The organism is Exiguobacterium sp. s166, from assembly GCF_018618855.1.
Taxonomy (GTDB): Bacteria; Bacillota; Bacilli; order Exiguobacteriales; family Exiguobacteriaceae; genus Exiguobacterium_A.
In genome coordinates, this window is the sequence record NZ_JACSMU010000002.1 from 114,851 (window position 1) to 228,458 (window position 113,608).

Sequence of the window (113,608 nt, forward strand, 5' to 3'; positions counted from 1 at the left end):
GTATATGTCATCATCATCGACTCGTTTGAGTCAAGCCGACTGGCTGTTAATCGCGACGTTATCCATGTTGACGTTTGTCCTTGGAACAAGCGAATTCGTCATCGTCGGTATTTTATCTGAAATTGCGGACGGTCTGAACATCACAATTGCGAAAGCCGGGACACTCGTCTCCGCCTTTGCGATCGCCTTCGCCATCGGAACACCGATTACGATGTCCTTGACCGGACACCTCGAACGGCGGAAGTTAATGCTCAGTCTGATTTTCGTCTGGATCATTTTAAATATCTGCAGCGGGATTGCACCGAATTATGAACTGTTGCTGTTGTCACGAATCGTGACGGCTGTGCTGACGGGTGTCCTGATTTCACTGGCAATGGTCGTCGCAAGCGACAGTGTGCCGATCGCGAAACGCGGCGTCGCTGTCTCCTTCATCTTTGGTGGATTCACGATGGCAAACGTCCTCGGTGTGCCGATCGGTACATTCATCGGACAACATGCCGGTTACGCCGCCACGTTTTGGCTGACGAGCAGTCTTGGTGTCGTCGCTCTGCTTGCTGTCTTGAAAGTCGTTCCGGTCCAGCAATCGGAATCGTCCGGCTCGATCCGCGAGCAGCTCAGTTTACTCGCCAATCCACGGATCATGATCGCCTTTTTCATTCCGTCGTTCGGATTCGGTGCGACATACGTCGTCTATACGTATCTCGTGCCCGTGCTTGAGTTGGAACTGAATTTGCCGTCGGCCTGGATCAGTCCGATTTTACTCGCTTACGGTGTCGTCTCGATCTTCAGTAACATCTTGGCCGGTAAAATCGCCAGTCGGAATCCGATTGGCCGTCTCCGGTTCGTCTTCATCGTTCAGGCAATCGTCCTCGCTGCTCTATACGTGACGACAGCGTCGGTATCGCTTGGCCTGATCAACATTGCCTTGATGTCCTTGATGTCGATTTTATTGACGACGTCGACGCAAATTTATCTGATCGACCTGGCAGAAAAGTTTAATCCGGAAGCGAAAGGGCTTGCTGCTTCGCTGATGCCGGTCGCAAGTAACGTCGGGATTGCCTTCGGTTCCGCACTCGGCGGTCTCGTCTATGCGAATGGTCCGATGATGAACATCGCCCTTGTCGGCGGTGTCGTCGCCTTACTCGCCGCCGCGTTGACAGCCGTCAGTCACCGGCTCGATCAACGTTCTTAAAAAACGCCTGTTTCCAGAGTGTCCTCTCGTGAGGAGCTTGGAACAGGCGTCTTTTTGTACCGGAGACTCAGACCGAACCTTACAAGACTGTTAGGTGAACGTACCTGATTTGTTGCTTTATTTTCCATTCGGCATGATACGGTAAAGATAGTTTTTCATCCCATTTACGTAAAAGGAGATTTTATTATGAAATCGTATTATGCCCTTCCATTAACAGCTCTCTTATTGACAGCGACGGTCAGTCCGATCGCGACATTTGCTGCAACACCGACTAAAGCCGAGACACCAAAACCATTATCGGAAAAAGCACTCGCTAAAAAGAAAGCCGCGATTGCGAAACTTGCTACATCACTGATTGGGACTCCGTATAAAGAAGGTGGCACAACAACAAAAGGATTTGACGCGTCCGGCTTCACGCAATATGTGTATCAAAAAAGTGATCTGAAACTCGAACGGACGATTGCGAAACAAGCCGCAATGCCACTCAAAACCGTCACACTCAAAAAAGCCGTCCCGGGTGACCTATTGTTCGTCCAGGCGAAAAAGGCGAAAGCACCGAACTTCGTCGGAATCTATACCGGTAAAAATAAATTCGTTGCCGTGACAACGAAAAAGGTCGAATCTCAGGACCTGACGTGGAGTTACTACGCGAAACAGGACATCATCATCAAATCGTATCAGTAAGATTAAAAAACGCAATCCGGAACTCCTTGAGAGTTTCAGATTGCGTTTTTTTGGAGTTATTAAAGTTGTTCGTTAGTTCAAGACAAGTTCATTGAGCGTAGTTTCTGCTCGTTTTAGTTTGTCCTTAATATTACCTTCATACAAGGTACGGTCTAATACGGGATCGATGAGACGAACGTTGTATATCCCATCATCCAATCGGTTCGCCGTATAAATCAAACCATCCTTAAGCGTAGTATACTCACCCAATCCAAACTCATCCGTCACTAACGGGATATTCATTGAATGTTTTTCTACTTGCTTTGTTTTTATGTCATACACAGTCCAGTTGAAATCACCCATTTCACGCTCAAATGCAATCAATTTAGATCCGTCTGCACTGAGTTCCGTTTCCCCATTGCTAAATGATTTTAAGCCTTTTATACGTTGTGTTGTCTTTCCGTTGCTTACATATAGCTTATCTTCTGTCATATCGGTTCCATCTATACTTTCCGTTGTAGAATAGACAATTGTTTCGTTGTGAATCCCTATTAGTGAAACATCACCTTTAGGAGTAACAGGTAAATTGATTTTTTGAATGGTATCGTCTTTTAAATCGATTTTGTACAACTGCGTGTCGACTCCGGTTTGCGGATCGTAGACGATGACATATAATAAACTGTCCCCAATTTTTTTATACGGACTGATTTGGGCTTCGTTTAACTTCCGAGCTTCAACAGGTGCCGGAAAAATTTTTTTGACAATACGTTGTTTACCGTCTTCCCAATACTGCAATTCCCATTTGTTATTGTCCGACGTACCGATTGCATATGTTATATCTTCCTGTTCAAATGTATTCACTTGATCAGAATGCATGAAGCGCCGGAAGTTATCCGGTGCATTTTTTTCATCAAATGGACTTTCAAACAATCCTTTAATCAAACTATCCGTTGTTTTTTGAACACGACCGTCTAATCCGACGGTGTAATCAATTTTTCTTAATCCTTGATCAATTAATTCTGCTTGAATAGACCTGACAGCCGGTTGTTTGGGATCGCCTTTGACCGTCTCCACAATAAAGTCAGATTCATCAATCGAACGAATAAACAGAGTATAGATTCCAAGCGTCAGGAAGCTGACGACTGCCAATATAAGTACAAATTTAAATTTTCGCATGACGTCCTCCTCAGACCGAAATTTTCCATTTTAACAAGCGCAGGCTTTTCCAAATCGTATAAATAAAGTAGAAAACAAAAAGCGCTATCATGATTGCAGATATTTCCTGTGACAAAAAGATATCGAGCGTTTCAATGACGTACATACCGCCCATCATGATCACGACAAGCGCAATGACTTCAAGCACGATGAACAACAATCCTTTTACTTTGCGATACGACCGTTCCAACAGCACGAGCATAAACAAAAAGCTGATGATAAACAGGGCAAGCGTTACAATGACGAGTACGTCTGACAGATTCATCGTATATAACTGTTTTAAAGTCCGAGACAACCCAAGAGTAGAAGTTGCACGGTAGTCATCCTTAATCATCCAGTTGAATATGACAAAACTGAGCTGAATGACTACCCACTGCAAACCAATGAAACTAATGATGACAAGAGCCAGCGAGGTAAATTTAGCAAAAAAGATTTTTGCCCGGTTGCCCGGTAACAACAGTAAACGGTATATGTACTTGGACTCTCCAAGCCAGTCCCGGTACCAAATCTGGACGGCATACAGCAACACAAGAGCTACTCCGATCAAGATAATATAGCTGAAATACGAGCTAGCTTGTTCAAACGATAACTTTTCAATCGTGCGGATAGCATCGGATTCGCTTACTTTGGCGTAACTCATATACTCCTGCACCTGACGTTCATGATAGATGACCCGTCCGACGACGGTCAGGATTTCAATACCCGCCATCGCGAGGATGATAGATATAATCATTTTCCAGCTTCGTTTTAACTCTTCGTTCGTTAACATCAGGTACTGTTTCATCGCTGATAAACCTCCCGCATCCGGTCCTGGACCGATTTTCCGTATACTTCACGCATCTCTTCTGTATCGTGTTCATCGATGATCCGACCGTCCTGCAAAAAGACAACCCGGTCAATCAAGTGTTCGATTTCGATGATTTCATGTGTCGTCATCAGGATGCCGCGTCCTTCCATGTAATGACTCGAAAAGATCCAGGCAATCTGTTCCTTCGTAAATAAATCGATTCCGGCAAACGGTTCGTCGAGTAACAAATACGGACGGTCGAGTGCAAAACCAAGCACGAGACTGAACTTCGCCTGATTTCCTTTTGACAATTCCAAAATTTTGTCGGTCGTCAGTAACTTGAACAACCCCATCAGCTCTTCGGCGACCTTTGGATTCCAGTCCGGATAATAGTCGCCCATGTAAAGAAGAGCATCCCCGATCGTCATATAGCCGGGCATCGTCTGCAGGTCTGGAACGAAGGCAATTTTGTCACGTGAGACTTCGCCATCGACGAGGACGGTTCCGGCATCAACCGGGACAAGTCCCATGATCGCTTTTAAGATCGTTGATTTCCCTTCCCCGTTTAAGCCGATCAGACAGGTGATGCTGTCCGGACGCACCGAAAAGGAGACACCTTCAAGAATCGGTTTTTTCCGACCGTATCGTTTTTTTAAGCCATGGACTTCAAGCATCGACCTTCCTCCGTTCCGTTGATTGATAGACGGTTTCGACTTTCGTGACGACTTCACCAAGCGGAATCTGAATCGCTTGGACGGCCTCGATGAACTGGGCGACGGCTTCATCGAGCATCTCCGTCCGGACTTTTTTGACGATTTCCTGATCCATCGTGATTTTACTCGGGACGTTTCGTTCTGTCGTGATCAAATTTTGTTCCTCCATCTCTTTATAGGCTTTCTGCGCTGTATTTGGATTGATTCCCAGCTGCGCGGCGATTTCCCGGCGCGATGGGATTTCCTGTCCGCACTTCAGTTCTTCCGTTGCGATTTGTTCCTTGAACCAACGGACGACTTGAAGATACACCGGGCTTCTTTGGTCAAATTGCATCAGGTCCTTGACCTCCTTCTTCCGTTCATTGTATTAAAACAGTAATACACTTTCTTTCTGTATCATACGGGTAATACAGTTGGCTGTCAATTACTTTCCAAAAAAAAGATGCTGTCTCTAAAATAGAGACAACATCTTGAGTTCCATTACTTTTGATATTCCAAAATCGTCTGTTGAACCGGAATCCCCGACATCGGTACTGTACGTTCGACAAACAGGTACCGTTTTCCGTTGACCAAAAAGCGACGGTTCCCTAGGTACTCCACAAGTTTCCCGTCCTGCTTCAACTTTTCTTCGATTGCTTTGACGTGATCCTCGAGTGCATAAAATCGGTCGTCAAAAGTCATCGTGATGTTTTTATTTCGGAATCCGAGTAAGTAACTGAAGAAAAACCAAAACGCTGCCCCTACTGCTACCAGTGCTAACAGAAATTGCATATGTGACTCCCCCTTTTTGTATACTTTTTTATACGTATCATTTTATGTAAAGGTTCCCATTAAAATGCATATTTTTACTTTTCCGACAAAAAAACTGATTCCGGACTATTTCCGAAATCAGTTGCATCGGTTTAGTAAGGATTCGGATCTTCTTGCGGTGTATCCGGAATTTCCGTTGGTTCCGGAAACGTGTCTGGCTCCGGTTGACGGATTGGATCTTCCTGCGGTGTCTCCGGAATTTCTGACGGAGGTGTCGTCGGAATCTCGTCCGGTTGTTGATTCGGTTCGTGTTCCGGCACTTCATTCGGATTTTTCTTCATGATGAGTTCCTCCTTATGATGTAATGTAATCGCCGCCGTTGATATGAATCGTTTGACCGGTGACGTAACTGGAGTCGCGTGACGCCAGGTAGACATACGCCGGTGCGTTTTCCGACGGTTGGCCGCGTCGTTTCATCGGTGTGTCTTCCCCGTGTGCTTCCACCTTTTCTTTTGTGAACGTTGCCGGGATGAGCGGCGTCCAAATCGGACCGGGTGCAACGGCATTGACGCGAATCCCTTTTTCAATCAAGTTTGACGCCAGCGAACGCGTCAACGTCGTGATTGCCCCTTTGGTTGCCGAGTAATCGATCAGTGATGGTGCCCCGCGATACGCCGTGACGGACGATGTATTGATGATCGAATCTTCCTTGTTCAAATGCGGTAACGCAGCCTGCGTCAGATAAAACATTGAAAAGAGATTCGTTTCGAACGTCTCTTTTAACTGATCCGGTGTGATTGCCAAGAAATCGTCTTGCGGGAACTGTTTTCCGGCATTGTTGACCAGGATATTCAATTGACCAAACTCTTGAATGACCTGATCAATGATCGGTTGGGCGTTCTCCGGTTGACTGACATCTTTCGCAAGCGCCAGTGCCTTGACACCATACCCTTCAATCAATTGTTTCGTTTTTTCTGCATCCCGTCCCTCATTTAAGTACACGATGGCGACGTTTGCGCCCTCTTTGGCATAGGCAATCGCGACGGCACGCCCAATACCGCTGTCTCCGCCTGTCACCAACGCCACTTTGCCTTTTAACTTACCTGATCCGACGTATTCCGGGTCGTCGTACACCGGTTCAGGATGCATTTCCGCTTCGATTCCCGGTTGCTGATCCTGTGTTTGTCCCCGTGCTTGTTGATGCATCTGCTCCAATTCTTCTTCGCGCATATGACCCAACCCCTTTTCACTATTTAATGACTACCTTCATTAACATTCCCTTGCCATATATCAATAAACGTCTAACTAAAAAAAAACGATAAAAATTATCGTTTTTTTTTAGTTCGTTTCTTCTATATGAGGAGAAGAAACGTAACACAGTCATTCTTCATTTGAAAATAATGGCGACCATTCACCAGACTGAATCATTTTCATCAATTTTTCAGGATACAGCTTCACTGTCTCTAATTGTTCGATTGGAACATATCGATAAATCAATTCTTCGCCTTCCACTCCGAAAAATTCTTCGGTCGTGACCGCCATATCACCCAAAATAGTTACTTCATAATAAAAGCCGACTTCATGAAAAGACACGTCTTCATATGTAAAAAAGTTTTCATGAACGGATAAAAAGCGTGTGACCTCGGCCTTTAATCCGAGTTCTTCTTTGATTTCCCGGACGATTGCCGCCTCCCCGTTCTCCATCAATTGAATCCTTCCGCCCGGCAATGCCCAAAACTCATCCCGGACATTCCGGTGAATCAACAGATGTCCGTCTTTAATAATGACTCCCGCTGCCCGGTGGTTAAAGCGTTGTTGCCCTACTGTAAACTTGATATCCATCTTCATCTTCTCCTCCAATTCGCTATCGACCCATACTTTATCACATTTTCACATATTCCGGATTATGTCATAAAACTCATACCCTGTAATAAAATTTTCCCTGGTATGACGGTATTTCAGAATCATTCCTATCGATATATTACAATACATATTAATTACCTATATTTAAGCAATCAAACTGAAATATTATTTTCAAAACACTCGATGCTATACTCGGTTTATCAAATTCACTACTTCGACGCAGTATTCATATACAGCCTACAACTTATAGACAGATGCGATCTGTCACAACTCATCGACCGTCAATTGTTTTCACATCAGGAGGAACTACTACATGAAACGTATTTTAACAACCGTCACGATGAGCGCACTCGTCGTTTCAGGATTTGCTAGCACGGGTACAGGTAAGGTCGAGGCTGCAAGCTCTTCTTCTTACAAAGTCAAAGTCATGGCCGATGGATTACGTGTCCGGACCGGTCCTTCCACAAAATATAAAATCGTCGGCGGTGTCAATGCCGGAAAAACTTTTAAATACTATGGTAAAAAAGGCAAGTGGACAAAAATTTCGTACGGCGGTAAAAAACGGTACGTCTATTCCAGTTATGTAAAACGATATAGCATCGGGAAAAAGGCAACAGCCAAAAAAGCTTCCCACTCGACAGGTTTCCTCCGTCCGACAAGCGGACGCATTTCTCAAGGATACGGAAAAGCGAGCGGCCGCTACGGATATACGTTCCATAACGGCATCGACATCGCAGCAGCCACAGGGAAAACGGTCCGTGCGACTGCTTCCGGCAGAGTCATTAAATCAGGTTATCAAGGCGCCTACGGCAACTATGTCATGATGAAACATAAAGTGAACGGTTCAACCTACACAAGTGTTTATGCTCATCTCAGCAAACGTTCCGTCTACACCGGCCAATCAGTCGCAAAAGGCTCAAAAATCGGAAATGTCGGCAGCACCGGAAACTCAACCGGTTCACACCTTCACTTCGAACTGCACCGCGGCGGTTACATCTACAGCGGAACTTCAGCAGTCAACACGATCAATCCGCTCAGCGTTTTATGATTACTTCGGACACTCTTTTACGAGTGTCCATTTTTTTAAACCTTTTTGAAAATAAGTCCTTTGAAATAAATTCATTCTAATTATTGGAAAATTCATCATAACATACTGATTGTTCTGATTTCCTGACACCTTTTAAAAATCGTTGTCTAATCAATAAAAATCTGACTTTTACAGAAAAATCAATAAGAATTAAAATTCCTAAATTAAGGTAAAATAGATTTTCTGTCCTCTATAATATAAAATATCGAAACATTATAGAAATAATATTGTAATATTTAAACATTTTTACTAATGGTACACTCATCTGAGAAATTCATAAAATAAACTTACATATTGCTTCACCCACATACGGATTCAGTCCGACAGATTTAAAGGAGGATTTACTGATTTGAAAAAATTACTTACTACGCTGACGGTATCTGCTATCGCCATCGCTGGTTTCTCGACATATGCCGTTCCAAAAGCTGATGCGGCAACGTTTTATAAGGTTAAAGTCATGAACGACGGATTGCGTGCCCGCACCGGTCCCGCGACGACATACGGCATCATCACAGGTCTTGATAAAGGCGATACATACAAATACTTGGGCCGGACCGGAAATTGGACAAAAATTCTGTACGGATCACGTAAAGTCTACGTCTCTTCTACATATGTCAAAAAATATTCTGTCACGACATCATATAAAATCAAAATCATGGTCGATAATCTCCGCGTTAGAAGCAGTTCGTCCACAAGCAGTTCCCAGGTCGGGACCGTCAACAGCGGACAAACCTTCCGTTACCTCGGTCGGACGGGAGACTGGATTAAATTCTTATATAACGGTAACAAACGATTTGTCCATGCCGATTACGTCAAAAAATATACGGTCACGAGCTTAACCAATTCGGGTGGGGCAACAAAAGCCTCAAACGATTTCATCACGCCGACCAGTGGACCGATCACGCAAGGATATGGTCAAGCAAGCGGTGTCTACGGCTATACGTTCCATAACGGAATCGATTACGGTGCCCCGAAAGGCACACCGGTTTATGCGACGGCAGCCGGGAAAGTCATCACTTCTCAATTAAAAGGTGCGTACGGCAATTATGTCATGGTCAAGCATTCGATCGACGGCGCTTCCTTCACGAGTCTCTATGCCCACATGAACAGCCGATCGGTCTCAGTCGGACAATCGGTCTCAAAAGGACAGCTTCTCGGTACGGTCGGTCAAACAGGAAATGCGTTCGGAACGCATCTTCATTTTGAACTGCATCGCGGAACATACGTCTACAGTGCGACATCGGCGGCAAGCAGCGTCAATCCGTTGAACTACCTGTAACAACTCGAACATCCCCTTATTTCTCATGAAGTAAGGGGATGTTTTGTTTTTTCAGATGTCTCATACAACCGTATAACGTCCAATGATCGCGTTTCATTCTCTTCTATCAGTGGGAAATGAAACATACGTCGATTGACCACAGACGTTTCGCATTCTATAATTCAAATAGACATTTGAATGTATCAGGAGGTATTATTATGCCGCATAATCATGATCATCACACCGACAATAAAAAAGTATTGCTTCTGTCCTTCATGATCATCACGCTGTTTATGATTGTCGAGGTGATCGGCGGATTTTGGACGAACAGTCTGGCTTTGTTATCGGACGCCGGACATATGCTGAGTGACTCGATTTCGCTTGCGATTGCGCTCGCCGCCTTTCACTTTTCGACCCAGAAACCGGATGCGAATAAGACGTTCGGCTCAAAGCGGTTCGAAATTCTCGCGGCGATTTTCAACGGCGTCGCACTGATCGGTATTTCGCTTTATATTTTTGTCGAAGCCGTACAACGCTTTGTTAATCCACCGGCTGTCGCAACGACCGGGATGTTGATCATCAGTATACTCGGACTTCTTGTGAATCTGCTTGTAGCTTGGATCATGACGCGCGGCGGTGGACATGAAGACAATCTGAACATGCGTGGTGCCTACTTGCATGTCTTAAGTGACATGCTCGGCTCGATCGGTGCCATCGTTGCCGCCCTGTTGATCATGTTCTTCGGCTGGGGCTGGGCAGATCCGCTCGCAAGTATCATCGTCGCCATCCTCGTTTTGCGCAGCGGCTATTACGTAACGAAAGCCGCCGTCCACGTCCTGATGGAAGGAACACCGAGCGATGTCAACATCGATCAAGTAGTTTCGACGATTCAGACAAATGAAGCGATCCTCGGTCTGCATGATCTTCATATTTGGTCGATTACGAGCGGTTACAATGCGTTATCCTGCCACGTCGTCGTCAAAGACGATATGACCGTCCGCGAATCGGAGTCAATCCGTGAACAACTCGATCACGACCTAAAACATGCCGGTATCACCCATGCGACGATTCAAGTCGAGACCGCGCAACATGACCATGAAGATCAACTATACTGTCACGGTGAACAAAAGCCGCACGTTCACTAAGGTTGGCTGTTCTTCTAAATTAAAAGAGTAAAAGACGATGCTTCCCTTTAATGGGGCATCGTCTTTTTTACTTACTGTCCATACAACGTATCGTCAGTTCTTTAACTTTGCCTGATACGCTTTCGAATAGCGGTCCGCTGCAATGATTGCATCCGCCACTTCATCGGCCGTGACATCAAAACCGCTGTGAATCGTCTCCCCTTCTGCTGTTGCCGCCTGTCCGACTTTTAATATGTCTTCCCGTGAGGCATCTTTCAGTTTAACGTCTTCCAGTGTGACCGGCAGACCAAGGTCCATATAAAAAGCGATATATCGTTCGATTTCTTCCTGCGGATGTTCTTCCAGCGCCAGTTGCACGAGCGTCCCGAACGCAACTTTCTCTCCATGCGTCAAATGGTGAATGTCCCCATTGAGTGCCGTGAAACCGTTATGAATGGCGTGTGCTGCCGCAAGACCACCGCTCTCAAAACCAAGACCACTGAGCAAGGTGTTCGCTTCGACGACGGCTTCGAGGGCCGGCGTAACGACCTTTGCCTGGACCGACTCATAGGCGAGGCGTCCGTGCTCAAACAGGACTTCCTCGCAGCGTTTCGCGATCGCTTCCGCCGCAATCGTCGGCCGTCCGCCGGCCATCGTCGATCCGCCGAAGGCAATGACACTCCGTACTTCGACCCAAGTTGCCAGTGCGTCGGCGATACCTGAGGCAAAGAAGCGGGCCGGTGCTTCCGAGATCAACTTCGTGTCGACCAGGACGAGATCCGGATTTTTGTTGTAAAAACGGTAACTCTCAAAAATCCCGTCTTCAGAATAGATGACCGACAGCGCGCTCGTCGGTGCGTCGGTCGAAGCGATGGTCGGCACGATGACAACCGGCAGATGCAGTTCGTCGGAGACGGCTTTGGCTGTATCCAGCGTTTTCCCGCCGCCTACACCCATGACGAACTTGACACCGGCGTCTTTCGCTTGCGTCGCAATCCGTTCGACCTCATGTTTTGAGGCTTCTCCGCTGAAATCCGCTTTTTCGATTTTGATTCCTTCAGTTGAAAATGAAGCTTGGACACGTTCCTCGACAATCCCCCAAACGACATCATCCGCGATGACGAGGGCCACATCACCAATCGGGCTCACGTATGTACCAAGCCGATCAATGACATTTTTTCCTTGGACGTACTTTGCCGGACTAATGAAAACACGTTCTGACATGTTCAACATCCTTTCTTTTTCAATGAGACCATCAACAATGACTTACATTATATTGCTTTCCTTTTCGCCCCGTGCTCTAAACACATCGAGCCGTGAACATTAGGTGAATTGCAGAACCTGTCGTGCCAAACTCTGACGTACCAATCGTCCGTCTGTCACCAAGCGGTCATCCGGGTTCTCCCCGAACCATTCGAGACTCGCTGTTTTTGTAGTTAACGCCAGCCTGAGTTCTTCAAAGAACCTGTCGTAGTCGACGATTCCATCAAACAACGGCACCATACCGTCCCGTGAGCCGCTTGCTGCATACACATTCGCCGGTTCAAAAACGCTAAATTGATCCGCTCGCGCCACCGTTTTTAGATGAAGATGTTCAACGACGGGCTCAATCCGGCGATAGGCTGCGACCGGATCGGCACCGGATTCAGCGACATGGAGAACATCGAAATTCACACGGCAGGCCGGATGGTTGACCTCGTGCAATAACCGCTCCGTCGATTCGATTGTATCCGCCGCCGTATTCGGATGAATTTCAAGCAACACCAACTGTTTTGCCTGATCCAAGACTTTACAGACGCCGCTCAATTGATAGACAAGTCGCGCCCGTTCCGCCTCCGTTAGTTGATGACTCGCCTTGTGGCCGGCAAAAATCCGGATCCGCCGGGTTCCGAGCCGCTGGGCGAGACGAGACAAGGCTTTCGTTTGTTCAAGCAAGACCGACAGCGGAGCGTCAAACGACAGGTAATGGCTGAGCATACTGACATGAACTCCGCTGTTTTGTAACAAGGCAAGGTCTGCTTCCTCCAGATGCTTCGCATGAACACCCCAGACATCTATCGCCTCAAACTCGTTTGCTGCGGCAAACCTCACCAATTCATCGAATGACCGTAGATGATGCCGGTAGCTGATCGTACAAAGTGCGAGTTGCATCCGTTTCCCCTTCTTTCTGTTGAAATCGGCTGAACAAATCAACAAGCTGCCGTTTGATGTCATCTTCCAGCGTCGTTTGTGCGACGAGCCATTGTTGGATATCCAGTAAATCTGTCCGGTCGCGGGTCATGCTGTATTTAATCGCCCGGTGTTGAATGATGGTATATTGATTGACCAATCGCTCGATTTTGTCACACCAGTCGTCAAAATCGGACGCCACTAAATCAATTCCCAAGCGTTCATAAAAATAGGCAAAGGCGTGCTCATAGGCGTATTTGCGGATGGCGATGACAGGCAGTTGCTTTAACGCATCCGGCAACCTTTCCGGGCTTGACGCATGGTGTAAGATGACCTGTTCGACCGCTTCCGTCAACGGATGGTGCCGCTTGAGACCACTCATGAAATAAGCGGAGACGGTTTCCGTGTCCGGCAGTTTGACCTGACTCCCGTCAAACCAAAACCCACCGGCGACGGTCGGCTGATCGACGGCCTGGAGAATCCGTGTCCGATCAAATTCGCCTTCATACCGGAAGTCCGGATCGAGCATCCGCCATCTGTCTTCATCATCCGTTGGTTCGAGCATCACGTAATGCGGAAAGACCTCGTGATGAAACTTGTTTTCCCGCTCCGGTAACCGGGCGAGGTCGAGCATGACGATGACAGACTGTTCCGGCCGTTTTATTTTCATGAACTGTTCCAGATTCACAAGGTTCGCCGCTTTAGTGCGGGACGGATCATACCAGGACTGAACGGTGATTCCATACAGCAAGCGGTACCAATCGAGCATTGCTTCATGACTGATATGCGCCGCATGGTGGGACAGGACAAACTCAGACGTCAACGCAAAGTCAGCGTCCCAGATACCAAAGTAGTACGGACGATGGTCGGCGTCCGATCGTTTGATTACTTCACACACACAACTGACGAGACAGTGAACTTTAATCATCAGACGACCTCCTTTCGTGCCAACGATTGCAGCAACTGATCGACCGTCATCTGCGGCAGTTGAGCAAGCTGCTCATCAGCGAGGACATACCCGTGTTCGAGTTCCAGATGAACGAGCAATTGCAACAGCCGCATCGAATCCAGCTGCAAGTCGTCCCGAAGCCGTTCGCCTCCCATCACTGCTTGTCGCAAGGTGACCTCCAGCTGTTCCTCGACAATCTGACGAAATGACGTGTAATCAAGGAGCAGATTCATGACGTCACCCCCAGACGTACGCGACTGACTTTCCCGTTCGGCAGCTTTTCAATGGCCGGTACAAACGTCCAATCCGACGGACATTGATGGGGCGCAAGCTGTTCCCGACAATAGGTCCGCAATGCGGCTTCCTTCGCCGAGCTGACGACTTGGACACAGACGCGTTCACCCTGCAGACGGTCCGTCCGTTTGAAGACGACGGCCTCTTCGACATCATCGTGACGGAGCAACACATCCTCGACATCCGCCGGATAAACCGACAGTCCGGACACATTGATCATTTCGTCGAGACGGCTGAAGAACAGCAATTCGCCGGTACTCGTCTGCCCCATTAAATCTTTGATTCCGATCCACTGGTCTCCTGCCTTCACTTTCAACTCAGCCGGCTCGTCGATGGTACCGGTCTGGATTGTCAGATGTGGCAACGGATAGCCGATCGCTTGAGCTGATTTCGGAGCAGGATGTAAGGCGATGCAGCCGATTTCCGAACAGCCGTACTGTTGCAAAAGATGATCCGTTACGTCCCGAATCGCTTCAAACCAGACGGTCGGCACGGTCATCCCGGAAATCATCACCGCAAACAGCCGTTGCTTAAATTGGCTGAGTAAATAGACGAGTCCCGGTCCGGCATACAAAATGGCAGTCGGACGTGCCTGACAGACGTGTAAAATATGCTTCGGTGACAGGTTTTCCAAGATAATCGGTGTCGCTCCGCGCTCAAGTGTCGCCAAGACCCCGCAAATCAATCCGAATGAATGCGACGTCGGGCAGGCAACGATGGTGCCGGTCGTCACTGTTAACGGAAAACGTTGACCATAGGCTGCCAGTTCCTCGTCAATCGAGGCCCACGTCCGATGAATGACTTTCGCGTCGCCGGTCGTGCCGGAGCTGAACTGAATCAATCCTCCCGGTCGAACCGTTGACGCTGCCAAACGGATCGGCTGTTGAAAATCGGCATACACCAAATAATCACATCCCGCTTGTTCCGCCAGACGTCTTGCCCCGGCTTCCGGCAAATCCGGATGGAGCGGTACGACCGTCCCGTGCATCTGTTTCATATAGAGACAAAACGCGATCCATGCCGCTGTGTCCTTGACGCAGACGGCAACGACGGTCTGTGCGGGATCCGTGAGCCAATTGAGTCGACAGACCGGATGATCGGTCAGCATCTGTTTCGTATAAAACGTGTCTTCAATGTATAACATGCATTTCGCTTCCTTTCGGTGTTTGGGATTGCAGAGGATTACGGACCAGATGCCGGCACTGCGTCGTGTTGAATTTCCGTGCAACGAGCGACTCCGTATAGATCGTCGGCGTATCGAGTTGTAATGTTTCCAGACGAGCCGGTGGCAAATTCAGTCCAGCGAGTATGTCGGCGGTCCAGTTAAAAAAGGTCGTCTCGTCGAGCTGATGTGTTTCTTTCAGCTGATGCGACAACTCCGTCAGATGAAAGACAAACACCGTATCGACGACCAGCTCGCGCAACGCTTCGACCTGGTCCATCTCATAGTACAGATTAATCGTTGAGCGAAAAGCCGGATGCAGCGTGTCAAACATCGGAATCTTTTCCGGACGTTCGACAAACGAGCGGACAAATTCAACGCTGTCATGAAAATCCCGTAACATCAGCCGCGTCGGCCAACCGTTCTTCAAGACCAACAAAGCATTTTGGGCATGCGCCTCCACTGCGATTCCTTCTTCAACAAGCAGCCGGAAAACCGGTTCCAGATAGACGGTCAGAAACTGTTTGAGCCAGCGCTCGCGTCCGTAGGTCTTGAACCACGGTTCCAGAAACAGAGTCTCGTTCCCTTCACGGAGAGCGAGTGCCGTCAACGGGATGACCGTTTCGTCCGGTGACACGGCCGCCAAGACATTGTCCCGGTACAAACAGCCGATTCGTCCCGACAGGTCTCCGTCTGTCGTCTCGACGACTTGACTGGCGAATTCCCGGAGTATAGTCACCGGCAGTTCTTGCGTCCGGTCGATCAACCAGTCGGACAAAACAGGTGCTGCGACAATGTTCGGAACGGTGAACGTCCGTCGCGAGGAAGTCTGCATCAAATCGAGCGGGAGCTTGATGTGCGGAACCGTCGGCGCATCCGGTTGAAAAATGGTCCGGATCGATTGGGTCGCTTGAAACAGAGGTCCGGCTTCCCCCAGATCAATGCCGCCGGACGCGCGGACATCCGCTTCGACGTGTTGCCATTGCCACGGGTGGACCGGCAGAACGTGATAACCGGTCGGATTGTCGACCGCAGAGGCCAGCTTTTCCTGCAACCGGAGATACGTCTTGCGACCAAACGTCTGCTCCATCACACCTTCCATGCGTTGTTGATGAACGATCGACACCGGGAGGGCAACAAAGTGTAACCGGAAACGTTGCCCTGCTTCCGGTCCATAGCGCGAGTGGTCGTCACGCGAAAAGCCAATCCGGGACTTAAAACACGGATGATACGGGTGCCCTTCGACCAATGCTTGTTCCAGTTGTTCGTAGGACAGATGCGTCCGCAGCTCGGGATATGTCGGACACACGTCGGCAAACTGAACCGTCTGCCTCAGTTCCAACCGCAGCGGCTCCGCGAGTTGAAAACAGTCCATGATGTGCTCAAGCGTCGGCGATTGCTCGTGATTTCTCCGCGTCAAGACGACCGTCTCGATGTCGAGCCAAACGCGGTCAAACGCTCCCCGTCTGCCGTCGACTGTCAGTTCATACGGCGGACGGACAAAACGAAACGTTGTCTGTCCCTGTCGCCGGTGTTCGATGAACGGTTCGATCCGTTCAAACAGGATGGCTTCAAGAAGTTGTTTGCAGACACGTCGTTCGTTCGTCGTTCGCATGGCGGACCTCCCGGTGTAATGGATTGTCGATTTCGATGAAGATCACCCGCTCGCCGCTGACTTCGAGTTCGTCGAGCGCATGGAGCCGTGTCAACAAGTTCGCTTTATACGGTAACGTCGGCCGTGAACGGACATATTCGAGCCAATCCTTGCCACGTCCCGATAAGATCTGAATTTTTTGATCGCACCACGTTCCGACCCACTCGAGCATCGTTGATTCCGCAAGCAAGCCGTCGCGGTCAAACCGATGGATCAGACCGGCCAAGTGATTCCAGATCATGTAATACGTCAACCGCTCCTTGATCGTCGTTTCGTCGTAGAACAATTCCGGTGCGTCTGCCAGTGAGGCTTCGAGGTGGATTAGCTGGTTTTTGTTCGAACGGGCGAGATAATACCCCTGATTATCGCGAAACTGGTAGCTGACAGGACGTCCGTGTTCAAACCGGATCAGACTGTTTTGCTGGTGCGCTTCGAGCGCAATCCCGTAGTGTTCATACAACTCGACCAAGGTCCCGAGTGTCAGTTCGATATACGTCTCGAACCAGTCCCGGGCCGCTTGAGGCAGCGATTGATCCGCTCGCTTTGACTTCAAGACGAGCGATGCCAGGACGGACTGTTCTTGATCGAGCGGTTCCTGAACGAGTGCCGCGACGTTGATTGCATCTCCTTGGGCTTCGCGGTAGATGACTTCAAAACCGGACTCGTCTGCACCGGTCTGAACCGTTGCGTATGCCGGATCATGGGTAATCGAAAAGCCGTCCGGAAACGAAATTTGTTCGGCGAGACGCCGCATGACGAGTCCCGCAGTCAGTTCATGCCGTTTATTGACGCGACGCGAATTGGTGACCTGGACCGGAATCGAAAACTTCAGCATATGCGACCGATCCGCTTGCAGGACCGTCCGGATTGAAGATGTCGCGAAGTACATCGGACCCAGTCGGCCGAGATGGCGGAGTTGGTTCGTCGCGATCAACTGTTGCACAGTCGGTTGCAACAAAAGATGTTGCGCCTGCAAAGGATGCGCGGGTAACAGGCGTTCTGACGCTGACAGTGCTACTGCTGATCCGAGTTGCTTCCGCATCTGTTCGCTGATCCGTTGATTCGTCGCACTGGCTTCCGTCAGCAGGGATTCATCAATCGCAAAATAATCGAGTTGGAACCCGTTCCTGAATTCCGGTGCATACGCGACTTGCTCCCAGTCATGCATTCCGACCCGGCTTTTCGGTGTCGGGTGGAACCAATGTCCGAACCGGACCGTCTGCTCGTGTTCAAGAAACGTCTCAGGGCAAATCGGCTCATTCAGCTCATGCGCGATGACGTGACACATACACCGGTGACTGTCGAGGACCCGGTACAATAAATCTGTTACGCCGGGAGCATGCCGTTGCAGATGTTGGCAACAGGCAATGATGAACGTCAATGGTGCTTCCTCCGTCCATCCGCAGCTCGTTTGCCGGTAAATCCGTCCGATTTCGTGACGCCCGATCCTTGAACGGCGTCGGATTTCTAGGACATAGATGACCCCGACGTCGATCCGGCAGGCCGTCTCACCGAACCAGATGTTCTCCTCATCTGTTGGAATGAACCACTCGATCATGTCGACTTCACGGAGGTAGCTGTTGCCGAAAGCTTGGAGCGTTGCATGGGTTGCAATCTCTTCGGTTCGTTCTGTACGTGTCGTCATGACTGTCACACTCCTTCTAACAATTGATAATCATTCTCACTGTCAAAAAAGAGAAAAACGGGTTTCCCCGTTCTTTCTCCTGCTCTTCATCTGGTCATTTCAATAAGACGTCTTCAAGTTCTGTTAATCCTTTTTGGCGTTCGATTGGATCCCAGAAGCCCCACGTCGTCGACAATTGGTGGACTTGATTTTTTTTGACTGCTGTCAGCCCTTTCCAGACCTTTCCGTTCGTCACTTCATCGTAGTACGGTCCACTGTTGAAGTACGACAGATCAATGATGTGGTCGGGATTATATTTCGCCAGTCCTTCGATCGAAATGTTTTCCCCGAAGTCTTTTGGGAGACCTTTCGTCGGTGTCAGCCCGATATCATCAAACAACAGCGAGTTCGTCGCGTGGTTCGTCAGACCGTAGACCCGAATATCTTTTTTGTTGACCGAGACCGCCATGAAGGTCTCGTCCTTGACGTTTTCCTTGATCTGTTGACCGATGTCTTTTGCTTCTTTCGCCAAGTCATCGATGACTGCTTGTCCTTCTTCTTTCTTGTTGACCGCTTCCGCGACTTTCAGGTGATCTTCTTTCCAGTCACCACCCACCTCGACGGCGACTGTCGGGATCGTTTTCGCCAGTTTGTCATACAGCGGTTTGTACCGGTCACTGATGATCAACAAGTCCGGATCCAGTTTGACGATTTCTTCCGGATTGATTTCGTCCGCGTACGGCAATGCCTTTGTCCCTTTGAGTTCTTTCGTCAAGTGTGGTGGAAACTCATTATCGTATGCCATCACCGCATACGGTTTGACGCCGACGGAGACGAGCGATCCTTCCCACGAGACGTGCGACAGGACAACCACTTTTTTCGGATCATTCGGAACTTCTGTCTTTCCAAAAATATGTTCAACAGTGTGGACGGCAGCTGCTTTTTTTGTCGGTTGTTCGCTGGCCTCGCCTCCACAGGCGGCTAATACAACACACGTCGCGAGGACGGATGTGACACTGATGATTTTTTTCATGTGGTTCTTTTCCCCTCTCACTCTCGTTCTTCATTAGTAATGATAATCATTATCACTAAAGAGTAACATGGACGAACCAATCAACTTTCATGGACAAATCAAGCGTGGTTCATTTTCAATATAGTCTAACAATTGCTTCAGCATGTGGGTGCGTCCGAGTGGTCCCCAAGGATCCCAATCAACGCTGTCCGGAAAATAGACTTGATGGCGCCTGACCGCCTGCAAGGTCTGCCATGTCGATTCTTGCTGAATCCGCTCGACATCAACCGGTTGACTCCATAAGATCAACAGGTTTTCGGGATCAACTCGTTGTAACGTCTCCAGCGTGACAATCTCATAAATGGCTTCAGGTAATCCCGGTGCCGGTTTCAGACCCAAATCATGAAATAAAAAATCAAGCATCGTATGTTGCTTCATCCCGTATAAACGCACCTCGTCCGGTCGAATCCAGACGACAGCCCATGTTCCGGTCTTGTTCCACGCCAAACGTTCCTTGACCGTTTGTTCGAGCGCTGTAATCTGCGCGACGATCGGCTCGAGCCGGTCTTCCCGATTCGTCGCTACGGCAATCAGTCGGAGATATTCACTCCAGCAGGTTTGATGCGGCAGTTCAAGGACATGGTCAGCCGGCAACCAGCTGATATCCTGTCCCTTCTCTAAACTCGGTGTCTTGATAATCAAATCCAGTGCCGTCGTCTCGAACCATTCCCGCTGAAGCGGTTGATTCGCGTCGTACAACCGGGTTCCGTCCAGTCCGGTCAAAAACACGGGTAATCCGCTTGCTCCGTATTCCGTCGGATAACTCGGTGCCAAAATCGGTTGCAGACCAAGTGCCAACAGATGATCCTGCAACAAGAGGCGGCTGGCAATGCCGATCCGGGGCGTAATCCGTTGTAAAAAATGGGTCGGCGACAGACCGGTCCGTTTTTTGAAGAGGCGGCTGAAGTAAAATTCGTCCTGCAGCCCCACTTTTTGTGCGATTTGCGCCAACGTCATCTCGTGTGAAGCGAGCATCCACTCTTTTGCCGTGCGAATCCGCAGTTGCGTCACATATTCTTTTGGTGTGGCGTGATACCGCTCTTTGAACAGCCGGTTAAATGTCGGTACCGACATTCCGAGATCAAGCGCCAGCTCATGGACGGACCTTTTCATCGACAAGTCCTTCAGCCACGAAGCGACCACTTCCTCAAACACATGATTTTCCTGTTCGCTGTTCAATGTCTCAAGCAGTTGATACAGAATTCGTAGTTGAGTCAACCCTTCCTGTTCCGAAGTCGGGCTGACATGCAGTTGCCGTAACCAGTCATGCAGGATGTCTGCATCTTGCCGATACAGAGCACACCGGTGTCCCGTCAACGTCAGGTGGTAGAACAAACAAGTCTCTTTTGCAGCCGGCAATACTTCGTCGATTTGTTCGATCCAGACGGCATCGCCCGGGTATAACCGGTGCCGGTTGCTGTATAAAAATCCGCTCCCTGCAACAACGATGACCAGTCCCGGCTTGACTGATCGCCTATCGCCTTCAAGCAACCAGTGCTTCTTGATTGGTAACGGTTTAATCTGTAACTCCATCCTGCCCACTCCCTAAAAAAACATTTGACAAAAAATTGGTCTTCGATGTACGTTTAATCGCGTTGATAATGAATCTGATTCTCAATTAAAAAGGAGAGACGTCTATGACTACATCCGTTCGACCACGCTCAATCCTGACGATTGTTGCTCTCACGGTTGGACTGCTCACGCTACTAAGTACACTGTCCTTGTTTTACGGTGCCGTGCCGATTTCCCGGGCGACCGTCCTTGCCTCGTTTCATTCCTTTGACGCCGGTAATCTGCAGCATCAACTCGTTCAAGAAGTCCGGCTTCCGCGTCTGATTTGCGCCGGGCTTGTCGGTATTGCTCTGGCGCTGTCGGGGACGATGATGCAAGGGTTGACCCGGAATGCGCTGGCTGATCCCTCCCTGCTTGGCATCACCCACGGAGCAGGACTTGGAGTCGCCTTGTCGCTGGCCTTTGTCTCGGAGCATTCATTTGTGACTTCGCTTGCCTTTTCGTTTGGCGGCGCCGCACTTGGGACAGCTGTCATTTTGCTGATCACAGTATTTGCCCGCGGACGCTTTTCACCGGTCACGTTGACCGTAGCCGGTGCGGCACTGAGTGCTTTATTCAGCGCTCTGTCGACCGGCATCACCCTGTTTCACCAAGTCGCCCAAGATCTCAGCTTTTGGTATGCCGGCGGGTTATCCGGGGCAAAATGGGCGCACGTGTTGGTCTTGCTTCCGGTCGTCCTGCTTGGACTCCTCATTTCCTTACATATCGCCCGCAGCATGACCGTCCTCTCGCTCGGAGAAGATGTTGCGACCGGGCTGGGGTCCTCGTTGACGAAAGTCCGGCTGCTTGGATTTTGCAGCATCGTCCTGCTTGCCGGTGTTGCCGTGTCGGTCGCCGGTGTCATCGGCTTTGTCGGCTTGATCATTCCCCATATCAGTCGCTTTTTAGTCGGGACGAACTATTACCTGTTGCTGCCGGTCAGCGCCCTGTTCGGCATGACGTTGTTGATTGCTTCCGACCTGCTGGCACGAATGATCAATCCGCCGTTCGAAACTCCGCTTGGAGCTGTCACCGCCCTGGTCGGAGTACCCTACTTCCTTTATCTCGCCCGCCGAAAGGAGTTGTCCGTCTGATGGATGTCTGGCATGCGGTAAAACAGGCGCGATTGACGCTGTTTTGTTTATGTAGTCTGCTCATTTTGACATTTGTGTACAGTCTGTCGACCGGGATTCTTCCCGTTTCGTTTAGCGCGATCGGCCGAACGTTGATCGGACAAGGAACGGAATCTGAACGGCTGATTCTCATCGATCTCCGGTTACCGCGGATGTTACTCGCATTGTTGATCGGTGCCGGACTAGCAGTGTCCGGGACACTACTTCAAGGGATGTCACGCAATGCCCTCGCCGATCCCGGCATTCTCGGAATCAATGCCGGTGCCGGATTGTTCGTTGTCTTGACACTGTTTTTCTTTCGCTCCGCTACACATCAACTTCCGGTTCTGCCGTTCGTCGCTTTTGTCGGTGCGACGCTTGTCGCCTGGACGATTTACCGATTAGCGGGAAAAGCAGTCCAACCGGGACGTCTGTTGTTGGTCGGCGTCGGAATCAACGCCCTGTGCGGCGCCCTCCTGATCATTTTTCAGTTGAAGATGGATCCGCGCGATTTTCAGCAGGCGACGGTCTGGTTGACCGGAAGCATCTGGCAGGCGGATTGGTCATCCGTTTTGACGCTTGCACCCTGGATCGTCTGTTTGGTGCCGCTTGCCTTTTTACACAGCCGACCGTTGAATCTGTTGCAACTGAGCGGCTCGCTCCCGCAAACGTTAGGACTCCGAGTCGAACAGACACGGAAACGGATCTTATTGATCGCTGCCGCACTTGCCGGTTCCTGCGTCGCTGCCGGTGGCGGAATTTCCTTTATCGGTCTGCTCGCCCCGCACATTGCCCGGCGTCTTGTCGGACCGAACCATTACAGTCTGATTCCGGTCGCTGCCCTGCTCGGCAGCCTGCTGGTGTTGCTCGCAGACTTGATCGGGAAAAACCTGCTTGCTCCGGCCGACATTCCGGTCGGGATTGTCATCGCAATCCTTGGCGCACCTTATTTCATCGTGTTATTGTTCCGAAAATAAAGGCAGACCGATTCGCCGCAAGTGGACGGATCGGTCTTTTTCTCAGCGTTTGCCTTTTTGACCCAGAACATCGTAATACTGCTGGTCACTTCCTAAAATGAACGACGGCACCGGTTGACCACGACGTGCACGGTGACCTGCAAGATGGACGTCACTCGTCTCCCACGCTTTCCAGTCCTGTTCCGACTCCCAGCGAATCAGTACGATGACTTCTTCCTCGCCCCGCGTCCGCTTTTTTTGCAGGACACTGAGATCGATGAAGCCGGGTTGTTGTTCGATGATGCCTTCGCCTGCGAATCGTTCAATCATCGACTCCGCATGACCGGTTTCCACCCGGATTGTTTTAAGTTGGATGAACAGAAAAACCACTCCCTTTTAATTGATAATGAATCTCATTTGCAACAATACTATATCATCGTTTCTCCTCCTTTTGTCAATACCATTCCAATTTGTTTCCATCGATGATGATGTGACAGACAGCAAAAAAGCTGCTTCGATTCAAGATCGAAACAGCTTAACATCCATAGGATTAATATCTTTGCTCAAGCAACGCGTGACTGTTCCGGCCGGTAGGCTTTTTTCCGCCCGAATAATCCGCCTAATATGGCTCCGATGATGGCCGGAACGACCCAACCGAGTCCGACGGAGAAGAACGGCAACACGTTTTCAAAAACGCGCAAGACCGGTCCGACCGGTGCTTCTGCCACTTTCAGTCCATCAAACAGACTGACGGCAAACGTCATCCACATCGCTCCCTGGTAGACCGCCGGTTTTCCTTTAAAAACGGAATGCAGGAACGTCAGGAAAATCAGACAGATTGCCAGTGGATAAAGCGTCAGCAGAACCGGTTTTGAAATCGCGATCAACTGGGTCAGACCGATGTTGGCAACGAGCGCGCTGAAGATCGACAGTCCAATCGTCCACTTGACGTACGAAATCTTTGGTAACAATAGCGCGAAGAACGAGGCGCAGGCCGTAATCAGACCGACACTCGTCGTCAGACATGCAACCGTGATCATCAGACCGAGTAAAATCGAGCCGTATGCGCCGAAGTAATAGTCGGACACCGCTGACAGGATTTCCGCTCCGTTCGTCAGCGGACCAATTTTGGAGACACTGGAAGCCCCCATGAAGGCAAGGGCCGAATACGTGATGGCAAGTAAACTCGCCGCAATCAGGGCTGCTTTCGAACAAATAATGAGCAATTGTTTTTTCGACGTGACACCTTTTTCCTTGATTGCCGAGATGATGATAATACCGAAGACAAACGCTCCGAGGGCATCCAGTGTCAAATAGCCTTCCTGGAAACCATTAAAAAAAGCGTTGTGCTGATACGTCGTCAAAGGATTCTGAAAACTTCCGATTGGCTTAATGACGGCAACGAGAATCAACAGCCCGATGAATGTAATCTTGATCGGTGTCAAAATTTTCCCGACGACATCCACGATTTTTGTCGGATTCAGCGACAACAGGCAGGCAAGCGTATAAAACAGAATCGAAAAAATCAGCAACGGTGTCGACGATGCGCCTTCCCCGAAAAATGGTTTGATCCCGATTTCATAGGAAACGGTTCCAGCGCGCGGAATCGCAAAAAATGGACCAATCGCTAAGTACAAGATGATGGCAAAGACAAGACCGAAGACCGGGTGGACCCGCGACGCCATCGCCCGTAAATCCGCTTCTCCGGAATAAGCAAACGCTAAGATCGCAAGCAGCGGTAAGCCGACGCCTGTAACCAGGAACCCGGCATTGGCAATCCAGACATTTTCTCCCGCCATTTGTCCGAGCATCGGTGGAAAAATCAGATTGCCTGCTCCGAAAAACAAGGCAAACAGCATCATACCGATGACGACGATAAAGGATGTTGGAACTGTTTTAGACATAAGAAACCCCCACGATTTAATTACGACCTGATTCATGTTTTATCAACGAATCAGGTACTTCGTTCGAAAGGATAACACAGGTCTGTGACCTCGTGCCAGGAGTTTATCTGGTGAATATTCTGACATTTCTCAAAAAACCTTGCTGTTTCACTCTTTTCTTAAAAAATGACTGCTGATGCGCTTGAACGATGTAATCGGTAACATAAGTTCATCTGACTAAGTTCAGAAAAGAGGAATCTTTTGTCTCCGATTCCTGTATGGATAATTGTGGTATATTTGGTTGATAGGAGGGGTTTTATGAAACGATTGTTGATTGGCATGACGTTAGCAAGTCTGCTCGCCGGCTGTTCCAACACACCGGAAGCCGAAAAAGCAAAACCACCGGGACTGACATTCAAACAGGATGAACAGACGATAAAAATCATTCCGCTTTACGATGCGTATCAATCGTATGTCGATGCAACGCTAAAAGAGCCGACCGAGAACGGTGCCCTGTTTGAAAAACACATTTTAGACGTGAAAGATAAGTGGATTGAGAAGGAAAAACTGACACCTACCTATCAGGACCGGCGTATTTTAGAAATTCCTACCGACAATGCAGAAGAACTGAACAAAACGATTGCCTACTTAAAAAAACACCAGGATTCCATTCATCAACAGATTAAAAAAAGCCTTCAGACCTCAATCAAAGCACTGCCAAGAACAGATAAGCTGACAGTCTTCGTCGCGCCTTATGAGATTCATAATGCGGCTGATATTCAACGTTACGGCGGTGCTTCAGGTTTTGCCTCCGGGACAAACATGTTCACCCTCTACTTAACAAAAGATTTTTCAAGAGATACACTGGCGAATACCATCGCCCACGAATACCACCATACCGTCGCTTTTGAAAGCAACACGCATGACTCGGTGTTCAACGGTATCCTTTTGGAAGGTGAAGCGGACATGTTTGCTGCGCAGGTCTATCCAAAAGGGAAATCGGAAGCGACCGAACCGTTTCTCGATCATACGCTGGAAAATCTGTTGACACAGATCAACAACCATAACGTGGATGCGTACGATTTACGATACGGCAACTATGACAAAGACATTCCGCCGCTTGCTCAATATACGCTCGGCTATATGATCATGACGGACTTCATCCAGAAAAATCCTGATGTTCCCGTTGCCGAGTGGACCCGGATGTCACCGACTGATATTTTAGAGAAAAGTAGCTATGCGAAGAAGTTGACGATCCGTTAGGCAAAATTCCGATAAACTGATGCTAAAAAAACCACGGATCGCGTGTCTTTGAAACAGACATACGAACCGTGGTTTTTGATATTATCATCCGAACACTTATTTAAAGGCAGGAATCGCCGTTTCGTCATAATTGTCCTCGAGGAACTTTTTGACTTTCGGACTTGTCATTGCTTTCGCAAGCTTTTGAATCGCTTCTGAATCCTGATTGTCCTTCCGGGCAACGAGCGTGATCGCAAAGTCATTTTCGACGCCTTCCGTCACAAGGGCATCTTTCTTCGGAGTCAGACCGAGCGGTGAAGCATAGGCCGGCGTCATGATGACCGCATCCGCATCATCATAAAGGCGGGCGAGCATCAGCAAATCCACTTCCTTGAACTTAAAGTTACGTTTGTTTTCCGTGATGTCTTTCATCGTGTAGTACGGACCGGTTTTCTTTTTCAACTTGATCGCATCATGCTGTGCGAGCAGAGCGAGCGACCGGTCGATGTTCGAGACGTCATTTGCGACGGCAATAACAGCGCCTTTCGGCAATTGGTCCATCTTTTTATACTCTTTTGAGTACAAACCGTAGTTCGCAAAGTAAATCGGTTTAATCGGTACGAGATTGGCTTTGTTGTTGCGGTTGAATTCTTCCATGTACGGAACGTGCTGGAAGAAGTTCGCATCGACTTCTTTTGCTGCGAGGGCACTGTTCGGTTGCACGTTGTCACTAAGGACGACGACTTCCAGATTAATGCCTTCTTTTTTGAGTTCCGGTTTGACGAGATCAAGAATTTCCGTCATCGGTTTGATCAGTGACGCGACTTTTAACGTCTCTGTTTTTGACGCCGATTCTTGTTCATCCTTTTTATCGGCGTTGCCGCATCCGGCTAAGGCCAACACAAAAATGCTGAGTAATACCATGATTTTTTTCATTTTGAATTCCTACTTTCGGTTAACGTTTATCGAGCAAGCGTGCTACGGTCGTCCCGGTAAATTGAAGCAATTGCACCAGGATGACCATAATCAAAATCATATAGAGCATCAATTCCGTCTGAAACTGTTGGTAACCGTATCGGACAGCAAAGTCGCCGATTCCCCCGCCTCCGACAACCCCCATGATCGTCGAATACGAAATGAAGCTGACGATCGACGTCGTCAGTCCAAGCACAAGACCGGACCGGGCTTCAACGAATAAAAACTTCAGGACGACTTCACGTGTCGAAGCCCCCATCGAGACGGCGGCCTCGACGACACCTTTCGGCACTTCAAGCAGCGACTGTTCGACGAGCCGCGAATAATGGGCGATCGCAATGACAGCAAGCGGGACGGTCGCTGCTGCCGTTCCGATCGCCGTTCCGATGATGATCCGTGTAAACGGAATCAAAAAGACGACAAGCAGTAAAAACGGAAACGAACGGATCGTGTTGACAAGTAAGTTCAAACTTGAAAAGACGAACCGGTTCGACAGCAACTGCCCTTTACGTGACAGATAGAGCCAGGTTCCGAGCGGTAAACCAACGAGAACTGCCGCGAGAATCGAAATTCCGACCATCACGAACGTTTGTCCGATCGCCAGTCTGATTTCCGCCGCATATTCGAGCACGATATCAGGCATGTGAATCCCTCCGCTCCGTCAATTGGGTCAGGAACCAACCGGCATCACTCGTAATTTCCGTGATTCCCGCCGGTTCGGTCGCGATCGTCGTTTCAATCCGCCCGTCTGCCATGATCGTGACCCGGTTGCAAATGCTTTGAATCACCTGCATCTCATGACTGACAAGTACGATCGTCACCCCGAGTGTCTGATTGATATCCTGCAACACGCGTAAGATTTCCGACGTCGTACTCGGATCGAGCGAAGACGTCGGTTCGTCACACAGCAAAACGCGCGGGCGGTTGGCGAGCGCCCGGGCAATCGCCACACGCTGCTTCTGCCCTCCGCTCAGTTCGGACGGATACTTCCAGGCAAAGGATTCCAGTCCGACAAACCGGAGACACTCCTGAATCCGGTCCGCCCGCTCTCGTTTTTTGACACGGGCGAGTTCAAGTGAAACACCAATGTTTTGTTCGACCGTCTTGTTTCCGATCAGATTAAAGTCTTGAAAAATCATCCCGATATTTTGCCGGGTCTGCCGCAGCTGTCGGTTCGACAGGTTTGTTAAATCCATTCCGTCAAATTCGACCCGCCCGGTATCCGGCCGTTCGAGCAGGTTCATCAGCCGGAGTAACGTCGATTTCCCGGCACCGCTCGCACCGATGATGCCATGCATCTCGCCCTGTTCAATCGAGAGGGCGACGGACTGGATGACCGGTTGTCCGGAAAAACTTTTACTGACATTCTGTAATGAAATCATCTGACACCCTCCCTTGCAACGTGTTTCATTTTACCGTAAGCTATCTGTTTTTGTCATGTCGTGTGCTTTTTTTCTTTCCCGCGTCACTTCTCTAATTAAGTAAATCATTCAGAAAATAAAACAGAAAAACCCTGAACGTAAAGTCCAGGGTCGTATTTCCAGCATTCAATAGCTTTGATTATCCTTCATACTTCTTGACGATCGTCGCAATTCCTTGGCCGCCCCCGATGCAAAGTGTCGCGAGACCATGGCTTTCTCCGGTCCGTAACATCTCGTGGATCAACGTCACCATGATCCGTGTTCCACTGGCGCCGATCGGGTGACCGAGCGCAATCGCCCCGCCGTTTCGGTTCAACTTTGCCGGATCAAACTGGAGTTCTGCGTCAACTGCAAGCGATTGGGCAGCAAACGCTTCGTTCGCCTCGATGACGTCGATGGCATCCAGTTCGAGACCCGCTTTTCGTAACGCCTGTCCGACGGCCTTGACGGGACCGATTCCCATAATGCTCGGGTCAACACCGGACGTACCGTTCGCAACGATTTCGACAAGTGGTGTCAGACCGAGTTCTTTCGCCTTCCGGGCCGACATGACGACGACTGCTGCCGCTCCGTCATTGATACCCGATGCATTGCCGGCTGTCACTGTACCGCCTTTTTTGAAGGCCGGACGCAAGCGGGCAAGTGATTCCGCTGTCGTTCCGGCACGCGGGAACTCGTCTTGTGCAAACATGACCGGTTCGCCTTTGCGCTGCGGAATCTCGACCGGTGTAATTTCCGCTTGGAACCGGTCCGCTTCGATGGCCTGTCCCGCTTTTTGTTGACTTGACGCTGCGAACTGATCCTGTGCTTCACGGGAAATCGTATATTGCTCGGCTAAGTTTTCCGCCGTGATTCCCATATGATAGTCATTGAAGGCACATTCGAGTCCGTCTTTGATGATCGTATCGACAAGCGGCTGGTCTCCCATCCGTAAGCCGGTCCGGGCACCGCTTAACACGTACGGTGCCTGACTCATGTTTTCCATCCCACCGGCGACGATGATGTCGGCCTCGCCGGACTTGATCGCTTGGAACGCGAGGTGAATCGCCTTCAGCCCGGAGCCGCAGACTTTATTGATCGTCATGGCCGGAACCGTTTCCGGAAGACCTGCGAGGAGACTCGCCTGACGGGCCGGATTTTGTCCAAGTCCCGCCTGAAGAACGTTGCCCATGATGACCTCCTCGACGAGGTCCGGTGCGACATTCGCTTGTTCGAGCGCCGCTTGGATGACCGTTGCGCCGAGCTTCGTTGCCGGGACATCCTTTAAACTGCCGTTAAAACTGCCGATTGCCGTTCGTGTCGCGCTGACGATGACAACTTGCTCGCTCATGCTGATTTCCCCCTTATTGAATCGTATAACCGCCGTCTAAGACATTGGCCTGTCCCGTAATCCCTTTTGCTTTGCGGCTTGCGAGGAATAACGCATAATCGGCGATTTCCTCGACGGCAAGCAATCGTTTTTGCGGAACGAGCGGATAGATGACGTCTTCGAGGACTTTTTCCAATTCGACCTGTCGTGTTTTCGCGAGATCCGCCATCTGATTGCGAACGAGCGGTGTATCGACGTACCCCGGGCATAAGGCGTTGACTGTGATGCCATGTTCCGCCCCTTCCAGTGCCGCGACTTTCGTTAGACCGAGCAGACCGTGTTTTGCCGAGTTATAGGCCGCTTTTCCGGCAAAGCCGATCAAGCCGTTGATCGATGCCATGTTGATGATCCGGCCGTATCCTTGCTCCTTCATGAGCGGAAACGCATGTTTAATCGCAATGAACGGAGCCGTCAGCATGATTTTAATCATCAGTTCGAACTTCTCTGTCGGGAAGTCTTCGATTGGTGAGACGTGCTGTAAACCGGCATTATTGATCAGGACATCAAGTCGGCCGTACCGCTTGATTGTCTCGGCAAAAACTGACTGAACTTGCGCTTCATCCGTCACGTTCAACGTCAGTCCGATGACATCATGTCCCGCTCCCTGTAACGACTTCGCTGCTTTTTCAGCTGCTTCTGTATTGACGTCCGTAATGACGACCTTCGCGCCTGCCTCTGCGAAGGCTGTCGAGATTTCAAGCCCGATCCCGCTTCCTGCTCCCGTCACAAGGACGATATCTCCATTGACCATTCGACTCACTCCCCTATGCTGATGCGTTCAAGTTCCGGACTGACAGTGAAGTCCGCTTCCGTCACGTTGCGGATGTCTTCGACTGTGAGTCCGTCCAATGTCTCAATCAAGACCATCCCGGCTTCCGTGAAATCAAAGACCGCTTTATCCGTGATCAACCGGTTGACGACTTGACTGCCGGTCAACGGTAACGTACAACGTGTCTTGACCTTCGACTCGCCGTACTTATTGACGTGTTCCATGATGATGACAACCCGTTTCGCGCCGTTGACGAGATCCATTGCCCCGCCCATTCCCTTGACCATCTTGCCGGGAATCATCCAGTTCGCGAGATCACCGTTTTCGGCGACCTCCATCCCGCCTAGAATCGCAAGATCAATGTGACCACCGCGGATCATCGCAAACGATTCGGCACTGTCGAAATAGGACGCGCCTTTTTGTGCCGTAACCGTCTCTTTGCCGGCATTGATTTCGTCGGCGTCGACTTCATGTTCGAGCGGATACGGTCCGATGCCGAGCAACCCGTTTTCCGATTGCAGCATGACGTGGACATCATCCGGAATCGCATTGGCGATTAGTGTCGGAATCCCGATTCCGAGATTGACGTACATGCCGTCCTCGATTTCCTGCAGCGCGCGGTTGATAATGATTTCTCTTGACGTTGCCATAGTATCTCCCCCTTATGCTTCCCGGACTGTCCGGCGTTCGATGCGTTTTTCGTAGTCCGTCCCGACGATGATCCGCTGGACGTAAACGGCCGGTGTATGGATTTCATTTGGATCGAGTTCACCGATTTCAACCAGTTCTTCGACTTCGACGATCGTCACTTTGCCGGCTGTCGCGACGAGCGGATTGAAGTTCCTCGATGTCTTTCGGAAGACGAGATTACCGAGCTTGTCCGCTTTCCAGGCTTTGACGAGCGCAAAATCGCCGACAATCCCTTCTTCGAGCAGATAAGTTTTCCCGTCGAACTCTTTTTGTTCCTTGCCTTCCGCAATCGGTGTCCCGACGCCAGTTGGTGTATAAAAGCCGGGAATGCCCGCTCCGCCGGCCCGGATCCGTTCTGCCAGTGTCCCCTGCGGCACGAGATCGACCTCAATCTCTCCGCTTAAGTACTGTTGCTCAAACGTCTTGTTTTCCCCGACGTAGGACGAGACCATCTTTTTGATTTGACGTGATTGTAATAAGATGCCGAGTCCGAAGTCATCGATGCCACAGTTGTTGCTGACGACCGTCAAGTCCTTGACCCCTTTTTCCTGCAAGGCAGCAATCGATTTCTCCGGAATCCCGCATAAACCGAATCCCCCGACGACGAGTGTCGCCCCATCAAAGATGTCAGCTGTCGCTTCTGTAAATGAATCGTAGATTTTCCCCTGTTGCATCGTTCATTTCCCCCTTTTTTAAACCCAAATGCTTAATAAAGACCTGTCAGATTGTAAAGTCCGATCATCAGGAAGACCGTCACTGTCTTTAAAATCGTAATCATAAAGATGTCACGGTACGACTGACGGTGCGTCAAGCCGGTGACGGCAAGCAACGTGATGACGGCTCCGTTGTGCGGTAACGTATCCATGCCGCCGGACGCCATCGAGATGACCCGGTGCATGACTTCCGGTGGGACGCCGCCTGACGTGATCGCTTGTGTATATTTATCCGACATCGCACTGAGCGCGATGCCCATTCCGCCGGACGCAGAACCGGTTACCCCGGCAAGTGCCGTCGTCGTGACCGCTCCGTTGACGAGCGGATCGGTGAACGTCGATGAAATCCCGTTCGAGACCGTCTTGAAGCCCGGTAAAGCGGCGATGACACCGCCGAATCCGTACTCGGCTCCGGTATTCATGACAGCAAGTAAGGCACCACCGATACTGAGGTTCAATCCGGCCTGGAAGTTCGTCCGGACTTTTTTGAAGTCATACAGCATCGCGGAGATGATTCCGATGATCAAGGCCATTTGGACGGACCAGATGGCAAGAACGGCCGGTGTCTCGATTTTCCCGAATGCTTCAAGACCGATCGCGGCGAAATCAAAACCTTCCGGATACCATGCCGGAATCGCGAGCGTAAAGTATTTGTTCATGACAGCGACTAAAATCAACGGCACAAATGCCAGGACTTGGCGGTAAACCGGTTGTTGTGCCGTCTCGAGCGTCAGTTCCGGTTCATTTTTCAATTCCATCTGCGGAGCCGTACTGGCTGCCGTCGCTTCAAATCCGGCATACCCTTCCCCAGCTTGATGAGCTTTACGTTTACGGGATTCAAGATAGAACATCCCGACCGTCAGGATGATCAAGCCGCCGATTGATCCCATGATTGGTGCCGCATAGATATCCGTTTTAAAGAACGTCGTCGGAATGACGTTCTGGATTTGCGGTGTCCCCGGCAAGGCATCCATCGTAAACGTAAACGCACCAAGGGCAATCGTTCCCGGAATCAAGCGTTTCGGGATATTCGCTTCGCGGAACAAGTTCGCTGCGAACGGATAGACGGCAAAGACGACGACGAACAGGCTGACACCGCTATACGTCAAAATCGCGCCAAGCAACACGATGGCAAGAATCGCCCGTTTCGCTCCGATCATCCGAATGATCGACTTCGCGATCGATTCAGCGATTCCTGACATTTCGACGACTTTCCCGAAAATCGCTCCGAGCAGGAATACCGGGAAGTAGGCTTTAATGAATCCCACCATTTTTTCCATGAAGATGTTGGAGAAGAACGGCAAGACCCAATCCGGGTTCGTCAGTAAGACAGCGAACAGAGCACAGATCGGAGCAAATAAGATGACTGAAAAGCCACGGTACGCTACGAACATTAATAAAGATAAGGCAAGAAGAATGATAATCAGTTCCATGGTGGATCTCCTTTAAAATTTAGTAAGCGCTTTCAATTGCTTCTTCATCATTTAACAATTGAATCACCGAATGGTCAATCAAAAACCATAAACCTATAAGTACAGCTTATAGGTTCTATAACTTCACATTATAGACACATTTATTTTTTGATGTCTTTTTCGGAAATCTTTTGACCAGATGGAGGACTATTTGACGTCAATAGCGTATTCTAAACGGTAGAACGATTTGTCAAACGAAAGCAAGGTGCCTGAATTTGAAAACCATTTTGTATGATCTTCTCCATAACCTGACCCTATTGATGAGCGGTTTTTACCTGCTCGGAAAGCTGTCACCGCATCCGATTACCGTCGATTCCAAACGCTCAGTCCGCATTTTGTACGGACTCAGCCTGAGTATCTTATCTTGGTTGCTGATGCAACTGACGATTGAGCCCGTTCCCGGTGTTTTAGTCGACTTGCGGCACATTCCTGTCATCGTTGCCGCTTATTTTGCCGGTCCGTTGCCGACGATGATTGTGACAAGTGTCATCATTCTTTACCGGTTCAGCATTAATCTGAACAGCTCAGCGTATGCGGCAGCACTGTTCATCATCCTGATTGCTGTCGGGACGTCGCTTCTCGTCAAGTGGTTGCCGATCTATTCCAAGCGGACCTTTACGATGGTCACTGTCTATGCGACTGTCCTGCATGGAATCGTTTTGATATTTGTCTTAGCTGACACGGGTCTCCTCTTCGATATCCTCAGTGTCGTCCTGCCCGCTTCCTTCATCAGCAGTTGGCTTGCACTCGTCATCATCCGTGACATCCGTTTGACGAAACAGTCGATGCGGACATGGCAACAAACGGCACAACGTGATTTTTTGACCGGCTTACATAATTTCCGTGCGTTTACGGATCATTTTGATGATTTAAAGCAACAAACGATTTTACAGCAACATGAAGTAGCGTTGATTACGATCGATATCGATCATTTCAAACATGTCAATGATACGTTCGGTCACGAAGCCGGTGACGAGGTCCTGCGTCAATTCGCCTCCCGTTTGCGGGACGGTGTGACGGATGCCGGATTCATCTCCCGTAACGGGGGTGAGGAATTTTCCATTCTCGTCGAACAGTTGACGGATGCAAAAGTCCTGGCGTTGGCTGAACAGTTGCGGGAACGGATTGCGACGTCTCCGTTTCAATTGTCGAATGGGACGCAACTGCCGTTGACAGCTTCGTTCGGAGTCGCACTTTTCCCGAAATCAACATCAGAGATTCAGCAACTTGTGACGGATGCGGACGTCGCACTTTATCATTCCAAACAAAACGGACGCAACCGGGTGACACTTTTTACACGCGAACTCGAAGTAGCTGTGACTCATTCTGTCGATTAGGGATGGACGAATCCGGAAAAATCGGCTACGTTTGATGATGAGGAAGGTGATTCATCATGAAATTAACAAAAGGACCTTACATTATCATTGGTCTGCTGCTCGGACTGCTCTTCGGCTTCATCGGGGATAATTTTTACCTGTATGTCTCCGCCGGGATTTTAGTCGGAGCGATGCTCGAAGGGTACGTTGCCTGGCAACAACGAAAAGAACGAAACAAATCCAATCATTCCTAAGGAGGAATTAAGATGGGCTTCAGTGAACTGTTCGTCTCGACACTTGCGTATATCGGAGTGGCTACACTTTTACTTGCTATCGGCGTCGTCCTGTTTGAAGTGACGACCAAATCAAAAGAGATGGAGCTAATCCGTCAAGGAAAAAAAGCGGCCGTTTATGCATTCGGCGGACGAATCCTTGGTCTTGCGATCGTGCTCTACTCCAGTATCACGAACTCGGTCAGCATCCTCGATATGGTCTTATGGGGAGCTTTAGCAATCGTCTTCCAAATCGTCCTGTTCTATTTGGCAGACTTGATCATTCCGCGGATCAGTATGACGAAAGAAATCGATGCCAATAATGAAGCCGTTGGTTTATTATTGCTGTTTCTTTCAATTTCGATTGGTTTGATCATCGCCGGTTCCCTTACATACTAAAAAAAGCGCCAACAATCCGCTCGTGGATTGTCGGCGCTTTTCATTTTTCCAAATCTTCGAGTTCTTTTTGCGAACGGGGATAGCCGTTCGCCTGCCACTCCGCCCGGTAAATCGAATCGAGTTTCGTCAATCCGACTTCATCCGGATCTTTGTCGGCATCTGGACTTGAATCCTGATCGAGATGCGTTAAATACTCTTTTAGCGGATCCGTATTTTTTTGCTCTTTGTTCTTCAATAAAAGAAGACCCGCCCCCGCCAATACACTTGCTCCGAACACATACCGTTTTCGTAACCGCATCGGTTTCCCTTCTTTCTCTCAAAACGCCAGTTAGACAAGTCCACCTCCATCCCGTAAATCAGGATGAGCCAGCTGTCTGACTTGTCCTTGCTCGACCGTCAGGACGTGATCCGGTTGCCGCTCAAAATAGCCGGTTTCGAGCACTCCCGTCAAACTTTTCAGTTCCCGGGCAAAGTGAGGGACATCCTGGACCCGCTTGAGATCGACATCCAAAATCAGATGCCCCCCGTTCGTCACGAATGGTTCTCCATCCTGCTCCCGTAGCGTCACATCGACATGCTTATCCTGCAAAAAACGTTCGACATACGGTCTCGCAAACGCATCGATTTCAACCGGTAACGGACCGCTCAGGTGATGGACGAACTTCGAGGCGTCCGCTAAGTAGAGCACTTCCCGGCTCATCAAAGCAGCGACTTTTTCACGGAACAGCGCTCCACCACCGCCCTTGAGCACCCGGAACTGCGTATCGATCTGATCGATGCCGTCGATGACAAGATCGATATGCGTCGCTTCCTCGAGTGACAGCAACGGAATGTTTAATCGTTTGGCTTGTTCCGCTGTCTCGGCTGATGTCGCCACTCCCTGCACCTGACCGCCTGCTTCGACCCACTTACCAAGGACATCGATGAAACTCCGGGTCGTCGAACCTGTCCCAAGACCAAGAATCATTCCGTTCTTAACATGCTTGATGGCGGCTTCCGCCAACACCCTTTTATCCTGTTCGTACATCCGCACCCCTCCTTCGTTAGTTATCTATTCCCGATTGCTGGCGACTTCAATCGATGAGTCCAGCCGTCTCTTGTAAGTACATTTCAATCGCCGACAGGAGCGGTTCAAGTGCCTGTTGCCAAAAAGTAATTGAGTCCGGTTCGCCGTCTACATACTGCTCAATCAGCTCCTCGATTGTCGCCTGTCCCGATGCGCGTAACAACGGTTCGAATTGTCCGGTGAACGCCTCATTTGATTGCTTGACCTCCGGATATAAGTGATTGCTCAGTAAGTAACCGACCGTGTAAGGAATATTGTAGAACGGCTTTTCTGTATCATAGAAATGACCGACAAAAATCCATTTGTACGAATCCGGTTCCGTCAGTACATCGCCGTAAAAGCGGGCATCTTCCTCCCGCATCAGTTCAGCAATCCGGTCGCTTGAAACCGGCCCCTGCCGTCGCTCCGAATAAAAACGTTGTTCAAACCGGAACATGTTCGGAATGGTTCCGACGTATTTTAAGCCTTCGCTGATTTTGATTTCAAGCATCGCCAGTTTTTCTTCGCTCGCCGATTGCTCGATCACGGCGTCAAGGACCAGGTTTTCCATGAATGTCGAAGCCGTCTCGGCACTGCTCGTCCCTTTAATCTGATCAAGGAACGGCAAATCGTGCAACAGCAAATTATGGTACGCGTGACCCAGTTCATGGGCAAGCGTAACGACATCCGGATACGCTTCACGGTACGTCATGAAGATCCGGCTTTCTTTAGCGACCGGGAACGAGGCACAGAAACCGCCTTCTGCTTTAGACGGCCGGTTTTCCGCATCGATCCAGCCTTTTTCAAACACGGTTTTCGTAAAGTTTGCCAACCGCGGATGGAGCCGGTCAAATTGATGCTGAATGATCGATTGCGCCTCAATATAGGAAACATAACCGCGCGAGGTGAAGGTATTCGCCTCTAAATCATGCCATTCCGGTTCTGTGACATGTGCCAGACGCAATTTTCGTTCGTAATAAGACTGGAACAGCGGACGATTTTGATCAATCGCCGCAAGCATCGCTTTAATTGTCGTCCGTTGCATCCGGTTTTGTTCACACAGTTCCGTTAACGGGTCCTCCCATCCGCGTTTTGAGTAAACTTGCAACCGAAAACCGGCAATCCGGTTCAAAATCATCGCAAAGTCGTCTCGTTCAGCAGCACACGTCTTTGCGAAAGCTGTCGCCGCCGCTTGCCGGTCGTTGCGTGTTGCCCCATGAAAAGCCTGATGCAGGGCGTGTCCGATTGTGACTTCTTCTTCTTCAAGCGGAATCCGTAAACCGGTCAAACGCTGTTCATACAACTGTTCCCATCCGGAAAAACCGTCGATTGCCAGTGCCTGAATCAATTGTTCCTGTTCAGCCGACAGACGCCGTTCCATGATGGCGCGGCGTTCCGTCAGATAATAAGACGGCGTGTCCGATTGCAGCGTTTCCCATTCTGCATCGGACAGTTTCCGCAATCGTTCCTCGAAGACCGTTTCAGTCATCCGGAGACGTGCTTGCAATATCTCGGTCTGCTCAAGCAGCCGGCCCACTTCATGACGTGAAACATCTTCCGCGTACAGACAATACACAAAATCAGCCAGTTCTTCGACGTGGCATTTGATTCGCTCAAGATGCGTCAAATAAGAAGACACCGGAGGTTGGTCGGTTTGAAGCTGATCCAATTCCCGTTGTAACCTGTTAATCGTCTGTCCCACTTTTCCAATCGAATACAGTTTTTCGAGCTGCCAACGGGATGTCGTGATCGCCATCGTTTTTCCCCCTTTAATCCTTTCCTTTTGTTTCCTTCGGCTTCCCTTCCCGCGAGACCTGCCAGTCCACTCCTTTACCGGCAAAAAACATCCTTCCGCGAGCGGAAGGATGTGTGAACCGAAATATTTAGATGACGAAAAAATAGACACAAAGGAAATGCGCTAAGCTGCCGAGCAGGACGAATACATGGAAAATCTCGTGAAAACCGAGATGTTTGAACGAAAGCACACGCGGTTTTAAGCCGTAGATAATGCCACCGATCGTGTAAAAAATCCCGCCGAGGAACAGTAAACCGATTCCGACCGGCGACAGGACTTCTGCGAGCGGTGTGATCGCAAAGACCATGATCCAGCCCATTCCGATGTACAGCGTCGTCGACAACCAGCGCGGACTGTTGAACCAGACGAGTTTAAAGGTGATACCGAAGACCGCAATCAGCATGACGATACTGAACAATACCCAGCCGGTCGGTCCGTTCAGACTGATCAGACAAAACGGGGCATACGAGCCGGCAATCAGCAGATAAATCATCGAATGATCAAGACGTCTCCACGTCGCAATGGCCCGGTCACTCGCAAGTACCATATGATATGTCGCCGAGACTGCGTACAAGGCAATCATACTGACACCAAAGATGATTGCCGCGACAATCGGTAGTCCGGCTCCCCGCTCCAGTGCCGCTTTGATGACCAAGGCGAGCAATCCGATAAAGGCGAAGACGGCTCCGCCAAGGTGGGTCAGACCATTGATCGGTTCTCTCATATACGTTTTCATAATTTCCCTCCATTTTTATGTAGTTTTAAATACTACATGGCGTTATATGAACATTCTATCATACACTAGAGAAATAGGAAGTCATTCCGCATTATTTTTTTGGAGGTATTTTCATGACACAGTCAGATCACCCGAAACCATCACTCGATCGCCAGTTGGAGTTAACGGATATCCCGAACATCGATCTCTACATGGACCAAGTCATTCAATTGTTTGAACGGACGTTTGAAGAGACGACGCGAACCGAAGGCGAAACGATTTTAACGAAGACGATGATTAACAACTACGCCAAGAAAAAATTGTTTTTCCCGGTCACGAATAAAAAATATACGAAAAACCATCTGATCTTAATCAGTTTGATCTACCAGTTGAAAGGAACGTTCTCCATCAATGACATCAAAACGATTTTGACGGACTTGAATACCGGTGTTACGGAACAAACAATTGATTTGGAAGATTTTTATCAAACGTATCTCGATGCGACAGCGGTCAATCAGACCTTGTTCGAGGAGCAGCAGCCTCCGACGGATGACTTGGATCATCTCGAACAGTTGCAACTGATTTTATCGCTCGCCCATATGAGCAACTTGTACCGCCGGGCAGCCGAACGATTGATTGACCGATTAGAAAAGTAACCGTCTTTCTTTTGTGTGTCATGGTAAAATAGGGGAAAAAGGATGAGGTGCAGGAAATGGAACTCGAACAACGTTTTTTACAAGGTTTAGATGAAACAGGACATTATTTCGTCACTTACCAGGATGGTGTTTTAATCGAACTTGCTTTTGATGCTGTCGTCGGCCGACATCCCGCACCTTTTCCGGAGTTGGAGAAGACGGCTCGGTTTTTGGAAGAGCATCTCCGCTCCCACCAGACACAAGCGTTATTGCTTGCTTCAAAAATTCAGGCATACGACATGGAACCGGCTGAACGGATTGCTCCGATGATGTCAATCTATAGTTTTTTTGCAACACATCGGCTCGTCCATCCGCTCAATGCTTATTCCACCGCTTTATTGATCAGCCGCTTACAGCCGACGGATGTCCAACTTGAGCGGACCGTCTCGTTATACCGCCTTTGCAAAACCTCACACCGGTTCATCGTCTCTCCCCTGCTGATCTCGTTTCTGTTTTTAAACAGTCTCCGCCGGGGCGAGTTATCAACAATCCATGATCAGATCGAATCGCTGTATGACATGTTGAAAAAGCGGTTCGGGCGGTCTCAGCAAACGTATGTCACGGCACTCTTATTTGCCTTATTACCGGACGAGGACCATCACCTCTATCTCGATCAGCTCGTCCAGTCCCGGAACGCTTACCGTAAACACGGGATTCCACTGTCGTTTCATGCGTTGCTTGCGCTACTCGGTCAACCGGAAGTACACCGCGCGGCACTTGAACAGATATCAGACCGTTTGCGGCAAAATCCTCACTTTAAATACCGAAAGGATTTAATTTTCCTGACGGCGGTCCGGCTCTATCTTGCGGATCATCCGACGTTGCACCAATTGTTTGCTCCGTACAGCCCGGCTGACTGGACGAATTCGACTGATTTCATTCCCGTTTTCCTGTTCCCGGTCGACTTGACGGATACGTCCCATGCGACAGACGGCGGGATGGCGGACGGTGGATTTGACGGCGGCGATGGCGGTGGGGGTGGCGATTGAACTCGCCCATCCAGTGCCTGTTTCCGTATAAGATTTTCTAAAAAAATAAAACGGGGCTGACTCAAAAAAGAATCACTCGTTCTTTCATGCCCTTTCCTCAAGCGAGACACAAGCCAGTTTTCCTGCCTCATTTAGGCAGGAAATCGGGTCTTGTTTGTCTCTGACAGCGCAAAAATGCGCTTTTTCCTGTAGGAGTTGCGTGAAGCGAGTGATTCTTTTTTTTACGAGATCAGGGTGGCAGATTATCATTCCGCCACCCTGATCTTTGTAGAGAGTGACTTTTGAGTCAGACCCATTGGTATAAAAGCCGGCACAAGTGCCCGATTATTTTTGTTGATCGTCTGCATCAGACGGTGTCACATCGCCGTCTTCATCGGCTTCGTGAGACAAATCAGGTGCTTCGTCAGATGATGGTTCAGAATCCGGTTGATCTGTTGATTCTGAATCCGCTGACTTCTTGTCTTGATTGTCGGACTGCGGCTCTTTTTCGTGGTGCTCGGATTTTGAATCCGACTCGTTTTGTGCTGCTGTACCGGATTGATCACGACCTGCGATATCGTCGTTTGTCATGCGATTTCCCGATGTAATCGGATCCGTTTCTTTTTCGTGTTGCTCTGACATGGTAACATCCCCCTCGAATCATGATGATTAAAGTATTCCCTTACGAGAGACGGTTAAACATCCTGGGTATGCGTGATCTTTGCAAAATCGGCAATCAAGTTCGTGATCGGTTGCGGATGATGCAGATAATGTCCTTGTACATACAGGGGATTTCCCACCGCAACGATATGCTGGAACTGAGCGCTTGTTTCGACTTCCTGAATGACAAGCGAAATTCCAAGTGCCTGTGTCAACGAATAAACAGACTGGACCATCGACTGTTCGAGCTGGTTTTGAACGAGACGCCGTGTAAAGATCGGATCCAACTTAACGGATTGGACCGGTAAACGGAGTAAGGAATTGAGCGAAGCATAATGACTCCCGAAATGGTCGACACTCAGTCGATAACCTGCCCGGCGTAACATTTCCAGACGCTCGATGGCTTTCCGTTTTCCGATTTGTAAGACTTCTTCCCGGATTTCAAGCACAATCCGCTCTTTCTTGAAGGATGCACAGTTTGCGAACTGTAACAGATCGGCAAGCATCGCATCCGATTTGAATTGACTGGCGGAGAGATTAATCGAAATTGTCACGGGACGTCCCAATTCTGTCTCTAACCGGACACTATCCGAAATCGCCTGTGCAATCGTAAAGTGACCGATTTGACTAAACTTCCCTGTCCGTTCCGCAATCGGAATGAAATCGGCTGGACTGACGAATCCTAAGACCGGATGATTCCAGCGGAGTAGTGCTTCGACGGCAACCGTCTGTCCCAGTTTGGCATTTAAAATCCGTTGATAATACAATTCGAACTGACCACGTTCCAATGCTTGCTCCAATTCCTGTTCCAATACACGGTTAAACGGATGTTGTTCGACCTCGCGTTGCTGATCGACAAATGATATACCCGCTTTTCCGTCCAGTTTGACCTGTTGCATCAGGGCTTCTGCTGCATAGACCTGTGTCTGGCGGTTCATGTGATCGCCCGTTAACAGACTGACACCTGACGAAGCCGTCAAACGAATCGGTTCGTCCGCAAGGTTATTGATTGGCTCCTCAATTGTCTGAATGATGGATTCAGCGAATGTCCGGCCTTGATCTGTAAAATCAGCTTGTTCCAGAGGTGCGAGAACAATGAACTCGTTCCCCTCCATCCGTCCGACGACGTGTTCCGGAATCGCGACATACTTTAAGCGTGACGCAATTTCCTGAAGCACCTGATTTCCAATCCGGTATCCGTACTTCGCATTAATCGCATGAAAGTTATCGAGATTGAGGACCATCAAAAAGGTCGGCTGGCTCGAGACACTCGAAATCAATCGGTTCATATATCGTTCGTTATAGACATCTGTCAATGCATCTTTGATGACATAGGTCTCGACGCTGATTGATTTACTGATGATGTTCGCGTAATTTTCAATCATCTCTAATTCGGTTTTACTGAATTCGTACGGTTGATCATCAAAAGCGCATAACGTCCCGATTTTCTCGTTATTGGCATTTTTAATCGCGACGCCAAGAAAACTGCCGTTACCCAGTGTTTGGGTGACCGGATGATGACTTGTCATTGGATTCGTCAATAATTCATTAATTTGAATCTTACCGTCTGTTTCATCGATGACGAGTTTACAGAGGACATGTTGGAAGATGTGTGTCGTTCCCTCTTCAATCAGTTCCTTTCCATGATTGATTGCCTTGACGATAAAGTTACTGTTTGAGTCATTTAATGCGAAAAACAGTGTATTGACTCCGATTTTTTCACTCAATTGATTTAAGATATCTTCGACAAGCGGGTGTAAGGCTTCATATCGCATTTGCGAGTTATCCACGGTCCCGTCCCTCCTTTCTTCGTTAGTCCTCTGTCATTTCAGTCGAAAATTGAAGCGTAAACGTACTGCCTTTTCCTTCTTCTGACTGCACGGCAATCGATCCGCCATGATCCATGACAATCATCCGGCAGATCGCTAAACCAAGACCGGTTCCGCCAATTTTTCGCGTGTCCGAGTTATCAGCCCGGTAAAATTTATCAAATACAAACGGTAGTGCTTTTTCCGGAATTCCGATTCCTTCATCTTCAACCGTCAAGACCATGTGTGATCCCTTCATGTGCCCCCGAACTTGAATCGTTCCTCCGTCCGGTGAATATTTGATGGCATTCATGATCAAGTTCGTGAAGAGCTGTTTCATCTTCTCTTCGCTCGCCGTCATCTGATAATCGCCCGCTTCAAACAGAACCCGAATCCGGTGTTTACTGCTCGCAAGCTCGAACATCGGTCGCATCTCATATACCAATCGTTTAAGGTCCAGCCGTTTTTTGACGGTGCCTTGTGAGACATCCTCACCTTTTTGGATTTCTAAAATATCATCAATCAGCTCTGCCAAACGAACGGTCTCGGAGTGGATCGTCTCGAGGTATTTTTTTTGACGCGGACCATCGAGTGAACGACGCATCAACAGTTCCGTAAAGCCCATAATCGACGAGAGCGGTGTTCTTAATTCATGCGAAACAATCGAGACGAACTCCGACTGTTTCAAATCCAGTTCTTTTTCTTTCGTGACATCCCGCAAGACGAGCATCATTCCCCACTCGACATTGGCGATGGCGATTCGTTCGGCATAGGCATTCAGCAACAGATTCCCGCGAAAAGCCGATAGTTCAATCGTCTCTCCGGGAATCTCCCCGTTCATCAATTGACCGATATAGTCATGCAGCGCATCCGGCTGATCAACGTGTTCGAATAAGGAAGTCGCCCGTTCGTACGCATGGCGGAAGCCTTGAGATTGACTGACGAGCTTTGGCGGGAACATGTTCAACAATGCCTGATTGGCATAAATCTGTTCCCCGCTGCTTTCGATATATAAGACCGCTTCCCGAATCGAATCGAGTAATTGATACGTTTTGATTTTTTCATGCTCCATTTGATGGAACAACAGGTGACGTTCAAGCGTCATCCCGAGTTTACGTGACAAATCCAAAATATCCCCGACCTGTTCCAAGTTGAACTGCTCGAATGGATGTTTGAGATAGATGACACCGACGACACCGCCATTGCTTGGTGACTGGACAGGAATCGCCGATTCATACATGTTTTCTGCTACAGGGAGCTGAACCGATTTTCGCATGACAAAAGCACGGCGTAACACAGAATATTGATCCAAATCTTTTTCGATCAATTCAATGTCTTCCACCCCTTGCGTCACAAGGTGACTCAATTGTTCACGGCGATATAACAGGATGGCCCCCGCCTCAAGATTGATGAGTTTCAGCAACTTAACGAGTAATGTCTCACATGCTGACTCGACGCTTTGGGTTGCCAATGCTTCCATGATTTCGTTGCGGTGTTTCAATTTATGTTCAACTTCCGCCAAATCCTGTGTCAGTTGACCGATCCGTTGACGGTCGGTCGTCTGTAACGTCTTGACTGGAAATGGACTGGTCTTCAGACGATACGGTCTCGTCTTCTTTTCAGGACGATATCGTACGATTTTTTTCAATGGGCTTCCTCCTTCCGATTCATGCATTCATGTTTAAAATTATAACACGAGATTTTAATTTTTCGTCGCTCATTCGACTTAAGAACGTGCTGCCGTTTCTGCCAACAAACGTTTAAATGCCTGTTCGAACGCAACATCTTCCTGACGTGTCCGTTTTTTGGGTCCCTTCGTCCGTCCACCTGCCCGCCGGATTTCTTGACCGACATGTCGTGTATGTAGAAGAAAATCTATGTTTTCGTTTGTAAAAATCCGACCATTCTGATCGATAGCTCGTCCATTGCGTGCGAGGGCGAGGGCAGCCAGACCGTAATCCTGGGTCACAACGATGTCTCCCGGCGCCATCCGGTTGACGATGGCAAAGTCGACGGCGTCCGCTCCTTGACCAATCGTGATCGTCGTCGCCCCTTCCCGATTAAACTGATGTGCTGTATCACAGACTAAAAAAACCTCGTATCCTTTGCTCAATCGAATCGTCAAATCGACGACCGGACAACCGTCTGCATCAATCCATATTTTCATGTCACGTCACTCCTTCCTTTACTTCGCTTTCATTAAGTGTCCGTGACGACCGGAATCACTGTCAAGTCCATCACTCGAAGTTGACCGTAACTGCCGTAGAACCGACAATAGAAAGGAAAGGATGTGCCGAATTGAAACCTGCAACATTTACCTCATTTTTATCCTTACTAAAGAAAAGTGAACCACCGGTCGGACTGCTGTCAGCTGCCGTGACGGTTTCAATCATTCAGGCACTCGCTGCTTTGATGATTCCCTGGTTTTTGAAATCCCTGATCGACAACTTCTCCATCGATCAGGTCACACCGGGCTTGGTCGCCCTCTTCATCACGGTCTTCATCGTCCAGATGATCAGCAATGCTTTTTCCATCTACTGGCTGCAAGTCGCCGGGCAACGGATTGTCGCCAACTTGCGGACGATGTTGTGGAAACACTTGCTAGCTTTACCCATTCCGTTCTATGACGAAACGAAGTCAGGCGAACTCGTCTCACGTCTCAACAACGATGCGACGACCTTACAACAATTATTATCGGAGCAACTCGTTCGTCTGTTGACCTCAATCGTCTCGATTGTCGGTGCGATTACGATTTTATTTTTCCTCGACTGGCAAATGACGCTCGTCATGGTCATCGCCGTCCCGTTGACATTATTGATCATCATTCCGCTCGTTCGGAAACTGCATCAGATTTCACGGGAGACGCAAAAAGAGCTCGCCGGCTTATCGGGATTTTTTGCAGAGATGCTCGGTGAAGTCCGCTTGGTCAAATCACAGGCGACAGAAACCTATGAAATGGAACGCGGAAAAACGCGGATTGAACATCTGTTTGGCTTCGGTGTCAAAGAAGGGAAGATTCAGGCAATCTTACTGCCCGTCTTCAACGTCGCCCTGACCTCGATGTTGATTGTCATCATCAGTTTCGGTGCTTACCGCGTCTCGACGAATCAGATTACAGCGGGCGAACTCGTCGCCTTTTCGTTATATCTGTTTCAAATCATGACGCCGCTCGTGACGATGACCGAGTTTGTCTCGAAATTACAAAAAGCGCGCGGGGCAACGGAACGAATTTCGGAACTGCTCGAAGAACGACCGGAACAGGACGGTACCCGACAGGTTGAGCGTCCGTTCGCAGCCGTTCACTTTAATCATTTGTCGTTCGGCTATGACGACACGACACTGTTGCACGACGTCACCTTCTCCTTGCCGCGTGGTCAAACCACGGCAATCGTCGGTCCGAGCGGCTCCGGTAAATCGACCTTGTTCGCTCTGCTCGAACGCTTTTATCTGCCGACGAACGGTCAAATCGAGCTCGGTCCTCATGCAATTGATCAGTTTGAACTGGCCAGCTGGCGTAATACGATCGGTTATGTCGCCCAGGACTCACCCGTCTTGTCGGGAACAATCCGCGACAATCTGTTATACGGCTTGACGCAAGATGTCACGGAACAACAAATCCGCGACGCTGCCGAGATGGCGAATGCCGATGAATTCATTTCTTCATTTACGCTCGGATATGACACGGAAATCGGCGAACGCGGTGTTAAACTGTCCGGCGGTCAACGGCAACGGATTGCGATTGCACGCGCCCTCCTGCGGGATCCGGAATTGTTATTGCTCGACGAAGCGACTTCGAGTCTTGATTCGGAATCGGAACGGGTTGTCCAGGAAGCGCTCGAACGCCTGATGGAAGGACGGACGACATTCGTCATTGCCCATCGCTTAGCGACGGTCCGTCACGCCGATCAAATCGTCGTCCTCGAACAGGGACGTGTTTCCGGTATCGGGACACATGATACCCTCGTTGAGACAAATGTTTTGTATAATAAACTCGTAACGCAACAATTCATCGGTCACACCGAAACGACCAGGGGGAGTAACACATGACAAAAACAATTGGTTTCATCGGACTCGGCGTCATGGGGCAAGGCATGGTCCGCAACTTGTTAAAAGCCGGTTTTTCCGTCAAAGGTTATAACCGGACGAAAGAAAAAGGCATGCCGCTCGAACAGGACGGCGCAGTGATCGTCGATACGATTCAGGAAGCCGTGACGGATGTCGATGTCGTCATCTCGATTGTCGGCTATCCGCAGGACGTCGAACAGATTTACTTGGCGGACGACGGGATTTTAGCATCCGCTAACCCAGGGACAATCGTCATCGACATGACGACATCGAGTCCTGCGCTCGCCATCCGGATTGCCGAACAGGCTGCTCAAAACGGTCTTTCTGCGCTTGATGCACCGGTCACGGGCGGCGATCTCGGAGCAAAAAACGGGACGCTCGCGATTCTCGCCGGTGGCGACGAAAAAGCATTTAACACGGTTCAACCGTTATTTGAAGCAATTGGAAAATCGATCGCCCGTTTCGGAGGTCCGGGACAAGGACAATCGGCCAAGCTCGCCAATCAGATTGCGATTGCCGGATCGATGATCGGGACAGCCGAGATGTTGCTGTTCGTCACGAAATCGGGAATCGATCCGACACAGTTCGTCGAGACGATCAAAAGCGGCTCCGCCGGCAGCTGGTCACTTGAAAACCTGATTCCGCGTGTCATTGCGGAAAACTATTCGCCGGGCTTCTTCGTCAAACATTTTATCAAAGACATGAATCTGGCACTCGAACGGGCCGAAGAGATGGGGATTGCAACACCCGGACTTGCACTAGTCAAAGATTTATACGACGAGCTGGCAGCATCCGGTCATGCCGAATCTGGGACACAAGCCCTCTACTTGCTGTTAAAAGAGAAAAACACCGTCCCGTTAAAGGATTAAAAACGACAAAAACGAGTCTGACGCTTCCGCACAGGGGGAAGTCAGACTCGTTTTTTTACGCTGAACGCGTTGCTGTCTGTTGCTCTTTTTTTAATTGTTCATAGAAGTGCGCCATCGTCGTATCAAAATACGGCGTCAGCAGAACAACTCCGACGGTACTGAGCAGCGCAAGAATCCCCCAAAGGATGAAACTGAGATAAAGTTTCGCCAGCCGCCATTTATGCCCATGCATCATCCGGCGGCTTTCACCAAGGACCTGGATAAACGACAGATCCGGTCGGTCAACCAATAAAAACGGCACCAATCGGTACATCAGATAAAAGTAGATTGCCGGAAGGATCAAAAAAGAACCAATGTAAACAAGTAACGTTACCAGTGTATAGGCTGCCATCGTCTTCAGATAGAAACGGATCGACGCAAACCCTTCAAATAACGTCCCGATACCGGCTGATTCTCCACGGACGAATCGTAAGTAGGCAATCGTCCGCCCAAGCGTGACGGGTGACAGCACAATCGTCACGACGATATTCAAGGCGACGAACCGTAACATGCTGTCGAGATTATCCTGGTCAAACGACATCCGGCTGGCAGCAAGTGCAAAGATGACGAAGTAGATGATTGAGATGCTGAGCGCTGTCAGCCACTTCCCTTTTAATGTCGCAAGTGCAGCTTGTTTGTACTGTAAATTTGTCATAATGAACTCCTTTATCTTTCAACATTCCTGTTTTAGTGTACCGTAGTCTGCTTTGAAAAAATAGCAATCATCTCCTCACAAGGCTGAAGATGTGACGATTTTTGGACAGCTTTGACGATTGGTTTCCTTTCTCTTCTTAAAAAGAGCGACGCAACCGAAACCACTTTTTCTTCACCCGCTTCCTCAGACGAGACACAAGCCAGTTTCCCTGCCTTTGAAGGCAGGAAAACGGGTCTTGTTTGTCTCTGACAGCGCAAAGAATTGCGCTTTTTCCTGTAGGAGTCTCGTGAATGAAATGGTTTCTCCAAAATAAAAAAAGAGGAACAGATTCAAATCTGCCCTCTTTTCTCATAAGGTTAACTGTTACGCCAACGAATAACTTTGATTAACGTGCCAGCAATTGTTTTAACGCTTTGACCTTCTCCGGATCGACTTGACCGTCGACGAGGACAGCGGATCCGACATGTAACTCGGTTGCGTTCGTTGCATTAAGTAATTCTTCCGCCCGCTCAACTGTGATACCGGAACCCGGCAAGACAATCAGGTCCGGATGCTGTTCGATCAGTTCGGCGATAACAGCCTGACCTTCCAGTGCCGTCGGTTGTGCCCCGGACGTCAAAATCCGGTCGACTTCCGGAAAATCAGCCAGGACTTCCGCCGCTTCCAGGATGTCCCGACTGCTGTCGATGGCCCGGTGGAACGTCAACGACAAGTCGCCTTTATGTTTAATAATCCGTCCGAGGAATCCTTCATCGACACGACCGTCCGGCGTCAAGGATCCGACGACGATGCCCGCTGCTCCGAGTTCCCGGACTAAATCGATATCGGTGATAATCGTTTCCTGATCGGCTTTCGAATAGACAAACGATTTGCTGTGCGGACGCACGAGGACGTGGACCGGAATCTCGACCGACGACAAGACTTGCCGGATCAAGCCGTAACTCGGTGTCAGCCCGCCTTCCGATAAGGCGGATACGAGTTCCAACCGGTCAGCTCCCGCCCGCTCGGCTGCTGTTGCTTCTTCGACTGTTGCTGCAATGATTTCTAACATGATACATCCCTCCCGCCCTAGTGTATCACGAGACGACTGTCCAATTCACCCGTTCGTTGAACAGTTTCATTTCCCATGACGGCGGATAGGTCGAGGGACTGAGGACGATTTTAGCCCGCCGGAATTCGGCGACTTTGTACTTCCGGTTTCCTTCAAACTCGTCACATGCCAAAAAGGCATACACGTCCTTCGTCCGTCCGATGATCGCTTTTTGAATCAGGGACGATTCGATGTCATCGCTGACGAATCCCCGCTCGATTTCGGCGCCGTCAAATGTCAAAAACGATGCATCAAAGGCGTAAGCATCAAGCGCTTGTAACACTTCGACACCGACCGTCTGTCCGAATGAATCGACGGTTCCGCCGAGCAAGCGAATTTCACCATGAAACGGTCCGGTTTCCCGGCATTGTTCCAGATGACTGGCAATCGATAAAGAATTCGTCACGATGGTCGCTCCCCCACTGAGGTACGGCAACAGATGTTCGACCGGTTCCCCTTTTCCTAAAAAGATGCAGGAATAGTCACTGAGCCAACCTTTGGCATACCGGGCCAGGCGCCGTGATAATTGGTCCGTCCGTCGTGAAATCGACGACTCTTGTTTTCCGCCGTGATAGATTGCCCCACCATACACCCGCTTCAGTTGCCGTTCCCGTTCGAGTTCCTCAAGATAGCGCCGGACCGTCTCACCGGAGACGTCTAAACGATCGATCAAATCTTTCGTCATGACTTTCCCTTCTTCTTCGAGCCATTGCATGATTTGTGATTTCCGTTCCTCTCCTAATAACGACACATGACCTTCCCCCTTCACAGACAAGTACTACTTCTAGTGTAGCGAACGTCTGTAAAGGTCTTGTAAATCCGGTGTAAAAAAACGTGTAATTCCTATGAAATGTTGTTGAATTCGTTCATTTTTCAGATTAACAAGATATTCACAAAAAAAACCGGATCCTCCTGTCCTTCTTTTATAGAAGAACAACAGCATCCGGTTGAAATCAGTCGGTGTCTTTTTTATCTTTCACAAACATACCAATCTTTGATTCCGTCCCTTGACGGATCCGGCTGATGTTTTCGCGGTGTTTAAAGATGACGAACAGTGCAAGAATCGTAAAGAACGTCGGGACGATCCAGTCCTGCTCGATGATGCCAATCGTAATCGAAACAACGATGCCGATGCTTGCCGCAACGATTGAGCTGAGTGAAACCATCCGGCTCAGTCGTAATGTCGTTAAAAACGAGACGAGCAAAAAGAGGAACAAAATCGGACTCGTCACGAGCAGCATCCCGCCGGAAGTCGCGACCGCTTTTCCGCCTTTGAACTTGGCAAAGACCGGATAAATATGTCCGATGACGGCCGCTAGACCAGCAAACAGCGGATGCAGTTCGGAAGCGAGCAGGATCGGGACGAGACTGGCGACTGCACCTTTACCGAGATCACCAATCAAGACGATAATCCCTGCCTTTTTTCCTAAAACCCGGAACGTATTCGTCGTCCCGAGATTCCCACTGCCGTGCTGCCGAATATCAATGCCATGTCCCCATTTTCCGACAAGCAGAGCAAACGGAATCGAGCCGAGTAAATAGCCTAAAATTAAAATCCCGATGATTTCAATCATGGTCAACCTCCAACGTATTAGTGACCGACCTTCATATATTCTTCGAGAGTCTGTCCATTATTTTTAATTTGTGTGGCTGGACCGACACCAACATACCGGATGTGCCATGGCTCATACGTGTACCCAGTCCGTGACTGGAACCCACGGTCGTACCGGACGATAAATCCATACTTCGCTGCGTTGTTCGCAATCCATTTTCCTTCTTTTGTATCTCCAAGTTCTGCCGTCAATCCATTCCCGACACTCGGTGCCGAGATATCAAACACAAGTCCGGTCTGGTGCTCACTGTGACCAGGACGGGCAGAATATTGATCGGCTGCCGCTTTTCCGTCACGGGCGACGTAGTTGTTATAAAGGACCGTCTGACGTGAACCAGAACGGAATCCACTGACGGCATTTAGTGTCACGCCGTCGGCTTTCGCATCAGCAAACATTTTTTCCATCTGTTTCGCTGCCGGTGCCCGCATATAACTTTGTTCAAGGACACCTGAATACGAGAAGCTGACGTTTGGTACGACTAAGTCCGACGGTTTGTAATCAATCGGTAAGCTGTATTTTTTATTGACGACGACTAACTCACCCAGTGATAAATCGGCTTTTGTATCCGATTTATCGACGTCCGGTGTTTCGGACTCCGGTTTAGACGGCTTGGCAGGTTCCGGATCCTGAGCGGAATCGGTTTTCGCATCGTCTTTTTTATCGGCCGATTTGTCTTCTGTCGAAGATTCGTCCGATGACTTCTCTTCCGTCGTTTTCTCTTCAGCTGCTTTATCGGCCGCTGTTTTCTCTTCGGCCGCTTTTTCATCGGCTGCTTTTTGATCGGCCGCTGCCTGTTCTTCTGCTTTTTTCTCAGCTTCCGCTTTCGCATCGGCTTCTTTTTTCGCTTCTGCTGTTTCTTTTTCTTTTGCTACTTCGGCATCACTTTTTTCAGAATCTGAAGTGGCCTTTTCGTCTGCGCTTTTATTCGCCTGTTCGGTTTTTGAGTTGTCTTCCGCTTCCTGATCCCCAGGGTTACATCCTGCAAGGAGGAGCGCCAATGTACTGACTGCTACGATTTTTTTCATTTTTAATTCCCCGCTTCCTTGGTGCTATTCTATGTTACCTCTAATCGACTGATTAGAAAAGCCCTCACGCAAGAAATCCTGCTGAGGGCGGAGGCTTAATTTGAGATGAGTGCAGCATCTTCGGTACGCATTTGTTCGTAAATCGCGTGCCAGTTCGGAAAGACTTTTGGTAAACGGATCGGACGGAAGTTCTCTTTTTTGACGACGACATGCGACGTTTTTCCTGCGACCGCCAGTTGACCGTCGGCATTCTTGACTTCATAACCGTAAATCGTCCGCAGACCGTCGTAATGATCAACCCAGACGGAAACCTGTGCCACGTCACCGTATGTTAACGACCGTTTGTAATCGAGATTCACATTCGTGACCGGCGAAACATATCCGGCTTCTTCCATTTCCTTGTAATCAAGTCCAAGTGACTTGATCAGTTCCGTCCGTGCAATCTCAAAATAAACGAGATAATTCGAATGATAAACGATGCCCATCATATCGGTTTCAGCGTAACGGACTGGTATTTCAATCGTGTACATGAAGCTTCCCCCTTAAAAATCCTCTTTTTCAAGATAGGACCATTCTGAACCGCTTAAGCTAAGTTTGTCAATTAATCTGACGGATTGCTTCGCGATTGCCCGTTCGACAATCGTAATCGCGGCACGGGCATTGCCGTTCGGAACCGTCTCAATCATCTGCTCAAGCGTCTGTTTCGCTTCATCCGTCAATTGATACCCGTATTGGGCAGCATAATTGATGATGATTTCAATCAGTTCTTCCTTCACATAGTTCAGGAAATGGAACTCCCGTTTAAAACGTGACTTCAGTCCGGGATTGCTTGCAAGCAAGGCCTGCATCGGCTGTTCGTAACCGGCGAGGACAACGACGAGATTATCGGCATGTTTCGTCATCTCGTCGACCAGCGTATCGATTGCTTCTTTCCCGAAGTCGTTGGCACCCCCGTTCAGCGCATAGGCCTCGTCGATGAACAAGACACCGCCGAGGGCATCCCGGATCACGTCGCGGGTCTGTTGCGCCGTTTGTCCGACGTATCCGGACACGAGATCGGCCCGGCTGACGACTTTTAAGTGCCCCCGCTTCAAGTAACCGCACTGACGGAGGACATCCGCATAGAGAGCTGCGACCGTCGTTTTTCCGGTCCCGCTGTTCCCGCTGAAGACAGCATGCAGTTCAACCGGCAAGACTTTAAAGCCTGCCTCCTGTCGACGCTTCTGCATCGATAATAATGCCTGGATTTGTTTGATTTCCGCTTTCAACGGCTGTAATCCGACAAGCTGTTTGAGTCGTTCTTCGACCGTATTATCGTCTGAAGCGACGAGTTCAAAATCCGTTTGTTCGAGCAACGCAAAATCTTCGTGACTGGCACTTTCCCCGAGACTCGCCCCTTTTTTAAAGATCGCATCGAGAACGATATTGCGGACGGCGCGCCCGTTCCCGAAACTCGCGTCGACCCGTTCCCGTTCGAGCCGGGACAACAACGCCCGCTCTGCCTGCTCCGTCAGGACATAATCGTTGACGGTCGCAATCGAACGGCCGATTTCAAGCAGTTCCGTATCCGTATAGTCCGCAAGCAGGTAATGATTCGATTCCGGGAAACGGCTCCGCAGTCCGGGATTCGCTTTCAGGAAATCACGCATTTCTTCCGGATAACCGGCAAGAACGACGGCAAACCGACCGGCGTATTCTCCGCTCGTCATCGCTGCAACGAGGGTATCAATCGCGGCTTGGCCGTAATCATTGCCGCTTTGACCGGCCCGTTTTAAGGCGTAGGCCTCGTCGATGAACAGGACACCTCCGACCGCTTCGCGGACTTTACTCATGACCTGTTCTTCCGTCTGACCGACAAACGCACCGACGAGCGACGAGCGGTCCGTCTCGACGACTTCCGGCCGTTCCAGCAGACCAAGTTCGTGATAGATTTTCGCCATCAACCGGGCAAGTGTCGTTTTACCGGTCCCGGGATTCCCCATAAAAATCATGTGGAGGGATGGCTGATCACTCGAGCGATAGCCGTCCGACGTCCGTTTTTGCTGATACTTCAAGAACCGGTACATCTGATGGACACGCAACTTAATGTCTTCCAGTCCGATCATCGCATCGAGTTCCTCGAGCGCCGACCGTTCGACCTGTTTGATTTCTGCCGGAAGCAGCGCAACGACCCGGCGTAAATCCTGCAGTGCCGTCGCTTTCAGTTCCGTCATCTCCCGGAACGCGTCACGCGAATAAAATCGTTCCTGCAGACTGTTAAGGAACTCCGTCGCAATCTGCTCAAGCGTCGCACTCGACAACAATAAAGCTTTTCCGGCTTCGAACAATTCCGACCAGCGCGCAGCATCCAGCCGGCGCAACCGTTCCGTCTGTTCGACGACCTGTTCCGTCTCGTGCAGGATTTGACCCGCTTGTTGAATCAGTTCCTTTGTCGCTGACCGTTTGGCATTGGCATTGTCCGTCTCGCGGATCGTCGGAAAAGTGTTAGCGACGAGCAATTGGTAACTGCTCTGGAGCTTCTGTTCGATCAGCAACTGTTCAAGCCGTTCCGGCAGCCGGTCGTGCTGGCGGATTTCCTGCATCCAGCTTTCGGCCAGGGCATCGATCCGTCCCGTCATGATGTAACGGTGTTCGACGAGTAAAGCTAAAATCCGGACTAATGCTTCTGTTTCCTGTAATAGGCGACTGCTTTGGGCATAACGTAAGGCGAGAACTTCTTCGACCTTCGCCCCGTTTTCCCAAGCCGTAATTTGTTTGAACATCTCCTCTTTTGAGAACGTCTCCATGTTATCTTGATTCCTCCCGCTTCTCGAAAAAACCGACTGTGGTCGTCACGGTGTGACGCTCCAGTCGGTCTGTCCTCATTTAGCTTTTAACCAGTTTGGATCGAATGTATCCAGTGTCTCGATTTTTTTCATCTTGACCGAATAAAATAGTTTTCCATTGTTACGTGACTCGGCTCCAAGTACTTTCGACCGGTCGGACGCGACATAGTAGGTCGCTTCTTCCGCATTGTCGTCCTTATCGAAGAACGATGGATACTGTTTAATCCATTCTTTCGGGACTGTGCTTGCCGGCTCTTTTTTGACGTAAACGTCAGCCGCATTTCCGGCGATATCGGCTTCGCCTTCGACTTGACCAAAATCACCATTTTCGATGAACTTGATGATCTGTTCGTTAAAGCCGCGTGACAAGAACGGACGCGGTGCACTGACACTCTTCGACGCTTTCGTCTCATTCAACAATTTTCCGTCGGCAGCGTATTCGCGGAACATCTTCCCGTCCCAAATCGCCATCGTTCCTTTAGATGGTCCGTCGATGACTTCTGTCCGGAAGTGGCCTTTATCATCAAAAACGACTTCATATGTCCGCGTCTCGAGAGCGTCTTCCGTCGTCGACAGTTTCTTTTCGACGTACTGAATCCGCGACATCGTGTAAAACGGTTTGACCGGAGCAGCTTTATCTTCATTAGCGGTCTGTGTCTTATTCAAAAGGTAAAAATTATAGGCAAGGAGTATCGCCATTGCCACGATTGCGACTGCAATCCATGTGCTCGTTCGTTTCGTCATGCCATGTACACCATCCTAAATTTGTCTCGTTTCATGTTAATGGTATCGGTTTTAGGCTTAGAATACAAAGGGTTTGTCCAAGATTCCCGCATTTCTGAAGAAATGCGTCAGACTTTTGAACAATTGATTCTGTTTCGAATCGTTCTGATCCCTTCCTTGACGAAACACAAAAGGTGAACTGCCCGTCGATCCGGCAGCCCACCTTGATTTAATCTGTTTTCGGTTCGAGTGAGACAATCATCGACTCATCGACGAGGTAATACGTTTGATGGGGCAACTCCCGTAAATAGCCTTGCTCAAACAGCTTCGCACAATCGACCTGGAACGTCTTCGAGTACGGTTTGAGGGGTAATTTCCGTTCTTTGTCAAAATACCGGTCGACCGCGACCTGAACATGATCCATTTCATAGACCGTCAAATGATCTTTCGCTTCCATGATCGTAAACGTTTCCCGTGACATATAGAAGACCTGCGTCGAGCGGGCACCGAGATAGGGCGCAAGTTGCGTTAAATCAATCCGTTGTTCTTCATCGAGCAGAATCGTCCGGTTCGTCCCTTTCGGCAACGCCAGTTCAAAATCGTGCGTCGCCCGTTTGACTTCATCGAGCGTGACGTCGCGAACCGGCAGCTCGGGTTCTTCTTTTGCTTGAAACCATTTCTTGAATCGGTTCACGGTCTCGCCCCTTTCTGCATCAAAAAAGGTGGGGTTTACCCCCACCTCAAACGTTAATGTAAACGGTTTAGTTTTGCAAGCGTTCGCGGAGAACCATTGGTAAGATTCCGCCGTGACGGTAGTAATCGATATCGACTTCCGAATCAAAACGAGCGATTGCTTCGAACTTCGTGACTTTTCCGTCTGCAGCTGTCGCTGTAACTTCGACGACGTCACGTGGACGAACCGACTCGTCGATCGCGATACTGATTGATTCCTCACCTGTTAAGCCGAGCGATTCAGCTGATGTGCCGGCTGCGTATTGAAGCGGCAGGACACCCATCATGACGAGGTTCGAACGGTGAATCCGCTCAAAGCTCTCTGCGATGACGGCTTTGACACCAAGAAGGTTTGTCCCTTTCGCTGCCCAGTCACGTGATGAACCCATCCCGTAATCTTTACCGGCGAGGATGACAAGACCTGTACCATCTTCTTTGTACTTCATCGCAGCGTCGTACATCGCCATCGTTTCGCCTGTCGGCCAGTACGTCGTGAAGCCGCCTTCTGTACCCGGAGCGACCTGGTTACGGATCCGGATGTTCGCGAATGTTCCGCGCATCATGATCTCGTGGTTACCACGGCGTGAACCGTATGAGTTGAAGTCTTTTGGTGCGACACCTTTGCTGACAAGGTATTGTCCGGCTGGTGTCGTTTTCGAAAATGAACCGGCTGGTGAGATGTGGTCTGTCGTGACAGAATCCGCAAACTTACCGAAGACACGGAGGTCGTTTAATGCTTCGACATGACCGGCCTCTTTCGCCAAATTCTCGAAGAACGGCGGATTTTGGATGTATGTCGATTCTTCGTCGAAGTCATACTGATCGCCTGTCGGCACGTCAAGGTTGTTCCAACGTTCGTTTCCTGTGAAGACCGAATCGTACTCGGCACGGAAGCTTTCCGGTGTGACGACCGTGTTGATGATCGTTTGGATTTCGTCACGTGACGGCCAGATGTCCGCGAAGAAGACTTCTTGTCCGTCTTTGCCTGTTCCGAGTGACGCGTTCATGATGTCGACGTCGACCGTTCCGGCAATCGCGTACGCGACGACGAGTGGTGGTGATGCCAGGTAGTTGGCTTTGACGAGCGGATGAACCCGTCCTTCGAAGTTACGGTTTCCTGAGAGGACAGACGAGACGAGCAGGTCTGATCCGAGGATTGCGTTTTCAACGGCAAGGTCAAGCGGACCTGAGTTTCCGATACATGTCGTACAACCGTAACCGACTGTGTTGAAGCCGAGTTGATCGAGGTATGGTTGAAGTCCTGATTTCTCAAGATAATCCGTTACGACTTTCGATCCCGGCGCAAGTGATGTCTTGACGTATTTCGGAACCGTCAATCCGAGATTGATTGCTTTTTTCGCAACGAGTCCGGCACCGATCATGACGTACGGGTTTGATGTATTCGTACAGCTCGTGATCGCTGCGATCGCAAGGTCTCCCGTACGCATCTCAACCGCTTCGTCTTCGTATTGTACGACAGCGACTTTGCTAGCTTCTTCTTCAGCAAGACCAAAACCGGCGTTTCCTTGTGGTGCTGTCAACGCTTTTTGGAACGACGTGTGCACGTCCGTCAAATCAATCCGGTCTTGTGGACGTTTCGGTCCGGCAAGTGCAGGAACGATTGTCGACAGATCAAGTTCAACCGTCTTCGTGAACGTAGGATCTTCGTTTTGCGGCGTGTAGAACAAGCCGTTTGCTTTTGAGTAATTTTCGACTTTTTCGATCAATGCTTCGTCGCGGCCTGTCAAACGGAGGTACGTCAACGTTTCCGTATCAACCGGGAAGAATCCGCATGTCGCACCGTATTCAGGCGCCATGTTGGCGATTGTCGCGCGGTCAGACAATGACATCAAGTGAAGTGATGGTCCGAAGAACTCAACGAATTTACCGACAACGTTTTGTTGACGTAACATTTCCGTCACGCGGAGCGCAACGTCCGTTGCTGTTGTTCCAGGGTGCATTTCACCTGTGATGCGGACACCGATAACTTCAGGAACCGGGAAGAATGAAGGTTGTCCGAGCATTCCTGCTTCTGCTTCGATTCCACCGACACCCCAACCAAGGACACCGAGTCCGTTGATCATCGTTGTGTGAGAATCTGTTCCAACGAGTGTATCCGGGTAGACATCAACCGAACCGTCTGCTGTTTCTTTTTCAAGAACGACAGATGCCAAGTACTCGAGGTTTACTTGGTGGACGATTCCTGTTGCAGGCGGGACAGCACGGTAGTTATCGAAAGCGGTTGTTGCCCAGCGCAACAATTTGTAACGCTCTTCGTTCCGTTCGAACTCAAGGTCCATGTTTTCAGCAAGTGCTCCGGCAAATCCGTAAGAATCGACTTGAACCGAGTGGTCGACGACGAGATCAACCGGAACTTCCGGATTGATGACCGACGGATCTCCACCGAGGTCCTGCATCGCTTTACGGAGTGACGCGAGATCGACGACGGTCGGAACACCCGTGAAATCCTGTAAGATGACGCGTGACGGTTTGAACGGCACATCGATATCATTCGATACTTGGGCAGTTCCCCATTTCGCCAAGTTTTCGACATGCTCTTGTGTAATCGAACGACCGTCTTGTTGACGAAGGACGGATTCAAGCAGCACACGGATTGAATACGGAAGGCGTTTGACTTCCGTCAGACCGAGTTCTTCCAATTTTTCAAGGCTGTAATAGTTGTAATTTTTACCGTTAGCTTCAAACGAACGGCGTGCACCAAACACGTCTTGCGTTGGTTGCGTTTGCTTCATGCTGATTCCCCCTTTAAGTGTTGACGACATCAAGCCCCTGATACCGCTTACTTGTACAGCTCTATCATAGTATAATATGAGCCCCGTTACAATTTGAAAGAACAAAAGACCTTCAATAAGTTTTACTTATCACCTAATTGAGAAACTATATCAATCATATGCTTATGATGACACTCGCTTTCTAGTTTTTAATGGTTCTGTTACGGGTACAAGTAAATTGTAGAACGACATCAGAACTTTCTGGAGGCGGAAATTATGGCACAATATAAAAATGATGCAACTCACGTCGTCACGACGATTATTTTCGATGATTTGGAAAAAGCAAAAACCGGTTTTGAAATGATCAAGGACCTCGAAGCGATCAAAGAGATTGAAATGGAACAGATGGTGCTCGCCGAACGCAATGAGACGGACGGCTTCTCCTTCATCGATGCGATTGACTTCACGCAACAGGATCAATCGTTTAAAGGTTCGTTGATCGGGATGGCAGTCGGCGTTGTCGGTGGACCGTTCGGCATGCTCGTCGGCTCCGTCGCCGGATACCTGATTGGGGCAAACCGTGACGAAAAAAACGAACGCGATTCGTTTGATTTGTTTAACCGGACACTCAACCAGATCAATCCCGACCACTACGGCGTCATCATCATCAGCGAAGTCAACGAGGATTCGGAAGCGATCAATGCGATTGCCGCGGAACTCGGAGCGACCGTGCGCCGGACAGGTGAAACGTTTACGGATGAGACGGTGTGAACTAACAATATAAGGTGTACGTTTCGTCCCCGCTTTTTCGGGGACGTTTTTGATTTCAAAGATTTTAATAGATACATATTTTCTACATTCATCGGCAAACATATCGAATGGTGCCACATCCTAAATAGTCCAAATCCATCTCATTTTCATTATTCTGCTCCTGTGTTATAATTTACTTAGCTTGCTAAATAAATAACTCGTAAATACTGATTCTTGGATGATTATTTATTCGATTAGTTTTTTTATTAATTTAAATCATACAAGTTTCTTTATAGGTGGTGAAGAAGGCCATGTAAATGCACTTAGTACAAAAGGACATTTAACGAAAGTTTGTATAGATTGGATTTAATAAAGATTTTATTAACTAAAGAAAAAAATATGTATGCGATTGCCTTAACCCAAAACATTCTATCAGAGCGTTGAAAATATTTTATTCTTTGGTATTTAAAAGATATGAGACGCTGTTTTCCGGATATTAAACATTATCTGGAAGGAATTTCTTAAGGTTCCCTCACTAACCAACTTCGGAAGTCGGAACAAGACGGAGTACTCCATCGGAAAGTATATCCAACCGTTCCACCTAAAGTAGAGTACGGCCTTACTGAAAAAGGTATAAAGTTACTTTCTGTATTAGAAATGATGAAAGCTTTCGGTAAAGAACATATAGAAAAAACGGAAGTGGAGAAATTTCAACTATAGAACGACTACTATATATGAAATCACATTAGGAGGAGAAATTATGAAATTTGGAATTATAGGTGCGGGCCCTATCGGGGCAAGTATTTCTAGAAAGTTAGTTGAACAAGGACACGATGTTAAAATTGCCGATGCTCGAGACATAAAACATTTGGAAGGAAAGGATCTTGCAGGAGTGCCTGTAAATATACAAGAGGTCATCACCAATATTGATGTTCTTTTACTTGCTCTCCCTCTGCATGTTGTTCCAAGCATTCGTTCCATCATCGATCAAGTTAGGGAGGAGGTCATCATAGTAGATACGTCCAATTACTATCCCTTTAGAGATAATGCAATTGGAGAAATTGAGAATGGAATGGTTGAGAGCGTTTGGGTTTCGAAGCAATTAGGAAGACCCATAGTCAAAGCTTTCAGCAATCAGTTAGCATATACTTTAGAAAATAAAGGAACACCTGAAGGAACTAATGGTCGCATTGCTATGGCAATTGCCGGTGATAATCTAGAACAAAAGCAATTGATTTTTGACGTAGTGAATGAACTTGGTTTTGACACAGTCGATGCCGGCTCCTTAAATGAGTCTTGGAGAGAGCAACCGGGAACTCCTGCCTATTGCACCGAATTAACAAAAGAAGAATTAACAGAAGCATTGAAAAAAGCTGATAAAGAACTAGCAGCTATTCAACGAGATAAAGTAATGGAGAAATTCTCAATGGGGATGACACATGAGGACATTGTGAGGATGAATCGCGAAACATATACCCTCTAATTCAAGTACCCTTAATTGTCCTTTCAATTAAATCAAAGTCATCGTGTGCTAACTAATGAATGAATCTAAGGTTTTTTCAACTGACCTTAACACCCTTAGTTGATCACTTTTCATTTATTCCTCAATATGAGTGGAAAATGAAGGTCTGTAGCTTAAACGACAGCTACAGACCTTCATTTTTTGTATTTTCCTTTTTTTAAAGTGAATTTCTCACTAAAAATCAATTACTTAAATGCTTGACTGAATAAAATCAATTTGCTGTAACTTAACACTTTTCTTAAGCACAATTTAATATTCCATATTCCGAGCCCTTACATTCTCCTCTATCAATGTGACGAATTTGTTAATTGACGTCGAATTACGACACGACGGATAAAGAATCCTAAAAGCAGACCCACCAATGCAACTACTGTCGCAAATATAAAGACATTGTGCAATCCTGAAACCATCGCATTGGCGATTTCTACTGGATGAGTTGGTTCTGAAGAACTGTGTAGATAATTATCCATACCACCTGTCAAAATACTAACGGCTACTGCCGTACCTACTGCCCCAATAACTTGTTGGAGCGTATTCATAATTGCTGTACCGTGAGCATATAATTCCGGTGGCAATTGATTTAATCCGTTCGTTTGAGAAGGCATCCAGATCATTGCAATCCCAACCATTAAACCGACATGTAAAGCTACAATAAATATTACGGATGAAGCAATGGTTAACGTAGTAAAAAACCATAACATCGTCGTGACAAGAAGAAGCCCTGGGATGACGAGCCATTTCGGTCCGAATTTATCAAACAACCGACCGATAAATGGGGAAAGTAGCCCGTTTAACGCACTGCCAGGTAGTAGCATAAGCCCCGCAATAAAAACAGAAAGTCCAGCTCCTGTTTGCAGGAACATAGGCAGAATAATCATGCTAGACATAATAATCAACATACTCATCATTACCAGAAGTAGTCCTAACACATACATTGGATACTTGAAAACTTTCAAATTCAGCATCGGTTCTTTCATCGAGTTCTGGCGTAGCACAAAGAAGAATAAGGAAATAAGCCCAATGACGATAGATGTGACAACGATCATACTGCTCCATCCTTCTTCCCCTTCCCCAGCTTTACTGAAACCAAAAACCACTCCTCCAAAACCTACCGTTGATAATAAAACAGATAGCAAATCGATGTGCGGTTTCGTTACTTCAGTCACATTTTCTAAAAACTTAAGGCCGATTAAAAGCCCAACGACTAGGAAGGGAAGGGATATCCAGAAGATGTAATTCCAAGCTAAGTATTCGATTAAAAGTCCACCAATAGTAGGTCCCGTTGCCGGTGCAAACATGATGACTAGTCCGACAAACCCCATAGCCGCTCCCCGTTTTTCAGGTGGATAGATGACCAAAATAGTATTAAACATAAGTGGGAGAAGCATACCCATACCCACAGCCTGTAGGACGCGGGCAATCATAAGCATTTCAAAACTGAAAGCAAGGGCCCCAATCAATGTGCCTGCTATTAAACTGATCAATGAATATACGAATAGTTGTCTTGTCGTAAACATTTGTAATAACAAGCCGCTGATTGGCATCAAAATACCGAGTGTTAGCAAGAATCCAGTCGTAAGCCACTGTGCCGTTGCCGCTGAAATTTGAAAGACGTCCATTAAATTTACCATTGCGATATTTAAGGCGGTTTCACTGAACATACCCACAAAACCGACCATGAGAAGCGATGCCATGATGGCACGCGTATTGTATTGTTTCTTCATTTTTATCTCCTATTAATTTAATATTTTTTACAACTCATTCTTCATTAGAAATAGAAAATCTTAATCAGCTAGTTATTAATTTTCATGTATTTTCAATACCTGAAACAACTATCAAGAAGGATTTCTTAGAACTTTCTTCTTTACTAAATTATTTATTTTCCATACTTCCATACTGATAAGGGACACCCATATTTTCGCGCAATGTATTTCCTTCGTAATCCTTATGGAACAATCCTCGTTCCTGCAAGATTGGTACAACCTGCTCCACGAAATCCGCTACGCCATCGTGAGCGATATCTGGAACAACCGAGAATCCGTCACAAGCACCGGCCAAGAACCATTCTTCTAAGAAATCAGCCACTTGTAACGCTGTACCTGCCACTACCGGATGATAATTGATGACACCATGTGCCAAAACATCTCGAATGGACAATCCTTGTTTCAGCAACTGCACAGCTCTAGGAGATCTTGGATCCTGTGGGTTAGCATAGGCTCGATGCAACAAGTCAATTGGCAAGGGTTGGTCGATATCTATTGTATCTACCGATAGTCGCAACCCCACCATGGAGCCTAGATAGCTCACCCGGCTTGGAATTTCCTCCGGATTAAAACTCATCAATTGTCTTCGGCGTTCTAATCCTTCTTCTTCCGTGGCGCCTAAAGAGAACATAAAACCGGTATACATTTTAACGTCATCCGGGTTTCTACCAAAACGAACCGCACTTTGTCGAAGGGCTTGTCTGTGTTGCCGTGCCGACTCGATATCATAAGGGTTCGCATAGACACCGGATGCATATTTCCCCGCTAACTCCAAGCCTTCAGTTCCACCACCGGCTTGGAAAATCACTGGCTGTCCCTGTTCCGATGGCGGAATGGGTAATGGACCACGAGAGGCATAATACTGACCTTTGAGATTAATTGGCTGAATCTTATCCATGTTAGCAAATTCGCCACCTTTTGGATCCAATGTCCAAGCGTCCGGTTGCCAACTTCCCCAGAGTGCCTGGACAATTTGAATCGATTCATGCGCTTTGTCATATCGTTCTTTTCGATTGGCAACCTGCATACCAAAGTTCGCTGCCGCTGCGGGAGTGGATGATGTCACAGCATTCCAACCTACGCGTCCATGACTAATGACATCCAGTGCCTTGAACTGGCGAGCTATATTATAGGGATAATTGAACGTCGTGGAATAGGTTGCCACAAGTCCGATATGCGTTGTTTCCCTTGCCACAGCCATGAGGGCCAGCATGGGGTCCATCGGGAAACTGGGTGTCTGTGGACCCAAATCAACAGTCAAGGCAGGTGTATCTGCTATGAAAATCATCTGAAATTTTCCTTTTTCAGCTATCTTCGCCCGCTCTACATAATTGTCCAGATTGGTATAGGCTGCCGGATCCGTTCCTGGTGTTCTCCAGGCACTAAATTCAGCCCCATAACCAGAAACCATTTGTAGTGCTAATTGCATTTCTTTATGTTTTGTCATACTGGTATTCTCCTTTGTTTTTTGATTATCTTTAATTATCCTGCACTTAAATCTTACGTTCATTTCTTTCTGTATAAGCTAGTTGAATAAGCTTTATTGGACAAAACATTCCCTTAATTATGTCCTCTGCCATTTCGTTTCGAGGTCTGAAGTTGCTGATAGATACAAACTTCTGAAGTAAGTTCTGCCGCAGGTAATCGGGTACTCTTTTTGAGTGTATATACCTTAAAAAATTTTTCGGACTTACTCTTTAACTACCCCGAATTTATTTAGCCTGCTAAACAAATGTTTTCTAGTCATTCAAAATAATGGTTCTACATGACTAATACTAATTGCTTTTATTTAGCTTGCTAAACAAATAACTAGAGAGAACTTAAAATAAATTTCTCTCCATCCGTTTCATTAAATCTCTTAACATCATCCTTTCTTCCTTGGAAATTCCATTCAGTAATTTTTCTTGTTGTTGCTTCCATTTGAAATCCACCGGTTTTTCTAACTTTTTTCCTTCGTCCGTTAAATAAATCCTCATAACCCTGCCATCTTTTTCATCGCGTTTACGCATTATGAAGCCATTTTGTTCAAGCGATTTAACCATATTGGTGACCGTAGGTGGTTCGCATTTTAAATGATCACACAATTGCATTTGAGTAATTCCATCTCCTGTCCATAAACGGGCGAGCAGGTTATCCTGCCCAACGTAGAGATTAATTTCTCTTAAGCTTTCACTATAATCCCGACGCATCTTGGATGATACTTTATCTAATGACTCACGGATATCACAATCTACGGAGACCTTCATAGATTTCCCCTCCACTAGTGATAATATATTTAGCCTACTAAACATATCATCATGAAAATCTACTGTCAAACAATATTTATCGACCGTTTTATATAAAAAGAATTTACTTTTGAATCAATCAAAAAATAGTATTGTGATTGAAGAGCTAGTCCTTTTAGTTTCAAGTCCTCATTCAAAAGTATGCTAAGCGTGAGCATTTTCAAAAAAGAGCTCTCAGATGTCACAAAGTAGGCTTCTAAATCGTTCTATACATAAATAACGGATTGGAGGCAAAGAATTATGACAGAATTAACTTGTGTCGTTGTTGGCGGAGGATATGCAGGAATTAATGCAGTAAAAGAAATGCTTCACTACTCAAAACAATTGAAAAATAAGAAAAAACTGAAAATCTTTCTACTAGATAAAAATCTTTACCATTTACGAAAAGTTTTGCTTTTTAAGCCAGCAGCCAGTAAAACGGATATTACCATCTCTTTGAGCACTTTGTTTCCTGAGAATGTGGAAATCATCCAGGCCGAGGTAACAAAAGTGGAATCTAAGACAAAAACGCTCTTTTATCAAAAAGTCCAAGGTGACCAGATATCAATGAATTACGATATCCTTGTTGTGGCTATGGGCAGTATTGTACGTCAACCGGATCAATTACAAGGCGGAATCCCTTTGGCTAATTTTGAAGATGCAAATACGATTCGAACATTCTGGCACGAAAATTTACAAAAAGCTAGCCAGGAAAAAGATGAGAAAGAGCGCCAAAGACTTATGACGATTGCTGTTGCAGGAGCAGGAATTAGTGGCATCGAAACGTCGGCTGAACTTGCCTACTGGGTTCAGGAAGATGCAAAGCAAATGGGATTGAATCCAAAATCAGTGAAAATAATTTTGATTAACACTGAAAAAAGACTTTTTTCAATAGGTCCGACCAAAGTGAGCGCTCAGTTGGAGCACGGATTAAGCACTGCTGGCATAACCATTCTCCACGAAAGAAGAGCTGTTCAAGAAAAAGATGGTGTGCTCTTATTAACTAACGGTGAAAACCTGTTGGTAAGTCTGTGTATATGGACACTTGGGCTGTTGCCCAACCCCCAATTGCGCACTGTTGGTTTACCTGTCACCTCTGAAGGCTATCTGATAGTGGATTCAAGTTATCGGGTAAAAGATGCACCTGGTGTTTATAGTATCGGTGATTGCGCCCGAATTATAGATCCGTCCAACGGTCAAGAAGACGGTAAAACTTGCAAGGAAGCAACTGCGCAAGCAACACGATTGATGAAAGTGGTAGTAGCCGATATTCACGGCCAAAAGGCACCTTTGCATAAGGGATTCATGGATTTCTTTTGTTTTAGTTTAGGTCCAGATAAAGGAATGGCATGGATTGGCGTTGGGGGACTCGACATTGTAGTAAAAGGAAAACTAGGTTGGAAGTTAAGAAAATTCACATGGAACTCAGCAAGCTTGATAAAGTAAACTAACAAAAAATTAGAATAAGAAGGAGGAGTTTGAATTTGCAAGAACTATTCGAGCAATACAAAGGGCTTCTATTTACGCTTGCTTACCAAATAACTGGCTCCGTTTCTGATGCTGAAGACGCTGTGCAAGATGTATTCGTAAAACTATATGATGTTAAACCGGAGAAGCTGGCGGAACCCAAAGCTTACTTGTGTAAAATGGTGACAAATAACTGTTTAGATTTTTTGAAATCAGCCCGCAAGCAACGCGAACAATATTTTGGAGAATGGCTTCCGGAACCTGTTATCACTTCAACTGACGAATTGCCTGAGCTGGTCATTCAAGGTGAAATGGTATCATATGCCCTGCTCGTTTTGCTCGAAAAGTTGTCGCCTTCAGAAAGGGCTGTGTTTGTAATGCGTGAAGCATTTGGTTTTGAGTATGAAGAAATTGCCGATATTGTAGGGAAAAGCGAAGTAAATTGCCGCCAAATTTTTAAGCGCGCTAAGGGTAAATTACCGCTTGCCTCACCCAAGTCATACCGCTCCTCAGCAAGCAAAGAGTGGATTTTGGGGTTTATGCAGGCTCTCGAACAGGACGATGTTGACCGGGTAGTCTCGATGCTGTCAGAAGACGTTATACTGGTGTCTGATGGAGGAGGTAAAGCAATTGCTGCTGTCCACCCTATTGAGTCACGCCAGGCAGTTATCCGATTCCTGTTTGGCTTGATCCGTAAGTCTAATCAAGATGGCGAAATCCTCGACATCGAAATTCTCGGGATAAATGGTCAAAACGGAATTGTAATCCGCTCAGCTAAAAGAATCCAAGCTGTAGCATTAGTGCATATCGAACAGGAATTGATAGGCAACATATATATTATTAGAAATCCGGATAAACTTAAATCTCTTTCCAAATAATCATCCGTCTTATTTACAGATAGAAGATAAGTTTTTAAATTTAGACCTATAGTCACACATCTATTAAGGTCAAGATTTACTAAGAAATCCGTCAAAAAATTTGACTAATGAAAAGGAAGTGTATAGCATGAATAATTTTTTCGATGCCTTAGCATATGTACAAAAAACAATGTATACGCCATATAATCTATACCCTCAATCCATACAAGAAGAAGTTCAGAATTCGGATTATGGAGCTGGTTTATTTTATATACACTCAAAGTCCATTCGATTTCGAGTTGCAAAGACTACACCTACAAAACTAGGACAATTTGTGGCATTTTGGGAAAAAGATGATAAGAATAAGAATCAATCCTTTTCAGATAAGACAGCTACTGATTTGTTGGTAGTAAATACCTTTACCAAGGATAATAAATTCGGTCAGTTCATTTTTCCTAAAGAGGTCCTTATTAAGCAGAAAATACTGAGTACGAATACTATAAAAGGGAAAATGGCCATTCGAGTTTATCCGAGTTGGGAGTATCCGACTAGTAAACAAGCGATTGCTACGCAAAAATGGCAAGTGAAGTACTTTGTTGAAATTCAGGAGTCAAAGAGTCTGCCAACGCATGAAATAATGAAGTTATATTTCAACTAACGTGACAACATGATAAAATCAGTTGATTATAGCTATCTCGAGACGTAGGATTTCAATTGGACTTGAATGAATTACAGTCGATTTTTTTTGAAGAGACCATTATCCACATCAGCTAGGTGATTGAACGTAAGACAATATTGATGACTGATAGCGCTCAGATGTGGTGAGTTTCGGTACTTCGCCTCTCTTTGGAAAGCACCGAGCTTTTTTGGTCATTCGTTCTCTGCTGTGAGGTACTTGATTCGTGCTTCAGCTTTCGCAAGGTGTCGTTCGACGGAATCACCTTTTTTCGGTTGACCTTCAAGATTTGATTTTCCACATCTCTCATTTAAGAGTCCTTCTTCTCTATAAATACGATATGTTTTCCGCCGTCGTTTCAACGCTTCGCTCGTTGTTTGCTTATCGATCACGTCCAGGTCAAAGCCACTTTCCTCAAAGATTTGTATCGGTCGCTTACCAGCTAAATTCTCCTTTGTATTGAATCGTACGATCTGATATCGAGGCTACGTGAAGATTCGCTTCAAGTTGTCTGATTTGATTTGGATTGAAGGTGCAGCTGTTCATGAATAGTTCTCCCGTCTAAATTGAAGAGGTACAGTATATCGATATCTTTAAACATAAAAAAACCCGAATGGGGTCTTTTATCAATTGTCCACCATTCAGGGTTCAGTTCACCTTCTAGCTCCTTCATGCTTCAAGAATTTTTTATAAAGACGCTAAAAATTCTTCTTTTGTAAATAAACGCCATCTATTTGCTACAAGTTTTTCTAAATAGCTATCAATACTAATTTCTTCTAGTTCTATTGCAAGTGGTTGGAGAGAGACATTACATTCGTTGAACTCATAATTTAAAGTTACTTTAACCACTTCATATCCATTATGAAATCTTGAATCAAATCCAGGATCATCAATTATGTCTCCAATAGTTGGACGTATACCTGATTCGACTGTTTTCACTACAATTTCAGTACGACTATTTTCTTTTTGTGCTTTTATGGATGTTAGAAAAATGATTAAATTAATTTTCATTACATACACTTCCTTTCAATGTTTATAATTTTTTAGATAATACATAATATTGAATGTATAACCAATTTTATGAAGATGTAAATTATCAGTAAGTCAAATTATTGTTCTCATCTCCCAAAAGTGAAGAACTGATTTTATTACTTTTTTTCTATAATGCTGCTTTTACCGTCTTTCGATAGTAACCGATTGTTAAGAACGCAAAAAATATATAAATGATTGTGTAAACCATCATTGCTATAGAAGCTGCGAAAGCAATGTTTGATTGGAAGAAAGCAGAAAGAACATGGATGGCAAAAATAGCATGTAGCAATCCAATAATAAGTGGAAGACCATAAATAAAAATTTGTTTCCGGATAATTCCACGCATAATTTCATTCACACTAAACCCAAGCTGGCGCAAGGTACCGTAACTTTTCTTTTCCTGTTCAGCTTCTGTCATTTGTTTGAAGTACAAAATGCTACCGGTTGAGATTAAGAAGACAAGACCTAAAAATCCTGATATGAAAATCAATAATCCATTTTTTTGGATAGCTTGTTGGTAGGCTGAATAGTAGTCAATATGTGAATTTTCGCTCGCATAGTGATTGTTATAAATCTCGGATGCTAATTTTAAATCGTTAGAGTCAGTAATTTTGAATCCATCGATTCGCTTGAATTTGGCTGAACTATTCGCTATAAATTGATTTTTAAGGGTTTGAAATTTCTTATCGTTAACTACAATTTGAGAGTAGAGCATCGATCCATTGATACTGTTTCCCTCTCGGTAATCGGTGATTTTAATTTTAGTCTTTGTTTTATCATCTAATTCCAGAGTTACCGGCATTTTCATCGCGTCTCTGAATAAGGAAATGGACGAGGTGCTGTAAAAATATGCTGAGCCGTCAGTAGGAGCTTTTATATCATTTCCTGCTTGCTGCAATTGCTTATCACTTGTAATGGCAATGTATAATTCGTTACTTGGTACAGGCATTGTGCCTTCTTCCAATTGACCCGATAGCACAAGCAAATCAATCCCCCCATGTGAAAAAGATATGCCTTTTTCATTTAACTCGTTGCTCAATTGAGTTGCTACTGATTCATTTTCTTCAAATATGATGTCGAATGGCATTTGCGAACGGGTTTCATGTTCAGTAGCATAATAGAAAGAGTACGCTCCAGAAAGCATCGTCAATGTCATGGCTGAAAGGATAGTGATGAGTGTTAACGAATTAGCGTTCTCTTTTAATCGATGCATTAATGGAGCAATCGACAAACTATTGGATAAACCTAGATGACCTGCTTTTCGATTACGAATTTGATAAAATAACCAACCAATAGTTACCCGGAAAATGAGATACGTTCCTATCCCTATAGAAGCTAACACAGCCAGTATATTGAAAAGAAATAAATCATTTATCATATTATTCGAAATGATATATCCTAAGCAGATCAAGATTACACTAAGAAGGGCCAAAAAGGCTTCAGTTTTTGCTTTTGGTTTTTTAGGCTGTTCTCCAGTTTTTTCTGTATTAAATAAGGACAATAAGGTGTTCCGATACACTGTAGTAATCATTTGGATGGTAGTAAAGATAAGAAGCCCGAAAAACACAAAAATTGTTTGAATGACGGCAACCATTGAAAATGAAATATTGATTATCATTTCGTACCCGATTAATTTCATGAGCAGTAATAAGAAAATACGTGATACTAACATTCCGATAGCAATTCCGACAACAAGTGCTCCGATGCCAAGAAGTAAATTCTCAAAAACTAATAGTCGTGCAATTATACTTTTTTTCAATCCAATTAATTGATAGAGTCCGATTTCTCGGCTCCTTTTTTTTAGAAAAATCGAATTGGCGTAGACTACAAATATGCCAATAATAAAAATTAATAGAATTCCTGCTGCTAGAAACGCTGTACTCATTTGGTCGCTCTGTGTAGAGACGACTGGGTCATGCTGCAAAGTAGCAAAAACGAAGTACAGCACAACACTGAAAATGAGAGCAAAAAAGTATAAGTAATAATGTTTGATGTTTTTGCGCATGCTACGGAAGACGAGATCAAAGAACGTCAACGTTTTCACCTCCAAGCACAGCTTGAATATTTAAAACTTCCTGGAAAAAGGCTTGTCTCGTTTTATCTCCTTTATAGATCTCTGTATAAATTTTACCATCTTTCAGGAAAATAACACGGCTGCAGTAACTTGAGGCGAGTGGATCATGGGTTACCATCATGATTGTTACTTTTCTTTTCTCGTTAATATTTGTTATGGTCCTAAGCAACGAGGAAGCTGATTTGGAATCCAGCGCTCCAGTCGGTTCATCTGCAAAGACCATAGAAGGCTGATTAATCAATGCACGGGCTGCAGAAGTACGTTGCTTTTGTCCTCCTGAAAGTTCATGCGGGTATTTATCAATTAAATCGGAGATCCCTAGGATATCGGCAATGGTACGAAATTCTGTTTCTGCCGACTTTTTGTTTATTTTCCCAAGTGATAATGGTAACAAGATGTTCTCCTTAGCGGTTAATGTATCAAGAAGATTGTAGTCCTGGAAGATAAATCCCAGCTGATTTCTCCGGAAATCGGCCATAGCAGCATCTTTCATCTGAGAGATATCTGATCCACTGATCAGGACTGTTCCTTCCGTAGACCGGTCGATTGTCGCAAGAATATTGAGCAACGTTGTTTTACCAGCACCTGAAGCGCCCATGATTCCAACAAATTCACCTTCTTCTACACGTAAATCAATTCCTTTTAGTACTTGTTGAACATTTCCTTTCGAACCGAACGATTTTCGAATATTTTGGGCATATAATACTGTTTTTTTGGTTGATTCATCAATGATTTTTGAATTCCTTTTTAAAAGTGTCATGTGTTTAAACTCCCTTTCTTCTTATATCTTTAATACTACGGTCTAAAAATTCGACAGTCGTTTGATTTATATGACAAAAAGAGAGTATAAGATGACAATATTGTTATCTACGGATTTGATCAAAATCGTTTTCTAATGAGAAATTCATCTTTAAAATCGTACCATTATCTTTTTTTGAGATCGCTGAAAGCTGAATACCAATTTGATTAGATACTTTTTTTGCTAAATATAGGCCAAGACCAGTTGCACTATTGCTTAATCTTCCCATACCGCCTGTAAAACCTTTATCAAAAATACGGGGCAAATCATGATCTGGAATGCCTGGTCCTTCATCTTCTATAGACAAAATACAATGTCCGGTTGCTTCTGTATGTGCCGTAATATAGATTATTCCATCTCTAGGACTATATTTAATGGCATTCGATAAAATCTGTCGAACAATAAAACGACACCACTTTTTGTCTGTTACTATGACCGTTTCCAATCCTTCCGTTTCTATGGCCAGGTTCTTTTCCCGACACCAAGACATCAGTTCACGTATTTCAACAGATACGATGTCTTGAACCAGCACTTCGTCCAACACATAATCTGATTCTAGTGAAGGCAGTCGTGATATGTATAATTGCTGGTCAATCAATAAAAAGATACGTAACCATTCTGCTTCGATTTTGAATATAGATGGACTAGATTTGTTAGCATCAATCATGAGTTTCATTGCAGTAAGCGGAGCTTTTGCTTCGTGGACCCAGGCAGCAATATAATCATCTTGAATAATCGTGTTTTGTCGATCTTTATTTAATTGATTAGAGAAAGAAATCCCTGCACTTTGCAATACTCTATTTATACGTTCATCACGTTCAAATAATGGTTCTGGTAATGCCTCATGCCAATCGGTTTCTAGTTTTTCTTCTAATATTTCTAACTGACGTATATATGCTGTCTCTCGGTAATACCGCCAACAAATAAATACGGTAAAGAAAGTTAGCAATAATACATTTACGTACATCAGCGAATTAATCTGGACATTAATCCCTCGATCAAGCCATAGAAGTAAGTCTGTTGAAAAAAGGGATAGGAAAAAAAACAAAATCCAACTTTTCACATCTTTTAAATAACTAAGAAACATAAAACCCCTCCCTCATAAAGTAACAGCTACGTAGCCTAAACCTTTTTTGGTAAGGATTGCTTCCTGCAAACCTAAATTTTCTAATTTATGGCGGAGTCGTGTGATATTCACAGTTAATGTATTATCATTTACAAAGCGCTCATCGTCCCATAAACTCCGAATTAATTCATCGCGAGAAACAATCTTATTATTGGCTTTTACCAATACAATCAAAATAAAAAATTCATTTTTTGTCAATTCTGTTTCTATTTCATTCATGCGAATTATTCCCCGCTTTAAATCAATTAATGCTCCGTTCCATTCCATGAAATCAGGAGATTTTTCTCCGTAAGCATACACTCTTCTCAATGTAGCCTGAACTTTTGCAAGCAGGACATCTGAATGAAAAGGTTTTGGTATGTAATCGTCTGCGCCCATATGCATTGCCATGACCATATCCATTGGGTGATCACGTGATGATAGGAAAATGATTGGAACTTTCGAAATCAATCGAATTTCACGACACCAATGAAAACCATCATATATCGGTAATTGTATATCCATAATGATTAAATGTGGCTCGTCGGACTTAAAATGTTCTAAAACGTCTTTGAAATTTAGTGGTCCTGAAACTTGCATCCCCCATTTAGTCAATGTTTCTTTTAATGAATTAAAAATGGCTAAATCGTCCTCTACGATGAAAATTTTCATTTCCATTTTTACGCTTCCTTTCTTTTTTAATTTTTACAAGCTATTTAACATAGCATTTAAAAAATAAAAAGCTACTGAAAATTACAATCGATATATTGAAAATCAAGAAATTTTATTCTTTCTATATATATTTGAAATGTTTGTCTATTTATTTCTAGTATAGATACTCTACCAAGAAAAAATAATTATGTCGTTCGAATTACATTACAAATTGGTTTTCTGAAGTGACATTTTTGTCACTTTGGACAACTAATGTATTTTTATAGTGTGAACGTGTTCGATGCTCTAAGTTAGACTTCCCGTTACTTTTTTTCGTTTAATGAGTCGTTCACCTTTCCCTGTAATCGTGTATTCAATTTCGTTCGAACCAAAATTATAGACTTATTTTTAGTGTAATCCTTTTTTATAAAATATTAAAAAAGAGGGAATTAAGTAATGAAAAACAAATTAGTATAGAGGAAATTGAAAAGCTCAAATTTCACAATCGTACGTTACTGACTCTATTCGGAAATTTAAATCCAGATGCACTCGAAAATACGACGATACACGAAGCGGTCATCCTGTTTGATCTCTCAAAGAATGACTTACGCGAGTTAAAAGACTTGATCATACATTATGATCGAAATCGCTTTGTTTTTGAACAAAAAGCACTGATGATTAATCCCGTTCTCAGCACAGATAACTTGCTTTTTCTAGTAAAATCTTTTGTTAACTCAGAGATGCTTACCACTATCGGTAATACCATCTTAACTGACTATGAAGTGAAGGCGAACTGACGTACATCCATAAAAATGAGAACTACGATGAAATGAGGAATTCCTTTCTATGAAATTTTTACCCCCGAAACCCTTTTATTACGAAGGCGGCGAACGAGCTGTTCTGCTTTTACACTCTTTCACCAGCAATCCGAATGATATGAAAAAGCTTGGCCGCTATTTGCAACAAAATCAGTATTCCTGCTACGCTCCGATACTGAGTGGACACGGTTTATCGGCAGAAGAACTTCTGAACTACGGACCAGCCGACTGGTGGCAAGATGTTCTCGACGGTTATCAGCTGTTGAAAGACAAAGAATTTAAACATATAGCGGTCGTCGGTCTCTCACTGGGTGGTGTTCTTGCTTTAAAAACGGCACAGGAGTTGCAGATAAAAGGTGTTGTCACTCTGTCCGTACCGATGGATAAAGAAGCAGCCGTCCTAAAGAAACGAATCGTTTATTACGCCAAGCGCTATAAACAGATCGAAGGAAAAGAGGACCCACAGATTGCCTCTGAAATGGCTGAACTGGATCTCCTGCCTTTTGAATCGCTGACCGACTTCGAACAACTCATTAACCGGACGCGAGACCATTTAGCCTCCGTAGTATCTCCTGTTTGCGTGATGTACGGGGAAATGGATGATTCCTCATACAAGACGAGTGCCGAAACGATTTTCGAAAGCGTAGCTTCGGATCAAAAGACGATAAAAGGATATGCGAATTCAAAACATTTAATGACGTTAGGAAAAGACATGAACGCAGTCAATCAAGACATTCTTGCGTTTTTAAATAAACTGAACTGGTAAAACGTTTACCCACTCTAAAGGCAGCCCGGACTTTGCGGGTTGCCTCTTTTCATACTGCTGCATTAATCCAATCCATATCAGGCATTAGACAAATGAACTGCCTGCAATCAGAAACCAATCAAAACGATTGACGTACCAAAATTTAGATGATATATTTATCTCGAATTAAAGATATATGAACTGAAGATAAAAAGAGGTGAACGAAATGGAACAGCCGAATCCGAACCTAAAAGCATTGACTGTCATGGTACGTGCAGTCGACGCGCTTCATGAAGTCATTAAACAGGATGTTGCGAAGTCCGGACTAAATCCGACAGATTTTTCCGTACTCGAGTTGCTGTATCACAAAGGAAGGCAGCCAATTCAACTAATCGGGAAAAAAGTATTGATTACGAGCGGCAGCATCACCTATGTCATCGATAAGCTCGAAAAAAAAAATTACGTCGCCCGCAAAGCATGTCCGGAGGATCGGCGTGTGACATTTGCGGAACTCACCACAGAAGGTCAAAGCTTAATGGATACGATTTTTCCGGAACATGAAAAAGCAATTAATCAGGTTTTCCAAGGTATTGATCCATCGGAAATCGAATCGTTTATTAAGACCGCTAAAAAAATAGGCTATCAGGCACAAAACCATTAAAAAATTTTAACGATATATCTCGAATTCGAGATAAAAAAAGACTAAGGGAGAGATTTATATGAACGAATTAAAAGGAATCCACCACGTAACAGCCATCACGAGCAGTGCAGAGAAAAATTATGCATTCTTCACAAACGTATTAGGCATGCGTTTAGTCAAGAAAACAGTTAATCAGGATGACATTCAGACGTACCATTTATTCTTCGCCGACGACAAAGGATCCGCCGGTACCGATATGACATTCTTTGATTTCCCGGGCATCCCGAGAGGAACCCACGGCACAAACGAAATCTACAAAACCGCTTTCCGCGTGCCGACGGACGAAGCACTTGCCTACTGGATCAAACGTTTTGACAAATATGACGTTAAGCATCGCGGCATTAAAGAACAATTCGGTAAAAAGACCCTCTCGTTCGTTGATTTTGATGATCAACAGTACATGCTGATTTCGGATGAACACAACGAAGGCATTGCATCCGGCATTCCGTGGCAAAACGGTCCGGTTCCATTAGAATTTGCGATCACCGGCTTAGGTCCGATTCACATCCGGATTGCCGAATTTGACCGGTTAAAAGAAGTGTTGGAAAAAGCGATGCTGATGCGGGAAATCGATAAAGCCGGATCCCTGCATCTGTTTGAAATGGGCGAAGGCGGAAACGGCGCGCAAGTCATCGTCGAACATAACCTCCTCCTTCCAAGTGGACAGCAAGGATTTGGTACCGTTCACCATGTTGCGTTCCGAGTCGAAGATACAGCTGCTTTAAATGAATGGATCAGCCGCATGCAAAACTTACGATTCAACACATCCGGCTACGTGGACCGCTTCTTCTTCGAGTCGTTGTATGCACGCGTCGCCCAAGGTATTCTGTTCGAATGGGCAACGGATGGTCCCGGCTTCCTGGGCGATGAACCGTATGAAACAGTCGGAGAGAAATTGTCCTTGCCACCGTTCCTCGAGTCGCAACGCCAGCAAATCGAACAAACGGTCCGTCCGATTGATACCGTCCGCAGCACGCGGACCATCGAAAAAGAATACCTATAAAACGGAGGAATTCACTTGAGTCTATTCAGTAAATTATTTGGTTCAAAGGAAACACCACAACAAGAGGAGGAAACGAACATGGCAAAGTTAAACATTGGAATCATTTTGGGATCAACACGTGAAGGCCGCTTAAGCCCACAAGTCGGAAATTGGGTGAAAGAGCTCGCGGACAAACGCGGAGATGCCAACTATACAATCATTGACATCGCCGATTACAAATTACCGTTGCTCGGTGAAAAAGACGGCGATGCATCCGGTGCAGCTGCCTGGTCTGAAGCGATTGCCGCTCAGGATGGATTTGTGTTCATCACACAGGAATACAACCACTCGATTTCCGCGTCCTTAAAAAATGCTCTCGATTACCTTCGTGTTGAGTGGAATAACAAAGCAGCCGGTATCGTCTCGTATGGTTCAGTCGGCGGTGCCCGGGCAGCAGAACATTTACGCGGGATTTTGGGCGAATTGTTGATTGCAGACGTCCGCGTCCACCCTGCCCTCTCGCTGTTCACTGACTTTGAGAATGGAGCTGTATTAAAAGCAGCACCCGTTCAGGCAGATTCCGTCAACCAAATGCTCGACCAGGTCATTCCTTGGGCCGGTGCTTTAAAAACGATCCGCTGATTATTCCATTTCCCTTAAAAAACGTTTGAAATAGAGATTAAAAATGAGAGAACTCCTTCATTGGGGAGTTCTCTCATTGGTTTTATTCGTTATCTTCCGTCCACGTATCAACATACGAAACGACGTACTCTTTTTTCGTTTGACTGTACTTTGTCTCGAAGTAATACAGGACATTCTCTTTCTGATTCAAAATGGAATACGAGTACGTCTTGTACGCCTTTGGAAAAACAGGTTGTTGTTTACCGGATTGCTTCCCGACTTTCGAATAGTCGATATACGAGACTCTTTCATGTTTCCCGATTCCTGTTCCCGTCATCACCGCATCCAACTGTTTTTTCGTCATGCCTTTTTTAATCTTTTGATCGTTATAGACACGTTTGGAATTGACAGCGGATGAGTCAAACCAATGTTTTTCAACGAGCTTTAACTGCTTACTTTGCTCTTTCGACTTAAATACAAGCAACATGCGAACGGTTTGGAACGTCATTTCATCCGGATTGTCCGATTCATTCGGTACCTTTGAATCTGGGTAAAGATAAAATTCATACTTCAAATATTTTAGCTTCCCGCTTTTATCGTATGTATTGGAATCGTTCAATTCACCACTGCATAAAAGATTAACTTTCACCTCATCCTCCGAGCGGTCACACAGATGTTTTTTATAGTTCTTGCCATACATGACTTCCGCAACACTCGTCATCGAGGCATTCAATTTCAGCTTTTTAAAGATATCGTGCTGCGTTTCTTTTTTAGTTTTTGCCGCGACTTCATTTGGTGGATAACTTGTCAATAACAGACATAACGATACAGATAACACAGTCAATACTTTAACTACGTTTCTCATGTTAAAAACCTCCTTTACTTTGCTGTGCACACCTCTAGCTTATTGCTTCACGCTGATAAAAAAGTCCATGAACGTAACGAGTAACCCAACAAACGATACTGTCATTCCAATTTTAATACCCAACACGTCATTTAATCCTATCGAGCTAAAGCCGACCATCAGCGCAATTCCAAACAAAATAATGCTGATTCCCATCAAAATTAATTTCACGTTACTCCATTCCTCTCAAGCTGATTCATGATGCTTTCTGTTCAAAAGTACCAGTCAATTACGAGCTAAGTCATTGAATTGAACAATGTCACTGCCCTTTTTCGCGTAGTATTCAATCATTTCCGGCAGTTTCTTTTTGTCATAACTTGTGATGCCGTCCGTGATCACCGTCACGTCATAATCCAGTTTACGTAAATTAAAGCACGTCGATTTGACGCAAGCCGTCGCATCTCCGCCGGTCAGATAAAAGCCGGTGATGTCATGTTGCGCAATGAATGCTGCGAAATCTTCGCTTGTTAAGGCGTTCCCCTTATATTTTGTAAAAATGTGATCCGACACAATCTTTAAATCAGGTGCCAACTCGGCACCGCGTGTTCCGGTTTTAAACGTTCTGGTTCCAGCCGATAAATTCTCATGCCGGATATAGACCACATGCATGTTTTGTTCGACTGCCCAGTCAATCGACTGATTAATGGTCCCGATGACTTCTTTGTAGTTTTTTGTCATGTCATTTTGAATATCGATGACGACTAAAGCTTTTTTGGACATGTGAGTTCCTCCTGATGAATAAACGGATTTTTCGTTCTGATGAATGTTTCCGGTTCCAATCGAATAACGTACACTTGAGATAAGAAACAAATTAAAGGAGGCATGCCCCGTGAAAGAAAAATACTATTTTGACGTCTTTCCTGAACTGACGAGCGAACGGCTCCTGTTAAGGGAAATCCGGTTAAGCGAAGCAAACCAAATGATTGAGATTACGGCCTATGACGGGCAACAGGCAGAAAATAGTCGCGACGTCGTCCGGATTTTGAGTCAAATTGCTCTTGATTACCTCAACGGGGATGGCATCACGTGGGGACTGTATTTAAAGTCGACCGGCGAATTCATCGGCAATTGTTGTTTTTGCAGAGGCTACCAAAACAACATCGCCGAGATTGGTTATGTACTCAAAGCGGACTTTCGGGGCCACGGCTACATGACGGAAGCCGTCAAAACAGTTACCCGCTTTGGACTGCAGGACATGAAGGTCAGACAGGTCTGTGCCTATACCGCACCTGATAACCGTGCCTCACAGTCCGTTCTCTTAACAGCCGGGTTCACGACAGGGATTTGCGACCAAGACAGTCATCAGTTCATCTGCCAGTAATATTATTCGTACTTCGTCCCATCATTTCGCTTTAAAATTATAAAGCGGCTTGATGACTTTTAATAACTCGACCGTGTCCTCTGTGTTTCGGATGATTTCTTCCATCGGTTTGTAGACAAACGGTGACTCATCGCGCGTCGATTCGACGACCGAACTCGACCAGACCTCCTGCATCGTCTCCTCAAATTCCTTCAAGTCCACTGATTTGAAGGCTTTTGAGCGGGACATGATACGTCCTGCTCCGTGTGGCGCCGAATAGTTCCAGTCCGGATTGCCTTTTCCTTTGACAATCAGTGAACCGTCGCGCATGTTCATCGGAATGATGGCGACTTCACCGGCTTGCGCTGAAATCGCACCTTTCCGGAGAATCATCTGCTCGAGATCGATGTAGTTATGGATCGTATCGAACTGTTCCGTGACCGACCAGCCCATCGCTTCAACAATGACGTCGGTCATCGCTTGACGGTTCAGTGCCGCGTAGCGTTGGGCGATTTTTAAGTCATGCAGGTAGTTGTCCATATCGGAACCGGACACGTACGCCAAATCTTTATTTGTTTCATTGAACTGACTCTTCAACTCGACCAAAGTCGATTGGATGTCTTGTTCACGTCCCTGTTCTTTCAGCGATGCGACGATTGTTTCTGTATCGACAGTGAATTGTGAGCTTTCCGCCAGCTTTTGATAATGCTCGGCAATCGTTTTCCCGAGGTTCCGGCTGCCGGAATGAATGACGAGATACAGATTGTTTTCCTCGTCCGTATTCAGCTCGATAAAGTGATTTCCTCCGCCTAACGTGCCGATCGATAACCGGGCGCGTGTTTCGTTAAACGGTGCCAATACTTGATCAAATGGAATCTGTTCCGACAAGCGGTGCGGCTGATTACGGACCGACATGCCACTCGGCACCAGTTCCTGAATCGTCGCATCCAGTTTGTCATAGTCGATGCCGGCTGTGTCGTTTCGTGTAATCTGTGTACATAACATCCCGCAACCGATATCCACACCGACGAGATTCGGGACAACTTTATCGTGAATCCGCATCGTTGTTCCAATGACCGACCCCTTGCCGGCGTGACAATCGGGCATAATCCGGACATTCCCGTCGACGGCAATATTTTCATTCAGCATGCCTGTCACCTGCTCAATCGTCATGTCATCGACGTTGTGGGTAAAAATCTTCGCTTCACCGTATTTTCCGCGAATCGTCTTCATATCGTCATCCCCCTATGTATTCCTTTTTAATTATCCTACAAAATTCCTTTTTTAACAATTTATTCTCGTTCGTGAACAATCTTCAGGAACTGTTGCATCAGTGCCGACTGACCATCTTCCGTCAACCAGACAATAGCCGTCGTACTCGTCGCGTCCGGTAACCGTTCTTGAACCAGTCCTGTCATATCAAGCTCGCGAAGTGTACTTTCCGGCAACAGCGTCACCGCCTGCCCGCAACGAACAAGTCCAATCAAGGTCAAGACGTCGGAACAGGTTTCCTGCGAGACGACTCCGAACTGCTGGCTGAGCGTCTGAAAGACACCAAGTCCTTCCTGACTCGGAATGATGATGTCGGCGTCCGCAAATTCCGGATGACGAACTTGATAAAACGGTTCTTCCTCCATCCATTCGATCGTGACGCCTTGTGCATCGATCGGCAGTCGGACAAGTGCCACGTCAATCGCATGATCCTTCAGACGGTCAATTAATACACCCGACTCTCCCTGATGAATTTGAAGCGTAATCCGGGGATGCCGTCGTTTCATCTCTTGAACCCAGCCAGTCAGTCGACCGGCAGACAACGTATTGACACCAATCCGTAAAATCCCGGCTCGTCCTTCCTTAATGTCACTGACTTCAATCCGGGTTTCCGCTTCGTAACGCAACAAGGAGACGGCCCGTTCATACAGCCGCTCGCCGCTTGCCGTGATCCGGATGCCGCGCCCTGCCCGTTCGATCAACCGCACCCCAAGCAACTCTTCCATTTTCCGAATCTGTTGCGTCAAAGCGGGTTGGGCCATCCGCAAACGTTCTGCCGCCCGCGTGACCGATTGTTCTTCGACAACTGCACAAAAATACCGATATTGGCGTAAATCCATCTTCATCATCTCTTTCATATGTTTTCAGTCATAAATATGTATGAATCATAACATCAATCATATGATATGATGCTGAAATCAGCGATTTTCAAAGGAGACGATTTTTGTGAAACGTACGACGTCCACGGTCCAGTGGATCATTTTTTTATTAGCCAACACGATTGCCTTGCCAATCGTCGTCGCGAGCCTGTTTGACCTCTCAAGCGTCGAGACGGCCGCACTTGTTCAACGATCCTTCTTTGTTGGAGGAATCGCCTGTTTCCTTCACGGAACGTTTGGTCACCGGTTACCGATCGTATCCGGTCCGGCCGGTTCATGGGTCAGTATCTTTGTTGTCATCGCCGCGTTGCCGGTCGATTCAAAGACCGCCTTCACGATTGCGATGGCCGCGGTCGTCATTGCCGGCGTTGTCTTGATTTTCCTCGGGTTGACGGGATGGACCCGCTTTTTATTACCGGTCTTTACGCCGCTCGTCAGCGGAACGTTTTTGCTTTTATTATGTATTCAACTGACCGGCGTCATGCTCGGTGCCGTTCTCGCCGTTGAAGCAACACGCTTCGCCGGAATGCTGACGTTCCTGCTTGTGCTCGGACTCAGCCAGTTTGGTCCGACACGTCTCCGGCCATTCGCCTTGATGATCGGAATTGTCGTCGGCTGGTTGGTCAGCCGTCCGTCGTTGCCGGCAGCGTCCGGTATCTTCGCCGTTCCGACGGCTTTACCGTTCGGGATGCCGCAATTTGACGGCAGTGCTTTTTTGGTTGCGATTCCATTTGCGATTCTTTTAATCGTCAACCTGATTGCTGCGCTCAGCGCCGTCGAAGCGACGATTCAGAAAAAAGGGGCCTTGAATCAGGGGCTGACGGTGGAAGGGATCATTCACTTGATTGCGGCGACGTTCTCGACGCTCGTCCCGGTTCCATTGCCGATTACGAGTGGTTTCATCGCTCAGACGGGAAGTAAGGAACGCCGACCGTTTTTGATTGCCTCCCTTGTCATTGCCCTGATCGGCTTTTTCCCGAGTATCATCGGGATTATCGCGACGTTGCCGCGCAGTGTGGCCAGCGCCGCTCTGCTTGCGACGTTACCGCACATGTTCCTGATTGCCTGGCAGTCCGCTGAAAGCAGCATGACGACGAGCCGCCGGAAACATGCTTTTGCGATTTGTGCCGTCATCGGAATCAGTATTTTGTTACAATCAACGGTCCTGGCGGAAATCCTGCCGTTGACGTTACGTCCGTTCTTCAGTAACGGCTTATTGATCGGCACGATGCTTGTGCTCGGTTTTGAAGTCATCGAACGTTTCCGTTCACGACGTGATGCTAAATCGGAACGGCTTGCCAGTTGATCTGTATCTCAAAGTAAAATCCCCACTTTCTCGCAAAATGCGACAAAGTGGGGATTTTTTCTTCCTGATCATTTCAGAACACGGTAATTTATTTTTTCAGACACGATCTATCTCTTTTAGCACCGGCTTTTTCACGTGACTCCTACGGGAAAGAGCGCTTGCTTTTTGCGCTGTCAGAGACAAACCAGCCTGAGGAAAGCACGGGAAAATAAGACGAGTTTCACTTAACTTAACTTCACCGTACCTCACGCCACCATCTGCGGGTCTCACTTGCAGCGGTGACACTTTCGCCGATCATCGGTGTTACGACCGGCACGTCGTGTTTTTTCGCTTCCTTCAACACCCGTTCGACCGGTTCGAACCACGGGTGGAACGCCAGCGTAAAGGCCGACCAGTGAACAGGAATCATCACGTCTCCCTTAACGTCGAGATGCGCAGCAAGTGTCTGCTCCGGCAACATATGTGAGTTCGACCAACGGGTATCGTATTGCCCGCATTCCATGATCGTTAAGTCAAACGGACCATATTGTTCTCCGATTGCCTTGAAATGGGGCCCGTAACCGCTGTCTCCGCTGAAAAAGACTTTCTTCGACCCTTCAAGCACCCATGATGCCCAAAGTGTCGAAAATTGATCGAGACCGTTTCGTCCCGAATAGTGCCGGGCCGGTGTTGCCGTTAAGCGAAGACCGTTCATCTCAATGGATTCATGCCAATCGAGTTCGGTAATCCGGTCCGGATCCACACCCCATCCTTTTAAACGGCTTGCGACACCAAGCGGGACGATAAATTGCCCGACCCGGTCTTTTAACGCCAGGACCGAATGATAGTCCAAGTGGTCATAATGGTCATGCGAATAGATGACGAGATCGATCGGCGGTAAGGCATCGAGATCGACCGGAGCCGTCGTCTGGAACCGTCCGCCTCCGAATTTCGGGAACGGTGACGGGGCGCGACCGAGCATCGGATCAAAGAAAATCGTCTGCTGATCGAGCTCCAGTAAAAAGGCCGAGTGACCAAACCACGTCACGCGCGGTTCGGTTCCGTCCGTCCGGCGTTCAAACGGAACGACCGGCAACGGTTTGACCGGTTTTAACAACGGCAATTCCCGTCCGTAATCTTTTAAAATACTTTTCATCGTCTCCCATTCCATTTTTAATTGGAACGGCAGTTCATTTTGAAATTTTCCGTTCGAAAACTGAGTCGAACGGGCATAACGCTGTTGATCTGTTTTCGATGGTCGGCGGCCGAACAACGGATAACGGGTCATGAAGACCGCTCCGAGAACGCCGAGACCGGCTAGTGCTGCTACTGTTTTTTTCATTTTTCTTCACCTCTTTGATACGTTCAGTATAGCACCGGTGATTTTCAAAACGGTAATGAACAAACTTCACTTTCACAAAAAAGGACGCAAAGCTGAAAAACTCAGCTTCACGTCCAGTTCGATTAATCTACATCGTCAGCCTTCCATTTTGAACGGTCACTCTTGTCATGATCATCTGTACGATCTGATTCATAATCATTGATGCCCGGATTTGCGACTTTCCCGCCGTGACGGTCGTTCTCATCGTTAGAATGATCATGTAAATGGTCGTGATCATGGTCGTGATTGTGATCATGTGTATGGTCATGTTCATCGTGCCGGTCTTTTGCGAACAATGCGATTCCTCCCCGCTCGACTTCTTGGTAATGGCGTTCCGCTTCATCATCGGAATGACCGACCCGCTTTAGTGTTTCCCGAAGCGGCGGCTCATGGCTGAACTTCGATTTGACTTGATCGATCCAGGACGCACCAGATGTCTCATCTGTTGCATCGTCCCGTCCCACTACTGAAAAATCAGAATCCTTATGTCCTTGCTGTTTTAGTGCTTGCATTTTTTGATGTAAACTCGATTCATCATGAAAAATACCAACAAATTTTTTCGCCATCGTCAACACCATTCCTCTCACAGAGATATGAATTCACAGACCTCCATTTTTACCCTTCTTTTTGCATCTCCAAACGAAAAAAACGTATCTTCCAGTGAACCGGAAGATACGTTTTAACAGATTAGTCTTTGAGTAATTGTGGTGAGTCGACGAGTGTGATGACACCGTCGTTTTTCTGAACGAATCGTTCGTAGACGAAATCGTTGGCAAACAAGAGAACCGGGTTTTCCCAACGGTCATAGACAAGCACCGTCCGCGAATCCGTCAACTTCTTGACTTCACTGATTTCCGTTACCTTGACCCATTTCGCAACTTGGAAGTTTGCCGCATCTTTTAAGATGTCTACGCCGTATTCCCCTTTGAGACGGTGTTCGAAGACTTCGAATTGAAGTTGTCCGATCGCGCCGAGGATGATTTCGTTGTATTCCGTCTTATAGACTTGAATGGCTCCTTCTTGTGCGAGCTGTTCGACACCTTTTTGGAACTGTTTGGACTTTAGTGCGTTTTTCGTAAAGACTTTCAGGAACAGTTCCGGTGCGAACGTCGGCAAGGCCTCGTACTGCAGGCTCGGATCACCGTTCGTAATCGTATCACCGATTTGATAGTTACCGGAATCGTACAATCCGATGACATCGCCGGCAAACGCTTCGTTGACCGTTTCCCGCTCATCCGCCATAAACTGTGTCGATTGCGACAGCTTCATCTTTTTGCCGGTCCGCGTCAGGACGACTTCCATCCCGCGGTCGAATTTTCCGGTACAAATCCGGACGAAGGCGATCCGGTCACGGTGGTTCGGGTTCATGTTCGCTTGGATCTTGAAGACGAAACCACTGAAGAACTCTTGTGCCGGCTCGATTTGTCCTTTGTTCGACTCACGTGGTGTCGGTGACGGGGACAAGTTGAGGTAATGCTCAAGCAATGGTGTGATTCCGAAGTCGACTAAGGCAGAACCGAAGAATACCGGTGTCAATTCACCTTTTGCAATCAGTTCTTCATTGTACTCATTTCCCGCTCCGTCGAGTAAATCGACTTCATCCACTAACGTATCGTACATTTCATTGTTGATCGTCGATGCCAACTGATCGTTTGCCAGTCCTTCTTCACCGAGATCAATCGTCAGACGGTCGTTCTTGAAGCAGTGGAACTTCTCGTTGACACGGTCATAGACACCCTCGAACTGTTGTCCGGATCCCGCAGGCCATGTGACGGCAACCGATGGAATGCCGAGGACTTCTTCGAGTTCTTCCATTAATTCAAGCGGATCACGTGCTTGACGGTCCATCTTGTTGATAAACGTAAAGATCGGAATTCCGCGCATCCGGCAGACTTGGAACAGTTTTTTCGTTTGAGACTCAATCCCTTTCGCGGCATCGATGACCATGATCGCCGAGTCGACGGCTGTCAGGATCCGGTACGTATCTTCCCCGAAATCGGAGTGACCCGGTGTATCCATGATCGAGACGATTTTTTTATCGTATTCGAACTGCATGACCGAGGACGTAACGGAGATTCCCCGTTGTTTTTCGATCTCCATCCAGTCGGATTTCGCAAATTTCGAGTTTTTCCGTGCCTTGACGGATCCGGCTTCGCGGATGGCTCCACCGTGGAGCAAGAATTTTTCAGTTAATGTCGTTTTCCCGGCATCCGGGTGGGAGATGATGCCGAAGATCCGGCGTTTCTCGACTTCGGTTTGAAGTAGTTTTGTCATGTATATTAATTCCTTTCACCTATATATTCAACCTCGATACAGATACTTTTTCGCAACTAGTCTATCATACCGAATTTTCGCAGTCTCGTCCATTTCACTTTGTTGACTTAATTTTCAGATTTCATATTGACAATCCTGCCTCATGTTCTATACGATGACGAGGAAGTTACTATTACAAAAAGGAGGAGACGTACAATGTCACAATCATTTAATCAGCAACCATCGATTCACGTATTGGCTACAACTGTACGTCACCCAATCGTTTAATTTCTAATTAAGCAGGGTGTACGTATGCGTATACGTACATGCTGCCCTCTTATATCAGGACGGGTATGCCCATATTTGTGCGTATCCGTCTTTTTCATGGTCTAAAAACGGAAATATAAGGGGTTTTGTTTATGTTTACTGCACTAAAACAGCTTGACCGTAACATTTGGATCCGGTTCGTCGGGGAAACGATTACCGGAGTCATGATGTTCATGATTGCACCATTTCTTGTTCTTTATTATTCGGAACAGCTCGATTCGTATTTTTTAGTCGGTCTCATCATGGCGACCGGCCCAATCACGTCCCTGTTCGGTTCGTTCCTTGGCGGCTATCTCGCCGACCTGTACGGACGTAAACCGCTGATGGTCATTTCGATCGTCGGCGATGTCATCGCGTTGATCGGCTTCTCGTTCGCTGATTCATTTTGGCCTTTACTACTGATGAACGCCTTGCTCGGTCTGACGAACTCCTTGTTCCACCCGGCAGCGAGCGCGATGGTCGCCGATGTCACGCCGCCGGAGCGGCTCAACGAATCATTCGGACTACTCCGGATGGGACATAATGTCGGGGCTGCGTTTGGTCCGTTGATCGGAAGTGCTGTTCTGTTCGTCGACCGGTCGCTGATCTTTTATGCCGCTGCCGCCGTCTTTTTCCTGTATGCACTCGTCTTGTTGATCTTCATCCAGGAAACAAAGCCGGATCAGATCGAACACACGCAGGATGAGCCGAAACTCTCAGCCTTCACTGTCCTGCGCAAAGATCATGTTTTCGTGATTTTCATCGCCGCCGGTGTCTTCATCTCGATGGGCTTCGCTCTCGTCGAAAGCATGTTGCCGGTTTTCCTGAAGGAAGCGTTACCGGGACTGCCGAACGATAAAAATCCGTTCCCGTACCTGATGGGACTGAACGGCATCATGGTCGTCCTGTTCCAGTTCCCGGTCGCTGCCCGCCTGTCCGGTAAAGCATTCGGTAAAGTCATGCTACTCGGGGCGAGCATCTTCGGACTCGGGATGATTTTACTCGCGTTCATTCCGTCTTATCTGTTTTCACTCGGAACCGGCTATATCGTGCTCGTCACGATTTTACTGTTCATCTACGCCCTCTATACACTCGGTGAGATGATCATGTCACCGGTCCAGATGACATTCATCGCATTGATTGCACCGGAACATTTGCGCGGAACGTATAACGGTGCCGCCAGTATCCAGTGGCTAATCGGTGGTGTGACGGCGCCGCTCCTCGGATCCCTGTTCCTTGACTCCGGAAACGGACAATATGCACTTGCCGGTGTCGGACTCGCCTGTTGTCTGTCCGGACTTGTTTATCTCGCGCTTGATCGCTCGATCCAACGCGCGAAACGGTTGTCTCAATCCGCATAAATTAAAGTAGATTTTTTTACTCATTTAATATAGAAACCCCAAACCAGACACTCGTCAAAAGTATCCGGTTTGGGGTTTTCGTATGTATATGATTTGATAAGGAATTTCGTCCTATATGATATTCGAGGAGGAGAAAGGGTATTGATGATTAAATAGTAGTATTTATTTTACAAGTTTTCCGTGGAGATATTTACTCTCCACAGCAGGAATTGAACTCCTTTACAGAATTTAAGGCCAGAAAGCCCACTGCTTCCGTGGTGGGAGTGGGAGTGTCAGGATCGGGACATTAACGTAGGAATCGCGATGCTTCAGTTCCGGGTTAAGGGAGAGACGATGCATATGATTCCCCATAAAAGAGCGCTATCCGTTCGCCAGTGCATCTTCGATTACTATCAACGAGTCGGGATTCGCTGTCAGGTTACGATTTTTACGGAGCAGCCGCTCCAGCTGTTATTAGACTTCGATTCCAATCGGGACGAATTGATTACACCACAACGACGAAGCCATTCTTGTCGCCATATCCGGGCTCATCTTGTCTCTGCCTTGATCACGTTTGATGACTCCTATACGCATGTTTATATGACAAAAGCCCCGTTCACTTCCCTGACACGTTATTGCCTCCTGATCGTTTGACAAAATATGTGGTCTGTTCCTATCTGAGAAAAAATTGATTATACATTCAAAGCATTCCGGAACCCGAAACAGCTCATGTAGGAAATGGCTTCTGCTTCGAATGTTCCAAAAGACAGACTTGATTTTCTAACACCATCAAGATGGCAACACACCGTCCGCAACAAATGGACCAAATATAACGGGCAGAGGTTCTAACGTTCGTTGTACTTCGGCAATGAATCGACTCGAGCCGCTCACGAAAACGATTGGATCGTCTATTGAAATGAGTTCCAGGAAACTTTCAATTTCTTCGTCCCATCCCTCATTCTGAATGCTATGAAAAATTAAGCCCTGTTTTGTGAGTGAATTAAGATCTGACAACATCTTCTTTGAAGACGGTTTTGTTGTCCGGACATGTAAAATCGTCGTTGTCCGTCCACTCATCAGCGCATATTGCGCCTCATCGATGATAGCACCCAGATGATGCCCTTCCGCGACGAGCAGGACACTAAGACGAGACCAGTCACCTTGTTGCTTATATTTGCAAAAATGGCGACACGTCTCGACTAATTGATGATGGACAATCCGCCAGGCTTCAAGCACCGGGTCCGTCGATGACAATCCAAGCTCCACTCTGACCGCCTCGACAATCTCGGTACTGACGATATCCGGATAGGTCAGGATAAAAGATTTGGTTTGCCTGATTTCATTTAATAAGACCATTTTAAACAGTTCACTGGATTCATGTTGATGCGTGACATGTTTTAAAAGTTGAGCCAATCGGAGGATCCGGAGCTCAAAACTTTGCGATGGAAGCTCGAGACTTCCTATTTCCTGCAGTTCTGCGCTATACTTATTTTCCAACTGTTTATAAAAACGGCTGGCAATTCGTAAGCCGTTTTGATCCACTTGTGGTCCGATCGATTGTAATAAATGTAATGCCTGATCAAAATGCATGACATGACCTACCTTTCCTCGTATATTATGCCCGACCTTTTCTTTAAATTCAATCTCTAAAATGCATCTTTAGATATGCACATTCAAACTTGTACTTCCTATTAAACTTCTCTAAGATGTGTAGGTAAGTAGGTGAGGAAAATGCGCATGACACGTTATACGGATTATGCAATCAGATCCCTGTTATTTGCCGGGGCAAACTCTGATCGATTGGTCCGAATTCAGGAAGTAGCGGACTGTTACGACATTTCAAAAAATCATCTGATGAAAGTCGTCTATCGGTTAGGACAAAATGGATTGATTCATTCTGTTCGAGGTCGAGGTGGCGGATTCCGTTTGGCAAGCCCGCCGGATGAAATTTATATCGGTGACGTAGTGCAATTGTTTGAACCAACAACTCACTTTTTAGATCCACTCGAGGGGATGTCCGAGCTCCCTTCTTTAGACCCTGCACGCGACGCTTTTGATGACGCGATTGCTGCGTTTCATCAAGTCTTGAACAGTTACACGATAAATGATTTACTTCATCCAACGAGTTCCACACATCGACAAATCCTTGAAATGATTCCGAGCCGCGACTAATCGTGGGCGGAATCATTTTTTTGTCGACAGACATCCGTGACGTCATCTGAATCCGTGCGTGGTATACTCATATAAGAAAGGAGGGGTACAGATGAACCCTCACGAAGAACTCAACACTTTATATCTCCGTTTAAAAGAGGCAGATCCGTCACTCGAACGTGGTGAATCACTTTGGACCATTTTTGAAGACACGACTGATGCGACACTCCGTCCCCTTGCCTTATGGACGTTTTCTCAAAACCAATTCGATTTGGGTCACTTCCGCTCTTTTTTAGTTTCCTTTTCCCTTTTGATGGATTGGGTCCGAAAAGACGAATTGACATTAACCCCTAAACAGGAACTTGACCTGTACTGGAATTATAAATCCTATTTAATTTATGCAGCCGAACAGGAGGATATGCCTGTTGCCTTGTTAGAAGAAGACTTTGACCGGTTCGTTGATTTTTGTGACACTCACGGCTTTGCCCGGACACGGGATTATATCGGCTTTATGATTTACAGCAAACTCGGTGACGAAGAACAGGCGGACCACTATCTTTCCGAATGGATTGACGCTCCGTCCGATGAATTAAGTGACTGCCCGTCTTGCGAAGGTTTCAGCCGGATGACGTATGCGATTGAACGCGGTTACGAAGACCGGGCCTTGTTACTGTATGCCGCAATCCGCCATGAGCGTGGCTGTTCGCGTATGCCCGATCAAGCCCATCCGTTTATCCTTCCGTTATTCATCAGTCGGAAGAAAGACCGGTTTGATTGGACGGAACGATTGATCCAAGAAGTCAAACGGGTTAAACCGCTCTTTACGGGCGGCGATGAACCGTACCACCTCTATGCCGCAATGTATTACGACGACAAGTACGTCTGGTCGATGGAAGAGAAAAAACAGTTGATTCCATTATTGACGGACCGTGGTTACCTGCAATTCCTGCTCGCCCACTATGCAGCGTCCTACCGTGCTGCGCGTCATGCCGAAGTTGCCTATCTCGGAGTACTGCGCTCCAATATTTACGAAGTCGCCCAGGAACTGGATCGACGGATTGACGGACATTTTTATTTGAATTTCGTCGAACGGGAACTCAAACGGGTCACAGAATTCATCGTTTAATTTTCTTGAGAGGACGTGTCAGAATGTTAGATCATGTACAGTTAGCTGCCCCAAGAAACTCGGAAGAACAGGCTCGGGCTTTTTATGCCGGGCTTTTACATATGAAGGAAGTTGACAAACCGTCCGGTGTCAAAGCAAGCGGTGGTGTCTGGTTTGAATCGCACGCTGCCTTGCTTCACCTCGGTATCGAAGAGCCGTTTCATCCTGCTACAAAAGCGCATCCGGGTCTGACCTTTTCGCATCTGGATGACTTGGCAAACCGGTTACAGACTGACGGATACCCTGTTCAGTTTGATGACCGCCTGGCACCACGCCGACGTTTGTTTACAAATGACCCGTTCGGTAACCGGATTGAATGCATTGAACAGCAAATTCCCGTTATCGTCCCGAAACGGCTGACGAACGGTTCCCACGTTCGTTTGCTCGCACCGGCCTCAAGTCTCGCGACAGTCGAGTCAAATATCCTCGATCAGGCAATTACGGTTTTGGAATCGTTTGGCTTACGGGTTTCGATCAGTCAACATGCCCGGGCCTTGAATCCGTTTGGTTCGAGTGATCCTGCATGCCGCCTGGACGATCTCCACACCGCGTTCGCCGATCCATCGATTGATGCGATTTTATGTGTCCGTGGTGGATTTAGTTCCAATGAATTGCTGGACGGGCTGGACTACGATTTAATCCGGAACAATCCGAAGATTCTCTGCGGTTTTTCCGACATTACGGCGCTTAGTCAGGCACTCCTGACGCAAAGCGGACTCGTTACCTATTCCGGACCGATGTTACGCGCACTCGCCTCCCGCGATGCCTATACGTTACAGTCGTTCGTGAAGTTTTTATTCGAAAGCGGAACGACGCTGATTGAGCCGAGTGTCAATTGGCATGATCAGCACGAAGGAAAAAATGTAACGCTTTCGAATCCGGGACCTGTCGTCCTGTCGTCCGGTTCTGCGACAGGACGTCTGCTTGGCGGAAACCTCTGTACGTTAAATCTGTTACAAGGTACATCGTACTTCCCGGACTTACGTGACAGTATCCTGTTCCTTGAAGATGATTACGAAGTCCATCCGGCGACATTTGCCCGTGATTTTACTTCTTTGATGGCACAGCCCGGGGCAGATCAAATTCGAGGAATCGTCTTTGGTCGTTTTCAGCTCGCAACTCAGATGACAGATGAACACCTGCGTTATCTGGTCAGCCTGTACCCTGCTCTCTCATCGATTCCGGTCATCTCCGGAGCAGACTTCGGTCATACGATGCCGCTCTTCACCTTCCCGATCGGCGGGAAGGTCTCGATGGAAGACGACATGATTTCGATTCAACATTAAAAAAGGGAGGAGTCGCGGCGATCCGCGTCTCCTCCTTCTTTAATAGTCGAGCAATCTCGAAGCATCAATTTGACGCTTCGATCCATCGGCAAACATCTCGAGTGTCGCGAGGATTTTATGGTCCGTCAAGTCGTATCGTACCAATGTAAAGTCCTCGAGCGTCGAAATCGTCTTAAACGTTTTTCCGACCGTGAACGCCCGCTTCCGGCTCGTATCCTGAACCGGAATCGTCACGAATACGACCGTGATGTCCGTTCCGTTCGTATCGTAATAAAATTCGACGACACGACCGTCCGCTGTCTCCGGCAACAGACCTTTTTGAGGTCGTCCGGACTCATCCAATTGTACATAAGGTTGTAACATCGTTCCGCCTCACTTTCTCCGTCATTTATCATAGCATGACAAAAAAAATTATGCTAATGTATAAGTGATGTTGAAAGGGGGATGAGTCACGGATGGCATGGTTCATGAATGGAATTTTGCTCTGGGGCTTTATCATGATCACATTGATGGCGATTGGCGGTTTCTTCATGTTTCGGAAGTTCCTAAAGAAACTTCCGAAAGAAGACGGCAAATCGATGATGGACTGGGAAGATGAATACATCGATCAGACCCGCCATTTATGGACGGATGAAACACTTGATTTATTAAATGCACTGGTTATGCCTGTTCCGGCTGCTTTTCGGGATGTGGCACGCCGAAAGATCGCGGGACGGATCGGTCAGTTCGCACTGGAAGAACGCGCATCTGTAATGACGTCCGAACTGGTCGTCAAAGGCTATATTTCTGCGACACCGAAACGGGATCATAAATTCTTGAAAAAAGCCTTACGCGAACACGCCATCGATTGGCGGGATTACGAACTTTATTTCCAAAACTAAAAGGAAGGACTCTCTCGCGAGAATCCTTCCTTTTAGTTTTGCGGTAAATGTTTGACCGGAACGATTCCCGACTTAACCTGCTTATACTTCAGGTACATCGCAATCCGCCAAGGCACAATCATCCCAAAGGCGACGAGATAAAAAATTCCGCCCGTCTCAAAAATATCAATTTGCCCGCCGATGACAAACTTCGCGACGGTCCGGACAATCAGAATCCCGAACAGGACGATGAAAAAGGCTTTCGACCGTTGCAAATAAATTTGTCCTTCGGCTTCGTAAAAATTAGACGTCTTGATCAAAAAAATACTGAAGATCATCCCGATCAATAACGCTTCTGCCACTTCCGTCCAGGTCAGACGTGATGCCGGATATAAAAACTGCAGCATCCCGGTCGACATGGCGAAGGGCGGGATTAAGATTTTTTTAGCGTTCGTCGGTTTAGCCGAAGCTTTGACACGAATGAAGCTGATCAGTAAACCCATGACGAGCGCAACCCCTGTTGATACCCAAATCATCCCATCACTTCCTTGTTAAAATCCAGTGAATCCTACGATATCACTCATCCATGCAGCAAATGCGCTGAGTCCGTCAAAATACAGGACGATTCCGAACAACATCATCAATGCTCCACCGAATTTTGTCATCTTTAAACTGTATTGAACGAATAATCTCGAACGACCGACGAAAAAGGCCATCAATAAAAATGGAATCGAGAATCCGAGCACATAAAACAGCATATACAACATGCCTTGACTCGGGTTCGTCGCTGCCAGTCCGATGACACCTGCCAAAATCGGACCCGTACATGGTGTCCATCCGGCAGCAAAACCGATTCCGACAAGGATCGTACCGATGTACCCGCCCTTTCGTTCACCTAAATTGAGTTTTTTCTCACGCATCAAGAATGTCGGTTGCCACAATCCAAGCAATACCACACCAAATACGAAAATCACGAGCGCGCCGACCATCCGCAATGTGTCACGGTAGGTAATGAAAACATCCGCTAATAAGGAAGTCGATAGGCCAAGAACAGCAAAGACCATTGCAAATCCAACCAAAAACGCTACTGTATGCAACAGTGACCGTTTTTCTCTGACCCCTTTTTCTTTTAAGTCCGTTACAGAAACACCGGTAATGTATGAGAGGAACACCGGATATAACGGAAGCGTACAAGGTGAGACAAATGACAATAACCCTGCACCAAACGCTAACCAAAGCGAGAGCTCCATTTCAGCAGCTCCTTTCTAATTAAGAAGAAGTTCCTTCTCTATTTTGCCAAACTAATCGACATTTAGCACCTATTATCTTCCGAAAGATTAAAAAGATTCATGACAACTGAAATTACAAAAAAATTACATTTCCTCAAAACAGATGAAATGTCGTTGCACTGCCAGAAACCACTTGCTAGAATATGGATATGACATCAATGTAAGGGAGGATCCTATGACAAGCCAACATCTATTGACTTTAGCAATCGAGGCAAAACGAAGTGAACTGTATCATCAAGCGGATCGGTCTAGTTTCACCTCCCCTCATGTGTTGAAACTGAGTCATGAACTGGATTTATTATTACTGGAATACTCCCGTTTCGTTCAGAAGTACACGTATCCTTCCCGTACGAACGAATCTGTTTTAGGATAAAACATTGTTTTGTTGTCGCAACAACACGACAGTCGTCCATATAGCCTGATGTAAAAGCCGTTGACGTATGGTATTCGTCAGCGGCTTTTTCGTGTTTCTTCTATATAATGCGTTTTTTTGTTTTATGTTTTAAAAAATCTTTAATTCTTTCTTTACTTTCTTCATCCGATTCTTTTTTTGAGTCTTTAGTTAGGTGAATAATTAGAATATTTCCTCTTTACCATGCCTAAAGTCCTACTTCCCCTTTAATTTTCCAAGCATTATGACCTAGACGTGACAAAACATGCATTTTTGCAATCTGTTTGTCATACTAGCCCGGTTTGTAACTTGAATGACTCTGACCTGTAAACGCACAACCCTGAATTGCCGTGTAAAGTAGGAACAGTAAACACAGCATATGTCAGGAGGACATCAATAATGAAAAAAGCAGTTTTCGCTGCAGGTCTTGCAGCAACGGCTCTATCAGTAGGATTCGCCCAAGAGACAGAGGCTGCCTCAGAGACGGTAACAGTAAATACAGCGGTATTAAATGTACGGACAGCACCTACTACGGCATCAGCGGATGTAGGTAACGTATATAAAGGTCAAAAATTAAATGTCGAAGGACGTTCTGGTGCATGGATTCAAACAAACATCAATGGCCAAAAACGTTATGTACACGGTGCTTACACTTCAGCCGGTTCTTCATTCGACTTTAAAAAAGCTACAGTCACTACGGCAGTATTAAACGTTCGTACGCAACCTACTACAAACTCTAAAGACGTTGGCAACTTGTATAAAGGCCAGTCCGTTAACGTAGAAAGCAAAGTCGGTGCTTGGATCAAAACAACAATCGACGGAAAAACTCGTTACGTACACAGCGATTATACAACTTTAGCAGGTTCAACAGCAAAAGCTCCAGCTGTTAAAGCTCCAGCAGCACCTGTTGCTAAAGCAGCTCCAAAAGCAGCAGCTCAACCAGCTGTAGCAACAAAACAAACAACAGCAGCAAAATCAGGTACGAAAGTAACAATGAACGTTACAGCGTACACAACTGATCCATCAAATAACGGTAGCCGCCTTTACAACGGTCGCGCATTGACTGCCAGCGGTTATGATGTTACAAACACGATCACGTACAATGGTATGCGTATCGTTGCAGCATCAGCTCAATACCCAATTGGTACACGCATGCACATCTCTGGTATCGGTGAAGCCATCGTACTTGACCGTGGCGGCGCTATCCAAGGTAACAAACTTGACCTTCTCGTTGGTTCACAACAAGAAGCACTCAACTGGGGACGTCAAAACGTCACTGTTACTGTCTACTAATTTTAAACACAAACAACCTGCCGGGCGAGATCGCCTGGCAGGCTTTTTTATGTCTTACGAAACGGATGAAACGTGTCCGGATTGTAATTCATACATTTTTTTATACAATCCGTTCTTTTCAATCAACGTCTGATGATTCCCTTGTTCCACGACTTCCCCTTGGTGCAGGACTAAAATCAAATCCGCATCCTGGATTGTCGACAACCGGTGGGCAATCGCAATCGTCGTTCGCCCTTGTCGCATGCGTTTTAAGGCGACTTGAACTTTTTCTTCCGTTTCCGTATCGATTGAACTTGTCGCTTCGTCGAGAATCAGGACTTTCGGATCCCGCGCCATCGTCCGGGCAAACGAGACCAACTGGCGTTCCCCGGCAGAAAACGTCGCTCCCCGCTCTGCGACCGGACTGTCATATTGCTCGTCCAACTGATTGATGAAGCCATCTGCTTGGACAAAACGGGCTGCTTCCTCGACTTTTTGGAATGGAATCGAGGGATCGAATAACCGGATGTTATCGGCGACACTTCCAGTAAACAGGAATGAATCCTGTAACACCAGTCCGACATGGCGCCGCAGTTCGTCTTCCGGCAATTGTTCGAGCGGTTGCCCGTCAATCAAGATTCGACCCGACTGATAGGAATAAAAACGCATCAGGATATTGATGATCGAACTCTTCCCGCTGCCCGTCTGACCGACCAGGGCAATCGTCTGACCCTTCTTCGCTTCAAACGAAATTCCTTTTAAAACTTCCTTCTCTCCGTCATAACTGAAGCGGACGTTATCAAAGACGATATGTCCTTCTGTAATATCAGCGTCACCCGCAATCGTCTTCGCAGGTTCCGGCTCATCCGTATCGAGTACTTTAAAGACACGGTCCGCCGAGACGACAGCCTGTTGGAATTCAGACAGACGTTGCATGATTTGCTGAACCGGTTGGAAAATCCGCTCCATGTAACTGATAAAGGCATATACGACCCCGACCTGGACCGTTTGTGAAAATGACAGGACACCGAAGTACGTAATCAAGGACGCAATCGTCAGCGCTAACATCAACTCGATGATTGGCCGAAGCAGCCAGCTGTCGAGCTTCAAGTTCTTGTAACGGCCGTTCTGATGGGCGATGTTCGTCTCTTCAAATTCCGCCATCAACCGTTTTTCCTGGCGAAATTGTTGAATGATTGCCATCCCGTTGATCGATTCATTCAGCTGTCCGTTAATCTTCGACAACAAATCCCGGACTTCAGCGTAATATTTCGTTGAATAACGGCGGTAAATCCAGATGATGAAATAAAACAGCGGTAACAGGACTAACGCAATCGTCGCGAGGCGCGGTTCCAGTAAGTAAAGGAACAGATAGGTTCCAATCAGTTGCACCCCGCTTTGAACGAACGTCGACAAGACACCGATATACAGTTCTTTGATGGCTTCCGTATCGTTTGTGATCCGTGAAACAAGTACGCCAGCCGGTGTCCGGTCAAAATAACCGAGCCGTAAGTGCATGACGTGGCGAAACACATCGATCCGAAGCCGTTGAATGACTTTCAAGGCGATTTTTTGGAACTCAAACGCCTGCAGATAATCGACAACGATCCCTGTCGTATGCAACAGTAAGTACACGCCGAACAATAACGCCACTTCCTGCACCGGATAGTTGCCGACCGCGACATAATCATCGATGAAGATTTTAACGAGATAGGGACCTCCGAGCTTTGCTCCGGTCGTCACAAGCAACAGTAAAAAGGCGACTAATACCTGTTTTTTAAACGGTTTGACGAATCCCAGCAATCGTCGCAAGACCGCTTTTTCATTAATATCATGATTCAAGCGTTCCACCTCCCTGTTCGACGAGTGATTCGAGTTGCTGACGGTCGTAGGTTTCTTTATACCAACCGTCACGGGCAAGCAATTCATCGTGTGTTCCCCGTTCAATGATTCGACCCGCATCGAGGACGATGATCTCATCGGTATGCGAAACCGCCGACAGACGGTGGGCGACAATGATTTGTGACTGTTCGTTATCCGCTGTCCGGAAGTGTTCGATGATCGCTTCCTCCGTCTTGGCATCAACCGCCGACAAGGCATCATCCAATACCAGAATCGGACAATCCGCGAGTAACGCCCTGGCAATCGAAATCCGTTGTTTCTGACCGCCGGATAATGTGACACCCCGTTCCCCGACCATCGTCGCATAGCCTTCCGTAAAGCCGAGAATATCCTCGTGAACGGCAGCAATCCGTGCAGCTTCCATGATTTCTTCCATCGATGCATCCGGTTTCGCAAAGGCGATATTATCAGCAATCGAAGCAGAGAACAGGAAATGATCCTGCGGAACGATTGCAACCTGCTTGCGGACCGTTTCCCGCGTCAATTGTTTGACGTCCTGTCCGCCAATCGCAATCGAACCGTATTTGACATCGTATTCGCGTGATAACAGACGAACGAACGTCGATTTTCCGGCACCGGTCCGACCAACGATTCCAAGTGTCCGTCCGGGTGTCAATGTCACGTGAATGTTCTCAAGCACAGGTTGTGTCTCATATACAAACCGATCAATCGCGACTTGTAAATCAGCGGACGAAACCGTCGTCGCCGCTTCTTTCGCATCCTTGATTTCCGGTTCGATTGCAAGCATCCGTTCAATCCGGTCGTACGAAGCCCGTCCCCGTTCGACGATATTAAACAACCAGCCGAACGCAAGCATCGGCCACGTCAGTAATCCCAAATATGTAGTGAAGGACACGATGTCCCCGATCCGAATTTCCCCTTGCTGTAATAAATACGCGCCGTATCCGACCGCAATGATATAAGATAAGCCGACCAAACCGAAAATCGTCGGATCAAATAAGGCATCGATTTTCGCGACCCGACGGTTTTTTTGAACGACATCGTCAGATAACGAAGTAAACGTTCCGACATCCGATTCAACTTCCCCTGTTGCTTTTAAGACGCGGACTCCGCTGACGCTTTCTGCGACCTTGTCATTCAAATCCGAAAAAGCTTCCTGCGCATCGTGGAATCGGGAGTGCAGCATCTTCCCGTACCGTGACGTTAAATAAACCATCAGCGGCATCGGTAACAACGAAACAAGCGTCAGTTTCCAACTGATCGTCGTAATCATCGTGATGATGACGAAACTGCCCATCGTCACGGAATCGACGAGTGTCAAAATACCGGCTCCTGCCGTCATCGAGACGGCTTGTACATCATTCGTCGCATGGGCCATCAAATCCCCGCTGCGGTACTTCTTGTAAAATGATTGATCCAGGTCCGAAAAATGACCATATAGCTGACTTCGCAACAACCGGCCGAGCCGGATCGACGCTCCGAAGATGTAAAACCGCCAAAAATAACGAATCACATAGGTCGATACCCCGATCAACACCAATGTCGCGACCAGTTTCCATAAATCATTTTTCGTCAAACTGCCTTCGCTCAGTCCGTTGACCGTCGAGCCGATCACTTTCGGCGGAATCAGTTCCAGTCCGGCAACAAAAATTAAAGCAATGATGCCTAAACTGTAAGCTTTCCATTCGAGTCGGAAAAACCAACTCAGTTTCCTGAAGACTCCCATACAAGTCCCCCCTTTTTAAATCGATTGAGTATTTCTAATAGTCTCACATTTTAGATTAGCCATCTTCCTAAAAAATAGCAAACAAAAGGAGACCAAATTGGTCTCCTTTTACAAGTCGTTATTTTTTCGGTGATTTCATTGAACCACTCATTGAACGCATCACTTGGTTGACTTTCTTTTGTGATGGCTTTTGACCCATTTGCATCATCAATGTCTTAATCATATCTTCGTTGATTGGTGGGTTTTGCTCCAAATAGTTCATCATGTATCGACGAGCGATATAAAAACCAAGGGCGACACCAGCTACCAAGCAAAGAAGGGCAATTAAAATCCAAATCCATGTAGCCAAGTTGCTTCCTCCTCTAACTTCAAACGTCGCTTTTTACTATACTATAATTTAAAGCCTTTGCATAGATAATGCAAAAAAAAGGTGCGCGCGTTTGCGCACCTTTCTTCATTAACCGAGTTGCTTGACTGTGTTCAAGACATTTTCGACAGACATGCCGTACTCTTTTAACAGAAGATCTCCAGGAGCCGAAGCACCAAAGCGATCGATTCCGATGACTTGTCCTTCTGTTCCTACATATTTATACCAACCGAGTGAAGCACCGGCTTCAATCGCAAGACGCTTCGTGATGCGTTTTGGTAAAACTGATTCTTTGTATTCTGCTGATTGCGCTTCAAACAATTCCCATGATGGAAGTGAAACGACTGCTGCCGTTTCGCCAAGTTCTTTTTGTGCTTCGACTAACAGATGCACTTCAGAACCTGTTCCCATTAAGATTGTATCCGCTTTGTCGATGTCACCCGCAATGACGTATCCGCCTTTTTCAGCGCCTTCAACCGTCGTACCTTCAAGTTCAGGTAATCCTTGACGTGTCATGACGAGAAGTGTCGGTTTGTTTGTTGATTGAACGGCTGTTTTCCATGCGGCAATCGTTTCTTTCCCATCTGCCGGACGGTAAACTGTCAAGTTCGGCATCGCACGGAAACTCATCAAGTGTTCAACCGGCTCGTGTGTTGGACCATCTTCACCAACAGCAATCGAGTCATGTGTCAGGACGAAAATCGACTGGATACCCATCAACGCTGCTAAACGAACTGCAGGACGGAGGTAATCCGAGAATACGAAGAATGTCGCACCGTAAGGAATGACACCACCGTGTAACGCCATACCGTTGACAGCTGCTGCCATCGCAAACTCACGCACACCAAACCAGATGTTACGGCCGCTTGGATCGATGTCGAAGTCAGCTTCGCCTTTGAGCATCGTGTTGTTTGATCCTGCTAAGTCAGCTGAACCACCGAAGATTGACGGGATGTTTTTCGCAAGAGCGTTCAAGACTTCACCACTTGTCTGACGTGTCGCTTTTTTCGATGTCAGATCATATGTTGGCAGGTCTGCTTCCCAGTTGCTTGGCAATTCGTTGTTGATGGCTTGAACAAGTTCAGCATGCAATTCTGGATGCGCCGCTTTGTATTGTTCCATTTTCTCAGTCCATGCTGCTTCTGTATCAGCACCACGTTTGACAATGCGTTCTTCGAACAAGTCTTTGACTTCTTCCGGGACGTAGAATTCTTCGTGATCCCAAACGTAGCTTGCTTTCGTCAACTTGATTTCCGCATCTCCGAGTGGTGCACCGTGTGAAGCCGATTTACCTGATTTGTTTGGTGAACCAAATCCGATGACTGTTTTCACTTCAATCAATGTCGGTTTTGTTGTTTCAGCTTTTGCTGCTTCGATTGCTTTTGAAATCGAATCAAGATCCGTTCCGTCTTCGACACGGATGACTTGCCAGTTGTATGCTTCAAAACGTTGTTGAACGTTTTCTGAGAATGATTTATCGAGATCGCCATCGAGCGAGATATCGTTTGAATCATACAGAACAACCAATTTGCCAAGACCTAAATGTCCTGCAAGTGATGCCGCTTCTGCCGAAACACCTTCCATTAAGTCACCGTCTCCGCAAATCCCGTATGTGAAGTGATCGACGACGTTTAACTCGTCACGGTTGTATTTTGCTTCCAAGTGACGTTCTGCCATCGCCATACCGACAGCCATCGCAATGCCTTGTCCGAGTGGACCAGTCGTCGCATCGACACCTGCTGTGTGACGGTATTCCGGGTGACCCGGTGTTTTTGAGTTCCATTGACGGAATGACTTCAAGTCATCCATCGCGAGATCATAACCTGATAAATGGAGGAGTGAGTAGAGAAGCATTGAACCGTGTCCTGCTGAAAGTACAAAACGGTCACGGTTGAACCATTCTGGATTTTTAGGGTTATGGTTCATATGATCCGCCCATAATGTAAATGCCATCGGTGCTGCACCCATCGGCATTCCCGGGTGACCCGAGTTCGCTTTTTGTACTGCATCAATTGATAAGGTACGAATCGTATTTACTGCTAATAATTCTACTGTTGTCATGTTCGTCAAAACAATCATCCTCTCTCTTTTTCACAAATTCCTCCTCATTTTAGCATACCCACAAATGTGATACAACTTTTCTAAATAGTATGTCACATTGAAATGAATGCGCTCTCTATTGCCGTTTTCTTGGCACTTTCGTGATACATATTACGAACGTTTCACCAAAAAAAGCTACGCCACTCATCCCAATGAGTGACATAGCTTTTGTCATTATTGTTTGTTCCGTTCTTCTTCCTGTGCTTGCTTCAGTTTTTCAGGTGTTACGTCGGTTCCTTCTTCATCGACGATTTTGATGCCCATCATCTGATTTTTGAACGAACCACGGAATGCTTCCAGATAGGCAGTCCGTAATTCTTTTTGTTCCGCTGTTTCTGCATCAGTCAGCGGTTCGACTTTTGATTTATTGGCTAATTCGTTAATCCGGTCCAGTTGTTCTTGTGATAACATGATATCCCTCTTTCTGTTGACTCAAAGTTGAGCTTTCAATAGTAACCTTACTGTAAAAGACACGAAAAAAAAAAGCAAGTTTGATGCGCCGCTGAGGCATCAAACTTACTTCCTTATTCGTACGTACTGACTACTTCTTTATATTCCAGATAACGCCGGTTGACGGTCGCTTTCGAAATGTCGTGTCCCATCCCTCTTAATGTCACCGCGATGTCGGCGAATGTCAGTCCTAACTCACGTAACCGGACGATTTCTTCAATCGGGACTTCCTTTCGGCTCCGACCGGCATTTTCACCTTGACGGTTGAGGTTCTGCTCGGGACGAAATCCATTTTCGACAGCCCGTCGCATCCCGCGGGCAATTTTCGCATTATGCAGTTTCCGTTGATACTCTTCGACGAGCGATACAATTTCAAGAACCATCGCTTCGGCGTCTGCCAGTTTATACTCGCCATCCGATTCCATCGTCATCAGTTGAACCTGATGTTTTTGGAACGTATGTAAAATGGCGATTTTGGCATTTCCGCGTCCGATCCGCGTATCATCCGTCACGAGAACGGCATCCACGGCTTGACGTGTGACGTAATCGAGAACGGATAACATCCCTTCCCGATCAACGTCATAACCACTTTCCTTTTCCGTGATGATCTCCACGACTTCAAATCCTTTTGTTGCAGCGAGTCCCGACAGTTCCGATCTTTGCCGCTCAAGCGAGCTGTCCTGTGCTTCTTTTTCCGTCGAGACGCGACAGTAGATTACTACTTTCACTGTACTTCACACCCCTGTTCGTTCTTTGACAACCTTTACAGTTTGTCATTGTTGCGCGATTGGTACAACGATTTTGTTTTTCGAAATGACATGAGTCGTCTTCAGTTCATTATTCTCGATCAACCACTCGACATATTCCTGATCTGTCATCGATCCGTCATTATAGACTTCGGCGACCTGTTCGACGGTCGCGTTTTGCTCGACTGTGATAGAAGCCGTCAAGAGTTGCTCGACCTTCTCGTCCGGTCGAGGTGTTAAAAGGAAAAGAATGAAAGCCAGGCTGAGCGTATAAAAAACAATGGAAAAGGCATGGGTACGAATCGTATGCATCATGATAAATCCCTCCAGTTAAAAATGTTTTTAGAATAGATGTTCTCGGAACAATTGTTCGCATAACTCATCTTAAACCAAGAACCGGTGTTCGGTCAACACAAAATGTCGAACAATTGTTTGTACGCTCATTTGTTCTATGTTATAGTGATTTTAGAAACATGTATTCCTATAACCTTCAAAAAACCAATCCGGAAAGAGGTGGCAATTCATATGCGGAAAATGTCGAAACGACAACAAGAAATCCTTGACTACATCGTTGCTCAAGTGAAACTGAAAGGGTATCCCCCTTCAGTTCGTGAAATCGGTGAGGCTGTTGGTCTTGCTTCAAGCTCAACGGTACACGGTCATTTGGATCGTCTAGAAAAACGCGGACTGATTCGCCGTGACCCAACTAAGCCACGTGCGATTGAGATATTGCTTGATAAAACTGATGAAGATCACGAAGCCATCGTTCATATTCCCGTCATCGGGAAAGTAACGGCTGGTTTTCCAATCACGGCCATCGAAAACATTGAAGAACATTTCCCGCTTCCTGCCCATTACGTCGGGAACGAAAATGTCTTTATGTTGACGATTGATGGTGAGTCGATGATCAACGCAGGTATTCTAGACGGTGACCGGGTCATCGTTCGTCAGCAAAACACAGCAGAGAATGGTGAAATCGTCGTTGCTATGACCGAAGATAGCGAAGCGACCGTCAAACGGTTCTTCTTAGAAGATCAACAAGTACGTCTCCAACCAGAAAATGATTCGATGGACCCGATGTATTTCGATAACGTCTCGATTCTTGGCAAGGTCATCGGCGTATATCGGACGATCCACTAAGCGAGGGACCAGCACAGCTGGTCTTTTTTTATGCCTTCTGGAAATGTACACGATACAGTCAATACCGTTGCTTTAACCGGCTATGTTGCGTATTCGGTCGCAACCCAGCAGACGGATTGGCTTCCAACCGCTGTCGGCATCGCCGTCGGCACCCTTTGGCTTTCACCAGACCTCGACTTGAAGTCCGAACCTTACTACCGGCACGGTCCTTTACGGGTCCTTTGGATGCCTTATGTCAAAATCATGCCCCACCGCTCCATCTGGTCGCACGGTTTGATCATCGGCGATCTCATTCGCCTGATGTACAGCGCCGCTTTTCTGATTCCGCTTTTATTTTTGGCGCTGTACCTGAAAATCATTGAATCGAGTACGGTCGATTCCTGGTTCGCGTCCATGCCTGCTTTCATCATCGGCGTCATGGTTGCCAGTACGATACATATTGTCCTTGATCACTCCAGCAGCTTCTTTCGAACAAAAAAGAAGCGGAAAAAGCGTCGTTGAAAATCCTTCGTTCATTGTAAAAATGAACGAAGGATTTTTTTAGTATCCATTATTCATTTTTTTAAACATAAATTAAGGAAATTTTAATTCAAAGATTTGAATTAATTGTATTGAAAACGTTCTCAATTAGATGTAGGTTTAAATGGAAAGGCCATTATTTGCTTTAATCCAAAGGGAGGGTTTTTGCATGAGTAACTTTACAAGTGAGCTGATTGGAACAATGATTCTGATTTTGCTCGGCGACGGAGTCGTTGCAGGGGTTGTCTTGAGAAAGACGAAATCTGAGAACGGCGGCTGGATTGTCATTACATTCGCTTGGGGTCTCGCCGTCATGACGGGAGCATACATTGCTGCCTCGAGTGGTGCACATCTCAATCCTGCATTGACATTGGCGCTTGCCATGAATTCCGATTTACCGTGGGCAGACGTACCTGTCTATATCGCCGGTCAATTAATCGGAGCATTCATCGGTGCAGTACTCGTTTGGCTTCATTATATGAAACACTTTGAAGCGACTGATGATCAAGCAGCAAAACTGGGTGTGTTCGCAACAGGTCCGGCGATTCGCCATACACCGTCAAACCTGATTTCAGAAATCATCGGGACGTTTGTCTTGGTATTCGGAATCCTGTCATTTGGTCTGACAACATTTGGTGACGGACTGAAACCATTCATCGTCGGTCTTCTTGTCGTCGTCATCGGTCTCTCGCTCGGTGGTACAACAGGATATGCCATCAACCCGGCCCGTGACCTTGGTCCGCGGATTGCACACGCTATCTTACCGATTAAAGGAAAAGGTTCATCTGACTGGGGTTACTCGTGGATTCCAATCGTTGGTCCGATCATCGGTGGTGGAGTAGCCGTCTTGCTGTATCAACTGCTGCAAAACTGATTTTGTTTGACACCTACATCTCAAGGGGGATTTCAGCATGGAAAACAAGTACATCTTAGCACTCGACCAAGGAACAACAAGCTCACGCGCCATTATTTTTGACCACGATGGTCAAATCGTGAACTCTGCGCAACGTGAATTCAAACAATACTTCCCGCAACCGGGCTGGGTCGAGCATGATGCCAATGAAATTTGGGGATCAATCCTCGCTGTCATGGCGGATGCTCTCGGAACGGCTGATATCAAACCGAGCCAAATCGCAAGTATCGGAATTACGAACCAACGTGAGACGACGGTCGTCTGGAACAAAGAAACAGGTAAACCTGTCTATCACGCGCTTGTTTGGCAATCCCGTCAAACATCCGGTATCTGTGATGAGCTGAATGCACAGGGTCTGAACCAAACATTCCGTGATAAAACAGGTCTTCTGATTGACGCCTACTTCTCAGGGACAAAAGTGAAGTGGATTTTGGATAACGTCGAAGGCGCACGGGAACAGGCAGAAAACGGAGAACTTCTATTCGGAACAATCGACACATGGCTCGTTTGGAAGCTGTCTGGTGGAAAAACGCATATCACAGACTATACAAACGCTTCCCGGACATTGATGTACAACATTTACGAACAAAAATGGGATGATGAGTTGCTTGAAATCCTGACAGTTCCAAAATCAATGTTACCGGAAGTCCGTCAATCAAGTGAAGTGTATGACAATACCGTTCCGTATCACTTCTTCGGCTTCGAAATTCCGATTGCCGGAATTGCCGGTGACCAGCAAGCTGCTCTCTTCGGTCAAACATGTTTCGAACCGGGTGAAGGAAAGAACACGTATGGTACAGGTTGCTTCATGCTCATGAACACTGGTGAAAAAGCCGTTTCGTCTGACCACGGTCTACTGACGACAATCGCCTGGGGTGTCGACGGAAAAGTCGAATATGCACTCGAAGGATCAATCTTCGTTGCCGGATCCGCGATTCAGTGGTTGCGTGACGGCTTACGGATGTTGAAAAACGCGAAGGATTCAGAAGGTTATGCGTTAAAAGTCGATTCGACAGAAGGCGTTTACGTCGTTCCTGCCTTCGTCGGACTCGGTGCCCCGTACTGGGATAGTGACGTTCGTGGCGCGATCTTCGGCTTAACACGCGGAACGGAGAAAGAACATTTCGTCCGCGCGACTCTCGAATCCCTTGCTTATCAGACACGTGATGTCTTGACGGCAATGGAAAAAGATTCAGGCATCGAACTCAAAACGTTGCGTGTTGATGGTGGTGCGGTTTCGAATGACTTCTTGATGCAGTTCCAGTCGGATATCTTAGGTGTACCGGTTGACCGTCCGGAAATCAATGAGACAACAGCTCTCGGTGCTGCATATCTTGCTGGTCTCGCAGTCGGTTACTGGAAAGACAAAGCTGAAATCAAAAAACAATGGAAACTCAACCGTCAGTTCAAACCAGAAATGAAAGAAGACGATCGCGAACAGCGTTATGCCGGATGGCAAAAAGCGGTCGAAGCGACAATGGCGTTTAAACCGAACAAAAAAGAAGTCAACGCCTGATTTCTTTACTGGTATTCCCTCGCGGAATACCAGTTTTTTTGTTTTCCCTAAAAAAAACAGGTTCGCTTCCTCTTCGGAAACGAACCTGTTATTCGGATTACCTGTTTTACGAAAATTCTGCTTTGACGCCTGTTACGATATCATCCAGCGTTTTTGATTGACCACTTAAGACCGCTGCCAAAAAAGCGCCCTCTACCAGCGGTGCTTCGACGAACTGAACGTTCCGGTCCCCACTGTATAATTCTAAGGCCAGTTCCGCGTTCATCGTCGCCGATCCGATGTCGGTCAAAATTAAGCCGTCATCGTTCAACTCATTCATCGTCTCTTCAATTCGGGACGCATCGGTCCCGATACTGCCGTCCGCAAGCCCAGCTGCGAGTAACACGGGTGTATCCGGAGCCATTTCAGCCAATAGTTCCTTTAGTCCGGTCGCAAGCTTTTCACTATGGGAGACTAAAATCAAATTAATCATGACAAGACCTCCACAATCGAACGTAATAACAGCGAACTTGATAACGCACCGGGATCCTGGACACCGACCGTTGCATCCCCAAAATAAGAAGCCCGTCCTTTTGTCGCCACACGCTCTTTTGTATCTGCCAATGCTTGATCGAGTGCTGCGTTCAAATCACTCTCTTGTTCCAGTGCTTCGTAAAACGGTGTCCAAATATCGACCATCGTTTTTTGTCCAAACTCTGATTTCCCGCGCATTTTAATCCCATCCGTCGCTTCTTTAAACGCCGCTGCCAGTTCCGCCCCTTCAACTTCTCTTTTCCCTTTAAACGCTCCGGCAAATTTAACGAATGCCGTACCGTAGAGCGGACCGGATGCACCTCCAACGGTTTTAATCAAGGTCATTCCGACTTGTTTTGATAAGACACCTAGATCTTCATACTCTTCTTGCGCCTCAAGTTCTTTTTGTACAGCCTGGAAACCGCGCGACATATTGATGCCGTGGTCGCCGTCACCGATTTCCCGGTCAAGATCCGTCAATTCATCTTTATGGTGTTCGAGATCGGCAGCCGCTTTAAGCAATGCTTTGCGGAATTCTTCAGTCGATAACTTCATCTATCTCACCCTCTTTTAATTAGAATCCGATTGCGTTCGTTTTTGCATCCAAGTAGCCGACCAGTTCATCGTCAACCGGAAGCAGCGTAATTGAGAAACCGTGCATTTCGAGTGATGTCATATAGTTGCCGACGAACGGACGAACAATCTCGTATCCTTTAGCCTGCAATTGTTCCGCGACATATTTATAGGTGATGTACAATTCCGATTCAGGCGTTCCGCCCATTCCGTTTACCATGACCGCTACTTTTTTATCGGTTACTTCCGCTGTCAATCGATCGAGTAATTCCGTCACGATGGCTTCGACGGAGGCAATCGGTTTCCGCTCCAGACCCTTTTCACCGTGAATCCCAATTCCGATTTCCATTTCATCCTCGTGCAAATCGAAACCGGGTTTACCGCTCTCCGGCATATAACATGGGGACAACGCCATTCCGATTGACCGGACGCCGGCAATGACTTTCTCAGCGACTGCTTTGATTTCAGCAAGTGATTTGCCCTCTGCTGCCGCAGCTCCGGCAATCTTGTGGACAAAAATCGTGCCAGCGACTCCGCGGCGGTCTTCTTCTTTTTTGATGGCGATATCATCCCGGACGATGACCGTCTCGACTTCGATGTCTTCAAGTTCGGCCAATTCTTTCGCCATGTCGAAGTTCATGACATCTCCAGAATAGTTTTTGACGACGAGCAGCACCCCTTTCCCACCGTCTGCCGCCTTGATTCCTTCAAGCACCATGTCAGGTGTCGGAGAAGTAAAGACTTCACCACAGACAGCAGCTGCGAGCATACCGTCCCCGATAAATCCGGCATGCGCCGGCTCATGGCCGCTTCCCCCACCGGATACAAGGGCCACTTTCCCGTTCAACGGTTCTTTTCGTTTAATGACATTGACTCCGTCGACTTTTGCATAAAGATCAGGATGTGCTAAAACGAGACCTTCCACCATATCTGAGACAAACCGGTTCGCATCTTGCATTAATTTATCCATCTTGAACGCTCCTTCGTCTAACGAATTTTGCCGTACCACTTACTCTTTACCACAAATCGAGACGACTTATGTCAAGGAAACATATGAAAATATTGACCAGTTCATTTCCAATCCGTTTTGATGATGCTATGCTGATAACACATCATCGCGAGAGGAGTCACCTTCTATGAACGCTTCGTTTCAAGCAGGTATCAAAGCCTGTCTGCCGACCGTCCTCGGTTATCTCGGCATCGGATTTTCTGCTGGCATCGTCGGACGCGCCGCCGGACTCAGTCCGCTTGAAATCGGATTGATGTCCATCTTGATTTATGCCGGCGCTGCTCAATTCATCATTACGAGTCTACTGTTACTAAACAGTCCGTTTTCTGCCATCATCTTGACGACGTTCATCGTCAATTCCCGGCATCTTCTGATGAGTATGACGCTCGCACCGCGTGTTAAAAGCCGGCATTTCTTCGATCGGTTTGGAATCGGCGCTCTCTTGACAGATGAGTCGTTTGCCGTAGCCATGAATACTTCCTTAAAACGGCCGCTTGATGCACCATTCATGCATGGATTGAACATAACCGCTTATTTGAGCTGGATTGCCTCGACAGTCCTCGGAGCACTCGTCGGCAGTTGGTTCCCGGATCCGGAACGATTCGGACTGGATTTTGCTTTAACCGCGATGTTCATCGGGTTATTGTACCTGCAGTTTGAAAGCGAGCGGTCCCGCATCGCTCTAAATGGTCTGTTGCTCGTCCTTGTTTTCCTGTTGTTGTACATATCAATGCGCTATCTGTCACCGGAACTCGCCGTTTTATTCGCGACGATGATAGCTGCCAGTATAGGAGTTGTAATCTCACGATGGAAATCCGCTTAGAACTATTCGTCCTTTTTGCTGCCTGCGGTCTCGTCACGTTGATTCCGCGGATACTGCCGTTTTTGTTGATGCATGGTCTGACGTTACCCCGTCTGCTGACCGATTGGTTGTCGTTTATCCCGGTTTGTTTGTTAAGTGCTTTATTCTTTCAAAACTTACTAGTGGCACGAAACGGAGACTATCCGACACTCTCCCTTCTCCACCTCGCAGCATCCGTTCCGACCGTCCTCGTCGCCGTCAGCAGCAAAAGCCTTTCCTACACTGTCATCACCGGTGTCCTGTCGATGGCGTTGCTTCGTTTGTTTCTGTAAAACTTGTTCACAATAAATCAAAAAGACGAGGAGAACGGATCCGATGATCCGCTCTCCTCGTCTTTTGATAATTACACGCTTTCGATTAAGCCGATACATCTGCATAGTCCGGCGTCTGCTCGAACTCCCGTTTCGCGAACGGACAGAGCGGCAACAGCTTGACGTTTTCTTCGCGTGCCCACTCGACCATGGCTTTGACCAGTTGTTCGCCGATTTGTTGGTTCCGATGATTCGGGTCGACATACGTATGATCAATGATCCACTTGCCGCCTTTTGTGTCACTGTACGTGATTTCCCCGACAACTTGCCCCTCTTGATAGGCTTCAATCTTTTGATCCGCTCGTTTAAATTCCATCATGCTTCCCTCCGTTCATACGATAAGGCGCCGCTCGGACAGCCATCGATGACCCGCATGACATCTTCGGCCGGGGCCCCGTCCGTTTCAATCCATGGACGCTTTTTAACATCAAAGACGGCCGGTAAACTCTTCACACAATGACCGGAATGGATACAGACTTCGGCATCAAAATAAACGGTGATCCCTTTTCCTTCATACGCCTTTTTCATTTAAAACGCCTCCTTGGTACAGAATTCGCTGTTACTGCTCCGAATTCCTCTACAAAAAAACGCCCGAACCAAGTCCGGACGTTTCAAGAGATTAGAACAAGACCATGTACTGATCGCGTTCCCATTCCGTGACTTGCGTCCGGAACATATCCCATTCGATTTCTTTAAGTTCAACGAAGTGCTCTGCGATGTGCTCGCCAAGTGCGTGCATGACGACGTCATCCGCTTTCAAGACTTCGAGTGCGTGGCTGAGTGTTGACGGAAGATCGTCAATGCCGTTTGCGACACGTTCCGGTTTGTCCATCACGTAGATGTTACGGTCGATTGGAGCCGGTGCTTTCAAGTTGTTTTTGATTCCGTCAAGACCTGAAGCGAGCAAGGTCGCAAGTGCCAAGTACGGGTTTGCTGCCGGGTCGACTGAACGGACTTCGATTCGTGTCGAGAGACCGCGGGCTGCCGGTACACGTACGAGCGGTGAACGGTTACGCGCTGACCATGCGACGTAGCAAGGTGCTTCATAACCAGGCACAAGACGTTTGTACG

118 protein-coding genes and 1 pseudogene (1 of these 119 only partly in view) are annotated in these 113,608 nt (G+C 47.1%); 41 read left to right on the top strand and 78 right to left on the bottom strand.

The window, feature by feature from the left end:
• Positions 1-4 precede the first annotated feature (4 nt).
• Positions 5-1,192 carry an MFS transporter gene (locus KNP93_RS05030; protein ID WP_214853691.1) on the top strand — a complete coding sequence of 396 codons (1,188 nt, stop codon included), beginning with the start codon at positions 5-7 and terminating at the stop codon, positions 1,190-1,192.
• Between the two features lie 186 nt (positions 1,193-1,378).
• The gene (locus KNP93_RS05035; protein ID WP_214853692.1) at positions 1,379-1,876 is read left to right on the top strand and encodes a C40 family peptidase; all 498 of its coding nucleotides are present in this window, start codon (positions 1,379-1,381) and stop codon (positions 1,874-1,876) included.
• A gap of 72 nt (positions 1,877-1,948) precedes the next feature.
• Here KNP93_RS05035 and KNP93_RS05040 read toward each other — a convergent pair whose 3' ends face one another.
• The 8 genes from KNP93_RS05040 to KNP93_RS05075 form a co-directional block, all read right to left on the bottom strand.
• The gene (locus KNP93_RS05040) at positions 1,949-3,031 is read right to left on the bottom strand and encodes a hypothetical protein (RefSeq protein WP_214853694.1); all 1,083 of its coding nucleotides are present in this window, start codon (positions 3,029-3,031) and stop codon (positions 1,949-1,951) included.
• Positions 3,032-3,041: 10 nt separating this feature from the next.
• The gene (locus tag KNP93_RS05045) at positions 3,042-3,854 is read right to left on the bottom strand and encodes a hypothetical protein (protein WP_214853696.1); all 813 of its coding nucleotides are present in this window, start codon (positions 3,852-3,854) and stop codon (positions 3,042-3,044) included.
• Complete coding sequence (locus KNP93_RS05050; protein WP_131502897.1) at positions 3,851-4,531, bottom strand: ATP-binding cassette domain-containing protein; 681 nt, start codon at positions 4,529-4,531, stop codon at positions 3,851-3,853. The genes KNP93_RS05045 and KNP93_RS05050 overlap by 4 nt, the downstream gene beginning before the upstream one ends.
• A complete protein-coding gene (locus tag KNP93_RS05055) occupies positions 4,524-4,904 on the bottom strand; it encodes a GntR family transcriptional regulator (RefSeq protein WP_012370090.1) in 381 nt (126 codons plus the stop codon). Before KNP93_RS05055 ends, KNP93_RS05050 begins: the two co-directional genes overlap by 8 nt.
• A gap of 146 nt (positions 4,905-5,050) precedes the next feature.
• Positions 5,051-5,341, bottom strand: coding sequence for a hypothetical protein (locus KNP93_RS05060; RefSeq protein ID WP_131502898.1), 291 nt, complete (start codon positions 5,339-5,341; stop codon positions 5,051-5,053).
• Between the two features lie 131 nt (positions 5,342-5,472).
• On the bottom strand, positions 5,473-5,661 hold the full coding sequence (locus tag KNP93_RS05065; RefSeq protein WP_131502899.1) for a hypothetical protein: 189 nt from the start codon (positions 5,659-5,661) through the stop codon (positions 5,473-5,475).
• Between the two features lie 13 nt (positions 5,662-5,674).
• Positions 5,675-6,550, bottom strand: a complete 876-nt coding sequence (locus KNP93_RS05070; protein ID WP_012370087.1) for an SDR family oxidoreductase — start codon at positions 6,548-6,550, stop codon at positions 5,675-5,677.
• Between the two features lie 150 nt (positions 6,551-6,700).
• Positions 6,701-7,162, bottom strand: a complete 462-nt coding sequence (locus tag KNP93_RS05075) for an NUDIX hydrolase (RefSeq protein WP_251138672.1) — start codon at positions 7,160-7,162, stop codon at positions 6,701-6,703.
• Between the two features lie 334 nt (positions 7,163-7,496).
• On the opposite strand from KNP93_RS05075, the gene KNP93_RS05080 reads away from it, so the two are divergent.
• The 3 genes from KNP93_RS05080 (at position 7,497) to KNP93_RS05090 (ending at position 10,673) form a co-directional block, all read left to right on the top strand.
• A complete protein-coding gene (locus KNP93_RS05080; RefSeq protein WP_131502901.1) occupies positions 7,497-8,231 on the top strand; it encodes a peptidoglycan DD-metalloendopeptidase family protein in 735 nt (244 codons plus the stop codon).
• A gap of 388 nt (positions 8,232-8,619) precedes the next feature.
• The gene (locus KNP93_RS05085; RefSeq protein ID WP_131502902.1) at positions 8,620-9,549 is read left to right on the top strand and encodes a peptidoglycan DD-metalloendopeptidase family protein; all 930 of its coding nucleotides are present in this window, start codon (positions 8,620-8,622) and stop codon (positions 9,547-9,549) included.
• Positions 9,550-9,746: 197 nt separating this feature from the next.
• Positions 9,747-10,673, top strand: coding sequence for a cation diffusion facilitator family transporter (locus KNP93_RS05090; protein WP_214853708.1), 927 nt, complete (start codon positions 9,747-9,749; stop codon positions 10,671-10,673).
• 93 nt (positions 10,674-10,766) lie between these two features.
• Here the strand turns inward: KNP93_RS05090 and KNP93_RS05095 are convergent, their stop codons facing one another.
• The 9 genes from KNP93_RS05095 to KNP93_RS05135 all read right to left on the bottom strand — a co-directional run bounded on the left by KNP93_RS05095 (position 10,767) and on the right by KNP93_RS05135 (position 21,109).
• Complete coding sequence (locus KNP93_RS05095; RefSeq protein WP_131502904.1) at positions 10,767-11,876, bottom strand: glycerol dehydrogenase; 1,110 nt, start codon at positions 11,874-11,876, stop codon at positions 10,767-10,769.
• A 99-nt stretch (positions 11,877-11,975) separates the two neighbouring features.
• Positions 11,976-12,803 carry a sugar phosphate isomerase/epimerase family protein gene (locus KNP93_RS05100; protein WP_214853712.1) on the bottom strand — a complete coding sequence of 276 codons (828 nt, stop codon included), beginning with the start codon at positions 12,801-12,803 and terminating at the stop codon, positions 11,976-11,978.
• The gene (locus KNP93_RS05105; protein WP_214853723.1) at positions 12,748-13,749 is read right to left on the bottom strand and encodes a DUF6005 family protein; all 1,002 of its coding nucleotides are present in this window, start codon (positions 13,747-13,749) and stop codon (positions 12,748-12,750) included. Before KNP93_RS05105 ends, KNP93_RS05100 begins: the two co-directional genes overlap by 56 nt.
• Positions 13,749-14,003: a phosphopantetheine-binding protein gene (locus KNP93_RS05110; protein WP_131502906.1), complete on the bottom strand. Its 255-nt coding sequence runs from the start codon at positions 14,001-14,003 to the stop codon at positions 13,749-13,751. The genes KNP93_RS05105 and KNP93_RS05110 overlap by 1 nt, the downstream gene beginning before the upstream one ends.
• Positions 14,000-15,208 (bottom strand): AMP-binding protein, encoded by a 1,209-nt coding sequence (locus tag KNP93_RS05115; protein ID WP_214853725.1) that lies wholly within the window; start codon positions 15,206-15,208, stop codon positions 14,000-14,002. The genes KNP93_RS05110 and KNP93_RS05115 overlap by 4 nt, the downstream gene beginning before the upstream one ends.
• Positions 15,195-16,841 (bottom strand): IucA/IucC family protein, encoded by a 1,647-nt coding sequence (locus tag KNP93_RS05120; RefSeq protein ID WP_214853727.1) that lies wholly within the window; start codon positions 16,839-16,841, stop codon positions 15,195-15,197. Before KNP93_RS05120 ends, KNP93_RS05115 begins: the two co-directional genes overlap by 14 nt.
• Positions 16,798-18,525: an IucA/IucC family protein gene (locus KNP93_RS05125; protein ID WP_214853729.1), complete on the bottom strand. Its 1,728-nt coding sequence runs from the start codon at positions 18,523-18,525 to the stop codon at positions 16,798-16,800. Before KNP93_RS05125 ends, KNP93_RS05120 begins: the two co-directional genes overlap by 44 nt.
• A 94-nt stretch (positions 18,526-18,619) precedes the next feature.
• The gene (locus KNP93_RS05130) at positions 18,620-19,537 is read right to left on the bottom strand and encodes an ABC transporter substrate-binding protein (RefSeq protein ID WP_131973051.1); all 918 of its coding nucleotides are present in this window, start codon (positions 19,535-19,537) and stop codon (positions 18,620-18,622) included.
• An 87-nt stretch (positions 19,538-19,624) separates the two neighbouring features.
• The gene (locus KNP93_RS05135; RefSeq protein WP_214853732.1) at positions 19,625-21,109 is read right to left on the bottom strand and encodes a helix-turn-helix domain-containing protein; all 1,485 of its coding nucleotides are present in this window, start codon (positions 21,107-21,109) and stop codon (positions 19,625-19,627) included.
• 104 nt (positions 21,110-21,213) lie between these two features.
• Here KNP93_RS05135 and KNP93_RS05140 point away from each other — a divergent pair, with 104 nt between their 5' ends.
• The gene (locus KNP93_RS05140) at positions 21,214-22,221 is read left to right on the top strand and encodes a FecCD family ABC transporter permease (RefSeq protein ID WP_214853737.1); all 1,008 of its coding nucleotides are present in this window, start codon (positions 21,214-21,216) and stop codon (positions 22,219-22,221) included.
• A complete protein-coding gene (locus tag KNP93_RS05145) occupies positions 22,221-23,216 on the top strand; it encodes a FecCD family ABC transporter permease (RefSeq protein WP_131502913.1) in 996 nt (331 codons plus the stop codon). The genes KNP93_RS05140 and KNP93_RS05145 overlap by 1 nt, the downstream gene beginning before the upstream one ends.
• A 42-nt stretch (positions 23,217-23,258) precedes the next feature.
• Here KNP93_RS05145 and KNP93_RS05150 read toward each other — a convergent pair whose 3' ends face one another.
• A complete protein-coding gene (locus KNP93_RS05150; protein ID WP_131503178.1) occupies positions 23,259-23,576 on the bottom strand; it encodes an antibiotic biosynthesis monooxygenase in 318 nt (105 codons plus the stop codon).
• A gap of 182 nt (positions 23,577-23,758) precedes the next feature.
• Entirely contained in the window at positions 23,759-25,099 is a 1,341-nt protein-coding gene (brnQ, locus tag KNP93_RS05155; RefSeq protein WP_188005353.1) for a branched-chain amino acid transport system II carrier protein, read from the bottom strand.
• 297 nt (positions 25,100-25,396) lie between these two features.
• On the opposite strand from brnQ, the gene KNP93_RS05160 reads away from it, so the two are divergent.
• Positions 25,397-26,341, top strand: coding sequence for a DUF2268 domain-containing putative Zn-dependent protease (locus KNP93_RS05160; RefSeq protein ID WP_214853740.1), 945 nt, complete (start codon positions 25,397-25,399; stop codon positions 26,339-26,341).
• 96 nt (positions 26,342-26,437) lie between these two features.
• Here the strand turns inward: KNP93_RS05160 and KNP93_RS05165 are convergent, their stop codons facing one another.
• The 8 genes from KNP93_RS05165 to KNP93_RS05200 form a co-directional block, all read right to left on the bottom strand.
• Entirely contained in the window at positions 26,438-27,256 is an 819-nt protein-coding gene (locus KNP93_RS05165; protein ID WP_214853743.1) for a MetQ/NlpA family ABC transporter substrate-binding protein, read from the bottom strand.
• Between the two features lie 19 nt (positions 27,257-27,275).
• Positions 27,276-27,938 (bottom strand): methionine ABC transporter permease, encoded by a 663-nt coding sequence (locus KNP93_RS05170; RefSeq protein WP_214853744.1) that lies wholly within the window; start codon positions 27,936-27,938, stop codon positions 27,276-27,278.
• Positions 27,931-28,677 (bottom strand): methionine ABC transporter ATP-binding protein, encoded by a 747-nt coding sequence (locus KNP93_RS05175; protein ID WP_214853747.1) that lies wholly within the window; start codon positions 28,675-28,677, stop codon positions 27,931-27,933. Before KNP93_RS05175 ends, KNP93_RS05170 begins: the two co-directional genes overlap by 8 nt.
• 178 nt (positions 28,678-28,855) lie before the next feature.
• Positions 28,856-30,046, bottom strand: a complete 1,191-nt coding sequence (locus KNP93_RS05180) for an acetyl-CoA C-acetyltransferase (RefSeq protein WP_214853759.1) — start codon at positions 30,044-30,046, stop codon at positions 28,856-28,858.
• 13 nt (positions 30,047-30,059) lie between these two features.
• Positions 30,060-30,836, bottom strand: a complete 777-nt coding sequence (locus tag KNP93_RS05185) for a 3-hydroxybutyrate dehydrogenase (RefSeq protein ID WP_131502920.1) — start codon at positions 30,834-30,836, stop codon at positions 30,060-30,062.
• A 5-nt stretch (positions 30,837-30,841) separates the two neighbouring features.
• A complete protein-coding gene (locus KNP93_RS05190; RefSeq protein ID WP_131502921.1) occupies positions 30,842-31,504 on the bottom strand; it encodes a 3-oxoacid CoA-transferase subunit B in 663 nt (220 codons plus the stop codon).
• 12 nt (positions 31,505-31,516) lie between these two features.
• Positions 31,517-32,218 carry a CoA transferase subunit A gene (locus KNP93_RS05195; RefSeq protein WP_214853762.1) on the bottom strand — a complete coding sequence of 234 codons (702 nt, stop codon included), beginning with the start codon at positions 32,216-32,218 and terminating at the stop codon, positions 31,517-31,519.
• Positions 32,219-32,250: 32 nt separating this feature from the next.
• Positions 32,251-33,690: a GntP family permease gene (locus KNP93_RS05200; protein WP_131502923.1), complete on the bottom strand. Its 1,440-nt coding sequence runs from the start codon at positions 33,688-33,690 to the stop codon at positions 32,251-32,253.
• 254 nt (positions 33,691-33,944) lie between these two features.
• Between KNP93_RS05200 and KNP93_RS05205 the strand changes: the two genes are divergently transcribed.
• The 3 genes from KNP93_RS05205 to KNP93_RS05215 are packed head-to-tail and all read left to right on the top strand — an operon-like array spanning position 33,945 to position 35,716.
• Complete coding sequence (locus KNP93_RS05205) at positions 33,945-35,066, top strand: GGDEF domain-containing protein (protein WP_214853765.1); 1,122 nt, start codon at positions 33,945-33,947, stop codon at positions 35,064-35,066.
• Between the two features lie 56 nt (positions 35,067-35,122).
• On the top strand, positions 35,123-35,299 hold the full coding sequence (locus KNP93_RS05210; protein WP_165871658.1) for a hypothetical protein: 177 nt from the start codon (positions 35,123-35,125) through the stop codon (positions 35,297-35,299).
• A gap of 12 nt (positions 35,300-35,311) precedes the next feature.
• Entirely contained in the window at positions 35,312-35,716 is a 405-nt protein-coding gene (locus KNP93_RS05215) for a DUF350 domain-containing protein (RefSeq protein WP_026828679.1), read from the top strand.
• Between the two features lie 40 nt (positions 35,717-35,756).
• Here KNP93_RS05215 and KNP93_RS05220 read toward each other — a convergent pair whose 3' ends face one another.
• From KNP93_RS05220 to trhA, 4 genes are all read right to left on the bottom strand, one after another.
• Positions 35,757-36,014 carry a hypothetical protein gene (locus KNP93_RS05220; RefSeq protein ID WP_026828680.1) on the bottom strand — a complete coding sequence of 86 codons (258 nt, stop codon included), beginning with the start codon at positions 36,012-36,014 and terminating at the stop codon, positions 35,757-35,759.
• 30 nt (positions 36,015-36,044) lie between these two features.
• A complete protein-coding gene (rpiA, locus tag KNP93_RS05225; RefSeq protein WP_214853768.1) occupies positions 36,045-36,743 on the bottom strand; it encodes a ribose-5-phosphate isomerase RpiA in 699 nt (232 codons plus the stop codon).
• Positions 36,744-36,789: 46 nt separating this feature from the next.
• Positions 36,790-38,517 carry a M3 family oligoendopeptidase gene (locus tag KNP93_RS05230; protein ID WP_214853773.1) on the bottom strand — a complete coding sequence of 576 codons (1,728 nt, stop codon included), beginning with the start codon at positions 38,515-38,517 and terminating at the stop codon, positions 36,790-36,792.
• 127 nt (positions 38,518-38,644) lie between these two features.
• Positions 38,645-39,292, bottom strand: coding sequence for a PAQR family membrane homeostasis protein TrhA (gene trhA, locus KNP93_RS05235; RefSeq protein WP_114596138.1), 648 nt, complete (start codon positions 39,290-39,292; stop codon positions 38,645-38,647).
• 113 nt (positions 39,293-39,405) lie between these two features.
• Here trhA and KNP93_RS05240 point away from each other — a divergent pair, with 113 nt between their 5' ends.
• Entirely contained in the window at positions 39,406-39,927 is a 522-nt protein-coding gene (locus KNP93_RS05240) for a DUF1836 domain-containing protein (RefSeq protein ID WP_114596139.1), read from the top strand.
• 56 nt (positions 39,928-39,983) lie between these two features.
• The gene (locus tag KNP93_RS05245) at positions 39,984-40,955 is read left to right on the top strand and encodes a DUF4003 family protein (RefSeq protein WP_214853781.1); all 972 of its coding nucleotides are present in this window, start codon (positions 39,984-39,986) and stop codon (positions 40,953-40,955) included.
• Between the two features lie 324 nt (positions 40,956-41,279).
• Here the strand turns inward: KNP93_RS05245 and KNP93_RS05250 are convergent, their stop codons facing one another.
• The 4 genes from KNP93_RS05250 to KNP93_RS05265 all read right to left on the bottom strand — a co-directional run bounded on the left by KNP93_RS05250 (position 41,280) and on the right by KNP93_RS05265 (position 45,569).
• Positions 41,280-41,576: a hypothetical protein gene (locus tag KNP93_RS05250; RefSeq protein WP_131502929.1), complete on the bottom strand. Its 297-nt coding sequence runs from the start codon at positions 41,574-41,576 to the stop codon at positions 41,280-41,282.
• Positions 41,577-41,629: 53 nt separating this feature from the next.
• Positions 41,630-43,384: a putative bifunctional diguanylate cyclase/phosphodiesterase gene (locus tag KNP93_RS05255; RefSeq protein WP_371819868.1), complete on the bottom strand. Its 1,755-nt coding sequence runs from the start codon at positions 43,382-43,384 to the stop codon at positions 41,630-41,632.
• Positions 43,385-43,406: 22 nt separating this feature from the next.
• Positions 43,407-45,050 carry a sensor histidine kinase gene (locus KNP93_RS05260; RefSeq protein ID WP_251138673.1) on the bottom strand — a complete coding sequence of 548 codons (1,644 nt, stop codon included), beginning with the start codon at positions 45,048-45,050 and terminating at the stop codon, positions 43,407-43,409.
• Between the two features lie 78 nt (positions 45,051-45,128).
• Positions 45,129-45,569: a YaiI/YqxD family protein gene (locus KNP93_RS05265; protein ID WP_214853784.1), complete on the bottom strand. Its 441-nt coding sequence runs from the start codon at positions 45,567-45,569 to the stop codon at positions 45,129-45,131.
• Positions 45,570-45,700: 131 nt separating this feature from the next.
• On the opposite strand from KNP93_RS05265, the gene KNP93_RS05270 reads away from it, so the two are divergent.
• Positions 45,701-47,449 carry an ABC transporter ATP-binding protein gene (locus KNP93_RS05270; protein WP_214853788.1) on the top strand — a complete coding sequence of 583 codons (1,749 nt, stop codon included), beginning with the start codon at positions 45,701-45,703 and terminating at the stop codon, positions 47,447-47,449.
• On the top strand, positions 47,446-48,336 hold the full coding sequence (locus tag KNP93_RS05275; RefSeq protein WP_214853791.1) for an NAD(P)-dependent oxidoreductase: 891 nt from the start codon (positions 47,446-47,448) through the stop codon (positions 48,334-48,336). Before KNP93_RS05270 ends, KNP93_RS05275 begins: the two co-directional genes overlap by 4 nt.
• 55 nt (positions 48,337-48,391) lie before the next feature.
• Here KNP93_RS05275 and KNP93_RS05280 read toward each other — a convergent pair whose 3' ends face one another.
• The 10 genes from KNP93_RS05280 to acnA form a co-directional block, all read right to left on the bottom strand.
• Positions 48,392-49,030, bottom strand: coding sequence for a DUF975 family protein (locus tag KNP93_RS05280; protein ID WP_114596145.1), 639 nt, complete (start codon positions 49,028-49,030; stop codon positions 48,392-48,394).
• Positions 49,031-49,415: 385 nt separating this feature from the next.
• Positions 49,416-50,081: a copper homeostasis protein CutC gene (locus KNP93_RS05285; protein WP_131502934.1), complete on the bottom strand. Its 666-nt coding sequence runs from the start codon at positions 50,079-50,081 to the stop codon at positions 49,416-49,418.
• 25 nt (positions 50,082-50,106) lie between these two features.
• Positions 50,107-50,871 carry a DeoR/GlpR family DNA-binding transcription regulator gene (locus KNP93_RS05290; RefSeq protein WP_114596147.1) on the bottom strand — a complete coding sequence of 255 codons (765 nt, stop codon included), beginning with the start codon at positions 50,869-50,871 and terminating at the stop codon, positions 50,107-50,109.
• Between the two features lie 202 nt (positions 50,872-51,073).
• A complete protein-coding gene (plsY, locus tag KNP93_RS05295) occupies positions 51,074-51,694 on the bottom strand; it encodes a glycerol-3-phosphate 1-O-acyltransferase PlsY (protein ID WP_131502935.1) in 621 nt (206 codons plus the stop codon).
• Between the two features lie 17 nt (positions 51,695-51,711).
• Positions 51,712-52,758: a M15 family metallopeptidase gene (locus tag KNP93_RS05300; protein ID WP_214853806.1), complete on the bottom strand. Its 1,047-nt coding sequence runs from the start codon at positions 52,756-52,758 to the stop codon at positions 51,712-51,714.
• 95 nt (positions 52,759-52,853) lie between these two features.
• Entirely contained in the window at positions 52,854-53,288 is a 435-nt protein-coding gene (locus tag KNP93_RS05305) for an acyl-CoA thioesterase (RefSeq protein ID WP_012370047.1), read from the bottom strand.
• Between the two features lie 12 nt (positions 53,289-53,300).
• Positions 53,301-55,544, bottom strand: coding sequence for an AAA family ATPase (locus KNP93_RS05310; RefSeq protein ID WP_214853808.1), 2,244 nt, complete (start codon positions 55,542-55,544; stop codon positions 53,301-53,303).
• Between the two features lie 75 nt (positions 55,545-55,619).
• Positions 55,620-56,327, bottom strand: a complete 708-nt coding sequence (locus KNP93_RS05315; protein WP_131973069.1) for a hypothetical protein — start codon at positions 56,325-56,327, stop codon at positions 55,620-55,622.
• A 208-nt stretch (positions 56,328-56,535) separates the two neighbouring features.
• Positions 56,536-57,000, bottom strand: a complete 465-nt coding sequence (locus KNP93_RS05320) for a DUF3939 domain-containing protein (RefSeq protein WP_131973070.1) — start codon at positions 56,998-57,000, stop codon at positions 56,536-56,538.
• Positions 57,001-57,067: 67 nt separating this feature from the next.
• Positions 57,068-59,791 carry an aconitate hydratase AcnA gene (gene acnA / locus KNP93_RS05325; RefSeq protein WP_131973071.1) on the bottom strand — a complete coding sequence of 908 codons (2,724 nt, stop codon included), beginning with the start codon at positions 59,789-59,791 and terminating at the stop codon, positions 57,068-57,070.
• A gap of 255 nt (positions 59,792-60,046) precedes the next feature.
• Here acnA and KNP93_RS05330 point away from each other — a divergent pair, with 255 nt between their 5' ends.
• The 3 genes and pseudogenes from KNP93_RS05330 to KNP93_RS05340 all read left to right on the top strand — a co-directional run bounded on the left by KNP93_RS05330 (position 60,047) and on the right by KNP93_RS05340 (position 62,003).
• A complete protein-coding gene (locus KNP93_RS05330; RefSeq protein WP_131502940.1) occupies positions 60,047-60,541 on the top strand; it encodes a hypothetical protein in 495 nt (164 codons plus the stop codon).
• Between the two features lie 570 nt (positions 60,542-61,111).
• Positions 61,112-61,240: pseudogene (locus KNP93_RS15630) on the top strand (winged helix-turn-helix transcriptional regulator); the annotation flags it as partial.
• Between the two features lie 40 nt (positions 61,241-61,280).
• Complete coding sequence (locus KNP93_RS05340; protein WP_131973072.1) at positions 61,281-62,003, top strand: NADPH-dependent F420 reductase; 723 nt, start codon at positions 61,281-61,283, stop codon at positions 62,001-62,003.
• Between the two features lie 326 nt (positions 62,004-62,329).
• On the opposite strand, the gene KNP93_RS05345 is transcribed toward KNP93_RS05340, so the two are convergent.
• The 3 genes from KNP93_RS05345 to KNP93_RS05355 form a co-directional block, all read right to left on the bottom strand.
• A complete protein-coding gene (locus KNP93_RS05345) occupies positions 62,330-63,766 on the bottom strand; it encodes a DHA2 family efflux MFS transporter permease subunit (RefSeq protein ID WP_188005337.1) in 1,437 nt (478 codons plus the stop codon).
• A 148-nt stretch (positions 63,767-63,914) separates the two neighbouring features.
• The gene (locus KNP93_RS05350) at positions 63,915-65,252 is read right to left on the bottom strand and encodes an NtaA/DmoA family FMN-dependent monooxygenase (protein ID WP_188005336.1); all 1,338 of its coding nucleotides are present in this window, start codon (positions 65,250-65,252) and stop codon (positions 63,915-63,917) included.
• 373 nt (positions 65,253-65,625) lie between these two features.
• A complete protein-coding gene (locus tag KNP93_RS05355) occupies positions 65,626-66,051 on the bottom strand; it encodes a MarR family winged helix-turn-helix transcriptional regulator (protein ID WP_131973075.1) in 426 nt (141 codons plus the stop codon).
• A gap of 279 nt (positions 66,052-66,330) precedes the next feature.
• On the opposite strand from KNP93_RS05355, the gene KNP93_RS05360 reads away from it, so the two are divergent.
• The 3 genes from KNP93_RS05360 to KNP93_RS05370 all read left to right on the top strand — a co-directional run bounded on the left by KNP93_RS05360 (position 66,331) and on the right by KNP93_RS05370 (position 69,051).
• Positions 66,331-67,515 carry an NAD(P)/FAD-dependent oxidoreductase gene (locus KNP93_RS05360; RefSeq protein WP_188005334.1) on the top strand — a complete coding sequence of 395 codons (1,185 nt, stop codon included), beginning with the start codon at positions 66,331-66,333 and terminating at the stop codon, positions 67,513-67,515.
• A 38-nt stretch (positions 67,516-67,553) separates the two neighbouring features.
• On the top strand, positions 67,554-68,414 hold the full coding sequence (locus KNP93_RS05365; RefSeq protein ID WP_131973084.1) for an RNA polymerase sigma-70 factor: 861 nt from the start codon (positions 67,554-67,556) through the stop codon (positions 68,412-68,414).
• 127 nt (positions 68,415-68,541) lie between these two features.
• Positions 68,542-69,051 (top strand): MepB family protein, encoded by a 510-nt coding sequence (locus KNP93_RS05370; RefSeq protein ID WP_131973085.1) that lies wholly within the window; start codon positions 68,542-68,544, stop codon positions 69,049-69,051.
• Between the two features lie 705 nt (positions 69,052-69,756).
• Here the strand turns inward: KNP93_RS05370 and KNP93_RS05375 are convergent.
• The 5 genes from KNP93_RS05375 to KNP93_RS05395 all read right to left on the bottom strand — a co-directional run bounded on the left by KNP93_RS05375 (position 69,757) and on the right by KNP93_RS05395 (position 74,757).
• Positions 69,757-70,080 (bottom strand): hypothetical protein, encoded by a 324-nt coding sequence (locus KNP93_RS05375; protein ID WP_131973086.1) that lies wholly within the window; start codon positions 70,078-70,080, stop codon positions 69,757-69,759.
• A 148-nt stretch (positions 70,081-70,228) separates the two neighbouring features.
• A complete protein-coding gene (locus tag KNP93_RS05380; protein WP_371819869.1) occupies positions 70,229-72,145 on the bottom strand; it encodes an ABC transporter permease in 1,917 nt (638 codons plus the stop codon).
• On the bottom strand, positions 72,123-72,935 hold the full coding sequence (locus KNP93_RS05385; RefSeq protein WP_214853812.1) for an ABC transporter ATP-binding protein: 813 nt from the start codon (positions 72,933-72,935) through the stop codon (positions 72,123-72,125). The genes KNP93_RS05380 and KNP93_RS05385 overlap by 23 nt, the downstream gene beginning before the upstream one ends.
• 103 nt (positions 72,936-73,038) lie before the next feature.
• Positions 73,039-74,061 carry a sensor histidine kinase gene (locus tag KNP93_RS05390; RefSeq protein ID WP_214853814.1) on the bottom strand — a complete coding sequence of 341 codons (1,023 nt, stop codon included), beginning with the start codon at positions 74,059-74,061 and terminating at the stop codon, positions 73,039-73,041.
• A gap of 12 nt (positions 74,062-74,073) precedes the next feature.
• Complete coding sequence (locus KNP93_RS05395; RefSeq protein ID WP_305798032.1) at positions 74,074-74,757, bottom strand: response regulator transcription factor; 684 nt, start codon at positions 74,755-74,757, stop codon at positions 74,074-74,076.
• An 819-nt stretch (positions 74,758-75,576) separates the two neighbouring features.
• Here KNP93_RS05395 and KNP93_RS05400 point away from each other — a divergent pair.
• From KNP93_RS05400 to KNP93_RS05415, 4 genes are all read left to right on the top strand, one after another.
• A complete protein-coding gene (locus KNP93_RS05400; RefSeq protein WP_214853817.1) occupies positions 75,577-76,314 on the top strand; it encodes an alpha/beta hydrolase in 738 nt (245 codons plus the stop codon).
• Between the two features lie 205 nt (positions 76,315-76,519).
• Positions 76,520-76,954: a MarR family winged helix-turn-helix transcriptional regulator gene (locus tag KNP93_RS05405; protein ID WP_131502950.1), complete on the top strand. Its 435-nt coding sequence runs from the start codon at positions 76,520-76,522 to the stop codon at positions 76,952-76,954.
• Positions 76,955-77,012: 58 nt separating this feature from the next.
• Complete coding sequence (locus KNP93_RS05410; RefSeq protein ID WP_131973091.1) at positions 77,013-77,996, top strand: ring-cleaving dioxygenase; 984 nt, start codon at positions 77,013-77,015, stop codon at positions 77,994-77,996.
• Between the two features lie 78 nt (positions 77,997-78,074).
• On the top strand, positions 78,075-78,617 hold the full coding sequence (locus KNP93_RS05415) for an NADPH-dependent FMN reductase (protein WP_371819870.1): 543 nt from the start codon (positions 78,075-78,077) through the stop codon (positions 78,615-78,617).
• A gap of 82 nt (positions 78,618-78,699) precedes the next feature.
• On the opposite strand, the gene KNP93_RS05420 is transcribed toward KNP93_RS05415, so the two are convergent.
• From KNP93_RS05420 to KNP93_RS05430, 3 genes are read right to left on the bottom strand one after another with little or no spacing between them, the layout of a single operon-like run.
• The gene (locus KNP93_RS05420) at positions 78,700-79,461 is read right to left on the bottom strand and encodes a hypothetical protein (RefSeq protein ID WP_131502953.1); all 762 of its coding nucleotides are present in this window, start codon (positions 79,459-79,461) and stop codon (positions 78,700-78,702) included.
• Positions 79,462-79,500: 39 nt separating this feature from the next.
• Positions 79,501-79,671, bottom strand: a complete 171-nt coding sequence (locus tag KNP93_RS05425; RefSeq protein WP_160168617.1) for a hypothetical protein — start codon at positions 79,669-79,671, stop codon at positions 79,501-79,503.
• A 54-nt stretch (positions 79,672-79,725) separates the two neighbouring features.
• A complete protein-coding gene (locus tag KNP93_RS05430) occupies positions 79,726-80,220 on the bottom strand; it encodes a cysteine hydrolase family protein (RefSeq protein WP_026828710.1) in 495 nt (164 codons plus the stop codon).
• 109 nt (positions 80,221-80,329) lie between these two features.
• Between KNP93_RS05430 and KNP93_RS05435 the strand changes: the two genes are divergently transcribed.
• Complete coding sequence (locus tag KNP93_RS05435) at positions 80,330-80,821, top strand: GNAT family N-acetyltransferase (RefSeq protein WP_026828711.1); 492 nt, start codon at positions 80,330-80,332, stop codon at positions 80,819-80,821.
• A gap of 21 nt (positions 80,822-80,842) precedes the next feature.
• On the opposite strand, the gene KNP93_RS05440 is transcribed toward KNP93_RS05435, so the two are convergent.
• Both KNP93_RS05440 and KNP93_RS05445 read right to left on the bottom strand, forming a co-directional pair.
• Positions 80,843-82,033, bottom strand: coding sequence for an RNA-splicing ligase RtcB (locus KNP93_RS05440; protein ID WP_026828712.1), 1,191 nt, complete (start codon positions 82,031-82,033; stop codon positions 80,843-80,845).
• 59 nt (positions 82,034-82,092) lie between these two features.
• On the bottom strand, positions 82,093-82,911 hold the full coding sequence (locus KNP93_RS05445) for a LysR family transcriptional regulator (RefSeq protein ID WP_131502956.1): 819 nt from the start codon (positions 82,909-82,911) through the stop codon (positions 82,093-82,095).
• A 106-nt stretch (positions 82,912-83,017) separates the two neighbouring features.
• Here KNP93_RS05445 and KNP93_RS05450 point away from each other — a divergent pair, with 106 nt between their 5' ends.
• A complete protein-coding gene (locus KNP93_RS05450; RefSeq protein ID WP_214853823.1) occupies positions 83,018-84,256 on the top strand; it encodes a purine/pyrimidine permease in 1,239 nt (412 codons plus the stop codon).
• A gap of 235 nt (positions 84,257-84,491) precedes the next feature.
• Here KNP93_RS05450 and KNP93_RS05455 read toward each other — a convergent pair whose 3' ends face one another.
• The 3 genes from KNP93_RS05455 to KNP93_RS05465 form a co-directional block, all read right to left on the bottom strand.
• Positions 84,492-85,577, bottom strand: a complete 1,086-nt coding sequence (locus KNP93_RS05455; RefSeq protein ID WP_214853826.1) for an MBL fold metallo-hydrolase — start codon at positions 85,575-85,577, stop codon at positions 84,492-84,494.
• Positions 85,578-85,699: 122 nt separating this feature from the next.
• Positions 85,700-86,182, bottom strand: coding sequence for a general stress protein (locus KNP93_RS05460; protein WP_251138674.1), 483 nt, complete (start codon positions 86,180-86,182; stop codon positions 85,700-85,702).
• A gap of 121 nt (positions 86,183-86,303) precedes the next feature.
• Positions 86,304-87,890, bottom strand: coding sequence for a peptide chain release factor 3 (locus KNP93_RS05465; protein ID WP_131502960.1), 1,587 nt, complete (start codon positions 87,888-87,890; stop codon positions 86,304-86,306).
• Positions 87,891-88,288: 398 nt separating this feature from the next.
• Between KNP93_RS05465 and KNP93_RS05470 the strand changes: the two genes are divergently transcribed.
• Positions 88,289-89,536, top strand: coding sequence for an MDR family MFS transporter (locus tag KNP93_RS05470; protein ID WP_131502961.1), 1,248 nt, complete (start codon positions 88,289-88,291; stop codon positions 89,534-89,536).
• Positions 89,537-89,875: 339 nt separating this feature from the next.
• Positions 89,876-90,169 (top strand): hypothetical protein, encoded by a 294-nt coding sequence (locus KNP93_RS05475; protein ID WP_214853829.1) that lies wholly within the window; start codon positions 89,876-89,878, stop codon positions 90,167-90,169.
• A 135-nt stretch (positions 90,170-90,304) separates the two neighbouring features.
• Here KNP93_RS05475 and KNP93_RS05480 read toward each other — a convergent pair whose 3' ends face one another.
• Positions 90,305-91,105, bottom strand: a complete 801-nt coding sequence (locus tag KNP93_RS05480; protein WP_214853832.1) for a hypothetical protein — start codon at positions 91,103-91,105, stop codon at positions 90,305-90,307.
• A gap of 147 nt (positions 91,106-91,252) precedes the next feature.
• Here KNP93_RS05480 and KNP93_RS05485 point away from each other — a divergent pair, with 147 nt between their 5' ends.
• The 3 genes from KNP93_RS05485 (at position 91,253) to KNP93_RS05495 (ending at position 94,117) form a co-directional block, all read left to right on the top strand.
• Positions 91,253-91,687 carry an RrF2 family transcriptional regulator gene (locus tag KNP93_RS05485; protein ID WP_251138675.1) on the top strand — a complete coding sequence of 145 codons (435 nt, stop codon included), beginning with the start codon at positions 91,253-91,255 and terminating at the stop codon, positions 91,685-91,687.
• Between the two features lie 91 nt (positions 91,688-91,778).
• Positions 91,779-92,792, top strand: a complete 1,014-nt coding sequence (locus KNP93_RS05490; RefSeq protein ID WP_131502965.1) for a hypothetical protein — start codon at positions 91,779-91,781, stop codon at positions 92,790-92,792.
• Between the two features lie 23 nt (positions 92,793-92,815).
• Complete coding sequence (locus KNP93_RS05495) at positions 92,816-94,117, top strand: VOC family protein (RefSeq protein WP_214853835.1); 1,302 nt, start codon at positions 92,816-92,818, stop codon at positions 94,115-94,117.
• A 39-nt stretch (positions 94,118-94,156) separates the two neighbouring features.
• On the opposite strand, the gene KNP93_RS05500 is transcribed toward KNP93_RS05495, so the two are convergent.
• The gene (locus KNP93_RS05500) at positions 94,157-94,480 is read right to left on the bottom strand and encodes a hypothetical protein (protein ID WP_114596175.1); all 324 of its coding nucleotides are present in this window, start codon (positions 94,478-94,480) and stop codon (positions 94,157-94,159) included.
• Positions 94,481-94,572: 92 nt separating this feature from the next.
• Between KNP93_RS05500 and KNP93_RS05505 the strand changes: the two genes are divergently transcribed.
• Positions 94,573-94,998 carry a DUF2621 family protein gene (locus tag KNP93_RS05505; RefSeq protein ID WP_026828725.1) on the top strand — a complete coding sequence of 142 codons (426 nt, stop codon included), beginning with the start codon at positions 94,573-94,575 and terminating at the stop codon, positions 94,996-94,998.
• A gap of 32 nt (positions 94,999-95,030) precedes the next feature.
• Here KNP93_RS05505 and KNP93_RS05510 read toward each other — a convergent pair whose 3' ends face one another.
• Together KNP93_RS05510 and KNP93_RS05515 are read right to left on the bottom strand one after the other, a co-directional pair.
• Positions 95,031-95,513 carry a CcdC family protein gene (locus KNP93_RS05510; protein ID WP_114596177.1) on the bottom strand — a complete coding sequence of 161 codons (483 nt, stop codon included), beginning with the start codon at positions 95,511-95,513 and terminating at the stop codon, positions 95,031-95,033.
• A gap of 15 nt (positions 95,514-95,528) precedes the next feature.
• Positions 95,529-96,227 (bottom strand): cytochrome c biogenesis CcdA family protein, encoded by a 699-nt coding sequence (locus KNP93_RS05515; RefSeq protein ID WP_026828727.1) that lies wholly within the window; start codon positions 96,225-96,227, stop codon positions 95,529-95,531.
• Between the two features lie 214 nt (positions 96,228-96,441).
• On the opposite strand from KNP93_RS05515, the gene KNP93_RS05520 reads away from it, so the two are divergent.
• Both KNP93_RS05520 and KNP93_RS05525 read left to right on the top strand, forming a co-directional pair.
• A complete protein-coding gene (locus KNP93_RS05520; RefSeq protein WP_131502967.1) occupies positions 96,442-96,639 on the top strand; it encodes an aspartyl-phosphate phosphatase Spo0E family protein in 198 nt (65 codons plus the stop codon).
• Positions 96,640-97,056: 417 nt separating this feature from the next.
• Entirely contained in the window at positions 97,057-97,950 is an 894-nt protein-coding gene (locus tag KNP93_RS05525; RefSeq protein ID WP_188005321.1) for an SH3 domain-containing protein, read from the top strand.
• A 54-nt stretch (positions 97,951-98,004) separates the two neighbouring features.
• Here the strand turns inward: KNP93_RS05525 and KNP93_RS05530 are convergent, their stop codons facing one another.
• The 7 genes from KNP93_RS05530 to yneA form a co-directional block, all read right to left on the bottom strand.
• The gene (locus KNP93_RS05530; RefSeq protein ID WP_131502969.1) at positions 98,005-99,771 is read right to left on the bottom strand and encodes an ABC transporter ATP-binding protein; all 1,767 of its coding nucleotides are present in this window, start codon (positions 99,769-99,771) and stop codon (positions 98,005-98,007) included.
• Positions 99,761-101,518, bottom strand: a complete 1,758-nt coding sequence (locus tag KNP93_RS05535) for an ABC transporter transmembrane domain-containing protein (protein ID WP_131502970.1) — start codon at positions 101,516-101,518, stop codon at positions 99,761-99,763. The genes KNP93_RS05530 and KNP93_RS05535 overlap by 11 nt, the downstream gene beginning before the upstream one ends.
• Before the next feature lie 118 nt (positions 101,519-101,636).
• Positions 101,637-101,867: a YneF family protein gene (locus tag KNP93_RS05540; RefSeq protein WP_012370001.1), complete on the bottom strand. Its 231-nt coding sequence runs from the start codon at positions 101,865-101,867 to the stop codon at positions 101,637-101,639.
• Between the two features lie 108 nt (positions 101,868-101,975).
• Positions 101,976-103,964 carry a transketolase gene (gene tkt / locus KNP93_RS05545; protein WP_214853839.1) on the bottom strand — a complete coding sequence of 663 codons (1,989 nt, stop codon included), beginning with the start codon at positions 103,962-103,964 and terminating at the stop codon, positions 101,976-101,978.
• 195 nt (positions 103,965-104,159) lie between these two features.
• Positions 104,160-104,396, bottom strand: coding sequence for a DUF896 domain-containing protein (locus KNP93_RS05550; RefSeq protein WP_012369999.1), 237 nt, complete (start codon positions 104,394-104,396; stop codon positions 104,160-104,162).
• Positions 104,397-104,509: 113 nt separating this feature from the next.
• A complete protein-coding gene (locus KNP93_RS05555; RefSeq protein ID WP_026828734.1) occupies positions 104,510-105,163 on the bottom strand; it encodes a YneB family resolvase-like protein in 654 nt (217 codons plus the stop codon).
• Between the two features lie 45 nt (positions 105,164-105,208).
• Complete coding sequence (gene yneA / locus KNP93_RS05560) at positions 105,209-105,496, bottom strand: cell division suppressor protein YneA (protein ID WP_214853842.1); 288 nt, start codon at positions 105,494-105,496, stop codon at positions 105,209-105,211.
• A gap of 210 nt (positions 105,497-105,706) precedes the next feature.
• Here yneA and lexA point away from each other — a divergent pair, with 210 nt between their 5' ends.
• The 4 genes from lexA (at position 105,707) to glpK (ending at position 109,269) form a co-directional block, all read left to right on the top strand.
• Positions 105,707-106,321: a transcriptional repressor LexA gene (lexA, locus tag KNP93_RS05565; protein WP_114596183.1), complete on the top strand. Its 615-nt coding sequence runs from the start codon at positions 105,707-105,709 to the stop codon at positions 106,319-106,321.
• Positions 106,322-106,351: 30 nt separating this feature from the next.
• Positions 106,352-106,822 (top strand): metal-binding protein, encoded by a 471-nt coding sequence (locus KNP93_RS05570; RefSeq protein WP_114596184.1) that lies wholly within the window; start codon positions 106,352-106,354, stop codon positions 106,820-106,822.
• A gap of 187 nt (positions 106,823-107,009) precedes the next feature.
• Positions 107,010-107,714, top strand: a complete 705-nt coding sequence (locus KNP93_RS05575; protein WP_131502972.1) for an MIP/aquaporin family protein — start codon at positions 107,010-107,012, stop codon at positions 107,712-107,714.
• Positions 107,715-107,751: 37 nt separating this feature from the next.
• Positions 107,752-109,269 carry a glycerol kinase GlpK gene (glpK, locus tag KNP93_RS05580; RefSeq protein ID WP_131502973.1) on the top strand — a complete coding sequence of 506 codons (1,518 nt, stop codon included), beginning with the start codon at positions 107,752-107,754 and terminating at the stop codon, positions 109,267-109,269.
• Positions 109,270-109,375: 106 nt separating this feature from the next.
• On the opposite strand, the gene dhaM is transcribed toward glpK, so the two are convergent.
• The 3 genes from dhaM to dhaK are packed head-to-tail and all read right to left on the bottom strand — an operon-like array spanning position 109,376 to position 111,325.
• Complete coding sequence (gene dhaM / locus KNP93_RS05585) at positions 109,376-109,741, bottom strand: dihydroxyacetone kinase phosphoryl donor subunit DhaM (RefSeq protein ID WP_131502974.1); 366 nt, start codon at positions 109,739-109,741, stop codon at positions 109,376-109,378.
• On the bottom strand, positions 109,738-110,337 hold the full coding sequence (gene dhaL / locus KNP93_RS05590) for a dihydroxyacetone kinase subunit DhaL (protein ID WP_131502975.1): 600 nt from the start codon (positions 110,335-110,337) through the stop codon (positions 109,738-109,740). Before dhaL ends, dhaM begins: the two co-directional genes overlap by 4 nt.
• 19 nt (positions 110,338-110,356) lie before the next feature.
• Positions 110,357-111,325: a dihydroxyacetone kinase subunit DhaK gene (gene dhaK, locus KNP93_RS05595; protein WP_214853845.1), complete on the bottom strand. Its 969-nt coding sequence runs from the start codon at positions 111,323-111,325 to the stop codon at positions 110,357-110,359.
• Between the two features lie 166 nt (positions 111,326-111,491).
• Between dhaK and KNP93_RS05600 the strand changes: the two genes are divergently transcribed.
• Positions 111,492-112,187, top strand: coding sequence for an AzlC family ABC transporter permease (locus KNP93_RS05600; protein ID WP_131502977.1), 696 nt, complete (start codon positions 111,492-111,494; stop codon positions 112,185-112,187).
• Positions 112,172-112,498 carry an AzlD domain-containing protein gene (locus KNP93_RS05605; protein WP_131502978.1) on the top strand — a complete coding sequence of 109 codons (327 nt, stop codon included), beginning with the start codon at positions 112,172-112,174 and terminating at the stop codon, positions 112,496-112,498. Before KNP93_RS05600 ends, KNP93_RS05605 begins: the two co-directional genes overlap by 16 nt.
• 85 nt (positions 112,499-112,583) lie before the next feature.
• Here KNP93_RS05605 and KNP93_RS05610 read toward each other — a convergent pair whose 3' ends face one another.
• From KNP93_RS05610 to glnA, 3 genes are all read right to left on the bottom strand, one after another.
• A complete protein-coding gene (locus KNP93_RS05610) occupies positions 112,584-112,853 on the bottom strand; it encodes a GNAT family N-acetyltransferase (RefSeq protein WP_188005316.1) in 270 nt (89 codons plus the stop codon).
• On the bottom strand, positions 112,853-113,065 hold the full coding sequence (locus KNP93_RS05615; RefSeq protein WP_131973105.1) for a (4Fe-4S)-binding protein: 213 nt from the start codon (positions 113,063-113,065) through the stop codon (positions 112,853-112,855). Before KNP93_RS05615 ends, KNP93_RS05610 begins: the two co-directional genes overlap by 1 nt.
• 91 nt (positions 113,066-113,156) lie before the next feature.
• Positions 113,157-113,608, bottom strand: partial view of a type I glutamate--ammonia ligase gene (gene glnA / locus KNP93_RS05620; protein ID WP_114596190.1) — the 3' portion only. Its footprint extends 895 nt past the window's final position; the window shows 452 of its 1,347 coding nt (coding positions 896-1,347); the start codon falls outside the window, past its right edge — the gene reads right to left on this strand; its stop codon occupies positions 113,157-113,159.

What these genes read in the sequence shown, in the direction of transcription:
- brnQ (WP_188005353.1), bottom strand. Translation starts at nt 25,099, where the DNA reads ATGTCTAAAACAGTTCCAACATCCTTTATCGTCGTCATCGGTATGATG.
- KNP93_RS05470 (WP_131502961.1), top strand. Translation starts at nt 88,289, where the DNA reads ATGTTTACTGCACTAAAACAGCTTGACCGTAACATTTGGATCCGGTTC.
- KNP93_RS05070 (WP_012370087.1), bottom strand. Translation starts at nt 6,550, where the DNA reads ATGCGCGAAGAAGAATTGGAGCAGATGCATCAACAAGCACGGGGACAA.
- KNP93_RS05130 (WP_131973051.1), bottom strand. Translation starts at nt 19,537, where the DNA reads ATGAAAAAAATCATCAGTGTCACATCCGTCCTCGCGACGTGTGTTGTA.
- KNP93_RS05035 (WP_214853692.1), top strand. Translation starts at nt 1,379, where the DNA reads ATGAAATCGTATTATGCCCTTCCATTAACAGCTCTCTTATTGACAGCG.
- KNP93_RS05310 (WP_214853808.1), bottom strand. Translation starts at nt 55,544, where the DNA reads ATGGAGACGTTCTCAAAAGAGGAGATGTTCAAACAAATTACGGCTTGG.
- KNP93_RS05600 (WP_131502977.1), top strand. Translation starts at nt 111,492, where the DNA reads ATGAACGCTTCGTTTCAAGCAGGTATCAAAGCCTGTCTGCCGACCGTC.
- lexA (WP_114596183.1), top strand. Translation starts at nt 105,707, where the DNA reads ATGCGGAAAATGTCGAAACGACAACAAGAAATCCTTGACTACATCGTT.
- KNP93_RS05330 (WP_131502940.1), top strand. Translation starts at nt 60,047, where the DNA reads ATGGCACAATATAAAAATGATGCAACTCACGTCGTCACGACGATTATT.
- KNP93_RS05445 (WP_131502956.1), bottom strand. Translation starts at nt 82,911, where the DNA reads ATGGATTTACGCCAATATCGGTATTTTTGTGCAGTTGTCGAAGAACAA.
- KNP93_RS05570 (WP_114596184.1), top strand. Translation starts at nt 106,352, where the DNA reads ATGCCTTCTGGAAATGTACACGATACAGTCAATACCGTTGCTTTAACC.
- KNP93_RS05135 (WP_214853732.1), bottom strand. Translation starts at nt 21,109, where the DNA reads ATGGAGTTACAGATTAAACCGTTACCAATCAAGAAGCACTGGTTGCTT.
- KNP93_RS05355 (WP_131973075.1), bottom strand. Translation starts at nt 66,051, where the DNA reads ATGAAGGTCTCCGTAGATTGTGATATCCGTGAGTCATTAGATAAAGTA.
- KNP93_RS05090 (WP_214853708.1), top strand. Translation starts at nt 9,747, where the DNA reads ATGCCGCATAATCATGATCATCACACCGACAATAAAAAAGTATTGCTT.
- KNP93_RS05075 (WP_251138672.1), bottom strand. Translation starts at nt 7,162, where the DNA reads ATGGATATCAAGTTTACAGTAGGGCAACAACGCTTTAACCACCGGGCA.
- KNP93_RS05360 (WP_188005334.1), top strand. Translation starts at nt 66,331, where the DNA reads ATGACAGAATTAACTTGTGTCGTTGTTGGCGGAGGATATGCAGGAATT.
- KNP93_RS05040 (WP_214853694.1), bottom strand. Translation starts at nt 3,031, where the DNA reads ATGCGAAAATTTAAATTTGTACTTATATTGGCAGTCGTCAGCTTCCTG.
- KNP93_RS05125 (WP_214853729.1), bottom strand. Translation starts at nt 18,525, where the DNA reads ATGACGACACGTACAGAACGAACCGAAGAGATTGCAACCCATGCAACG.
- KNP93_RS05165 (WP_214853743.1), bottom strand. Translation starts at nt 27,256, where the DNA reads ATGAAAAAAATCATGGTATTACTCAGCATTTTTGTGTTGGCCTTAGCC.
- rpiA (WP_214853768.1), bottom strand. Translation starts at nt 36,743, where the DNA reads ATGTACGAACAGGATAAAAGGGTGTTGGCGGAAGCCGCCATCAAGCAT.
- KNP93_RS05195 (WP_214853762.1), bottom strand. Translation starts at nt 32,218, where the DNA reads ATGCAACAGGGGAAAATCTACGATTCATTTACAGAAGCGACAGCTGAC.
- KNP93_RS05185 (WP_131502920.1), bottom strand. Translation starts at nt 30,836, where the DNA reads ATGGTCAATGGAGATATCGTCCTTGTGACGGGAGCAGGAAGCGGGATC.
- KNP93_RS05175 (WP_214853747.1), bottom strand. Translation starts at nt 28,677, where the DNA reads ATGATTTCATTACAGAATGTCAGTAAAAGTTTTTCCGGACAACCGGTC.
- acnA (WP_131973071.1), bottom strand. Translation starts at nt 59,791, where the DNA reads ATGAAGCAAACGCAACCAACGCAAGACGTGTTTGGTGCACGCCGTTCG.
- KNP93_RS05430 (WP_026828710.1), bottom strand. Translation starts at nt 80,220, where the DNA reads ATGTCCAAAAAAGCTTTAGTCGTCATCGATATTCAAAATGACATGACA.
- KNP93_RS05390 (WP_214853814.1), bottom strand. Translation starts at nt 74,061, where the DNA reads ATGTTTCTTAGTTATTTAAAAGATGTGAAAAGTTGGATTTTGTTTTTT.
- KNP93_RS05170 (WP_214853744.1), bottom strand. Translation starts at nt 27,938, where the DNA reads ATGCCTGATATCGTGCTCGAATATGCGGCGGAAATCAGACTGGCGATC.
- KNP93_RS05305 (WP_012370047.1), bottom strand. Translation starts at nt 53,288, where the DNA reads ATGTACACGATTGAAATACCAGTCCGTTACGCTGAAACCGATATGATG.
- KNP93_RS05095 (WP_131502904.1), bottom strand. Translation starts at nt 11,876, where the DNA reads ATGTCAGAACGTGTTTTCATTAGTCCGGCAAAGTACGTCCAAGGAAAA.
- dhaM (WP_131502974.1), bottom strand. Translation starts at nt 109,741, where the DNA reads ATGATTAATTTGATTTTAGTCTCCCATAGTGAAAAGCTTGCGACCGGA.
- KNP93_RS05370 (WP_131973085.1), top strand. Translation starts at nt 68,542, where the DNA reads ATGAATAATTTTTTCGATGCCTTAGCATATGTACAAAAAACAATGTAT.
- KNP93_RS05280 (WP_114596145.1), bottom strand. Translation starts at nt 49,030, where the DNA reads ATGACAAATTTACAGTACAAACAAGCTGCACTTGCGACATTAAAAGGG.
- KNP93_RS05160 (WP_214853740.1), top strand. Translation starts at nt 25,397, where the DNA reads ATGAAACGATTGTTGATTGGCATGACGTTAGCAAGTCTGCTCGCCGGC.
- KNP93_RS05060 (WP_131502898.1), bottom strand. Translation starts at nt 5,341, where the DNA reads ATGCAATTTCTGTTAGCACTGGTAGCAGTAGGGGCAGCGTTTTGGTTT.
- KNP93_RS05525 (WP_188005321.1), top strand. Translation starts at nt 97,057, where the DNA reads ATGAAAAAAGCAGTTTTCGCTGCAGGTCTTGCAGCAACGGCTCTATCA.
- KNP93_RS05340 (WP_131973072.1), top strand. Translation starts at nt 61,281, where the DNA reads ATGAAATTTGGAATTATAGGTGCGGGCCCTATCGGGGCAAGTATTTCT.
- tkt (WP_214853839.1), bottom strand. Translation starts at nt 103,964, where the DNA reads ATGATTGTTTTGACGAACATGACAACAGTAGAATTATTAGCAGTAAAT.
- KNP93_RS05490 (WP_131502965.1), top strand. Translation starts at nt 91,779, where the DNA reads ATGAACCCTCACGAAGAACTCAACACTTTATATCTCCGTTTAAAAGAG.
- KNP93_RS05315 (WP_131973069.1), bottom strand. Translation starts at nt 56,327, where the DNA reads ATGACGAAACGAACGAGCACATGGATTGCAGTCGCAATCGTGGCAATG.
- KNP93_RS05215 (WP_026828679.1), top strand. Translation starts at nt 35,312, where the DNA reads ATGGGCTTCAGTGAACTGTTCGTCTCGACACTTGCGTATATCGGAGTG.
- KNP93_RS05210 (WP_165871658.1), top strand. Translation starts at nt 35,123, where the DNA reads ATGAAATTAACAAAAGGACCTTACATTATCATTGGTCTGCTGCTCGGA.
- KNP93_RS05615 (WP_131973105.1), bottom strand. Translation starts at nt 113,065, where the DNA reads ATGAAAAAGGCGTATGAAGGAAAAGGGATCACCGTTTATTTTGATGCC.
- yneA (WP_214853842.1), bottom strand. Translation starts at nt 105,496, where the DNA reads ATGATGCATACGATTCGTACCCATGCCTTTTCCATTGTTTTTTATACG.
- KNP93_RS05220 (WP_026828680.1), bottom strand. Translation starts at nt 36,014, where the DNA reads ATGCGGTTACGAAAACGGTATGTGTTCGGAGCAAGTGTATTGGCGGGG.
- KNP93_RS05190 (WP_131502921.1), bottom strand. Translation starts at nt 31,504, where the DNA reads ATGGCAACGTCAAGAGAAATCATTATCAACCGCGCGCTGCAGGAAATC.
- KNP93_RS05230 (WP_214853773.1), bottom strand. Translation starts at nt 38,517, where the DNA reads ATGGCGATCACGACATCCCGTTGGCAGCTCGAAAAACTGTATTCGATT.
- KNP93_RS05480 (WP_214853832.1), bottom strand. Translation starts at nt 91,105, where the DNA reads ATGCATTTTGATCAGGCATTACATTTATTACAATCGATCGGACCACAA.
- KNP93_RS05030 (WP_214853691.1), top strand. Translation starts at nt 5, where the DNA reads ATGTCATCATCATCGACTCGTTTGAGTCAAGCCGACTGGCTGTTAATC.
- KNP93_RS05550 (WP_012369999.1), bottom strand. Translation starts at nt 104,396, where the DNA reads ATGTTATCACAAGAACAACTGGACCGGATTAACGAATTAGCCAATAAA.
- KNP93_RS05500 (WP_114596175.1), bottom strand. Translation starts at nt 94,480, where the DNA reads ATGTTACAACCTTATGTACAATTGGATGAGTCCGGACGACCTCAAAAA.
- KNP93_RS05510 (WP_114596177.1), bottom strand. Translation starts at nt 95,513, where the DNA reads ATGATTTGGGTATCAACAGGGGTTGCGCTCGTCATGGGTTTACTGATC.
- KNP93_RS05420 (WP_131502953.1), bottom strand. Translation starts at nt 79,461, where the DNA reads ATGAGAAACGTAGTTAAAGTATTGACTGTGTTATCTGTATCGTTATGT.
- KNP93_RS05350 (WP_188005336.1), bottom strand. Translation starts at nt 65,252, where the DNA reads ATGACAAAACATAAAGAAATGCAATTAGCACTACAAATGGTTTCTGGT.
- dhaL (WP_131502975.1), bottom strand. Translation starts at nt 110,337, where the DNA reads ATGAAGTTATCGACTGAAGAATTCCGCAAAGCATTGCTTAAAGCGGCT.
- KNP93_RS05535 (WP_131502970.1), bottom strand. Translation starts at nt 101,518, where the DNA reads ATGGGAGTCTTCAGGAAACTGAGTTGGTTTTTCCGACTCGAATGGAAA.
- trhA (WP_114596138.1), bottom strand. Translation starts at nt 39,292, where the DNA reads ATGAAAACGTATATGAGAGAACCGATCAATGGTCTGACCCACCTTGGC.
- KNP93_RS05065 (WP_131502899.1), bottom strand. Translation starts at nt 5,661, where the DNA reads ATGAAGAAAAATCCGAATGAAGTGCCGGAACACGAACCGAATCAACAA.
- KNP93_RS05475 (WP_214853829.1), top strand. Translation starts at nt 89,876, where the DNA reads ATGATTCCCCATAAAAGAGCGCTATCCGTTCGCCAGTGCATCTTCGAT.
- KNP93_RS05505 (WP_026828725.1), top strand. Translation starts at nt 94,573, where the DNA reads ATGGCATGGTTCATGAATGGAATTTTGCTCTGGGGCTTTATCATGATC.
- KNP93_RS05275 (WP_214853791.1), top strand. Translation starts at nt 47,446, where the DNA reads ATGACAAAAACAATTGGTTTCATCGGACTCGGCGTCATGGGGCAAGGC.
- KNP93_RS05245 (WP_214853781.1), top strand. Translation starts at nt 39,984, where the DNA reads ATGGAACTCGAACAACGTTTTTTACAAGGTTTAGATGAAACAGGACAT.
- KNP93_RS05080 (WP_131502901.1), top strand. Translation starts at nt 7,497, where the DNA reads ATGAAACGTATTTTAACAACCGTCACGATGAGCGCACTCGTCGTTTCA.
- KNP93_RS05250 (WP_131502929.1), bottom strand. Translation starts at nt 41,576, where the DNA reads ATGTCAGAGCAACACGAAAAAGAAACGGATCCGATTACATCGGGAAAT.
- KNP93_RS05610 (WP_188005316.1), bottom strand. Translation starts at nt 112,853, where the DNA reads ATGGAATTTAAACGAGCGGATCAAAAGATTGAAGCCTATCAAGAGGGG.
- KNP93_RS05100 (WP_214853712.1), bottom strand. Translation starts at nt 12,803, where the DNA reads ATGCAACTCGCACTTTGTACGATCAGCTACCGGCATCATCTACGGTCA.
- glpK (WP_131502973.1), top strand. Translation starts at nt 107,752, where the DNA reads ATGGAAAACAAGTACATCTTAGCACTCGACCAAGGAACAACAAGCTCA.
- KNP93_RS05515 (WP_026828727.1), bottom strand. Translation starts at nt 96,227, where the DNA reads ATGGAGCTCTCGCTTTGGTTAGCGTTTGGTGCAGGGTTATTGTCATTT.
- KNP93_RS05200 (WP_131502923.1), bottom strand. Translation starts at nt 33,690, where the DNA reads ATGGAACTGATTATCATTCTTCTTGCCTTATCTTTATTAATGTTCGTA.
- KNP93_RS05395 (WP_305798032.1), bottom strand. Translation starts at nt 74,757, where the DNA reads ATGGAAATGAAAATTTTCATCGTAGAGGACGATTTAGCCATTTTTAAT.
- KNP93_RS05400 (WP_214853817.1), top strand. Translation starts at nt 75,577, where the DNA reads ATGAAATTTTTACCCCCGAAACCCTTTTATTACGAAGGCGGCGAACGA.
- KNP93_RS05115 (WP_214853725.1), bottom strand. Translation starts at nt 15,208, where the DNA reads ATGTTATACATTGAAGACACGTTTTATACGAAACAGATGCTGACCGAT.
- KNP93_RS05485 (WP_251138675.1), top strand. Translation starts at nt 91,253, where the DNA reads ATGACACGTTATACGGATTATGCAATCAGATCCCTGTTATTTGCCGGG.
- KNP93_RS05265 (WP_214853784.1), bottom strand. Translation starts at nt 45,569, where the DNA reads ATGAAAATATGGATTGATGCAGACGGTTGTCCGGTCGTCGATTTGACG.
- KNP93_RS05285 (WP_131502934.1), bottom strand. Translation starts at nt 50,081, where the DNA reads ATGTTAGAAATCATTGCAGCAACAGTCGAAGAAGCAACAGCAGCCGAG.
- KNP93_RS05375 (WP_131973086.1), bottom strand. Translation starts at nt 70,080, where the DNA reads ATGAAAATTAATTTAATCATTTTTCTAACATCCATAAAAGCACAAAAA.
- KNP93_RS05300 (WP_214853806.1), bottom strand. Translation starts at nt 52,758, where the DNA reads ATGAAAAAAATCGTAGCAGTCAGTACATTGGCGCTCCTCCTTGCAGGA.
- KNP93_RS05465 (WP_131502960.1), bottom strand. Translation starts at nt 87,890, where the DNA reads ATGACAAAACTACTTCAAACCGAAGTCGAGAAACGCCGGATCTTCGGC.
- plsY (WP_131502935.1), bottom strand. Translation starts at nt 51,694, where the DNA reads ATGATTGAAATCATCGGGATTTTAATTTTAGGCTATTTACTCGGCTCG.
- KNP93_RS05440 (WP_026828712.1), bottom strand. Translation starts at nt 82,033, where the DNA reads ATGAAGACGATTCGCGGAAAATACGGTGAAGCGAAGATTTTTACCCAC.
- KNP93_RS05045 (WP_214853696.1), bottom strand. Translation starts at nt 3,854, where the DNA reads ATGAAACAGTACCTGATGTTAACGAACGAAGAGTTAAAACGAAGCTGG.
- KNP93_RS05105 (WP_214853723.1), bottom strand. Translation starts at nt 13,749, where the DNA reads ATGATTAAAGTTCACTGTCTCGTCAGTTGTGTGTGTGAAGTAATCAAA.
- KNP93_RS05605 (WP_131502978.1), top strand. Translation starts at nt 112,172, where the DNA reads ATGGAAATCCGCTTAGAACTATTCGTCCTTTTTGCTGCCTGCGGTCTC.
- KNP93_RS05180 (WP_214853759.1), bottom strand. Translation starts at nt 30,046, where the DNA reads ATGAGCGAGCAAGTTGTCATCGTCAGCGCGACACGAACGGCAATCGGC.
- KNP93_RS05410 (WP_131973091.1), top strand. Translation starts at nt 77,013, where the DNA reads ATGAACGAATTAAAAGGAATCCACCACGTAACAGCCATCACGAGCAGT.
- KNP93_RS05385 (WP_214853812.1), bottom strand. Translation starts at nt 72,935, where the DNA reads ATGACACTTTTAAAAAGGAATTCAAAAATCATTGATGAATCAACCAAA.
- KNP93_RS05520 (WP_131502967.1), top strand. Translation starts at nt 96,442, where the DNA reads ATGACAAGCCAACATCTATTGACTTTAGCAATCGAGGCAAAACGAAGT.
- KNP93_RS05055 (WP_012370090.1), bottom strand. Translation starts at nt 4,904, where the DNA reads ATGCAATTTGACCAAAGAAGCCCGGTGTATCTTCAAGTCGTCCGTTGG.
- KNP93_RS05495 (WP_214853835.1), top strand. Translation starts at nt 92,816, where the DNA reads ATGTTAGATCATGTACAGTTAGCTGCCCCAAGAAACTCGGAAGAACAG.
- KNP93_RS05405 (WP_131502950.1), top strand. Translation starts at nt 76,520, where the DNA reads ATGGAACAGCCGAATCCGAACCTAAAAGCATTGACTGTCATGGTACGT.
- KNP93_RS05460 (WP_251138674.1), bottom strand. Translation starts at nt 86,182, where the DNA reads ATGGCGAAAAAATTTGTTGGTATTTTTCATGATGAATCGAGTTTACAT.
- KNP93_RS05240 (WP_114596139.1), top strand. Translation starts at nt 39,406, where the DNA reads ATGACACAGTCAGATCACCCGAAACCATCACTCGATCGCCAGTTGGAG.
- KNP93_RS05415 (WP_371819870.1), top strand. Translation starts at nt 78,075, where the DNA reads ATGGCAAAGTTAAACATTGGAATCATTTTGGGATCAACACGTGAAGGC.
- KNP93_RS05145 (WP_131502913.1), top strand. Translation starts at nt 22,221, where the DNA reads ATGGATGTCTGGCATGCGGTAAAACAGGCGCGATTGACGCTGTTTTGT.
- KNP93_RS05140 (WP_214853737.1), top strand. Translation starts at nt 21,214, where the DNA reads ATGACTACATCCGTTCGACCACGCTCAATCCTGACGATTGTTGCTCTC.
- KNP93_RS05575 (WP_131502972.1), top strand. Translation starts at nt 107,010, where the DNA reads ATGAGTAACTTTACAAGTGAGCTGATTGGAACAATGATTCTGATTTTG.
- KNP93_RS05455 (WP_214853826.1), bottom strand. Translation starts at nt 85,577, where the DNA reads ATGAAAAAAACAGTAGCAGCACTAGCCGGTCTCGGCGTTCTCGGAGCG.
- KNP93_RS05050 (WP_131502897.1), bottom strand. Translation starts at nt 4,531, where the DNA reads ATGCTTGAAGTCCATGGCTTAAAAAAACGATACGGTCGGAAAAAACCG.
- dhaK (WP_214853845.1), bottom strand. Translation starts at nt 111,325, where the DNA reads ATGGATAAATTAATGCAAGATGCGAACCGGTTTGTCTCAGATATGGTG.
- KNP93_RS05110 (WP_131502906.1), bottom strand. Translation starts at nt 14,003, where the DNA reads ATGAATCTGCTCCTTGATTACACGTCATTTCGTCAGATTGTCGAGGAA.
- KNP93_RS05345 (WP_188005337.1), bottom strand. Translation starts at nt 63,766, where the DNA reads ATGAAGAAACAATACAATACGCGTGCCATCATGGCATCGCTTCTCATG.
- KNP93_RS05120 (WP_214853727.1), bottom strand. Translation starts at nt 16,841, where the DNA reads ATGCGAACGACGAACGAACGACGTGTCTGCAAACAACTTCTTGAAGCC.